The organism is Pseudoalteromonas haloplanktis ATCC 14393 (assembly GCF_000238355.1).
GTDB classification, from domain to species: domain Bacteria; phylum Pseudomonadota; class Gammaproteobacteria; order Enterobacterales; family Alteromonadaceae; genus Pseudoalteromonas; species Pseudoalteromonas haloplanktis.
On record NZ_AHCA01000004.1, the window covers coordinates 57,672 to 173,014 of the forward strand.

General features: G+C 41.0%; 102 protein-coding genes, 1 tRNA gene and 1 pseudogene (2 of these 104 cut by a window edge). 51 read left to right on the top strand and 53 right to left on the bottom strand.

Translation table 11 applies throughout. The features are described 5' to 3' along the window. The 3 genes from PHAL_RS0109220 to PHAL_RS0109235 form a co-directional block, all read left to right on the top strand. Window positions 1-328, top strand: partial view of an acyl-CoA thioesterase gene (locus tag PHAL_RS0109220; RefSeq protein WP_016708111.1) — the 3' portion only. Its footprint begins 101 nt before the window's first position; the window shows 328 of its 429 coding nt (coding positions 102-429); its start codon lies beyond the left edge, outside the window; the stop codon is at window positions 326-328. A 13-nt stretch (window positions 329-341) separates the two neighbouring features. Beyond that, window positions 342-1,394 (top strand): aldo/keto reductase, encoded by a 1,053-nt coding sequence (locus PHAL_RS0109225; RefSeq protein WP_016708112.1) that lies wholly within the window; start codon window positions 342-344, stop codon window positions 1,392-1,394. Between the two features lie 186 nt (window positions 1,395-1,580). Continuing rightward, window positions 1,581-2,537: a hypothetical protein gene (locus PHAL_RS0109235; protein WP_016708114.1), complete on the top strand. Its 957-nt coding sequence runs from the start codon at window positions 1,581-1,583 to the stop codon at window positions 2,535-2,537. Here the strand turns inward: PHAL_RS0109235 and PHAL_RS0109240 are convergent. Further along, window positions 2,476-3,090 carry a fumarylacetoacetate hydrolase family protein gene (locus PHAL_RS0109240; RefSeq protein WP_016708115.1) on the bottom strand — a complete coding sequence of 205 codons (615 nt, stop codon included), beginning with the start codon at window positions 3,088-3,090 and terminating at the stop codon, window positions 2,476-2,478. The genes PHAL_RS0109235 and PHAL_RS0109240 overlap by 62 nt on opposite strands. A 335-nt stretch (window positions 3,091-3,425) precedes the next feature. Between PHAL_RS0109240 and PHAL_RS0109245 the strand changes: the two genes are divergently transcribed. The 4 genes from PHAL_RS0109245 to PHAL_RS0109260 all read left to right on the top strand — a co-directional run bounded on the left by PHAL_RS0109245 (window position 3,426) and on the right by PHAL_RS0109260 (window position 9,823). Then, complete coding sequence (locus tag PHAL_RS0109245; protein ID WP_029216095.1) at window positions 3,426-6,371, top strand: TonB-dependent receptor; 2,946 nt, start codon at window positions 3,426-3,428, stop codon at window positions 6,369-6,371. A 92-nt stretch (window positions 6,372-6,463) separates the two neighbouring features. Next, window positions 6,464-8,017 carry a tryptophan halogenase family protein gene (locus PHAL_RS0109250; protein WP_016708117.1) on the top strand — a complete coding sequence of 518 codons (1,554 nt, stop codon included), beginning with the start codon at window positions 6,464-6,466 and terminating at the stop codon, window positions 8,015-8,017. A 55-nt stretch (window positions 8,018-8,072) separates the two neighbouring features. After that, window positions 8,073-8,798 carry a SapC family protein gene (locus PHAL_RS0109255; RefSeq protein ID WP_016708118.1) on the top strand — a complete coding sequence of 242 codons (726 nt, stop codon included), beginning with the start codon at window positions 8,073-8,075 and terminating at the stop codon, window positions 8,796-8,798. Then, the gene (locus PHAL_RS0109260) at window positions 8,798-9,823 is read left to right on the top strand and encodes a cupin-like domain-containing protein (RefSeq protein ID WP_016708119.1); all 1,026 of its coding nucleotides are present in this window, start codon (window positions 8,798-8,800) and stop codon (window positions 9,821-9,823) included. Before PHAL_RS0109255 ends, PHAL_RS0109260 begins: the two co-directional genes overlap by 1 nt. A 96-nt stretch (window positions 9,824-9,919) precedes the next feature. On the opposite strand, the gene PHAL_RS0109265 is transcribed toward PHAL_RS0109260, so the two are convergent. Genes PHAL_RS0109265 through PHAL_RS0109275 form a run of 3 tightly spaced genes read right to left on the bottom strand, consistent with a single transcriptional unit; the run spans window position 9,920 to window position 14,745 of the window. Then, window positions 9,920-10,957 (bottom strand): glycoside hydrolase family 16 protein, encoded by a 1,038-nt coding sequence (locus tag PHAL_RS0109265; protein ID WP_016708120.1) that lies wholly within the window; start codon window positions 10,955-10,957, stop codon window positions 9,920-9,922. After that, on the bottom strand, window positions 10,948-13,467 hold the full coding sequence (locus PHAL_RS0109270) for a glycoside hydrolase family 3 protein (protein WP_016708121.1): 2,520 nt from the start codon (window positions 13,465-13,467) through the stop codon (window positions 10,948-10,950). Before PHAL_RS0109270 ends, PHAL_RS0109265 begins: the two co-directional genes overlap by 10 nt. Window positions 13,468-13,479: 12 nt before the next feature. Next, the gene (locus PHAL_RS0109275; RefSeq protein ID WP_016708122.1) at window positions 13,480-14,745 is read right to left on the bottom strand and encodes a sugar MFS transporter; all 1,266 of its coding nucleotides are present in this window, start codon (window positions 14,743-14,745) and stop codon (window positions 13,480-13,482) included. Between the two features lie 282 nt (window positions 14,746-15,027). Here PHAL_RS0109275 and PHAL_RS0109280 point away from each other — a divergent pair, with 282 nt between their 5' ends. Genes PHAL_RS0109280 through PHAL_RS0109290 form a run of 3 tightly spaced genes read left to right on the top strand, consistent with a single transcriptional unit; the run spans window position 15,028 to window position 18,688 of the window. Continuing rightward, entirely contained in the window at window positions 15,028-16,326 is a 1,299-nt protein-coding gene (locus PHAL_RS0109280) for a GH1 family beta-glucosidase (RefSeq protein WP_016708123.1), read from the top strand. A 21-nt stretch (window positions 16,327-16,347) separates the two neighbouring features. Next, complete coding sequence (locus PHAL_RS0109285; protein ID WP_029216097.1) at window positions 16,348-17,682, top strand: glycoside-pentoside-hexuronide (GPH):cation symporter; 1,335 nt, start codon at window positions 16,348-16,350, stop codon at window positions 17,680-17,682. 1 nt (window position 17,683) lies between these two features. Next, the gene (locus PHAL_RS0109290; protein WP_016708125.1) at window positions 17,684-18,688 is read left to right on the top strand and encodes a LacI family DNA-binding transcriptional regulator; all 1,005 of its coding nucleotides are present in this window, start codon (window positions 17,684-17,686) and stop codon (window positions 18,686-18,688) included. On the opposite strand, the gene PHAL_RS0109295 is transcribed toward PHAL_RS0109290, so the two are convergent. The 5 genes from PHAL_RS0109295 to PHAL_RS0109315 are packed head-to-tail and all read right to left on the bottom strand — an operon-like array spanning window position 18,675 to window position 24,199. Next, entirely contained in the window at window positions 18,675-20,639 is a 1,965-nt protein-coding gene (locus PHAL_RS0109295) for a response regulator (protein ID WP_016708126.1), read from the bottom strand. The genes PHAL_RS0109290 and PHAL_RS0109295 overlap by 14 nt on opposite strands. A 21-nt stretch (window positions 20,640-20,660) precedes the next feature. Then, window positions 20,661-21,122, bottom strand: coding sequence for a response regulator (locus tag PHAL_RS0109300; protein WP_016708127.1), 462 nt, complete (start codon window positions 21,120-21,122; stop codon window positions 20,661-20,663). Further along, a complete protein-coding gene (locus PHAL_RS0109305; protein ID WP_016708128.1) occupies window positions 21,123-22,607 on the bottom strand; it encodes a sensor histidine kinase in 1,485 nt (494 codons plus the stop codon). A 21-nt stretch (window positions 22,608-22,628) separates the two neighbouring features. Continuing rightward, a complete protein-coding gene (locus tag PHAL_RS0109310) occupies window positions 22,629-22,838 on the bottom strand; it encodes a hypothetical protein (protein ID WP_016708129.1) in 210 nt (69 codons plus the stop codon). 20 nt (window positions 22,839-22,858) lie between these two features. Continuing rightward, entirely contained in the window at window positions 22,859-24,199 is a 1,341-nt protein-coding gene (locus PHAL_RS0109315; protein WP_016708130.1) for a sigma-54-dependent transcriptional regulator, read from the bottom strand. 153 nt (window positions 24,200-24,352) lie between these two features. Here PHAL_RS0109315 and PHAL_RS0109320 point away from each other — a divergent pair, with 153 nt between their 5' ends. Further along, window positions 24,353-24,868 (top strand): NUDIX hydrolase, encoded by a 516-nt coding sequence (locus PHAL_RS0109320; RefSeq protein WP_016708131.1) that lies wholly within the window; start codon window positions 24,353-24,355, stop codon window positions 24,866-24,868. Window positions 24,869-25,002: 134 nt separating this feature from the next. On the opposite strand, the gene PHAL_RS0109325 is transcribed toward PHAL_RS0109320, so the two are convergent. Continuing rightward, window positions 25,003-26,040 (bottom strand): NAD(P)H-dependent flavin oxidoreductase, encoded by a 1,038-nt coding sequence (locus PHAL_RS0109325; protein ID WP_016708132.1) that lies wholly within the window; start codon window positions 26,038-26,040, stop codon window positions 25,003-25,005. A 193-nt stretch (window positions 26,041-26,233) separates the two neighbouring features. Here PHAL_RS0109325 and PHAL_RS0109330 point away from each other — a divergent pair, with 193 nt between their 5' ends. Beyond that, window positions 26,234-27,616, top strand: coding sequence for an NAD-dependent succinate-semialdehyde dehydrogenase (locus tag PHAL_RS0109330; protein WP_016708133.1), 1,383 nt, complete (start codon window positions 26,234-26,236; stop codon window positions 27,614-27,616). 24 nt (window positions 27,617-27,640) lie between these two features. Here the strand turns inward: PHAL_RS0109330 and PHAL_RS0109335 are convergent, their stop codons facing one another. Then, window positions 27,641-28,723 (bottom strand): endonuclease/exonuclease/phosphatase family protein, encoded by a 1,083-nt coding sequence (locus PHAL_RS0109335; protein ID WP_016708134.1) that lies wholly within the window; start codon window positions 28,721-28,723, stop codon window positions 27,641-27,643. 229 nt (window positions 28,724-28,952) lie between these two features. Here PHAL_RS0109335 and PHAL_RS24525 point away from each other — a divergent pair, with 229 nt between their 5' ends. From PHAL_RS24525 to PHAL_RS0109350, 3 genes are read left to right on the top strand one after another with little or no spacing between them, the layout of a single operon-like run. Next, window positions 28,953-29,336 (top strand): type IV pilin protein, encoded by a 384-nt coding sequence (locus PHAL_RS24525; RefSeq protein WP_016708135.1) that lies wholly within the window; start codon window positions 28,953-28,955, stop codon window positions 29,334-29,336. Further along, window positions 29,336-29,776 carry a GspH/FimT family pseudopilin gene (locus tag PHAL_RS0109345; protein ID WP_016708136.1) on the top strand — a complete coding sequence of 147 codons (441 nt, stop codon included), beginning with the start codon at window positions 29,336-29,338 and terminating at the stop codon, window positions 29,774-29,776. The genes PHAL_RS24525 and PHAL_RS0109345 overlap by 1 nt, the downstream gene beginning before the upstream one ends. Further along, window positions 29,776-31,683 (top strand): DUF7305 domain-containing protein, encoded by a 1,908-nt coding sequence (locus tag PHAL_RS0109350; protein WP_016708137.1) that lies wholly within the window; start codon window positions 29,776-29,778, stop codon window positions 31,681-31,683. The genes PHAL_RS0109345 and PHAL_RS0109350 overlap by 1 nt, the downstream gene beginning before the upstream one ends. Before the next feature lie 39 nt (window positions 31,684-31,722). On the opposite strand, the gene PHAL_RS0109355 is transcribed toward PHAL_RS0109350, so the two are convergent. Further along, complete coding sequence (locus tag PHAL_RS0109355; protein ID WP_308700767.1) at window positions 31,723-32,058, bottom strand: hypothetical protein; 336 nt, start codon at window positions 32,056-32,058, stop codon at window positions 31,723-31,725. 75 nt (window positions 32,059-32,133) lie between these two features. Beyond that, window positions 32,134-32,544: a hypothetical protein gene (locus tag PHAL_RS0109360; RefSeq protein ID WP_016708139.1), complete on the bottom strand. Its 411-nt coding sequence runs from the start codon at window positions 32,542-32,544 to the stop codon at window positions 32,134-32,136. 365 nt (window positions 32,545-32,909) lie between these two features. Between PHAL_RS0109360 and PHAL_RS0109365 the strand changes: the two genes are divergently transcribed. The 3 genes from PHAL_RS0109365 (at window position 32,910) to PHAL_RS0109375 (ending at window position 37,527) form a co-directional block, all read left to right on the top strand. Next, the gene (locus PHAL_RS0109365; protein ID WP_016708140.1) at window positions 32,910-34,490 is read left to right on the top strand and encodes an ATP-binding cassette domain-containing protein; all 1,581 of its coding nucleotides are present in this window, start codon (window positions 32,910-32,912) and stop codon (window positions 34,488-34,490) included. 69 nt (window positions 34,491-34,559) lie between these two features. Beyond that, complete coding sequence (gene rhlP, locus PHAL_RS0109370; protein WP_016708141.1) at window positions 34,560-35,396, top strand: rhombotarget lipoprotein; 837 nt, start codon at window positions 34,560-34,562, stop codon at window positions 35,394-35,396. A 76-nt stretch (window positions 35,397-35,472) separates the two neighbouring features. Beyond that, a complete protein-coding gene (locus PHAL_RS0109375; protein WP_016708142.1) occupies window positions 35,473-37,527 on the top strand; it encodes a TonB-dependent receptor family protein in 2,055 nt (684 codons plus the stop codon). Between the two features lie 51 nt (window positions 37,528-37,578). Here PHAL_RS0109375 and PHAL_RS0109380 read toward each other — a convergent pair whose 3' ends face one another. Then, complete coding sequence (locus PHAL_RS0109380; RefSeq protein ID WP_138973939.1) at window positions 37,579-37,845, bottom strand: hypothetical protein; 267 nt, start codon at window positions 37,843-37,845, stop codon at window positions 37,579-37,581. Then, complete coding sequence (locus tag PHAL_RS24245; protein WP_158217503.1) at window positions 37,808-37,993, bottom strand: hypothetical protein; 186 nt, start codon at window positions 37,991-37,993, stop codon at window positions 37,808-37,810. The genes PHAL_RS0109380 and PHAL_RS24245 overlap by 38 nt, the downstream gene beginning before the upstream one ends. 425 nt (window positions 37,994-38,418) lie before the next feature. On the opposite strand from PHAL_RS24245, the gene PHAL_RS0109390 reads away from it, so the two are divergent. After that, window positions 38,419-39,588: an MFS transporter gene (locus tag PHAL_RS0109390; RefSeq protein ID WP_016708145.1), complete on the top strand. Its 1,170-nt coding sequence runs from the start codon at window positions 38,419-38,421 to the stop codon at window positions 39,586-39,588. Here the strand turns inward: PHAL_RS0109390 and PHAL_RS0109395 are convergent. From PHAL_RS0109395 to PHAL_RS0109430, 7 genes are all read right to left on the bottom strand, one after another. Then, entirely contained in the window at window positions 39,566-39,793 is a 228-nt protein-coding gene (locus PHAL_RS0109395) for a hypothetical protein (RefSeq protein WP_016708146.1), read from the bottom strand. The two genes, PHAL_RS0109390 and PHAL_RS0109395, sit on opposite strands and share 23 nt — an antisense overlap. Before the next feature lie 72 nt (window positions 39,794-39,865). Further along, entirely contained in the window at window positions 39,866-40,282 is a 417-nt protein-coding gene (locus PHAL_RS0109400; RefSeq protein ID WP_016708147.1) for a GFA family protein, read from the bottom strand. Between the two features lie 105 nt (window positions 40,283-40,387). Next, entirely contained in the window at window positions 40,388-40,636 is a 249-nt protein-coding gene (locus PHAL_RS0109405) for a TIGR03643 family protein (protein ID WP_016708148.1), read from the bottom strand. A gap of 50 nt (window positions 40,637-40,686) precedes the next feature. After that, entirely contained in the window at window positions 40,687-41,064 is a 378-nt protein-coding gene (locus PHAL_RS0109410; RefSeq protein ID WP_016708149.1) for a VOC family protein, read from the bottom strand. Between the two features lie 83 nt (window positions 41,065-41,147). Next, window positions 41,148-42,143, bottom strand: a complete 996-nt coding sequence (locus tag PHAL_RS0109415; RefSeq protein ID WP_029216098.1) for a fatty acid desaturase — start codon at window positions 42,141-42,143, stop codon at window positions 41,148-41,150. A gap of 16 nt (window positions 42,144-42,159) precedes the next feature. Beyond that, the gene (locus PHAL_RS23835) at window positions 42,160-42,378 is read right to left on the bottom strand and encodes a hypothetical protein (protein ID WP_158217504.1); all 219 of its coding nucleotides are present in this window, start codon (window positions 42,376-42,378) and stop codon (window positions 42,160-42,162) included. 957 nt (window positions 42,379-43,335) lie between these two features. Then, the gene (locus tag PHAL_RS0109430) at window positions 43,336-43,803 is read right to left on the bottom strand and encodes a GNAT family N-acetyltransferase (protein WP_016708153.1); all 468 of its coding nucleotides are present in this window, start codon (window positions 43,801-43,803) and stop codon (window positions 43,336-43,338) included. 294 nt (window positions 43,804-44,097) lie between these two features. Here PHAL_RS0109430 and PHAL_RS0109435 point away from each other — a divergent pair, with 294 nt between their 5' ends. Beyond that, a complete protein-coding gene (locus PHAL_RS0109435) occupies window positions 44,098-44,481 on the top strand; it encodes a DUF1842 domain-containing protein (RefSeq protein ID WP_016708154.1) in 384 nt (127 codons plus the stop codon). A 74-nt stretch (window positions 44,482-44,555) separates the two neighbouring features. Here PHAL_RS0109435 and PHAL_RS0109440 read toward each other — a convergent pair whose 3' ends face one another. Both PHAL_RS0109440 and PHAL_RS0109445 read right to left on the bottom strand, forming a co-directional pair. Next, window positions 44,556-44,990: a GNAT family N-acetyltransferase gene (locus PHAL_RS0109440; RefSeq protein WP_016708155.1), complete on the bottom strand. Its 435-nt coding sequence runs from the start codon at window positions 44,988-44,990 to the stop codon at window positions 44,556-44,558. A 121-nt stretch (window positions 44,991-45,111) separates the two neighbouring features. Further along, entirely contained in the window at window positions 45,112-45,738 is a 627-nt protein-coding gene (locus tag PHAL_RS0109445; RefSeq protein WP_016708156.1) for a LysE family translocator, read from the bottom strand. A 530-nt stretch (window positions 45,739-46,268) separates the two neighbouring features. Here PHAL_RS0109445 and PHAL_RS0109455 point away from each other — a divergent pair. Further along, window positions 46,269-46,586, top strand: a complete 318-nt coding sequence (locus tag PHAL_RS0109455) for a hypothetical protein (RefSeq protein ID WP_016708158.1) — start codon at window positions 46,269-46,271, stop codon at window positions 46,584-46,586. Between the two features lie 382 nt (window positions 46,587-46,968). Further along, window positions 46,969-49,017 (top strand): bifunctional 2',3'-cyclic-nucleotide 2'-phosphodiesterase/3'-nucleotidase, encoded by a 2,049-nt coding sequence (locus PHAL_RS0109460; RefSeq protein WP_016708159.1) that lies wholly within the window; start codon window positions 46,969-46,971, stop codon window positions 49,015-49,017. A 137-nt stretch (window positions 49,018-49,154) separates the two neighbouring features. Here the strand turns inward: PHAL_RS0109460 and PHAL_RS0109465 are convergent. Further along, a tRNA-Leu gene (locus PHAL_RS0109465) sits at window positions 49,155-49,239 on the bottom strand. Window positions 49,240-49,500: 261 nt separating this feature from the next. On the opposite strand from PHAL_RS0109465, the gene PHAL_RS0109475 reads away from it, so the two are divergent. Further along, the gene (locus tag PHAL_RS0109475) at window positions 49,501-49,995 is read left to right on the top strand and encodes an RDD family protein (RefSeq protein WP_029216101.1); all 495 of its coding nucleotides are present in this window, start codon (window positions 49,501-49,503) and stop codon (window positions 49,993-49,995) included. 40 nt (window positions 49,996-50,035) lie between these two features. On the opposite strand, the gene lptG is transcribed toward PHAL_RS0109475, so the two are convergent. Together lptG and lptF are read right to left on the bottom strand one after the other, a co-directional pair. Next, window positions 50,036-51,103 carry an LPS export ABC transporter permease LptG gene (gene lptG, locus PHAL_RS0109480; RefSeq protein WP_016708162.1) on the bottom strand — a complete coding sequence of 356 codons (1,068 nt, stop codon included), beginning with the start codon at window positions 51,101-51,103 and terminating at the stop codon, window positions 50,036-50,038. Beyond that, window positions 51,100-52,212: an LPS export ABC transporter permease LptF gene (gene lptF, locus PHAL_RS0109485; protein ID WP_016708163.1), complete on the bottom strand. Its 1,113-nt coding sequence runs from the start codon at window positions 52,210-52,212 to the stop codon at window positions 51,100-51,102. Before lptF ends, lptG begins: the two co-directional genes overlap by 4 nt. A 264-nt stretch (window positions 52,213-52,476) precedes the next feature. Between lptF and pepA the strand changes: the two genes are divergently transcribed. The 3 genes from pepA to PHAL_RS0109500 all read left to right on the top strand — a co-directional run bounded on the left by pepA (window position 52,477) and on the right by PHAL_RS0109500 (window position 57,511). Then, complete coding sequence (gene pepA / locus PHAL_RS0109490; protein WP_016708164.1) at window positions 52,477-53,988, top strand: leucyl aminopeptidase; 1,512 nt, start codon at window positions 52,477-52,479, stop codon at window positions 53,986-53,988. A 159-nt stretch (window positions 53,989-54,147) separates the two neighbouring features. After that, the gene (locus PHAL_RS0109495) at window positions 54,148-54,594 is read left to right on the top strand and encodes a DNA polymerase III subunit chi (RefSeq protein ID WP_029216102.1); all 447 of its coding nucleotides are present in this window, start codon (window positions 54,148-54,150) and stop codon (window positions 54,592-54,594) included. Window positions 54,595-54,655: 61 nt separating this feature from the next. After that, window positions 54,656-57,511, top strand: a complete 2,856-nt coding sequence (locus PHAL_RS0109500; RefSeq protein ID WP_016708166.1) for a valine--tRNA ligase — start codon at window positions 54,656-54,658, stop codon at window positions 57,509-57,511. A 127-nt stretch (window positions 57,512-57,638) separates the two neighbouring features. On the opposite strand, the gene PHAL_RS0109505 is transcribed toward PHAL_RS0109500, so the two are convergent. Continuing rightward, window positions 57,639-58,907, bottom strand: a complete 1,269-nt coding sequence (locus PHAL_RS0109505; protein ID WP_016708167.1) for an outer membrane protein transport protein — start codon at window positions 58,905-58,907, stop codon at window positions 57,639-57,641. A gap of 290 nt (window positions 58,908-59,197) precedes the next feature. On the opposite strand from PHAL_RS0109505, the gene PHAL_RS0109510 reads away from it, so the two are divergent. Beyond that, the gene (locus tag PHAL_RS0109510) at window positions 59,198-59,539 is read left to right on the top strand and encodes a hypothetical protein (protein ID WP_016708168.1); all 342 of its coding nucleotides are present in this window, start codon (window positions 59,198-59,200) and stop codon (window positions 59,537-59,539) included. Here the strand turns inward: PHAL_RS0109510 and PHAL_RS0109515 are convergent. From PHAL_RS0109515 to PHAL_RS0109565, 11 genes are all read right to left on the bottom strand, one after another. Then, on the bottom strand, window positions 59,499-60,716 hold the full coding sequence (locus PHAL_RS0109515) for an HD-GYP domain-containing protein (protein WP_016708169.1): 1,218 nt from the start codon (window positions 60,714-60,716) through the stop codon (window positions 59,499-59,501). The genes PHAL_RS0109510 and PHAL_RS0109515 overlap by 41 nt on opposite strands. A gap of 286 nt (window positions 60,717-61,002) precedes the next feature. Then, a complete protein-coding gene (gene rraB, locus PHAL_RS0109520; RefSeq protein WP_016708170.1) occupies window positions 61,003-61,338 on the bottom strand; it encodes a ribonuclease E inhibitor RraB in 336 nt (111 codons plus the stop codon). Beyond that, window positions 61,338-62,051 carry a 1-acylglycerol-3-phosphate O-acyltransferase gene (locus PHAL_RS0109525; protein WP_016708171.1) on the bottom strand — a complete coding sequence of 238 codons (714 nt, stop codon included), beginning with the start codon at window positions 62,049-62,051 and terminating at the stop codon, window positions 61,338-61,340. Before PHAL_RS0109525 ends, rraB begins: the two co-directional genes overlap by 1 nt. Window positions 62,052-62,210: 159 nt before the next feature. Beyond that, window positions 62,211-64,499, bottom strand: a complete 2,289-nt coding sequence (gene parC, locus PHAL_RS0109530; protein ID WP_016708172.1) for a DNA topoisomerase IV subunit A — start codon at window positions 64,497-64,499, stop codon at window positions 62,211-62,213. A gap of 10 nt (window positions 64,500-64,509) precedes the next feature. Beyond that, entirely contained in the window at window positions 64,510-65,604 is a 1,095-nt protein-coding gene (locus PHAL_RS0109535) for a PQQ-dependent sugar dehydrogenase (RefSeq protein WP_016708173.1), read from the bottom strand. After that, on the bottom strand, window positions 65,597-67,525 hold the full coding sequence (locus PHAL_RS0109540; RefSeq protein ID WP_016708174.1) for a GGDEF domain-containing protein: 1,929 nt from the start codon (window positions 67,523-67,525) through the stop codon (window positions 65,597-65,599). Before PHAL_RS0109540 ends, PHAL_RS0109535 begins: the two co-directional genes overlap by 8 nt. A gap of 18 nt (window positions 67,526-67,543) precedes the next feature. After that, window positions 67,544-69,433, bottom strand: coding sequence for a DNA topoisomerase IV subunit B (parE, locus tag PHAL_RS0109545; protein WP_016708175.1), 1,890 nt, complete (start codon window positions 69,431-69,433; stop codon window positions 67,544-67,546). Between the two features lie 31 nt (window positions 69,434-69,464). Beyond that, window positions 69,465-70,025 carry a YqiA/YcfP family alpha/beta fold hydrolase gene (locus tag PHAL_RS0109550; RefSeq protein WP_016708176.1) on the bottom strand — a complete coding sequence of 187 codons (561 nt, stop codon included), beginning with the start codon at window positions 70,023-70,025 and terminating at the stop codon, window positions 69,465-69,467. Beyond that, entirely contained in the window at window positions 70,010-70,795 is a 786-nt protein-coding gene (locus PHAL_RS0109555; protein WP_016708177.1) for a metallophosphoesterase, read from the bottom strand. Before PHAL_RS0109555 ends, PHAL_RS0109550 begins: the two co-directional genes overlap by 16 nt. Then, a complete protein-coding gene (locus PHAL_RS0109560) occupies window positions 70,782-71,240 on the bottom strand; it encodes a DUF1249 domain-containing protein (RefSeq protein ID WP_016708178.1) in 459 nt (152 codons plus the stop codon). The genes PHAL_RS0109555 and PHAL_RS0109560 overlap by 14 nt, the downstream gene beginning before the upstream one ends. A 33-nt stretch (window positions 71,241-71,273) precedes the next feature. After that, complete coding sequence (locus PHAL_RS0109565; RefSeq protein WP_016708179.1) at window positions 71,274-71,894, bottom strand: NUDIX domain-containing protein; 621 nt, start codon at window positions 71,892-71,894, stop codon at window positions 71,274-71,276. 156 nt (window positions 71,895-72,050) lie between these two features. Here PHAL_RS0109565 and tolC point away from each other — a divergent pair, with 156 nt between their 5' ends. From tolC to PHAL_RS0109580, 3 genes are all read left to right on the top strand, one after another. Beyond that, window positions 72,051-73,391 (top strand): outer membrane channel protein TolC, encoded by a 1,341-nt coding sequence (gene tolC, locus PHAL_RS0109570; RefSeq protein WP_016708180.1) that lies wholly within the window; start codon window positions 72,051-72,053, stop codon window positions 73,389-73,391. A gap of 107 nt (window positions 73,392-73,498) precedes the next feature. Beyond that, a complete protein-coding gene (lpxL, locus tag PHAL_RS0109575; protein ID WP_016708181.1) occupies window positions 73,499-74,425 on the top strand; it encodes an LpxL/LpxP family Kdo(2)-lipid IV(A) lauroyl/palmitoleoyl acyltransferase in 927 nt (308 codons plus the stop codon). A gap of 54 nt (window positions 74,426-74,479) precedes the next feature. Next, complete coding sequence (locus tag PHAL_RS0109580) at window positions 74,480-75,052, top strand: TcpQ domain-containing protein (protein WP_016708182.1); 573 nt, start codon at window positions 74,480-74,482, stop codon at window positions 75,050-75,052. On the opposite strand, the gene glnE is transcribed toward PHAL_RS0109580, so the two are convergent. Further along, window positions 75,041-77,839 carry a bifunctional [glutamate--ammonia ligase]-adenylyl-L-tyrosine phosphorylase/[glutamate--ammonia-ligase] adenylyltransferase gene (gene glnE / locus PHAL_RS0109585; protein WP_016708183.1) on the bottom strand — a complete coding sequence of 933 codons (2,799 nt, stop codon included), beginning with the start codon at window positions 77,837-77,839 and terminating at the stop codon, window positions 75,041-75,043. The genes PHAL_RS0109580 and glnE overlap by 12 nt on opposite strands. A gap of 73 nt (window positions 77,840-77,912) precedes the next feature. On the opposite strand from glnE, the gene PHAL_RS0109590 reads away from it, so the two are divergent. The 6 genes from PHAL_RS0109590 to ruvX all read left to right on the top strand — a co-directional run bounded on the left by PHAL_RS0109590 (window position 77,913) and on the right by ruvX (window position 82,206). After that, window positions 77,913-78,806, top strand: a complete 894-nt coding sequence (locus PHAL_RS0109590) for a DUF350 domain-containing protein (RefSeq protein WP_016708184.1) — start codon at window positions 77,913-77,915, stop codon at window positions 78,804-78,806. A gap of 30 nt (window positions 78,807-78,836) precedes the next feature. Continuing rightward, window positions 78,837-79,310, top strand: a complete 474-nt coding sequence (locus PHAL_RS0109595; RefSeq protein WP_016708185.1) for a hypothetical protein — start codon at window positions 78,837-78,839, stop codon at window positions 79,308-79,310. An 85-nt stretch (window positions 79,311-79,395) separates the two neighbouring features. After that, entirely contained in the window at window positions 79,396-80,130 is a 735-nt protein-coding gene (gene rsmE / locus PHAL_RS0109600; protein ID WP_016708186.1) for a 16S rRNA (uracil(1498)-N(3))-methyltransferase, read from the top strand. Between the two features lie 54 nt (window positions 80,131-80,184). Beyond that, window positions 80,185-81,138 carry a glutathione synthase gene (gene gshB, locus PHAL_RS0109605; protein WP_016708187.1) on the top strand — a complete coding sequence of 318 codons (954 nt, stop codon included), beginning with the start codon at window positions 80,185-80,187 and terminating at the stop codon, window positions 81,136-81,138. A gap of 27 nt (window positions 81,139-81,165) precedes the next feature. Further along, window positions 81,166-81,723: a YqgE/AlgH family protein gene (locus tag PHAL_RS0109610; protein ID WP_016708188.1), complete on the top strand. Its 558-nt coding sequence runs from the start codon at window positions 81,166-81,168 to the stop codon at window positions 81,721-81,723. Between the two features lie 36 nt (window positions 81,724-81,759). Beyond that, window positions 81,760-82,206 carry a Holliday junction resolvase RuvX gene (ruvX, locus tag PHAL_RS0109615; RefSeq protein WP_016708189.1) on the top strand — a complete coding sequence of 149 codons (447 nt, stop codon included), beginning with the start codon at window positions 81,760-81,762 and terminating at the stop codon, window positions 82,204-82,206. Between the two features lie 263 nt (window positions 82,207-82,469). Here the strand turns inward: ruvX and PHAL_RS0109625 are convergent, their stop codons facing one another. Next, a complete protein-coding gene (locus PHAL_RS0109625) occupies window positions 82,470-83,600 on the bottom strand; it encodes a PilT/PilU family type 4a pilus ATPase (RefSeq protein WP_016708191.1) in 1,131 nt (376 codons plus the stop codon). Next, on the bottom strand, window positions 83,600-84,643 hold the full coding sequence (locus PHAL_RS0109630; protein WP_016708192.1) for a type IV pilus twitching motility protein PilT: 1,044 nt from the start codon (window positions 84,641-84,643) through the stop codon (window positions 83,600-83,602). The genes PHAL_RS0109625 and PHAL_RS0109630 overlap by 1 nt, the downstream gene beginning before the upstream one ends. A gap of 2 nt (window positions 84,644-84,645) precedes the next feature. On the opposite strand from PHAL_RS0109630, the gene PHAL_RS0109635 reads away from it, so the two are divergent. The 8 genes from PHAL_RS0109635 to PHAL_RS0109670 all read left to right on the top strand — a co-directional run bounded on the left by PHAL_RS0109635 (window position 84,646) and on the right by PHAL_RS0109670 (window position 91,746). Next, the gene (locus tag PHAL_RS0109635) at window positions 84,646-85,359 is read left to right on the top strand and encodes a YggS family pyridoxal phosphate-dependent enzyme (RefSeq protein ID WP_016708193.1); all 714 of its coding nucleotides are present in this window, start codon (window positions 84,646-84,648) and stop codon (window positions 85,357-85,359) included. A 15-nt stretch (window positions 85,360-85,374) separates the two neighbouring features. After that, window positions 85,375-86,196, top strand: a complete 822-nt coding sequence (gene proC, locus PHAL_RS0109640; RefSeq protein WP_016708194.1) for a pyrroline-5-carboxylate reductase — start codon at window positions 85,375-85,377, stop codon at window positions 86,194-86,196. Window positions 86,197-86,245: 49 nt separating this feature from the next. Beyond that, window positions 86,246-86,779, top strand: coding sequence for a YggT family protein (locus PHAL_RS0109645; protein ID WP_016708195.1), 534 nt, complete (start codon window positions 86,246-86,248; stop codon window positions 86,777-86,779). 55 nt (window positions 86,780-86,834) lie between these two features. After that, window positions 86,835-87,278, top strand: a complete 444-nt coding sequence (locus PHAL_RS0109650; RefSeq protein WP_016708196.1) for a DUF4426 domain-containing protein — start codon at window positions 86,835-86,837, stop codon at window positions 87,276-87,278. A gap of 3 nt (window positions 87,279-87,281) precedes the next feature. Continuing rightward, complete coding sequence (locus tag PHAL_RS0109655; protein ID WP_016708197.1) at window positions 87,282-87,881, top strand: XTP/dITP diphosphatase; 600 nt, start codon at window positions 87,282-87,284, stop codon at window positions 87,879-87,881. Next, window positions 87,878-89,014, top strand: a complete 1,137-nt coding sequence (gene hemW / locus PHAL_RS0109660; RefSeq protein WP_016708198.1) for a radical SAM family heme chaperone HemW — start codon at window positions 87,878-87,880, stop codon at window positions 89,012-89,014. Before PHAL_RS0109655 ends, hemW begins: the two co-directional genes overlap by 4 nt. A 73-nt stretch (window positions 89,015-89,087) precedes the next feature. Then, window positions 89,088-90,920: a DUF885 domain-containing protein gene (locus PHAL_RS0109665; RefSeq protein WP_016708199.1), complete on the top strand. Its 1,833-nt coding sequence runs from the start codon at window positions 89,088-89,090 to the stop codon at window positions 90,918-90,920. A 130-nt stretch (window positions 90,921-91,050) separates the two neighbouring features. Then, window positions 91,051-91,746: a hypothetical protein gene (locus PHAL_RS0109670; protein ID WP_016708200.1), complete on the top strand. Its 696-nt coding sequence runs from the start codon at window positions 91,051-91,053 to the stop codon at window positions 91,744-91,746. Window positions 91,747-91,748: 2 nt separating this feature from the next. Here the strand turns inward: PHAL_RS0109670 and PHAL_RS0109675 are convergent, their stop codons facing one another. Beyond that, window positions 91,749-92,465 carry an SIMPL domain-containing protein gene (locus PHAL_RS0109675; protein ID WP_016708201.1) on the bottom strand — a complete coding sequence of 239 codons (717 nt, stop codon included), beginning with the start codon at window positions 92,463-92,465 and terminating at the stop codon, window positions 91,749-91,751. 171 nt (window positions 92,466-92,636) lie between these two features. On the opposite strand from PHAL_RS0109675, the gene PHAL_RS0109680 reads away from it, so the two are divergent. Then, window positions 92,637-95,297, top strand: a complete 2,661-nt coding sequence (locus PHAL_RS0109680) for a bifunctional acetate--CoA ligase family protein/GNAT family N-acetyltransferase (RefSeq protein WP_016708202.1) — start codon at window positions 92,637-92,639, stop codon at window positions 95,295-95,297. A 14-nt stretch (window positions 95,298-95,311) separates the two neighbouring features. Then, window positions 95,312-96,259 carry an ion transporter gene (locus PHAL_RS0109685; protein WP_016708203.1) on the top strand — a complete coding sequence of 316 codons (948 nt, stop codon included), beginning with the start codon at window positions 95,312-95,314 and terminating at the stop codon, window positions 96,257-96,259. Window positions 96,260-96,332: 73 nt separating this feature from the next. On the opposite strand, the gene PHAL_RS0109690 is transcribed toward PHAL_RS0109685, so the two are convergent. The 3 genes from PHAL_RS0109690 to PHAL_RS0109700 are packed head-to-tail and all read right to left on the bottom strand — an operon-like array spanning window position 96,333 to window position 101,480. Continuing rightward, the gene (locus PHAL_RS0109690; RefSeq protein ID WP_016708204.1) at window positions 96,333-100,844 is read right to left on the bottom strand and encodes an EAL domain-containing protein; all 4,512 of its coding nucleotides are present in this window, start codon (window positions 100,842-100,844) and stop codon (window positions 96,333-96,335) included. Between the two features lie 28 nt (window positions 100,845-100,872). Further along, window positions 100,873-101,277, bottom strand: coding sequence for a GNAT family N-acetyltransferase (locus tag PHAL_RS0109695; protein ID WP_016708205.1), 405 nt, complete (start codon window positions 101,275-101,277; stop codon window positions 100,873-100,875). Continuing rightward, entirely contained in the window at window positions 101,277-101,480 is a 204-nt protein-coding gene (locus tag PHAL_RS0109700; RefSeq protein ID WP_016708206.1) for a DUF3283 family protein, read from the bottom strand. Before PHAL_RS0109700 ends, PHAL_RS0109695 begins: the two co-directional genes overlap by 1 nt. A gap of 261 nt (window positions 101,481-101,741) precedes the next feature. Between PHAL_RS0109700 and PHAL_RS0109705 the strand changes: the two genes are divergently transcribed. Continuing rightward, on the top strand, window positions 101,742-102,437 hold the full coding sequence (locus PHAL_RS0109705) for a transporter substrate-binding domain-containing protein (protein WP_029216103.1): 696 nt from the start codon (window positions 101,742-101,744) through the stop codon (window positions 102,435-102,437). Here PHAL_RS0109705 and PHAL_RS0109710 read toward each other — a convergent pair. The 4 genes from PHAL_RS0109710 to zntR form a co-directional block, all read right to left on the bottom strand. Next, window positions 102,434-102,679, bottom strand: coding sequence for a DUF1289 domain-containing protein (locus PHAL_RS0109710; RefSeq protein ID WP_016708208.1), 246 nt, complete (start codon window positions 102,677-102,679; stop codon window positions 102,434-102,436). The genes PHAL_RS0109705 and PHAL_RS0109710 overlap by 4 nt on opposite strands. Before the next feature lie 111 nt (window positions 102,680-102,790). Then, window positions 102,791-103,924: a 1-acyl-sn-glycerol-3-phosphate acyltransferase gene (locus PHAL_RS0109715; RefSeq protein ID WP_016708209.1), complete on the bottom strand. Its 1,134-nt coding sequence runs from the start codon at window positions 103,922-103,924 to the stop codon at window positions 102,791-102,793. 160 nt (window positions 103,925-104,084) lie between these two features. After that, window positions 104,085-105,254, bottom strand: coding sequence for an SO_0444 family Cu/Zn efflux transporter (locus PHAL_RS0109720; protein ID WP_016708210.1), 1,170 nt, complete (start codon window positions 105,252-105,254; stop codon window positions 104,085-104,087). Continuing rightward, complete coding sequence (zntR, locus tag PHAL_RS0109725; protein ID WP_016708211.1) at window positions 105,238-105,651, bottom strand: Zn(2+)-responsive transcriptional regulator; 414 nt, start codon at window positions 105,649-105,651, stop codon at window positions 105,238-105,240. The genes PHAL_RS0109720 and zntR overlap by 17 nt, the downstream gene beginning before the upstream one ends. A gap of 102 nt (window positions 105,652-105,753) precedes the next feature. Here zntR and PHAL_RS0109730 point away from each other — a divergent pair, with 102 nt between their 5' ends. Together PHAL_RS0109730 and PHAL_RS0109735 are read left to right on the top strand one after the other, a co-directional pair. Next, window positions 105,754-106,698, top strand: coding sequence for a D-2-hydroxyacid dehydrogenase (locus PHAL_RS0109730; protein WP_016708212.1), 945 nt, complete (start codon window positions 105,754-105,756; stop codon window positions 106,696-106,698). 163 nt (window positions 106,699-106,861) lie between these two features. After that, a complete protein-coding gene (locus tag PHAL_RS0109735) occupies window positions 106,862-107,242 on the top strand; it encodes a DUF3192 domain-containing protein (protein WP_016708213.1) in 381 nt (126 codons plus the stop codon). Window positions 107,243-107,283: 41 nt separating this feature from the next. Here the strand turns inward: PHAL_RS0109735 and PHAL_RS0109740 are convergent, their stop codons facing one another. From PHAL_RS0109740 to PHAL_RS0109750, 3 genes and pseudogenes are all read right to left on the bottom strand, one after another. Beyond that, complete coding sequence (locus tag PHAL_RS0109740) at window positions 107,284-108,219, bottom strand: diguanylate cyclase domain-containing protein (protein WP_016708214.1); 936 nt, start codon at window positions 108,217-108,219, stop codon at window positions 107,284-107,286. Continuing rightward, window positions 108,203-111,970, bottom strand: a complete 3,768-nt coding sequence (locus tag PHAL_RS0109745; protein ID WP_016708215.1) for a PAS domain-containing hybrid sensor histidine kinase/response regulator — start codon at window positions 111,968-111,970, stop codon at window positions 108,203-108,205. Before PHAL_RS0109745 ends, PHAL_RS0109740 begins: the two co-directional genes overlap by 17 nt. 65 nt (window positions 111,971-112,035) lie before the next feature. Next, a pseudogene (locus PHAL_RS0109750) lies at window positions 112,036-112,293 on the bottom strand (PhoH family protein); the annotation flags it as partial. Between the two features lie 85 nt (window positions 112,294-112,378). Between PHAL_RS0109750 and PHAL_RS0109755 the strand changes: the two are divergent. Both PHAL_RS0109755 and PHAL_RS0109760 read left to right on the top strand, forming a co-directional pair. After that, window positions 112,379-113,869 (top strand): site-specific integrase, encoded by a 1,491-nt coding sequence (locus PHAL_RS0109755; RefSeq protein WP_016708217.1) that lies wholly within the window; start codon window positions 112,379-112,381, stop codon window positions 113,867-113,869. Beyond that, window positions 113,853-115,343 carry the 5' portion of a hypothetical protein gene (locus PHAL_RS0109760; RefSeq protein WP_016708218.1) on the top strand. The gene runs 1,281 nt beyond the window's last position, so only the first 1,491 of its 2,772 coding nucleotides appear in the window; its start codon is at window positions 113,853-113,855; the stop codon falls past the right edge of the window. The genes PHAL_RS0109755 and PHAL_RS0109760 overlap by 17 nt, the downstream gene beginning before the upstream one ends.

The window sequence follows — 115,343 nt, forward strand, 5'->3', positions numbered from 1 at the left end:
TTATTTTGAAACCGCCCGAATTGATTTTTTTAATCAAATTAATTTACTCGAAGATCTACAAAAAACCGGTGTAGGACCTGTGATCAGCGAAAACAACGCGCGTTATAAGCGCCCAGTTACTTTTCCAGATACAGTGCTGGTAGGCGTCACAATTAGCGACATTCAAGCTGATCGCTTTATGATGCATTACAACGTGTTTAGTCAAGCACAAAACGCGTTAACAACTATTGGCTCATCGCAAGTGGTGATGTTCAACTTTAAAACTGGCAAAAAAGCCAATTTAAGCGAGCCTCTTTTAGCAGCTCTTAAAACCTACTCGCAAAATTAAATAAGGAATCATTATGCGTTATAACCCTCTTGGTAGGAGTGGCATCAATGTGTCACGCGTGTGCTTAGGCAGCATGACGTGGGGCGTGCAAAATAATCAAGCTGACGCCGATGAGCAAATTGCCTATGCCCTAGATCAAGGCGTTAATTTTATTGATACCGCTGAAATGTATGCGATCCCCCCCACACCTGACACTTACGGCAAAACAGAGCAAATCATAGGGAACTGGTTATCGCGTAATTCAAATAAACGCAATGACATTGTACTGGCAACTAAAATAGCCGGTAATGGTCTATCTTGGGTGCGTGATGGTGGAGATATTACGCGTCAAGCCGTGATCAGCGCCGTTGATGAATCATTAAAACGCCTACAAACCGATGTCATTGATTTATACCAATTACATTGGCCAAATCGCCAATCCCCGCACTTTAGCAAGCAATGGCCAGGTATGATCCGCTTTAGTGATGCCAACACACAGCAGCAGACTGCAAGTATGTTAGACATTCTTGAAGGGTTAAATGACTGTGTTAAAGCAGGAAAAATTAAACATTGCGGCCTTTCTGATGACACTCCTTGGGGGATTAGCCAGTTTTTACGCTTAAGTGAGCAGCACAATTTACCGCGCATGGTATCGATTCAAAATGAGTTTAGCTTATTGCACGCCAAGGATTGGCCTTATTTAATCGAGCAATGTATTCATGAAGATATTGCCTATCTGCCATGGTCACCACTTGCAGGCGGTATGTTAACGGGTAAATACTTAAATGGCGCTCGCCCGCAAGGAAGCCGCTGGACCTTAGTGCAACGTAACGGTTTGTTCCGTGATACAGCACAATCGCAGCAAGCAATTAGTCACTACGTTGAAATTGCCAAACAATATCAATTAACCCCAGCACAGTTGGCGCTGGCATGGTGCGACCAAGTTGATGGTGTTACCTCATCAATTATAGGTGCAACCAGTTTAGCGCAATTAAAAGAAGACATTGACGCATTTAATATCGAATTAAGTGAGCAAGCACTCACTGATATTGATGCAATATTTAGACAATACCCAATGCCATTCTAAACAAAAAAGCCCAGCTTTTGGTTATTTACCCAAACTACCTCAAGATGCAGAATTTAGCGTTTCACAGGGGCTTAGGTATAAAGCTGGGCTGCAAGCAAAGCAAACAATAAAATAACCACTATTAAATAACTAGTTACTTTAGTAGCATGGTAATCAAATAGTTGTACATCTAAATAACGTATCAATATGCAAACAAATAACACTCTGTTGGCGAAATGGCATTTTATCAGCATATTCCTTATCTTCTTGGCAAGTGCTAACGCCGCAGCAAATAATACGGTTAGCGAAATCACTTGGCTGCAAAGCGATACAGCACCGTTCCATTTAAAGAAAAGTACACATGCACCAGATGGTGGTTTATGCGATTATTTAATTGAACAACTTATTGAAACATTACCCAATATAAAACATACCCGCTTATTGCTACCTCAAAAGCGTATCGGTAAGTATTTAGATGAAGGACAAATGGCTTGCTACCCATGTATGATCCACCGGGAAAAAAGCACTGACAGAGTAACCTACTCAATGCCAACGACGGTTTATCCGCCGTTCAATATAATAACAACCCCAGCAAACGCTGAGGCAATTAGCTTACGTCATGGTGATCCTGTACAACTCATTAATCTACTCACCGACACACACTTTATTTTTGGTCAAACCGCCGCAAGAAAGTTTACTCAGGAAATAAATGAAATAGCCCGCAATACTAAAAGCTACGAAAATGCTTCGTTGAGCTGGAGCAGCGAAAACGAAAGTAGAGCCGTGATTGCACGACTTAACCACGGCTATATTGATTACACAATTGACTATCCGTTTCTAGCTGATTATTACAACCGCTTTAGCGAGTTAAGTAATGTGGTTGCGTTACCCATTGCTAATCACCAAAGTAACTTAGTTTTAGGAGCTGTCGGCTGCTCTTCAAACGCGCCAAATAACTTTGCTAATAATGCGCTTCAGCAAATTAACCAAGTATTACAGCACACTATTTTACCATCAGTTCAATACCAAGCATCACAAAGACAGTGGCTTGAATCGACTTTTCCTGACTTTATCACCCACTATCAGCAGCAAATATTAAACGTTAATCGGCCAGCCAATGCTGCTCCAGCAGCCGTTGAGAATCCAAATAAAGCTGAACAATAAACTCACTGCCTTTGCTGACTTCACCAACCCCTTCTGGGGTGCCTGTCATTATAATATCGCCATCTTGCAAGGTCATAAATTGGCTAATTTCCGTTAGGATGGCATCTGCTTTATTGATCATTAACTCGCAATTACCTTGTTGCTGTATACGACCATCAATCATTAGTTTAAAACTAAATAATTGCTGTGCACTATTAATTGGCACAAACTCGCTAAATAATGCCGAACCGTCAAACGCTTTCGCTCGCTCCCATGGCAAGCCTTTCATTTTTAAATGTGTTTGCACTGCTCGTTTAGTTAAGTCTAAGCCAAGGCCTACAGCACTGAGTTGATTATTTTTAACAATAAAACACAGTTCAGTTTCAAAATGTAAGATGTCTTGATTATGTTGACTATGCAACTGTTCACTAATAGCACTGTTTGGTTTTGTAAATAACAACATTTCACTAGGGGTTTCATTCCCCAGCTCAGCAATGTGTGCAGCATAATTCCGACCAATACAGATAATTTTATTGGGTATAACTCGTTGCCCAGCAACTTTAACAGTATTCATTTCAAATTTTCCTCATGCACGTATCGTGTCGCTAATAGTGGTAACAAATTAAGGTTATTAACAAGCATTATCATACAATAATCTCTATATTTGCCACTTAAACCGCAGCTGAACAGCTAATAAGCATACAATTATTGTTTAATATTTCTAATAATAACATAAACATACCAATTAACCGTGGGTACAAAAACTAATAACTATTGACGATTGTTTTACTTTCTACTAACTTAATGTAAGCGGTTACATAAATAAAATCGGGTTCGGCGGTTTTTTTTATAACTAAATGTAAGCGCTTACATTATACGCAACAATAAAAACCAGATCTGGAGATTTGCATGAACCACACACATTTCAAGAAAAAGCAGCTTGCCATTAGCCTGTCCATGGCTATGGGTTTAAGTGCGCTAATTCCCCATACAGCTGTTGCCGAAGAAGAGCCCACAGCAAAAACCGATATAGAAGTTATTCAAGTTTCAGGTATTCGCGGCAGTTTAGTGAAATCTATGGATATTAAGCGCCAATCGGCAGGTGTTGTAGACGCAATCACCTCAGAAGACATTGGTAAATTCCCTGATACTAACCTTGCTGAATCGCTGCAACGGATCACAGGTGTATCAATCGACCGTAGTAACGGTGAAGGCAGCAAAATTACTGTACGTGGTTTTGGCCCAGAGTTTAACTTAGTCACGTTAAATGGCCGCCAAATGCCAACTACCGGTGGCCGCTCATTCGACTTCGCAGACATCGCAACCGAGAGTGTGAGTGGTGTTGAGGTTTATAAAACAGCCCGCGCAGATATTCCAAGTGGTGGTATTGGCGCAACCGTTAATATCAGTACCGCAAAACCATTATCTAATCCAGGCTTACATGCTTCGGTTGGTGCCAAAGCAGTACACGACACGTCTAATGAAACTGGCAAAGATATTACTCCAGAATATTCAGGTATCTATAGCAACACATTTAATGATGACAAATTTGGTATTTTAATTTCAGGTTCAGTTCAAGAGCGCGACAACCGCGAGCAATCAATGGCAGTTGATAACTGGATCCCAAATGTGGATATTTCAGCATCACCAGGCTTATCACTCACCGATAATAACCAACGTGCGGATGGCACCACTTGGTATCCACAAAATGCCGGTTATGCATTTTCAGACAACACCCGTAAACGCACCAATGGTCAGCTAGTACTGCAATACGCCCCCTCTGAAAAGCTTACCGCAACGCTTGATTACACTTATTCAAAACTTGAGTTTGAAAAAGATGGCCGCAGTTTTGGTGTGTGGTTCAATAACGGGGGTAACGTAAATTCAGCAAACATCAATGAAAATGGTACGTACACGCAAGTAAGTGAGTTTGGTGGTGACTATTCAACTAACTTAAATCGCGGTGCAACCACCAACGAAAATAAATCGTTAGGTTTAAACCTTGATTGGCAAGTGACTGACAATTTCAACATTGAGTTTGATGCCCATAACTCCTCTGCCGAAAGCGCAGGTGTTGGTATTGGCCACGATGCATTTATGATCATAGGTAACACATCATGTGATTGGTGTGAAAACCCAACAGTCAATATCGATGAAAAAATGGCAGACTTTAGCCAAGGCGAAATTCCACTTATCGATATGACTTTAACTAATGGCCAAGCAGAAATACTACCAAGTGATATGGGAACTTTGTTTGCTGGAGTTAATAAAGATACAAACACCAACGACCTTGATCAATATCAGCTTAAGAGTACTTGGTATAACGAAAACAGTGGCGCCCTTTCAAGCATTAATTTTGGTGTGTCACATACTAAAATTGAGTTTCGTACTACGCAATCCTACTCAGAGCAGTTAGCCGCTGGTTGGTGGCTAAACTCTGCAGATTGGTACGATGATAGCTTATTTACTCGTGTTGATAGTTCAGGTTTACTCGATGGCTTTTCAGGTGGTGGTAGCGACAAACTACTTAACTACTACTACGATGCTGATTTTAATGAGATTGTAGCCATTGCAGAAAGTATTGATTGCGACCACCCAGATGGCGGTATTGGTGCATGTAGCTGGCCTGCTGATGTAAATGGTCAAGTGCAATCTGGTCCAATTGATAATGATCACCGCGTTAGCGAGAAAACACTCTCATTTTACACGCAAGCAAACTTTGAAACAGAGTTTAACGATATGTACGTCACCATGGCGGTTGGCTTACGTTATGAGAAAACAGATGTTGAATCAAAAAGTTTAGAAAAACCAGCGGCAGGTATGACTTGGGTTAATGGTAACGAATGGTCATATAATTTTGGTGAACAAACGTTCTCAAATGGTGAAGGTAGCACCAGCGAATTCTTACCAAATTTAGATATAAATGTTGAAGTTGCGCAAGACGTGATGGCGCGCTTCTCTTATAGCCGCACACTGGCTCGTCCTCCAGTAAACTCTCTACGTTCAACGACTTCATTTTTAGGTAACCCTAAAGTCGGCCAGCGTAAAGTGGCTGTAGGTAACCCAGATTTAAAACCTTTTGTGTCTGATAACATCGATTTATCACTTGAGTATTATTATGGTGAAGGCAGCTATATGTCGGCGGGTTATTACCGTAAACAAGTTGAAAATTTCATTGTTAACGTAACAACTCAAGAAACCATGGGCGATATTCGTGACCCATTTATTGGTGAGCGCGCAGAGCAAGCACGTGAAGACTTAGCAGCCGAAGGGATCACACCGTCTGATCAAGCGATTCATGACAAAATCAATGAAAACCAAGGCACTGAACAAGGTACCGGCATCACAGGCACAGCGACGGATCCACTCGCTATTTTTGATGTTGCCCGCGATACCAATGTCGAAACAGGTAACTTATGGGGCTGGGAGCTTGCTGCACAGCATATGTTTGGCGATACCGGTTTTGGTTTAGTTGCTAATGCCACTTTCGTATTTGGTGATGTAGAAGCTGATCGTGATGCTGTCGGTTATCAATTCGCTTTACCTGGATTAAGTGATTCGGCTAACTTCTCTGCGATTTATGATTTAAACGGTTTATCTGCTCGCCTATCGTATAACTGGCGTGATGAGTTCTTAACTGGTTTTGATCAACATTCATCGCCTATCTTTACTGAGTCTTATGGTCAGTGGGATATCAATGTTAACTACGCAGTAAATGAGCAGTTAACGGTGTTTGTTGAAGGCCTTAACTTAACAGACGAAACACAACGAACGTATGTTCGTTACTCTGAGCAGTTGTTACGTGCTAACCAATACGGTGCTCGTTACAACATTGGCTTCCGCTACGCTTTCTAGCATTTTGTTGTCAAAAAGCCGCTGCAAAGCGGCTTTTTTTTTCTTTAATATGTTAATTTCAATACATGAAATTTAAGTAACGAGTCGATCTAATGCGTAAAAACGACATAAACCACATCGTTATCATTGGCGGTGGCAGTGCAGGCTGGCTTAGCGCAGGGCTTATCGCGGCTCAAAGCCACCTAACTCACAATGCTAAAGTTACCCTTATTGAATCGCCCGATGTGGCCACTTTAGGCGTGGGTGAAGGTACTTGGCCGACCATGCGTAAAACCTTAAAAACCATTGGTATCAGTGAAACACAGTTCATACGTGAATGTGATGCCTCGTTTAAACAAGGTTCACGCTTTGATGGCTGGTGCGATGATCCAATGAGCGGTCAAAGTAACGAATACTACTATCATCCATTTAGCCTTCCCGTTGGCTATCAAAACATCAATATAGCGCCTTATTGGTTTGCTCAACACGAAGCGGTAAGTTTTAGCCATGCAGTAGCCAGTCAAACTTACTTTTGCGATCACCACAAAGCCCCAAAAACACATTTACACAGCGACTATCAAGCACAAGCTAACTATGGTTATCATTTAGATGCTGGAAAATTCGCCCACCTATTAATGCGTCACTGTGTCGATAAACTCAATGTAACTCACCTGCTATGTCATGTTGATGAGGTGATTAACGATGACGATGGTTATATTAATGCAGTGAGTACTGGCGATCATGGCTTAATAAGTGGTGACTTATTTATTGATTGCTCAGGGCATCATAGCCGTTTAATTGATAAGCACTACAAAATTCCTTTGCAAACCCAAGATCATATTCTGTTTAATGATCGCGCTGTTGCCGTCCAGGTGCCATATGCTGATGACCAACAAGAAATAGTGTCATACACTAAAGCTACAGCACAAGATACAGGTTGGATTTGGGATATAGGCTTACAAACTCGCCGTGGTGTTGGCATGGTTTATTCAAGTGAATATGAATCAACCCAAGGGGCTAAAGATAAGCTAATTAGTTATTTAAAGACTACACAACATGAGCTTGATGTGAGCCAATTAACCATTCGTGAATTGAGCTTTAAACCTGGTTATCGCACACAGTTTTGGCATAAAAACTGTATTGCAATTGGTATGTCAGCAGGCTTTATCGAACCACTGGAAGCCTCTGCGCTGGTGATGGTAGAACTAAGCTTAAATACTTTATTGGCAAACTTTCCAACCCATCGCAATGCGATGCCTCAGCTGAGCAAGCGCTTTGATCAGCAATGCCATTATCGGTGGCAACGGATCATTGAATTTTTAAAGCTGCATTATGTGTTATCAAAACGCAGCGGCGACTATTGGCAAGCGCATAGAAATACCAATACAATACCACAATCCCTGCTTGATAACCTGGCTCTATGGCAATATCAAAGCCCTTGGTTGAATGATTTTGACCGCGCCCAAGAAGTGTTTTCAGCGGCGAGTTATCAATTTGTTTTATACGGCATGAAACACCTCCCCGAATTTCCTCAGATGAACATGCCAGCAGCCATTATTGAGCACTTTACAAATAATCAGCAAACGGCGAAGCAAGGGTTAGCCAACTTACCTACTAACCGCCAGTTACTTGAACATATTAAAAAATTTGGTTTACAGCCTATTTAACTTTAGGGTTTAACTGAACCAATTGAATTAACTATATTGAAGATCAGGAGGCCACATGGCCAACCATGTTTTACTTGATAATATTAGCCACAAAGCGTTAAAAGTGATCACCGAACGTGGAGCTAAATGGGGCGATAACATCAGCTGTACACCTATTTACCCGAGCGAATTCACTAAAGTGCAGGCGAATCAACCCATCGTATTTCGTAAGCATCCTCAATCGGGGCAGTTTGAAGCACTGGCCTTATTTGGCTTTGAAAATAGTGAAAACTTGCTACTTGATGCACAAGGTAGCTTAACGCTCAACTACTTGCCATTGAGTATGCAGCGCCAACCTTTTTTAATCGGCCAACAAACTCACTATAACCAAGGTATCCCTGAGCAATCTTTAGTGGTGCATATTGATTTAGACAGCCCTCGGATTAACCTAGAGCATGGTGAAGATATCTTTTTAGAGCATGGCGGCAATAGCGATTACTTAAGCCATATAGCCCAAGTACTGAATACCCTTCACCTTGAAAACCAAGCGCTGCCTGCATTTTTTGCACAACTCCTTGAGCTTAATTTAATTGAAGCATTTACAATTGAGTACCAACAAAAAAATGCTGATAAGGTCACTGTCGGTGGTTTTTATACGATTAATCAACAAACCTTAAATACCCTCACTAGTGAACAATTACAAACTTTACAGAGCAGTGGTTATTTACAGGCTATTTATATGGCGATTGCGTCACTTGAACAAATTCCTAGCTTACTTAATAAAAAGTGGGCACAGCAGTAATGCAAAGCGTGGCGCAACAAATAAAACAGCAAGTTAGGCAATGCCATATTGATGAAATTAACGACTTGCCTGCCTTTTTGGCTGAGCAAACAGCGCCTATTGTGATCAAGGACGTCTGTGCGCTCTGGCCTATGGTAAAACAAGCTAAACAAAGTAATCAGCAGGCATTAAGTTATTTAAAAAGCCTTGCTCGCAACTCACCAGTGCGAGCATTTTCAGCCCCAGCTCAAGAACAGGGGCGCTACTTTTACAATGCTCAAATGGATGGTTTTAACTTTAGCCAATATGTCAGTAACTTAGTTGAATTACTTGAGCAATTAGAGCAAGTAACAGCAATAACTGAGCCAGACTCTTACTACATGGGATCAACAGCGTGTGATTACTGTGCCCCTGATTTTAATCGTTACAACCCGTTACAGGTCACAGCCCATAAGTGTTTAAAAAGCTTGTGGGTAGGTAATCACAGCCAAATTGCCGCCCATTATGATAATGCCGATAACCTTGCTTGCGTTGGCGCAGGAAGTCGTGAGTTTATTTTGTTCGCCCCAGAGCAAGTAGATAACTTATATATAGGCCCGTTAGAATTCACTCCTGCAGGACAAGCCGTCAGTTTAGTTGATTTTACAGCCCCAGATTTTGAACGTTTCCCCCGCTTTAAACAGGCACTAAATAGCGCGCAGATCGCAAAGTTAACACCCGGTGATGGCATATTCATTCCTGCACTTTGGTGGCACCATGTTAGCGCTCAAAGCGTATTCAACGTGCTGGTTAACTATTGGTGGCGTCAAGCCGCTGATCATTTAGCCAATCCATTTGATGCGCTGCTACACAGCATGCTAGCGATTAAAGATTTGCCCGCAAATCATAAAACGAACTGGCAGCAGTTGTTTAATCATTACGTCTTTAATGACAATGTTGAGCTTGGTGAACACACACCCGATAATGTAAAAGGCATACTTGGGAAAGTAGATGAACTCACTGCACGAAAGATTCGCCAGTTACTATTACAGAAGTTAAATCGTTAAGGTTGGCTGGTGGTTTCTGGTGTTAATAAGATGGGTCTTAAGCCTGCAATTACAACGAGTTCGGCGATGTAACTGCAGGCTAAAGACCCAAATAACTTAAAGACGTTTGGGTATAATCTGCTTAGCAGAATCTTGATACGTTGCGCAGCCTTTGCCCGTTTCAGGGTTAACGCTGCATTCAAATACCCGCACATAATCCACCAGCATTTGTTTTGCAAAGCCACTCTCATCCACGCCTTTTTCATTCACGTTTGCAGGCCAATTACCGCCAATCGCGAAATTCAGCAACATATGAAAGCGCTTATTAAAAGGTGCAAAACCTGAATTTTTTAGTAACGTACCATCAGCTTGTTCACTGACTGAATACCACTGTTCACTTTTGAAGGTGGCAAAGTGAATATCATCCACATACCAGCGCATTTCATCTTGCTGCCACTCTAGAGCATAAACATGAAACATATCAGCTGGGTTTTGATCAGCAGCAAATGTGTACGCTGTGCCACTGTAAACATTGTTAGGGGCTGGACCACCGTAATGCAAAGTACCGTGCACACGGCTCTCAAGCGTACCAGTTGGCGCCGTTTTATCATCTGTTGGTACTTTAAGATTCACCGCTTCCATGATATCGATTTCACCTGAAGAGGCCCAACGACCATACTCCCAATCAGTAGGTAACATCCAAATTGCAGGCCATGCACCTTGCCCTGCTGGCAGTTTTGCGCGAATTTCAAAGCGGCCATATTGCCAATCCCCTAAACCTTTACTGCGTAACCGCGCAGAGGTAAATGACTGGGTCTGAGTAAGTGCTCGCTCTGCAGCACTATTAACGTCATCACGATTAAATTTAGGACCCGTGTATTGCTCTTTATGGGCGACTAAATGCAACAATCCTTGCTCAACAAAACTGTTTTTGGCTCGTGCGGTATAACACTGTTTTTCGTCGTTGCCACCACCATGACAGTTTACTTCATGGGACCATTTTTGTGAGTCAATTTGTGAGCCATTAAATTCATCTTGCCACACCAGCTGCCAGCCTTCACCGATGCTTGCGGTTACAGGCCGAATTTGCTCTACTTGTTGGCAAGCGCTAAGTGCGCTTGCCAACATCAGGAGTAGCGGAGCTTTTATTGACATACCACAGCCGACTCTGGTGTACGTTCAGTTGTTATCATTAACTTAGCGATAGACAACTGCCAATCCCCTTGTGTGCTTAACTGCCACGGTGAAAACACTTGCCCTAGGTTCACATTTTGCTGAGCAAAACAGGCTAAATCAATGTTCAATGTTTGCCACTGTGCGTTTTTACTTAATTGCTCAGTGATATCGAACTTGCCTTGGCAATCATCGCCACACTGCATACCTAACCACAGCGGGCTTGCGCCTGCTTTATCCACTTTGACCTGCATTTGTAGCTGCCCTTGTTTTTCAACAAAAGAGCGTAGATCTGATGGAAACGCCGCCATTAAGCGAATGGCCGCCAACTCTTCACCTGTAAAGGTGATAGCACGTGCATCTTCTTGAACGTCTTTATCAAAGGTTTTAACACTCACAGCGCCAACCGTTTCCCGGCTGCTTGCCATCGTTTTTTGTTGCTCACCACTTTGTAATACTAAGCTCCACGGTGCTTTTACAGCGCGTTCAAATAACACTAAATCTTCAAGCTGCTGCGTTACTTGGCTTTGCTCTTCAAGGTCATCAGCTAAGGTGTTTTCGTCGGTGTAGGTTAAACCAAAGCCATATGGCAGCAATGGTGCGTATTCAGTGTCTCCACGGTTGGCATTATCAATTGGGTTGTTAGGCCAAGAGAATGACAGCTTACCTTTAAAGTCATGGTTTACAGAGCCGTCAGCATTGGCAAATAACACATCGCTGATGGCATCCCCTTCACTACCTGGAAGCCAAGTAGCAACAAAGGCATCACTGGCATTTAATTCTGCGTTCACCCACATAGGGCGACCACTAATGAATAATGATACAACTGGAATACCGGCTTGTTTGAACTTACGCAACAACGCTAAATCTGTTTTATTACCACGTTGGTATTCAAGGTTATCTAAGTCGCCGTTGCCTTCTGCGTATGGTTGCTCACCAAACACCACGATGGCCACATCTGGAGATGTTTTAAACTCACCATTTAAGTCATACTGCACTTGGCCACCAGCTTGCTTAACCGTGTGCTCAATACCATCCAAAATCGATGTGCCGCCAGGGAAGTCACTATTTTCGTTACCTGTCCCTTGCCATGTGATACTCCAACCACCTGACTGCATACCAATGTTATCAGCGCCTAAACCCGCAACAAGCACATTTGCTTTTGGTGAAAGAGGCAGTAACTGCTGCTTATTTTTAAGTAATACTAATGACTCGCGCACCGCTTGCTTTGCAATTGCACGGTGTTCTGCGCTGCCAATAACCTCTGTTTTACCTGATAACGGACGCTGCGCTGGGCTTGGTTTATCAAATAAACCAGCACGCATTTTCACGCGTAAAATACGTGTCACCGCATCATCAATTCGGCTTTGAGCAATATCGCCACTTTTAACTTGAGCAATTAAGTTTTCATAAAGCGGCTTCCATGCATCGGTTGGCACCATGTATACATCTAAACCAGCATTGGCTGCCTGCGCACAATTACCATTTGTACAACCGTCGATTTGCCCGTGACCATTCCAGTCACCCACTACAAAACCATCAAAGCCCATTTTGCCTTTAAGCACATCGGTCAGTAAGTATTTGCTGCCATGAATTTTTTCACCATGCCAACTATTAAATGACGCCATAACTGTTTGCGCGCCGGCACCTAAGCCACCCACATAGCCTTGGGCATGGATATCGAACAGTTCTTGCTCTGATGCAATGTTATCGCCTTGATCGTCACCACCTTGCGTACCACCATCACCCAAAAAATGCTTAACAGTACTAATAACGCGTTTATCAGATAAAAAGTCTTGATCGACCGCGCCTTGCAAACCCTTTACAATTGCTGCTGAGTAATCACGCACGATTTCAGGGTCTTCTGAATAGCCTTCGTAAGTGCGACCCCAGCGATCGTCACGCACCACAGCTACAGTGGGTGCAAACACCCAATCAATACCTGTTACCATCACTTCTTGTGCGGTTGCTGCGGCTATTTTTTCAATCAACGCAGGGTTGTTTGTCGCGCCTAAACCAATGTTATGCGGAAATAAAGTCGCGCCAATCACATTGTTATGCCCATGTACTGCATCGGTGCCCCACATGGTTGGAATACTAATGCCATCCAGCGAGTCATCGACAGAAGCCTGATACATTTTTTCTGCAAGCTCTATCCAATCAGCTGCGCTGGCGTGTTTATCGTTATTAGGAAACGCACCACCACCATTTAAATATGAGCCAAAACCATACTTACGCATATCTTCCACTGTAATATCGCGAATTTCCGGTTGGATCATTTGTGCAATTTTTTGCTCAAGCGTCATGCTATTTAACAACGTGGTAATTGCCGCCTCCATGTTGGCATCATCATTAATACCCGTGGTGATTTTTGGCCAAATTTCATCGTTTGCAGTTTTGCTCGCTTGTATGTGCTCAGGCCCCGAGCAGCCGTTCATCGCTATGGTCGCCATCACTAGCGCTGTAAGTGTGAATGGTTTTTTTAATGTCATGTTTTGCACCTATTATTTATGACGAGGAGAAGATACTTTTGAGCCAACCAGCGCAAAGTAAGTGATATATAAATAACAGCCTATTGGTAGTAACAGCGCTAACTGCACGCCAATACTGTCAGCGAGTACACCTTGTAGTAGTGGAATAATCGCACCACCAACAATCGCTAAGCAAAGAATACCTGACCCTTGTGAAGTGTATTTACCAAGCCCCTGTAACGCTAAGCTAAAAATAGTTGGGAACATGATTGAGTTACACAGACCGACCAATAAAAGCGCCCACATGGCAAATCCACCTTGGCCAGTCATTGCCATAACAATCAATACAATGGCAAGTAAGCCATGACATGCCAGCACTTTACCGGCATCAAATTTTTGCATCACTACTGCGCCAATAAAACGGCCTATCATCGCACCGGCAAAGTAATAACTAATGTAATGAGCCGCTTGCTGCTCGGTTAAACTGCTAATATGATCAAGCGTTAAAAAACCCACCAAGAAACTACCAATGGCAACCTCAGCCCCCACATAAACAAAGATACCTAATGCGCCAAACAGTAAATGACGGTATTGCCACACACTACCTAAATCAACAAATCCTTCAACCTGCTGACTTTGAACTTGAGAGTCACTTTCTTTACCTAATTTCGGCAATTTTAAAAATGCGAAGATAACCGCAAGCACCAATAGACTGGCTGACAGCATTAAATACGGGAGTTTCACTTGCTCTGCCGTTGCTTGACTCACTTCAGTTAAAATTAACCAACCACCAAAAATAGGCGCTATTGTAGTTCCTAATGAATTAAATGCTTGAGTCATGGTTAGGCGTGATGAGGCTGTTTTAGGCGACCCCAACACACTTACATATGGATTAGCTGATACTTGTAAAATAGTGATACCCGATGCTAATACAAACAACGCCAATAAAAATAATTCATAAACATGTGCCACTGCTGCAGGATAGAAAAGTGCACACCCTATAGCGGCAACCACAAGCCCGACGACAATACCAAACTGATAACCAATTTTACTAACCAACTTCCCCGCAGGGATCGACATTACAAAATAAGCCCCAAAAAAGCAGAACTGAACTAACATTGCTTGGGTATAATTTAGCGAAAACATACCTTTTAAATACGGGATCAAAATATCATTTAAGCAAGTAATAAATCCCCACATAAAAAATAGTGTAGTCAACGACGTTAAAGCAAACGCTTGCTTGCCCAATGGTTGCTGGCTATGTTCGTTCTCTGCCAAAGTGTGTGTGACATGTGCCATATTAAAATCTCTAATTGTTTTTAATTATCAGTTTATTACAACTACTAGCAGGTTCTTTTATTAAAACTATAAAAACAAAAAATAGTTGCAACATTAAATGTAAGCGCTTACATTTATAACATATAAATCGAATTTAGCAATTTATTTACAAAAAACTTGTAAGCGCTTACATTGAAAAGCTATGCTGTCTTCAAAATAAATATTAAGCGATTACGACTACCGAAAATTAAAAGGTGCACCTTGAGCGAATTTAAAACTATATCACTGCCCTCAAATTCCCCCATGCTAATGCCACAGTTCGTATTTGGCGTAGCAACGGCTTCATTTCAAATTGAAGGAGCACGTGATACCCGCTTACCTTGTATTTGGGATACTTTTTGCTCAAAACCTGGAGCAATTGCTGATAATAGCCATGGCGATATTGCCTGCGATCATGTCAATTTATGGCAACAAGATATTGAAATGATCGCAAACTTAGCCGTGGATGCATACCGACTCTCTATTTCATGGCCACGCGTGCTGCATCAAGATGGTACAGTGAATGAACAAGGCATTAGTTTCTATCGTAATTTATTAACTGCATTAAAAGCACGAAATATTAAAACCTATGTCACTCTTTATCATTGGGATCTGCCACAACATTTAGAGGATCAAGGTGGTTGGCAAAACCGTGAGACCGCCTACGCTTTTGCAGCCTACACCGATGTAATTAGTAAAGAGCTCACCGGCTTGGTCGATTCATATGCCACTTTAAATGAACCATTTTGTAGTGCTTATTTAGGGTACGAAATAGGTGTTCATGCACCAGGTATCAAAAGTCAGCAAGCAGGACGTCAAGCTGCTCATCACTTACTATTAGCACACGGCCTTGCGATGCAAGTGTTACGCCAAAACTGTCCTGATACTGAAGCTGGGATTGTACTAAACTTTAGCCCGAGCTACCCACTGACATCAGCAGATCAAACAGCAGCAATGCTTGCTGATCAATATCATAACCAGTGGTACATCAAAGCAGTACTAGAAGGACAATACCCTGACTTGCTGAGCAAACTCAATATCAACGTACAGCCAGTAATTGCCCCTGGCGATATGGCTATAATTAGCCAGCCAATTGACTTTATTGGGGTTAATTACTATACCCGCATACATTATCGCAACACTGAAGATAACTGGTTTGCCGAGGCTAATATTGATAATGTGCCAGTCACGGATATGGGCTGGGAAGTTTATCCGCAAGGCTTAACTGAGTTATTGGTTTCGTTAAATGAGCAATACCAGTTACCCAAAGTCTATGTAACAGAAAATGGCGCGGCCATGGCAGATCACTTGCATGAAGGGCAAGTAGCTGATTTAGCAAGAGTAAGCTACTATCATACCCATCTTAATGCTGTTCATGACGCAATAATTCAAGGCGTTGATGTCAAAGGCTATTTTGCATGGAGCTTATTGGATAACTTTGAATGGGCGTACGGCTACGAAAAACGCTTTGGTTTGGTTTATGTTGACTATTCGAATCAGCAACGGATACTTAAAGAAAGCGCTAAACAATATCGCCGCTTACTGCAACAACGTAAAAAATAACAATAAAATTGAGTGCCAATTATGCTAACTAAAAAAGAAAAAATAGCCTATGGCTTAGGTGATACTGCCAGTAACATCATTTTTCAAACCGTAATGCTATTTTTGACTTTTTTCTATACTGATATTTTTGGCATATCGCCTGCTATAGTCGGCACTTTATTTTTAGTCGTGCGCATCATTGATGCAGTTACCGACCCATTAATGGGCGCACTCACAGATGCTACACGCACAAAATACGGCAGCTATCGCCCTTATCTATTATGGCTGGCAATCCCATTTGGGGTGATCAGTATTATTACCTTTACAACGCCAGATCTTAGTCCAAGCGGCAAAGTGATTTATGCATTTGTCACTTATACTTTACTGATGTTGGTCTACACCGCAATTAACATACCTTACTCAGCACTAGGTGGCGTGCTTAGCCGCGATCCTAATGAGCGCGTTTCAATTCAATCATATCGTTTTGTATTTGGCATGTTAGGTGGCTTACTCGTAAGTAGCTGTACGCTACCTTTAGTCAATTGGCTTGGTCATGGGGATAACGCCCTTGGTTACCAACTCACTATGGTCATAATGAGCTGTTTTGGCGTGATACTATTTTTAGTGTGCTTTCGATTTACCAAAGAGCGGGTAGTGGCACAGCAGCATAAAACCCTGACTCTTAAAGCACAAATGGCCACTTTATGGCAAAACGGGCCGTTTAAAATACTCTGTGCTGCTGCCCTAATGTTATTAACCAGTATGGTATTACGTACCACCTTAGCAATTTATTACGTAAAATATGTGCTCGGGGAAGGTGATTTAGTCACTCACTTTGTTACTCTCGGTATGATAGGCAATATCTTAGGCTGTGCCTGTGCGCAACCATTGAGTAAACGCATTGATAAAAAAACCGCTTATATTTATCTACAGTATATTTCTGCGGCTCTTAGCTGTGTTGCCTTTTGGTTACCTAGCGAGCAGCTTATTTTGGCCTTTGCAGTGTACTTTTTATGGTGTTTTTTCACTCAAATGGCAACTCCGCTGCTATGGGCAAAAATGGCCGACGCTATCGATTACGGACAATGGCAAAATGGCCACCGCCTAACCGGTCTTGTTTACGCGAGCGTGGTGTTTTTTATTAAACTCGGTTTAGCACTGGGTGGCGCGATTGCTGGCTGGTTATTAGCCTATTATGGTTACCAAGCAAATACTGAATTAACTGAGCTGACTAAAACTGGAATTTTAACCTCGTTTACTCTTTACCCTGCTATTGGCAGCGTACTTGTCGCTTTGATCATGACAAGGTATATTCTTGATAATAAAACTTTAAAACAGATAAATGACGATTTAGTAGCCCACACTCAAAAGGAATAACATGGCCACCATTTATGAGGTGTCAAAACTTGCTGGCGTGTCATTAGCAACCGTCTCAAGAGTGATGAATAATAATGCAAATGTCAGCGATGCAACCCGTGAAAAAGTAACTCGTGCGATGACAGAGTTAGGTTATCGACCAAACTCCATAGCTCAATCGTTAGCATCAAATTGCTCAAATAGCGTGGGATTACTCGTTTCTGAGCTACAGGGTCCTTTTTATGGCCCTATGATGAGTGGGATAGAAACCGCGTTTCGTAAGCAGAGCAAACATGTGATCATCGCCGCAGGTCATAGTGATGAAGAGCGCGAACAACAGGCTATTGAATTTTTAATTAGTCGCAATTGCGATGGTTTAATTTTGCATGTTGAGGCTATTAGTGATGATTACCTAATAGAGCTTAGTAAAGGGAAAACCCCTTTTGTGCTAATCAATCGCTATATTGAAGAATTATCTTCACGTTGTATTATTTTAGACAACGTGAAAGGTGGTTACTTAGCTGCTAAATACGTCTTAGAGCAAGGCCATACTGATATTGCTTATATTAGTGGCCCATTGTGGAAAAAAGATGCCCAAGATCGCTTAGCTGGGCATAAGCAAGCCTTAGCTGAGTATAACCTGAACTTTAATGAGCAATTACTGTATCAAGGTGATTTCATGGAAGACAGCGGTGCTACAGGCTTTCAGCACTTACATAACAATGCGCCTCAATTTACTGCATTGATCTGCGCCAATGATGAAATGGCCACTGGTGCAATGGCCACAGCAAGAGAGTATAAAATTAAATTACCCGAACAATTATCGATTATGGGCTACGATAATGTGTTTTTTACTCGCCATATTTCCCCACCATTGAGCACTATAAATTACCCAATCAGTGCAATGGGTCGCATGGCTGCCGATTGGGTATTGAGCAATGTTTATCACAAAAACACGTCACCATTACAAACTTTATTTGAGCCGGAGTTAATCATCCGCCAATCAGTACTTGCTATCCCTCAATAAGTTGGGTTAACAATGCAAGATTAATTGGTTTTAATAAAACATGCTTAATATTGAGTTGTTCTAGTTGCAACGGTTCAGGCTGCATACCACTGACAATAACACGTGATAACTGAGGGTAATGCAGCTTGATATAAGCTGCTAACTCCAAGCCACTGCCATCCGGTAAATGCATATCTAATAAAACCTTATCAAAGTTGCTATCCGCTTTTAAGATGGCAACACAATGCTCATAACTGGTTGCAATACTTGTTTGTACGCCTAAGCTTTCGAGTAATAATTGGGTTATTTGCGCCGCATCGGCATCATCTTCAACTAATAAAAAACGCATTTTATTTTGCAAACTATCGAGTGCAGGCACAACCTCCTTGGTTTTTTGCGTGTTATTAGCTAAATAGGTTTGCAAGCACAAATACAATAAATTAGCGTCAACAGGCTTGCCTATTACATCATTAAACCCCAAGGCTGTAAGCTCATTATGAATGCCCTTCATCGTTGCGGCGGTAAGCGCAATAATAGCTCCCGTAAACCCAGCCTTTCTGAGCTCAATGGCGGTTTCTTTACCGCCCATCACCGGCATATGGATATCTAAATAAACTATATCGTATGGTTCACCTTGCTGCTGCGCTTTGGCTACTTTATCAAGTGCTTGCTTGCCGTGCTCGGCGTAATCAACTTTCGCTCCAGCAGAGGCAATCATATGCCCTACCAACACCCGCAAATCACGTAAATCGTCAACTACTAACACTCGACCTGTGACCTTACATGGTGCGGTTTTTTGCTGCATATTAGGGGTTAGATCCAACTTTAGTAAATGCCGTTCAACCGCTTGAATATTGCCGGGATATAAAGAAATAGTAAACTCAGAGCCCTTGCCTATTGCCGACTCCAAGGTTATACCGCCTTGCATGCGACTCAATAACTCAGAGCAAATAGCAAGCCCTAAACCAGCACCGCCAACAGAGCGCGATTCAACATCTGCTATTTGTTCAAATGGTTTAAATATCAACGCTTGTTTTTCTGGCGCAATGCCCAACCCTGAATCTTTAATACTAAAAAATAGCATTTCAGTACCATCAACAACTTTTGTCCACGCACGAACAATGATCTCACCTTGCTCAGTAAACTTAATTGCGTTGTTGATTATATTAATTAAAATTTGTCTAAACCGCGTCGCATCAATATTTACCACCAGCGGTAAAGGCTGTAATGATTCAAAACGCAGTGATAAGCCCTTATCAAGCGCAGACACTCGCATCAGAGTAAACACATCAGCCATAAGGCTATCAAGGTTCACATCACTGCAGCTGAGCTCTAATTTATCGGCGGCTATTTTTGATAAGTCGAGCACATCATTCAGCAAGCTTAATAAGTGCTTACCATTTCGATAAATTACACCAAGCTCATTATTAGCATGGTCATTTAGGTCACTTTGCATGAGCAATTCGGTATAACCTAAAATGGAGGATAAAGGTGTGCGTAATTCATGACTCAAATGAGCTAAAAAGCGGTCTTTAGAGCGATTTTCGGCTTCCGCTTTCAACCGTTCGATACGCTCATCTTCAATGTCTCGCCGTGCTAATGCATAGCGAATTGAACGTGCAAAACGGCTACTGCTCATTTCATTTTTAACTAGGTAATCAACTGCGCCTGCATCCAATGCTGCAGAGTCAAGTTCATCATTTGACTGCCCAGTAAGCATAATAATTGGCCCAGTAAAGCCATTTTCGACCGCTTGTTTTAATACAACAAGGCCATCCGATGCGCCTAAACGGTAATCAAGCAGGCAGATATCATGTAAGTTTTGACTTAATAGCTGCACTGCCTGCTTGGGGTCACTGATCCACTCTATATCAAATGTATGGGAATTAAGCTGTTCAAGATAATCGCAGGTAAGTATGTAATCATCTTCATCGTCTTCAACCAATAGCAGCTTAGTTGCCTTATCTAACATAGTGTCTCCAGTGGTTACTTTCTAATCGTTATAGGTACTCGGTAATTCTACAAACTCAACCCAATACTTACCGAGTGTTTTCATCAGGTCAACAAGACCATCAAAGGTCACCGGTTTAGTGATATAAGAGGCGGCGCCCAGGTCATACCCTTTAACCATGTCTTCCTCTTGCTTTGAGGTCGTTAAAATCACCACCGGGATGCCTTTTAAGTTCGGGTTGGCTTTGATTGCTTGCAGTGCTTCTCGCCCATCCATGCGCGGCATATTTAAATCCAATAGAATTAAACTTGGTCGTGGTGATGAATCTCTGTCTTCAAACTTACCTTTACGTTCAAGGTACTCCAACAATTCCACACCATCTTCAACAAAGTGCAATTCATTAAGCACGCGGCTCTCTGTCAACGCATCTTGAGTTAATAAACGATCATCTTCATCATCATCAGCCATTAAAATGGTGATTGGCTTTACTTTAGTGAACGGCATTTAAGCCTCTCCTTGCAATGTGAAAAGTTCACTTTCCACAGGTAGTTTTATGATGAAGGTTGCCCCCTCACCCGTTTCGCTTTGAGCTGTAATAGTGCCGCCATGACGCTCTACAATTCGTCGACATACCGATAAACCTATACCGGTGCCTTTGTATTGTGAGCGTCCGTGTAAGCGCTGAAACGGCACAAAAATTTTGTCCGTATACTCAGCTGAAAACCCAATGCCATTGTCTTTGACTGTAATAACTTGCCATTCTACGTCGGTATTAAGATCTTCACTGAATTGCGTTTGATGTGCGTAATCTATATGAATGACAGGCGCTATTTCTGGCCGCCTAAATTTCACCGCGTTCGAAATTAAATTTAAAAACAGCTGCTCCATCTGACTTGGATCAGCTTGTATTACGGGCATTTGACCAACGTGAACTTGCGCATTTGATTCTTTAATCGCAATCTCCAAATCATTCAAGATTTCATCAAGTACTTTTTGTAAATCGGTATCGACAAAATCTTTGCCGCGGGTAGTCACTCGCGAGAATTCCAATAGGTCATTTATTAAGTTAGACATGCGTTGCGCTGCATTTTTCATTCGCGCTATATAATCAATGCCTTTTTCACCCAGCTCATCTTTGAACATGGTTTCTAAACGATCACTAAAGGCCTGAATCTTACGCAGTGGCTCTTGCAAATCATGACTTGCCACAAAGGCAAACTCTTCAAGTTCACGGTTAGAGCGACTCAATTCATCAGAATATAAAGTTAATTCCTGAGTACGCTCAGTCACTTTCGCCGCCAAAGTTTCATTCTGATACTCCAGCTCTTCACGGTATTTTGCTGAGGTGCGTAAGTTGATCCGTGTTAACACAAACATGCCAATAATTAATAACGCACTCGTCACTGCAGTAATCGCAAATGTGACTTTTGCCTCTTTTTTGATTTGTCCTAACTTTCTAAATTGAGCAAGTTTAAAGGCTGATTCAGCATCTTGAATTTCATCAGCAAGTAAGCGAATTTCCTCGTACAGCTTACGACCTTGGTGAGTCTCTAATAAGTAATGTGCACGACGCTCTTTATCCGCTAAAGCTAAATCGGCGGTTCTGGTTAAGATTGCCACTTTATCATCAACTAAAAACAATAAACGAGCGACTTTATCTGCTTGACCATCGATTTCGGTACGTAAGCCTTTAACTAACTTAGCTTGTGAGTTAAGTTGTAAAACAGCATCGTAATAAGGCGCTAAATACGCCTCATCACCGGTTAGTAAAAAGCCACGTTGCCCTGACTCAGCCTGCACAATAGAAAGGTGAAGCTTTTCAATGGCGGTATTTAGCATCCCAGTATCGTCTAAACGTTGTTGAGTTTGCGTAAGACTTTGAATAGTGTTCATGGCCAAAATAGCATTGCCAACGACAATACATAGCACTACAGCAATAAAGCTAGCCCAGACTACATTGGTTCTACCTTGTTGCTTTTTTTGCTTCATTTACTTTCCCTTAAAAACTGTTTATTCAGTGACATCTGAGTCCGCTATTTTTTGCAAGCTGTCACTGCACTGCTGGCAATTACTAATTATTTTATCTAATGCCGCTAACGCTTTATCTTTAGGCATATCGTTTTCAATTACCAATTTAATTAATTCTGCATTCATTGAGATACGGTTAAGTGGTGCTCGCGCATCATGAACGAGTTTATTTAACGGTTCGTTATTACTCATGTTTCTCCTGCCGAAATTATCTAACTATATTCGCCTATGCCACCGTATGCATTTAAGCGGTTATATAACGTTTTTGTACTGATCCCCAGCATTTGTGCCGCCAGAGTTTTATTGCCTTGTACTTTATCTAACGTGGCATGGATCAACTCTTTTTCAACTTCTTCAATCGTTTGTCCAGCACTGACTTGGTTGACTTGGGTACGCTTATTAATTCGAGAAAATGGCGACTCTAAGTTATCTGGCAGGGTAATAGCCTTACCTTTTGGATCGCTCATAATAAAAGCACGATGAATCGCGTGGCGCAGCTCTCGCACATTTCCCGGCCAATCATAGCTTTCAAGCAATTTTAACTGGCTGGCTTGCCACTGAAAATCAGTATTGTTTTCATCATTTAACTGCTCTAAAAATGCGCTAGCGAGTAGACTGATGTCTTCTTTTCGGTCTCGAAGTGGCGGAATATCAATAGGAAATACCGCTAAACGAAAGTAAATGTCTTCACGGATAATATTATTTTGCGCCAAGTCTTCCAGCGAACGGTTAGTCGCAGAAATAACTCGACAATCAACTGCGCTTTCTTTACTACCACCTACTCGAGTGACTTTTTTAGTTTCCAGCACACGCAGTAAATTCGGCTGCATATCTATAGGCATTTCGGTTACTTCATCTAAAAACAACGTACCGCCCATAGCTTGTTCAAATACGCCGTCTTTGCGGGCAATTGCGCCTGTAAATGCACCTTTTTCATGGCCGAACAACTCACTGCCTATTAGCTCTTTTGAAAGTGCGCCGCAGTTAGTTGCCACTAATGGGCCACTACAGGCACTGGCGTTATGAATCGCCTGTGCCACAACTTCTTTACCAGCACCACTTTCACCCATTAACATCACGTTAGCGCTGGTGTTTGCGACTCGCTCAATCATAGTGTAGAGCCGCTGCATTTGCGGTGACTCACCGATCAAGGTACCAAAATGTTTTTTAATACTCGGCGTTGTTTTTTTCTTAACGGCTACTTTTTTAGGATTTAAAACGCGTTCAATATCTTCACGTTGTAAAGGTTTAACTAAATGGCCAACATTTGGCTCACACATCTCAGCCAATTTACCTTTTACTGAAGGGTGGCCTGAAATAAGCGTTATTTTAGGTTTTTGACCTATACTCTTAAGGTGCTCAACTAAATGTAAGCCGCTGCCGTCTGGCAGCATAAAATCAAGGAAAACGTGGTCAAAGTGATTATTAACAAACCATTGCTCTGCTTCGGCTAAATTTGCCGCGGTGTTGATGTTATGCCCTAAAAACTCAACAATATGACAAACAACCTCACTAAACTCATTGTCATCATCAACTAAAAGTATGTTTAACATGAAAAATCCCTATGCTTTTATTATTACTGAGCCTAACACATTAATCCTTTTATGCTATAGGATTGATTCTTAACCCACAGTTTACGTACGAAAAAATTTTATTGATCACTTTTGCGTTATAATTCTTGAAAATATTTTACAGTTAGGAAAGCTATGCGCTTACTTAAGACTGCTATTCACCCCAGTGTTAATGCCAATGACCCTCGCCAGTTTACTCGCTTAACGGGGCGGGCAATAGCCCTAAATGGAACTGACATTTTATTAATGTACACCGCCCGTTATGAAGATTACAGCCTCCCTGGCGGGGGGATAGATGAAGGTGAAAGTATAGAACAAGGACTCATTCGCGAACTACAAGAAGAAACCGGCGCACAGAATATAAAAATACTTAACGAGTTTGGCCTTTATGAAGAATATCGCCCTTGGTATAAAGATGATTGTGCTGTGATCCATATAAAATCTTACTGCTATTATTGCAGCATTGATGAAAAATTAGGCCAAGCTCAATTAGAACATTATGAGCAACAAAATGGCATGACCGCAAAGTGGGTCAATATTTATGATGCCATTGCCCATAATGAGCGCACGCTGGCAAACAGTGATAAGCAAGGGCTGTCGATCATTCGTGAAACCTACTTATTAAAACAAATAGCCGAACAACTTAAGTAAGCACTGCGAAATTAAAAACATACCGCCCCCTGAAAAACAGCAGTCTAATTTAACCTAGCCAGTGGCGCCTTAATTTAAGTTAAGGCGCTATGACGAATTAATAATAACGATCACCTAATGGTCACATCGCTAAATTATGCATTGTCTGGTGCTAACAGCTTAGTAATTTCAGCAGCGCTCAACGCATCTCTAACAATATATTTTTGCCCACACCATAACGGCGAAAAATCACTTTTACCTTGTGCTTCAGATTTAGCGCGCAATGCACTTAGCGCAATACTGGCAAATGGAAATGCAGGAGCTTGCTGTGGCATAGTGCCAAGCTCGCGCATAATACGGTTTTCAATTCCACGCGCAGCGCGCCCTGAAAAAATCGTTGTCAGTGCAGTGCTATTCACTGGCTGCTGCAAAATAGCGGCGCGGTGCAGCGCTGATGTTGTTGCCTCTTGGCACAACAAATATGCACTGCCAACTTGTACCAAAGCCGCACCAAGTGAGTGCATTTGTTTGACATCCTCAACGGTTGCAATACCACCGGCAGCAATTACAGCTATATTTAGCTCCCGCACACATTGCTCAACCAGCTTAGTCGTTGGCTGCTGTAAACTTAAGTCCATTGATAAAAAGTGCCCTCTGTGGCCGCCTGCTTCTAAACCTTGTGCTATAACAGCATCGGCCCCATTAGCTTCTAGCCACTTAGCTTCATCCACTGTTGTTGCTGTGGAAATAACTTTGCCACCCCAACTTTTAATTTGTTGCACAATTGCTGCAGCTGGTAAACCAAAATGAAAGCTCACTACTGGCGGTTTAAAAGGCGCAATCAGCGCGACAGTGTCTGCATCAATTGGCTGACGTGATGCCGTCATACCTAAGCTTGAATCATCTATACCCAGCTCAATAAAATAGGGCGCAAGCAATTGATGCCACTGTTGTTTTTGCGGTTGTGTGTAGCAGGCCGGTGTATGGCAAAAAAAGTTAAGGTTATAAAGTTTATTAGTTGCTTGGGTCAAAGCGGTGAGCTCACTCAACAATTGCTCTTTAGAGAGCATGGCACAGGGTAATGACCCTAAGCCACCAGCGTTACTCACTGCCGCCGCTAAACGAAAATCTTGCACCCCTGCCATTGGCGCTTGAATGAGTGGTTGTTGAGTATTAAATAAAGATAACGCCATAACTTTCTCCTTGTAACTTTTTCAGCCACCTGCACTTTTTACCGATACAAAAATAATAACTGAATAATAAAAACAATTTCAAAAAACAAAAATTGTTTTATAGCAACAACTTAAAACTGTGAAATCATTTACCGCAGAGTTGGTGTTAGCTTTGCACACTGCTTACTCAATACAAATTGTAAGGAGATAAATGATGACTAACACAGTAACTACGATTAATCCTGCTACTGAGCAAACTATTGCAGACTATACCTTGCTCGACCTAGCACAAGCAAAAAATGAGATAGATAAAAGTCACGAGGCATTTTTACAGTGGCGTATGACCTCGTTTACTGAGCGGGCTAAACATTTAAATCAGTTAGCCGTGATATTTGAGGAAAATAAACAGAGCATAGCTAAATTAATGACCGCAGAAATGGGCAAGGTTTACTCACAAGGCTTTCAGGAAGTTGAACTTTGCGCCGCTATCTGCCGTTATACTGCTGAAAATGGGCCTGCACAATTAGCGGATGAGCAACGCTCAATGGAAACGGGCCGCGCCATCATTTCTTACCAACCGATTGGGGTTTTACTCGGTATTCAGCCTTGGAATTTTCCGCTTTACCAAGTTGTACGTTATGCCGTGACTAACATTATGGCTGGTAATACCGCCGTACTTAAACACGCGGGTAATGTGTTTGGTATGGCTGAGAAAATAGAGCAGATGTTTGCTGATGCCGGTTTCCCAAGCCATGTATTTAAAAATTTACTCATTGATGGCAAAACAGCCAGTGAGCTGATCAGCCACCCAGCAATTCGTGGGATAACCTTTACTGGCAGTGACGGTACGGGTAAAAAAGTGGCCGAACAAGCAGGTAAACAGGTGAAAAAGACCGTTTTAGAGCTGGGTAGTAACGATGCTTACTTAGTGCTTGATGATGCTGATTTAGAATTGGCAATTAAAACTTGTGTGCAAGGTAGGATGATCAATAACGGTCAAACATGCGTTTCAGCAAAACGCTTCGTCGTCGTTGATTCTTTATATGATGAATTTAAAGCCGGTATTATTGAACAATTTAAGGGCCTAAAACTTGGTGATCCAATGGATGAAAATACCGACCTTGGGCCAATGGCACGTGAAGACTTAAGAGATAAGCTACACGATCAGGTACAAAAATCTATTAAAGCTGGTGCTAAAGTTGTTCTCGGTGGCGAAATCCCCACGCAAACAGGTTTTTACTATCCCGCTACCTTAATTGAAAATTTATCACCTGGCATGCCTGCTTATGATGATGAGCTATTTGGTCCTGTTGCTTCACTGATCAAAGCAAAAGATAACGAGGATGCGATGCGCATTGCCAACGACTCCCGCTATGGTTTAGGTGGCGGTATTTTCTCTAAAGATGAAAAACAAGCTGTTGAGCTGGCGAAAAAATACTTTGATACCGGGATGGTCAATATCAATGGTTACGGTCTTGCTCAGCCCAACTTACCTTTTGGTGGCGTTAAAGACAGCGGTTATGGCCGCGAGCATGGCGGTTTTGGTATCCGTGAATTCGTGAATATCAAAACCATAATGATCGCTGATAATAGCTAAGCAGTGGCTTTGTAAAAAGGGCCTTTATTGGCCCTTTTTAAAGGTTGGTACTTGACGCTTATCAACCCGATTCATTTTTAACTGCTCCGCTATTTCAGCCGTATCCTCATCTTTTTTTAACAATGATTGCTGCTCAGCATCTTCATATACTAACTCAGTTAACAAAGCAAAATGATCAGAACCATATTTAGCTAGGCGCTTGATGCGTTTAACCGTAAACCCGGGACTGTGGAATAAGTGATCCAATGGCCAACGCATAAAAAAGTAATCTGCATGAAAAGTATTGAAAAATCCCCTCCCCTTACGAGGGTCTAAAAAACCACTCAGTTTCATAAATAATTGTGTGGTACGTGACCATGCAACATCATTGAGATCCCCCGCAACGATAACTGGCCGAATAGGATCTTTAACGGCTTTGGCAACCATAATAAGCTCGCTATCTCGCGTTCGCGAAGTGTCTTTTTCTGTCGGACTTGGCGGCTCAGGATGAATAAAATGTCCTTGCATTTGCAAGCCATCAGCATTTTCAAACAATATATGAATAGACGGAATATCGTCTGAAACAAGTTCACATACCTGTGATTGGATTATTTTATACTTACTAAACACATGCATGCCATAGCGATTATCTTTCGGGCACGCTATACGATACGGGTAATCATTATGCAGCGCTGCGAGCTGATTTTGCCACCAAGTATCAGTTTCGAGTGTGACCAATAAATCCGGCTGATGCTGTTTTACTAAGCTGATCAATGCCTCACTGTTATGATTAGACATCAACACATTCGCACTCATAATACGAATACTATGGGGAGTATGAGAGTGACTATTTTTTACTTCATGACGAGCAAACCAGCAATAAGGATAAATCCAATAGCCTTGCAGTATTAGCACCAGCACGTTTGCAATTACCAGAACAATAAGTAGTGGTGAACTCATCACTAAAACAGCATAACTGGCGATTAGCAATAAATTAATAAGCGCACCATAACATACTTGTAAACGAATAAAGTCGCCGCCTCGAACCATATAATGCTGGCTATAAGAAAGTGGCAACACGCTGGCGATAAGTAAGATGGTCGAAATAATGGCAAGTAAAATAAGCACTCTTCATTCCTTTTATTTTTTATACAGCTAGCATAACAGTTACGTATGAATCAGTAATGAAAAACAGAAAAAATACATATGTAATCATTAAATTACAAACTCATCGTACCTGATTGCATATTGAGCGTTCTAAAAATGTGCAAAGCAGTGTAAAATTTGCGCATCTAAAAAGGATTTATAAACTCGCTACGGAACCGCTTTGTTCCGTACTTTTTAGGTGCCTTCCACAATGCGCAATCATCGCTACTTTCTACAACATGGCTTTACTTTAGTCGAACTGATGATAGTTATCGCTATTTTAGGCATTTTATATCGCATCGCGATGCCAAACTACACTGAGCATATGCTTAAAAGTCGCCGTGCTAATATCCAACAAATCATGCTCCAAGGCAGTGCCAGCCTAGAACGTCACTATAGTAGAAACGGTCGTTACCCTAACGAATTTGCCACACAAGATACTGAATACTATGAATTTAATTACAAATCAGATAATATAACTTTTGTACTAGAAGCTGTACCTAAAGGGGCACAAACGGCTGATAGTTGCGGTACTTTAATGATTAATCACAGTGGCCAGCAAACAGCTCAAACTGATAACTGTTGGAATGGCTAATGCGTGGTTTTACTTTACTGGAATTAATGATAGTGGTGGCTATTGTCAGTATTATGGCTGTACTTGCAGCGCCCAATTATATGGCGTTTATCAAACATGACCGTCTTGTCACCCATGCGAATCAATTACAGAGTGTCTATAAATACTCACGCAGTGAAGCTATTAAGCGTAACCAAACGGTGATATTACAAGCAAAACCCGAACACTGGCAGGCAAAGACTGATGTCGATGGCGTAACGACCATCTTGCAAGAATTTACGATTCAGCATGCGAGCATTACTATCGATTTGCCGACTTTAAGTGTCTCTGCAACAGGAGAGCTCAACCAAGCTTATCAAATCACAGTAACGGATCAGGATAGCAGTACCATTGATATGCAATTGTGTATTTTCCCAAGTGGACAAAGCTGGCTTAGCGAACAACCGCAAGGTTGTGCTTAATGAGAAACTCAAAAGGCTTTACCCTAATAACAGTATTAATACTCACCTCAATGGCAACTTTAGTAGTATTAAGCTCACTACGTGACACTATTATTCAAGAGCGCCTCAGCGGGAATTATCAAAAGCAGCTTAATGCCCGTTTAATGGCTGAAAAAGGTGTATACGCCAGTATGCAGCAACTCAACCAACAACTACTCAATGATCCAACACAAAACTTAGCTGATTTAGTCAATCAAAATGCGTCTATCAATGGTAGTGGTACACTGGATGCAACCGCTTTTAATGCCAATTTAACCGTGAATAACGATGGCGAATTAGTGATTTCTAGCACGGGTAATCGCTTTGAAGGCGAAGCTAATTTAGAAGCAATTTTTGAATTTGTACAAACACCCGGCAGTACTGGCAGTTCACCATTCTCACCGGGGATCACCGGGTGTTCAGGTATAAGTTTAAGTGGTAGCGGGAAAATTGACAGTTATGATTCTTCGCTCGGCGATTACAACGCCACTCTAAGTGACGGTAGCCAAAATTACAGCGAACAAGCTTTTGTACAAACTTTAGATGGCGATAGCACCATTGTTTTATCAGGTAATGGGAAAATTTTTGGTGATGTGATTGCATCCAACAGCATCAAACTTACTGGCTCTGCAGATATCAGTGGTAACGTGCATTCAAATGGCTATTTAAGCTTACCAAGCAATAGCAAAATTGGTGGCAATGTAACCGCGTATCTCTATTACAGCCAACAAAGTGGCAGCGTCGGTGGCAACATTCAAGCAAATGGTGATATTTCCCTAAAACAAACCTATGTCGCAGGTAATATTACTTCGGGCGCTAACATTGCAATTACAGGTAACACAATTGATGGAAAAGTTCTTAGCCAAGGCGATACCACGCTTAACCAACCGACTATTTTAGGAGGAGTGCAAAGTCACGGTAATTACAGCCAAAAAGGGGGGACAGTCAGTGGTGGAGTAAAAGTCTTAGGCAATGTCGCACTTACCCAATGGGGCAGTACTATCAGCAGTGATGATTTACGTTATCTTGGTAATGGTAGTTTTACAGGCGATACACCAGAGTATTACCTCGCCCCATATAAAGCTTCACCACCACTGGTAATTGATACTATTTCACCAGTGAAGAAAATAGACTTTACTGAAAATGGAGCTGCTAGCGGCACTACAAGTTGCGACCCTCTGGGTATCAACAACGCGATTAATGACTTAGATGATCCATTAAATAATTACCAAGATTTGTTCATTAGTGGCTCTGGCAAAGGTGATCACCTGCAACTTTTCACCAGTAAAGCAGAGTTTCTAGTTGATAATGCAAGTACACCTGATAGTGATATAACAGCAAAATCAACGCGTTTTTTAGATAAGCCAACGGATATTATGTATTTTGATAATATCAGTATCAAAGGTCATTTATCTGTAAAAGAAAACCACCACGCCACCTTATTTGTACAAGGTGACTTTACCATGAGTGGTGCCAGCTCACTGACAATCCCTGAGCAAAGTAGTTTAACGATTATAGTTCTAGGCAAGTTTAATATTGGTGCTGGTACCCAAGTCTATACTCCGACAAATGGCATTACGGCACTAGGGAAACCGGTATTTAGCATATACAGTAACTATTCGGGCAATGACACTGGTGTTAGCTTTTCAGGCGGCACTGAGCAAGCTTACGCAGTTATATACGCACCATTAAGCCATGTTGAAATAACTTCTTCGGTTGGCTTTAAGGGCTCTGTGCTAGGTAATACGGTTAATGTATCTGGTGCTGGCGGCATCCACTACGATACCGCACTTGCTGATGTAAGCGCAGGTGGTGGCAGTACTTCAAGCTCAAGCAGCCACTTGGTATTTAAAGGCTGGCGCTATGCGGTAGAGGAAAATAAAGAATAGCAAATAGTTAACTCTAAATCCCCTCTTCCAACATGGCACTTAATACCGGCTCAAAATTGATAAAATCTCCCGTGTATCATGCACCAAATGAATGATGGTATCGTCGATTTCAATGGTAATACGACCATCACGGTCTATCGGTTTGATAACTCGACCATGACGATAAATGTCATCATCTAATCTATCGCCTTTATGGTATTTTTTTTGCCAACCCGGTGGTAATTGCCCGCCATTATCCACTTTCTTTTGCAGCCCAGGCGGTAAGCTCACTTTGCCTTTATTTTTATCTTTGTCATGGTTATCATTTTTTGCAAATACTACACTGCTGCAAAGTACTAACCCTAGCAAAGCAATTGATGTTAGTGTTTTCATCATTTACTCCTTATCTAATTGCTTAAAGAGTAGCAATAGTTCATAAATTCACCATGAAGTTAACTACCCTATCAATGTTTAATGATGACGAGTCACAATCGAAAGGATCTCTCGGGTATCGTGAACTAAATGGATAAGTTGATCATCAACTTCCAATAAAACTAAACCTTTGCGCTCATGACGCTCTATAACTCGCCCATGGCGGTAAATATCTCGTTCAAGGCGATCACCACGGCGGTACTTTTTGTACCACCCCGGCGGCAAACCATGTCCGTAGCCTACTTTTTTATATAAACCCGGCGGCAGCTTTTTATAATATGCTGATTTATGGTGCGTTTTATAATATTTTTTATGATGTTTCTTACTGTGTTTTTTATGCTCATGACGATGTTCATAACGGTCATGTTCACGCTCGTGCTTAGCACTTGCAGCAAAGGGTAATAAACTCAAGCCTAGTAAAGCCAAAGACAATGGCGTTAAGTTGTTCATAGTTACGTCCAAAATAATCTGTGTGAATAACTAAAGCCTAACAAATCAGCCTTAATCGTAAGTTAACCATAATGTAAATATTGTAAAGACAGTAAGCACTCACATAATCATTCCATTTAGACTGCAACAATAAAACCATCGGCTAAATATAAAGAAATAAAAGCGTGACAGTCCCCTTTGAACTGCTTAAAATATCATCTCTTATCTTATTGGAGTTTGCGCATTAATGAATAACTAACACCTGTTGAAATTCGTTTTATTTTTTGAATTTACAGGGTTAGTGGGCGCAAAATTCGTCATATTTCGACCTATCACAATATAATATTATTCTTTGCGCGCCATGCCCTGCACACTCCAGAGGCATTATGCAGTCATTACACATTCATAATTTAAGCTATCAACACGCTGATGGCCATGTACAATTTAAACAACTTAATTTTGCTGTCAGTGAAAAACTCACTGCAATTATCGGTGCCAACGGCACAGGTAAATCGTTGCTGGCACAAATACTCGCAAAACAACTTGCAGCCACCACTGGCAATGTTGAATTTAACGGCTCTGTTTTACTCGTTTCGCAACAACAACTAACTGCACAACACCTTGAAGAAACGTCAGGTTCTATAGCCCACCAGCTCGGAATTGAACGAAAACTCGCGGCACTTGCGCGCATAGAGCAAGGTAGTTGTCTTGAGACTGATTTTAATCTTGTAAACGATGATTGGCTTTGCGCGCAATACTATCAACAACAACTATTAACCTTGGCTATTGATGCACCATTGACTCAACGCGTGGGAAGTTTAAGTGGCGGTCAGCAACGGCGCTTAACACTTTATTGCGCTTTGCAAGCAGCGCCTGATTTGCTGATTCTAGATGAGCCCACAAATCATTTAGATCATGCTGCAAAGCAGTGGTTAATAGCACAGCTACACGCATTTCAAGGGCATATTATTGTTGTTAGCCACGACCGCGAACTACTCAACCAATGCAATGCAATCATTGAGCTAAACAACCAAGGTGCGACTTACGAAACCGGTAATTACCAGCATTACAGTGAGCAAAAAGCGTTGCAACAAAATGCCCTAGCCAAAAGAATTAATCACCTAGAAAAGGAGCAAAAAAAGCAGCAACTCCAGATGCAACAAAACCGCGAAAAAGCTCAGCAACGGGCGGCACAAGGTAATAAAAATCGCAGCACAGCAAGTCAACCTAAAGTCATGCTAGATTTTAAGAAAAACAGCGCCCAAGCTAGCAAAGGCGCTAGCGAACGTTTAGCCTCAGCTAAGTTAGATTCTTTAGCCAAAAAGCAACAAACCCTGAAACAGCACCTGCCAGATAATATTGAACGAAAGTTAAAATTCAGCCAACCCTCCAGCAATAAACGCTTACTGTTTATTGATAAGCTTTGCTTACCCTATGGTTGCAGTAAAAATCCTGTGACCTTACAAATTAACAGTGGCGATAAATTACGTATTGCAGGGCCAAATGGCTCAGGTAAATCAACGCTTCTAAGGATGATTAGTGAATCCACAAAGTCATGCCTATCAGCGGCAATTCAATTAAACAGTAAGGTGCTTTATATTGACCAACATTGCTCTTTTTTAACCGCTACTGACAACTTAGAAAAGGCGCTAGAGCTACACTGCGAGCTTAAGCCGCAAACAATTCGACATTTACTGGCGAATATTGGCTTTAAGGGCGATGATATATATCGGCAAATACACCAGCTCAGCGGCGGAGAGAAAATGCAATTAGCCATGCTTATTGCTGCGCAAAATGCCGCGAACTATTTACTATTACTCGATGAGCCCGATAATCATTTGGACTTAGCGAACAAGCAACATCTTGCGAAAAACCTCGCTAATTTTACTGGCAGTTTTATATTAGTAAGTCACGATGAAACATTTGTTCAACAATCTAGTTTAACAGCCCAAATTACCTTAAAGTAACGGCGAGAGAACTTTTTCCTTGATTAAGGTTCAAACTCGTCGGATCACTTAATTATAAAAAGGAATAATATGAAAACTCTGCAATTAGTTTTGGTGATAATAATTACTGCATTAGCTGGCTGTAGCACTATGCTCAGCCAAAATGCCAATCAAAAAACGCGCTCAAGTAGTCTTGTGGATTTTTTATACCCAGATGAGCAAAGCCGTCAAGCCCATCAACCAAGCGTGCCTACGCTCAATTTACCTGCCACTGTCGGTATTGCGTTTATTCCGAATCAATATGACTCAGGCATTCGCAGTAACGACGAAATAGCCTTGCTTGAGAAAGTAAAAAAACAGTTTATGCAATACGACTATATTGACCGTATCGAGGTTATCCCAAGCAGTTATTTAAAAGGAGGCCAAGGATTTACTACCCTTGAGCAAGTATCTAGATTGTATGATGTTGATATTATGGCACTGGTATCTTATGACCAAGTTGCACAAACACTCGAAAATAATGCCGCATTCTTATACTTAACAATAGTTGGTTTATACGTTATTCCTGGCAACGAAAATACCGTACAGACTTTTGTTGATACTGCTGTTTTTGATGTGCGAAGTAAAAAAATGCTGTTTCGAGCGCCAGGGATTAACAAAGTAGAGCAACGTAGTACAGCCATCGGTATTGACGACACCTTAAACGAAAAGTCACAAAACAGCTTTAGCTTAGCTGTTGATGACATGATCACAAACTTAGATGCAGAGCTTGGCTCATTTAAAACCCGGGTTAAAGAAGACAAAATAGCCAATGTAAATCATAAAGACGGTAGCAGTGGTGGTAGCTTATTTGGCTTGCTGATGCTTTTAGCGGTCGTGTTAATCTTAAAACAAAACCAGCAAAAAGCGAAACTACGCTCTGCTTAATTTTAAGCTAACGCTTTAGAATTCCTAAAAAAGGTTATATCCTGCCCTTTTGAAATAGCTTAGATAAAGGGCTTTCATGCTTTCACGAATATTATGCCTGGCGCTGCTCACACCTACTGCATTTAACGCTTTCGCCGCGCAAAACGATATAGAACGTATTACGACTACTGCATCTCGTTCAGAAGTAAACGCTGACCCTCTACCATTGGTAATTAGCAGTATCACTAATGCACAATTGGAGCTAATTGCCCCAACCCATATTGAACAAGTCTTAAAACAAGTTGCTGGGGCAAATATCCAACACGGTAATGGCCAAGAATATTTACCAGCACTGCGATCGCCGGTGCTTTCAGGCGCTGGGGCTTGCGGTGGTATTTTAACAGCAGAAGACGGCATTCCTCTACGTGCGGCTGGTTTTTGTAATATCAATGAGTTATTTGAAGCGCATACAGAAATGGCCCAGCGTGTTGAGGTGTTAAAAGGCCCAGGCTCTGCCCTATACGGCTCCAATGCCGTGCACGGGGTTATTAATGTGATCACCCCTGATACCACTTTTGATGAAAGTTTACTTGGTGTTGATTTAGGCTCATACGGCTACAGCCGATTTAAATTACGCAGTGGAAAAGACTTGGGCAATCAAGGGATTGGTATTAATGCCAGTGTCACTCGCGATACTGGCTACCGTGATGATGAAAGCGTTGACCAAGAAAAACTCAATTTACGCCATCGCTATACACATGATGATCTCGCTATTACTACAGGGCTAACTTACACCCATTTAGATCAGCAAACAGCAGGGTTTATCGAAGGCTTTGAAAGCTATAAAGATAATGAAATAGCCCAGCAGAATTTTGATCCTGATGCATTTAGAAAAGCCCGTTCTTTTCGGCTTTGGTCAAAAGTGCAGTGGCAAACCGCAAAAGATACGTTCACCATCACACCGTATCTACGCAGCCAGAGTATGACTTTTTTTAAACACTTTTTACCAGGCACTCCTCTTGAAAAAAACAGCCAAAATGGCGTTGGTGTGCAATCACTTTGGCAGCATCAATATTCAAGCGAGTTTGCTCTTAGTGTAGGATTAGATAGCGAATACACCCGTGCAGATTTTTTGCAATATCAAGATGAGCCAACTCAAGGTTCAGCATTTTTAGTCGCTACAGTGCCACAAGGTAAGCATTACGATTACGATGTGACCAGCACGTTACTGGCGCCTTTTATCAGCCTCGATTGGCAATGGCAACAACTTGCTATCAGCTTAGGTGCACGCTTTGAGCAACTTAATTACGACTACACTAATAACATGCTCGCAGGGCGTACAGACGAGAATGGTAACGAATGCGGGTTTGGTGGTTGCCGTTACTCGCGCCCGCCAAGTAGCGAGAACACCTTTACTAATACATCTCCTAAATTAGGCCTTAGTTACCAATTAAGTGCAGATCATTATCTATACGCAAACTTATCGCGTGGTTACCGTGCCCCACAAGCCGCTGAGCTTTATCAATTAGAGCGCGCACAACAAGTTGCTGACCTTGAATCTGAAACCGCAGACAATCTAGAGTTCGGTTTTAAAGGGCAATACCAACAATTACATTATGTTTTCTCAGCGTACGCAATGAATAAAGAGAATGTCATTTTTCGTGACAGTGACTTTTTTACCATTAATGACGGGCAAACTCAGCACCGCGGTATTGAACTGGAGCTGGATTATCAGCTTACTGAATCACTCCAACTCGCTTTTGCTGCAAGCCATGCCGAGCACACCTACGACTATGACCAAGTTTTATCTGGTATAAACATTAACGGCAACGATATAGACACTGCACCGCGTAATATCGCCAACTTCCAAGCTAACTGGCAAGTTACTAATAACACCTTAGTTGCCATTGAGTGGCATCATGTCAGTGATTACTTTACCGATCCTGAAAACCTGCACAGCTACGACGGTCATGATCTAATTAATTTACGTGGGGCTTGGCAGCTAACAGAGCAGCTAAAGCTAACCGCGCAAATTAACAACCTAACCGATGCTGCTTATGCCGAGCGCGCCGACTACACTAGCTTTACCGGCGACCGTTATTTTCCAGGGCGACCACGTAATATAATGTTCTCAGCAAGTTACGCTTGGTAGCAACCACGCTTAAGTAGGTTCGCCAAATAGCGAACATAAGTCGATTACATTTTACTGAAATAGCTGTTTATATTGCTCAGTTAAGTGCACCTTAAGTTCGGGGTGCGCTGCTAACAATTCAACCAACTGTGCTTTAGCGGCTACTGTATTTCCCTCTGCAATGAGTGTATCTATGCGCTTAAATTTATTTGCTACCTCTGCGGTGACGATTTCAAGCTCTAGTAACAACGTACTTTTCGCTGCCATGCTTGGTACTGCAAATTGCCTACCAGCCATTTCTTCACTGCGTTGGCGCTGTTGGTTTTGTTTTAATTGCATTGTTTGAGCTTGCTCTTGCGCTTCGCTTTGCATCATCTGTAATTGGGCGAGGCATCGGCGGCATTAAGCTAGTGCTGGCGTTTGGGTGCATTATCCCTTGTGGCATTACTTCGTAACCTACAGCATGTAGTCGCTGCCTTTTTTGCATCTGCTCTTGTGTAACTAACATCTGTTCAGTGCGGGCTTTACTTTGCGCTATTTCAACTTCATCTGCTTACTCTTTTACTGAGCTTTGTGATGCTTGTTTGCAGCCAGTTAAACCACTAAAACGGCAATACTTAACACCGTAAGACTCTTTTGTTATTGCCATAATCGTGTAAAACGTTATTCATAAGTCACCTTTTAAAGTCAAATTTGGATTACTACAGCTATAAACGGATGACTTTAAAAAGTGGGGTTAATTATTTTTTAATGAGCTATAGATACCACCAATTGTTAAGAATAAGTTATTCAAAAATAAAGACTAAGGAGTAGTCAATTTAATACCAACGCCATTCCCCTTCGGGTATAATTACGCCACCTGCCATCGACTTGGTGACTTTAGTTTTGTATTCAGCGCCTACTAAGCGGACTGTGTTTTCTTCTGCTATTTTAATTCTTGGTATTTTCTTTATTGCCACAAACTTACGTGCTCCAGTAACAGGCATTGCGCCTGTACTTGAGGATATAATTGCGTCTTTTAGCCTTTCACCATCACAAGCGGGTATGTTAACAACACTACCGCTTCTGGCCTTTGCATTAGCGTCACCGCTGGCTAATTGGCTTGCTAAAAAACTCGGGCTAGAAATCTCATTATTTATAGCTTTGCTGCTAATTGGTGCAGGTTTAGCGTCACGCTTAATAACAAACCTACCTTTGTTGTATCTAGGCACAGCTATTATCGGAGTGGGTATTGCGATTGGTAACGTCCTATTGCCAAGCTTAATTAAACGCGATTTCCCACATAAAGTCGCGGTAATGACCTCGGCTTATGTACTCGCAATGGCCATTTTTGGCGGTAGCTATGCGGCGATTGTATTCCCGCTGAGTCAGTATCAGGATATCGGCTGGCAACTTGCACTGGCAAGTTATGGCTTGCTGACTTTACTGGGTATTATTCTTTGGTTCCCGCAGCTTAAATACCACACAAAGCCTGTAAAGGAACTGGTTAATACGCAGGCGAACAGTAATGTTTGGCGACAATCACTAGCATGGCAAATCACGCTTTTACTTGGGCTTAACTCATTTTTTACTTACATTATGGTCGCTTGGTTACCAAGTATTTTAATTGAAAACGGTATATCACCACTACAAGCCGGTGCCATGCAAGGTGCATTTCAAGCAGCATCGGCAGTGCCTGGGATTATTTTAATTCCTTTATTAGCGAGGCTCAAAGATCAACGTATTTTAACCAGTACGTTAGCACTGCTTGGCGCACTTTGCTCTTTTGGCTTATTGTTTATGCCTGAGTTAGCACTATTTTGGTCAATAACGTTGGGGTTTTGCTCTGGGGCATGCTTTATATTAGGTTTGTCATTTGTCAGTTTACGGACACATAATAGCCGCCAAGCCGCTTCATTATCTGCCATGGCACAATGTATTGGTTACCTAATAGCGGCAACAGGCCCAATGCTGGCGGGTGCTTTACATGACCACTTTAATAGCTGGGCACCGACATTATGGTTATGTGCTATCGCCAGTTTTGGCTGCGCCGTATTTGGCTACCTTGGCGGGCGAAATATCACTTTGAAAAAAGATCTATAAGCCAACTTAGTAAAGTCTGCTTTTGAGGTTGTTGAGAGCGGTGCTGAGCAACCCATTTTTTGTTAAGTGCCTCACGCTCTTCACGTCGCGCTTGCGCTAAATTAGCACGGGCAGCAAACTGTTGGCGTTGCTCATCATTGAGTTCATTGTCAAAATTATACTGTGATTTTTTTACCGCACGATTAGATTTTACTGAGCTACACATTTTGCCGTCTCCTAAACAATCATCTCGTTTAAGTAGACAGCATAATGTCTGTTTTTATTTCACACCTATAAATTAACTACTTGGTGGAACGGTCTCAAAACCCTTTATGTTATTAATTTCTTTTAACCAAGATGGGCTTGAACGGCACCAAATTTGTGCTTTAGGAATAAGTTGTTCACGCTGCTCAACCGCACCTAAACGTAGGCCATAAACTTTATCGCCCTCGCCAACTGAAGTGGCATACAAAGAAGTACCGCAATTACCACAAAAACCTTGTGCACGCTTATTACCACTTTCGGCAATCTTTATATATTCTTTTGGTGCAGCAGCAGTAAAGGTAACCGCGTTAGGATGCGATATTACTACAGTGCGAAATGGCGCACTTGCGATGATTTGGCAATCAGTACAGTGACAGTTAATTACCTTGTTTTCGTCTACCTCTGCCGTGTAAGTTACTTCCCCGCAATGACAACGCCCAGTGATCTGCATAATAATCCTTAAAATAATTTATTTAATTAATGTCTAAAACTCTACGTTAAAAATTGCCAAAAACACAGTAATACTAAGTTTTTGCAACAAATAAATTAGACCGGATCAACGATTTTTATATTGCGTCTTACAGTGACTCCGCTCAACTGCGGGATCACGTAATTTAAGATGCTTTGTTACTCGCCCTGCATGGTGTTTTCGCCAAGCTTTAAATGAGCCAGCCGATACATTAGCACGCATAAAATTAGCTAACTGAGAGTAATTTAAACCATAAAGGTGTTCAATGGCCTCAAATGGTGTGCGATCTTCCCACGCCATCTCGATAATTCTAGACACTTGACTACAATCAAACATAACAGACTCTTTTGCAAAGTACCTTTATACCCAACCTAGCAAAAATTAGATCAAGCTATAATTTCAACTCGCCAAGGTGGATTCAAGCGATTAGACCCCGCCCAATAAAGCTTAATTTTATTGCCTGATGGATCTTTTAACACCGCTTCTTGCCATAAATAACGCTGCTCGGTGATCGTGGATTCAAACTCAAAGCCTTTATCTTTTAAGGAGGCGACCCACTCTTCAAGTTCTTCGCTTTCAAAGTAGATAACCGCACCATTAGTAAACGTATCATCGGTTAATAACAAAGAAAATGTGGCTTTATTAGGGCACTCAAAACGTGAGTAATGAGGCGTTTTCACAATTTGTGTAAAACCCATAGCCAAATAAAACTGGTTTGCTTTTTCGATGTCACAGACAGGTAAAGTGATTTGATTAAGGTTCATAGTCGCTATCTAAATATTGAGTTAGATAACGACTTTAAAACCTTAACTTAACTTGAGGTCAATGAATAATTTGTATCTTGATATTAAGAAGCTTGGTAGCGATTTGCTTGTTTGATACTAGCAAAGTCGTTAAAGCGAACACCGTGTTTTTTCATTACCGCTAGCACTTTTTTACTGATCATCTGACGTAAATAAAATGGCTGATTCGGTACAAAATGATGAATTGTATGGGTATGACCAAAGTTAAAACAAAACAAATGAAATGGTGCAAACAAACGACTCGTTAATACATGTGTTTGCTCCAGCATATTGTTTACACCGCCATAGTAATGCATTGAAGATGTGACAAAGTTAAGTGAGCTCGAACGTACAATATTAGGCACGATCAGTACCACCATTAAAAACTCAAACACCGCCATCACATCTAACAGTAAAACCGGTGAATTAGTTTCAAGTGGCATAAATAAGTTCACCGAATGAAATATAATCACGCTATATAGAATTGCAAAATACGCGGTAGTTACCGGAAAACCAGCATTAAATACCTTAAAAAAGCTAAAGCCTTTAATTTCTTTACTAAAGCGTTTAGTGTTAATTAGTAGACCAAGCAAGCCGTCAACAATCACTAATGCGCGTAAAAATGGGTTTTTAATGCCGTTACCAACTAAGCGCTCTTCAAGATCTTGATCAGTGCCCGAAGTTTTATGATGATGTAAATGCATTTTTCGGCGATACCATGGGCTAATGGTGTTTGGTCGCATTAGCCAAACGGTTAGCATCATAAAGTTATGTAAAAAAGGCTGGTTACTAAAATACTGCTTATGGATAAGGTCATGTTCGAGCTCGTGTGAAATTGAAGTCGCAATGGCCGCTAATACAATACATAACCAAGCTGGAATAATAGCAAAATAATAAAGTGTTCCCACGCCAATTAAAGCGCCGAGAGATAATAATAGAATAGCCATACCTAAGGTATTTTGATGGGCTAGTAACGGGTGTTTTTGGCGAAGCTTAGCTTCTTCAGCTTTAATTGCCTTAACAATGGCTTGAATATTTTCTTTAGCACTTAACGTGTTCATAAATAGCAACTGATAATCAAAGTTGCGCAGATGATACCCGAATAAATAAAAAGCTGCCATAGCGGGCAACGAGTAACGGGCAACGAGCAACGGGCAACGGGCAACGGGCAACGGGCAACGGGCAACAGGCAACGGGCAACGGGCAACGGGCAACGGGCAACGGGCAACGGGCAACGGGCAACGGGCAACGGGCAACGGTTAAGTCAAGGTGTTTCTTATGGATATTAGCCTTCAAGTTCGTCCGCAACGGCAACGGGCAACGGGCAACGGGCAACGAAAAAATAAAAGTGTGGTTAGTTTAAGTCAAGGTGTTTCTTATGGATATTAGCCTTCAAGTTCGTCCTCATTTACTTCTCATTCCCTTCTCTTTGTGCAAAAAATTAAGTGAATTATTCACAAAGAGGTTGAGAGGCGCTGCGCTTAAGAGTAAGGGTCTAAAGGCTGAGGTTGGCGTAGGTCGTGCTTTAGCGCGTCAATTCCAATAGTTAATTGGTTCTCGCCATAAATGACGTATCTACATTGCTAGGTGTATACCCGCAACTCGTTGCTCGAATCCAGTGGCTTGTCATTCCCTTTTCTTTGGGAAAAAGACCTTTAATTGAATTATTCACAAATAGGTTGGTAGACGCTGCGCTTTAGAGGAATATATTTACTTATTAAATTATAATTGACCGTCAATCTTTAAAGGCGGTCAAAAAGCATACTAACACCTATTGACAGAGTTAAGGCTTATATGTGTTATAAGCCAAATGCTCGATGTTTAAATAATGCACTAAAATAACCCAACTATTTTGAATAGTGCTACAAATACCAACAATACAACAATTACATTTGGAAAATACGGATGTTTTGTCTTCATCCACGTTAGAGCCGGTGATTTTTTAGAAGTAACAAGTACACCGCCAAAGTGCAACGCACCGACTATGCAAATAAAAATTACTACAATGCTGCTTACTGGTTCAGAGATCAACGTAGCTCCTTGGGCTTATAATTTTATAGTGCGCTAAGGGCGAATATTTCTGTTCCGACCACACTCACATTTATACTTTAAACAGTTTCAACAAATTATCTAAGGCATTGCTATTATTAAGTTTTCTACTATTTTCAAGCAAAGCTAAATGGAACAATATACACGCGTCGCTCATTTCTTGATTGTATGAGCAAAAAACAAGTCGACTACAATACCCTCATGTTAAACATCACAACTTTTAACCATTGCCAGCTTTTCAATACCGTGTTCTGGCGTCCATCTTTTGAACTCAACAAAGCCATGTTTTTTATATAGCTTAATAGCGGGTTCGTTTACCACGGCGGTCTCGACGATCGCAGTTGTTATAGCTGCGCAAATAACGCATTCACTTAGCGCATAGCGAATTAACTTATCGGCAATGCCTTTTCTAAAATGATCAGGGTCAACCACTAAGCTATTAATTTCTAATCCCTCATTACCGATTGCCAGCTCAATAACCCCCGCGAGCTGCGTATCGTTATAAAATCCATAAAAAAGCGTTGGCGAATTTTGGATGTCAGTAACAGTGCGCGATAAAGGCGGAAAATTAAGTGCACCTATTATCTCAGCTTCTATTTTATAGGAACGCTGTAAAGTGATGTAAATTTGCTTTGCGACAAAATCATTTGCATTGTCTAATTTTGTGATCATTAACTTCACTCCCTGTTATAAGCATTATGTTTGTACCAAGTGCCAATAGATTAAGTTTATTTGCTCTTCCAATAACATTATAAGTGCTTTTAATCTATCGAAAAAACGACTAACTCAATACATTAACTGCAGACATTTGCACCGCAATGATAAAGTAACTGCGTCGAAAGCTGATATACATTACCTAGCTGTAATACCCTGTAATATGTATTTCTTGGCAATCCCCCTACACTTTCCATCGATTAATGAATGCCCGCACAATAGTGTGCAGCACTTAATAAAAGGAAGAATAAAATGTCTGGTGAAAGCTTATATCTCGTAAAATTACAGTTTCAATCTGGTGTTGTTGGTGGTGGCTCAATGGAAATTCAGTTTGCTGTTGATCCAAAAACAGATGCGCTAAATGGTCGCGCTAATGGTCATATTCAAGAAGGTACGCAACATTCACCACAGTTCACATCAAGCGCTTCAGGGCACATGCATGCAACTGGCTATAATGATATAACTAAAGTTGGCGCGCTAACAGGTCAAGCCGTGGTGTCTTTTCCGCCTCCTGCGATTGGTAGCTATCTATCACCTTTTACCGCAAGTTTTGCTGTAGATAACCAGTGGAATGGCAAAGGCAGCTTTTCAGTAGGTGATAACACCTACCAATGTAAAGTGAGCTTAATTGACTAAATAGGTCATAGTTAGCTTTATATTAAGCGGCGAGCATGCGTCGCTTAATATCAACTCATATTTTAGCCGCTCTGTTACTGAGCAATGTGCTTTGTCATAACCTGCACCTCAACACCACGATTATTAACCTGCTCGATTGGCTGCCAACCTAGTTGTTTATAAAGGCCACCGTCTAATTTTTCAGTCTGTAAGTGAATATCAGTAACGCCTAGTGAAACCGCAACAGATTCAAGGTGATTAACTAATGCAGAAGCCACTCCTTTACTTCGGTGTTTAGTATCAATATACACCCCGCCTACCCAATGCTCTTTATCGGGGTAAATAGTCATTTCATGGTAACGTAAGTGTGCCACCCCCAACACATCTTCGCCCTCAACGGCCATGATAACTAACGGGATACTGTCGCGGTTTAAGTAATCATTTAGCTTATTGTTAAATAACTCTACAGATGAGCCTTCAACCAAGTGTCCCCACTGCTGAAAGTACCACTTTGCTATAACGGGCTTCATGTGAGCCTTATCAGCAAGAAATATAAAATCCAACCAAACGCACTCCTTGTAAATTTCAAATATTGAGTTAACAACTGATTCCAACTTTAATTGAGGAAGCCCTATGCAAAATCAACCAATCCTAACGTTCGCTCAGTGCTATTTTACCTGCTAAACCAATTAGCAATACTCCCGATACTCCTTCCAATATTCGCGTGTATCTACCTGCATTAGGTCGATTAAACAACCAACTTCCAACAGTTGCATACAGCACATTACAAAGCGTTGCTAACACACTGAAAATTAATCCTAAAACCAGTAATTGCGATGCTGCTGAGCCAGTGGATGTATTTATAAATTGCGGAAGAAATGAGAGAAAGAACAAAGCAACTTTAGGGTTCAAAACACTGACCACAACACCCTGCATAAAAATATTTCCTTTTGTATCTTCACTTTCACTAACGACTACCTGGCTATTTCCTCTGTACATGGAAATAAGTGCTTGAACACCTAAATAAACTAAATAAAGAGCACCAAGCCATTTAACGATACTAAAAGCCAAAGCTGAACTTAAAATAATGGCTGATAAGCCGACACAAGCCGCTAATGTATGAAAAAAGTAACCAACACCCAAGCCAAGCGCAGCTTTCATGCCACTGACCATCTTTCCTTTCATGGTATTTGATACGATGTAGATAACATCAGGCCCCGGTATTAAATTGATAGTCAGACAAGCAATAACAAATAACATCATTGAATTAAATTCCATTAACTTTCTCCATTTTTACTATTAAGGCTTTATATTGGGTTTTTATACACATTACTAGCTTTGCAATGTCGTGCTCAAGTTGTCCATTTTTTACGCTCAACATAGCTATGTTTTTGAAACCACAAAAACTGTCGCTGAGTTTTTATATGATTAACTATACAAGATAAATAAAGAGAATTGAATGTACCTACTGGTGGTACTTTTGATTTATTTGAAAATAAATTAATAACGGCTGTTTATTTGCACCACTTGCAAATCGAGCAAGCTCGTCTGCTTTTTTAATAGCTCACAATCTACCTGCACTCCTAATCTATCGCAAAACGACTAACCCAACACATTACAGCAGATATTAGGACTGCAATAATAGAGCGACTATGCCGTAAACGAATTAACATTACCTAGCTGTAATATGTCTTTTTCAGCAGTCATTCTTCACTGTTACTTGGTTACTAAGTAACAGTGAAGAATGCATATACAGAGGGAAGAAGAAAATATCTGGTGAAAGTTTTGGTGTTGTTGGTGGTGGCTCAATGGAGATTCAGTTTGCTGTTGATCCAAAAACAGATGCGCTAAATGGTCGCGCTAATGGTCATATTCAAGAAGGCACACAACATTCACCACAGTTTACATCTAGCGCTTCAGGGCATATGCATGCAACTGGCTATAATGATGTTACTAAAGTTGGCGCGCTAACAGGTCAAGCCGTGGTTTCCTTTCCGCCTCCTGCGATTGGTAGCTATCTATCACCATTTACAGCAAGCTTTGCTGTAGATAACCAGTGGAATGGCAAAGGTAGCTTTTCAGTAGGTGACAACACCTACCAATGTAAAGTGAGCTTAATTGACTAAACTGACTGAAGTTAGTTTTTATATTAAATGGCGTTCAATCCCCCCTGAATGCCATTTAATGGTTACCAAGCAACAACACTGCGCAGTATACGAGTATCGTAGCCGGCGACGGAGCCATACTTGAAAGCTCTGTATTGTCTGATCCATGAGAGTTTCCATCGCCAGAGATTTCAATATCTTGCCATCTTTCACACTCTGAGGATATGGCTGTAATTATCAAAAGCATCACATAAATTAAAATTAGCCCTGCCGAATACGATTACCCCCATCCCTTTTACGTCCTAACCTCTTTGATTTATTAATATTTTTATTCAATTAACGTCATTAAGCTTTAATAATTAAGGTCTAATGTGGCGGCTACTTTATAACACACGGAACAATCATGAAAACCATGGATCTAACAAGCACTTTTTTTAAAACAACGCTTGCATTAAGCGTAGCACTTTCATTGACAGCATGTATCAGTGATAAAAATGATGATGAGCCATCGCCAACAACGGTAAACTTGCGTGTAATGGAAACTACCGACATTCACATGTACCTATCTAATTATGATTATTTTGCGCAAGCGCCATCAGAAACGCTTGGCTTTGTTAATACAGCAACGTTAATAAAAGAAGCACGCAATGAAGTACAAAATAGCGTACTGGTTGATAATGGTGATCTTATTCAAAATAGCCCACTAGGCGACTATGAAGCAATCATTCGTAAAGATGACATCTTAAATGGCGCTACCCATGTAGTTTATAAAGCAATGAACTTGCTTGATTACGACGTCGCAAATCTAGGTAACCACGAATTTAACTTTGGTTTAGAGTTTTTAGATGCAACTTTGCAAGGCGCAGACTTCCCATATATAAACGCTAACGTCTATATAGATGATGGCGATAACAGTGACGAAAATGACAAAAATCGTTACACCCCTTATTACATCCAAGAAAAAATCGTTTTCGATGAAAACAATAACGAACAAACAATCAAAATCGGTTATTTGGGGTTAACGCCACCACAAATTATGCAATGGGATAATGCACATTTACAGGGTAAAGTAATAGCTAAAGACATTATTAAAACAGCTGAAAAATTCATTCCACAAATGAAAGCTGAAGGCGCTGATATCATCATCGCTATTCCACATTCAGGGTTAACAGCCAGCGCAAAAGAAGACTTAGCAGAAAACACAGCGCTTTATTTATCACTAGTGCCAGGTATTGATGCAATTCTATTTGGTCATAACCACCGCATATTCCCTGGTGATGCTGCTTACGACGGGTTTGAATTTGCTGGTATCGACAACGTAAATGGTAAGCTCAATGGTGTGCCTGCGGTTATGCCTGGTTTTTTTGGTAATCATTTAGGTGTTATTGATTTAGTGATCGACCCAACTAAAGATGGCGGCTGGCAAGTCGTTAGCTCTCGTGTTGAAAATCGTGCAATTAGTGGCACTGATGAAAATGGTGATTTTGTTGACTTAGCCGTAGCTGATACTGATGTTGCAGCCGCAATTGAACTTGAGCATAAAGCAACGATTGAATGGGTTAGCGAACCATTTGCAAAAATCTCTGCGCCTATTTATAGCTTTTTTGCACTTGTTCAAGATGATCCATCAATTCAAATTGTTTCAGACGCACAAATTGCCTGGGGGGAAGCATTTATTCAGGGTACTGAGCTTGATGGCCTCCCCGTTCTATCTGCTGCTGCGCCATTTAGAGCAGGCCGTAATGGTATTGAAGATTACACTAACGTTAAGGCTGGCGATATCGCCTTATTAGACACTGTAAGCTTATACGTTTACCCGAACACTATTCGCATGGTACGCGTAACAGGAAAAGATGTTAAAGAATGGCTTGAGCGCTCAGCAGGTCAATTTAATCAAATAGATGTAAACAGTAGCGCGCAACAAAACCTACTCGATACCACTTTCCCGTCATTTAATTTTGATATAATTGATGGCGTAACGTTCGAGATAGATGTAACTCAGGCTAAACGATACGACAACGATGGTAATTTAGTTAACGCCGAAAGCTCGCGCATTACCAACTTGCAATACCAAGGTGAAGCGATTGATTTAACCGCTGAGTTTTTAGTGGTAACTAACAACTATCGAGCATCTGGTGGTGGTAACTTCCCAGCAATAGATGGCACCAGCCGTGAAACGTTTGAAGGCCCGGATGAAAACCGTGGTGTACTCAGAAACTATATTATTAGTGAAGCAGCTAAAAGTGCAGAAGGCAGCATAGATCCTTCAGCTGATAACAACTGGCGCTTTGCGACAGTGGACACTGACACTGATTTAAATGTGGTCTTTAGAACATCCCCACTGGATGCAGTAGCAAGTATTGCGCAAACGCTACCAGCTGTAAGCCCTACATCACCTATCGAGTTAGATGAAAACGGCTTTGCTCTTTATAGCATTGACTTAAAGCAATAAAATCTAGCTAAAATACTAAGTCAGTTGTTGGTTTAACAACTGACTTTTTTGTTCTTAAATTTGTATAGCTTCCGCCCAAGTTCACTTTGCTACAGGCATAAAAAAACCCCGACCAATTTGGCCAGGGTTATCAAAAGTGGTACCAGCGGCCGGACTTGAACCGGCACGCCTTGCGGCAGGGGATTTTGAATCCCCCATGTATACCAATTTCATCACGCTGGCATCATTTTTCTTTAACCTTCTAACATGAGAAGATAAAGAAAAACCACTTTAGAGCTAAGACTTATCGAGCTATCTTCGTCTCTATGGCAAGCATTATACAAACAATCACAGACGCAGCAAGCGTTTTTTACAAAACCCCGATCAACCGCTTAACAATTAAGCAACCATTAACATTCCCCTATTTAAACCAATTACGCAGTGGCTAGTATTTGTCTCGCTATTTGCTAAACTAGCGCGCATATTAACTTTATGAGTGTGTTTATGTCTGGTGAGTTTCCACGTGCGGGCTTCTGGCGTCGCTTTGCTTCATTGATTTACGATTCTTTAGTCGTTATTTCATTATCTATGTTGACTGCTATTTTGTATTTTGCTGCGATTCAGAGCTTAGTTGCACTCGGGTTTATTCCACAAACAGAAGATCCTGCTGCGCTAATACAAGATTCACCACTGCTTTATGGCATTCGTAGCGCACTATTTATAGGCGTTAACATTGCGTTTTTTGCTTATTTTTGGACTAAAAGCGGGCAAACTATTGGTATGCGGGCATGGCGTTTAAAAGTACAAACCCTTAATAACGAACTCATCAGTTGGCCACAAGCGGTTATTCGCAGCATAACGGCATTACTCGGGTTAGGTAATTTAGTGGTGTTAGTTGATTTTAAAAATAAACGCGCTTTACAAGATTACCTATCTAAAACCGAGGTTGTTACGCTAACTAAAGAAGAAAACAAACGTATTTACCGTTCGTTGGATTAGCAGACTTTCTAGGAGCCTAGGCTCCTAGAATAACAAGCAACTAGTTACGCTTATTCAGTAAATAAGTGGCAAAACCAATAAAAAGTATACTCGGTAAAGTGGCGCCAATAATTGCAGGAATTTGATAAACCATCACCACGGGGCCAAATATCTCATTGGTTAAATGGAACACAATACCTGTCACCACCCCCATTACAATACGTGCCCCCATGGTTACAGTACGCAGCGGGCCAAATATAAACGACAGAGCTACTAACAACATCACCGCAATTGACACAGGTTGCATTATCTTACGCCATAGCGCCAACTCATAAGTACTGGTATCTTGCTCATTTTGCTTTAAATAACCTAAGTATGACCACAACCCAGTAAATGACAGTGACTCAGGCTTAACCGATACCACGCCTAATTTTTCTGCGGTTAGTTGTGAGTCATAAAACTCTTCATCTTGTTGCTGAGTATTAATTTGTTCTTCAGTCAGCTGCACTTTATTTACATCACGCAATAACCAACCATCTTTTCGGCTAACGGCTTCACGGGCTTTGGTAATTTGCGTAAGTTGCAGCGATTTATCAAAATGGTACATATTTACACCGTGCAACACACCATTTTGATCTACATCTTCAATATTAATAAAGTTATTACCATCTTTTGCCCACACACCTTTTTGCGCGTTGAATACATCACCGCCATGAATTGCATGGTTACGTAACTCTTTAGCTTTAAGCTGCGCTTCTGGTGCTCCCCACTCGCCAAGCGCCATCATACAGATAGCCATAAATATTGCGGTTTTCATTACTGAAATTATGATTTGCAAGCGTGACATACCAGCCGCTTGCATTACAACTAGCTCACTATTTGAGGCAAGTGCTCCTAACCCAGTTAAACCGCCAATAAGTGCAGCCATAGGGAAAAACACCACAAGATCACCTGGCATGCTATACAAGGTATATAACAGCGCAGTGGCGATATCATAACTACCGCGACCAACTGATTTTAATTGCTCGATAAATTTAATAAGGGTACTGATACCCACCAACACCATTAAAGCAAAACCCGTGGTCTGTAAGATGCTGCGGCCTAAATACCAATCAAGCATTTTCATCATGCGCCTAACTCCCGCTTAGTGACGATTGCTTTGAGCCAAGCCCCTAATGGACGCCCTTTGATTATTAAAAACCCACCAATAAATAGCGCCGTAAAGTGGATCCACCATAAACCAATTGAAGGTGGGATCTTGCCATCCTCAACAGCAAACTTGGCGGCATTGAGTAAAATGAAATAGCCTAAATATAAACTAATAGCTGGCACTAACTTAGCAAACTTACCTTGTCGCGGGTTTACCACGCTCAGCGGAACTGCCAGTAAAGTAAGTAACGGTATCGACAGCGGTATAGCTAAACGCCATTGCCACTGTGCAACCGCTTCAGGACCTTGCATAGTCAATAGATCCATAGTTGGTACGGCTTCAAGCTTGCGGCGTTGGTGTTCAATTTCTTGTTCACGTATTTGTACACTGTAACCATCAAATTCGGTTAAATTTAGTGCAGGTGTCTTACCGTCTGTTTCGTATCGCTTACCGTCGCTGAGGATTAATTGTTGCTCGCCACTTTCTTGCTCAATCACCACTCCACGCTCGGCATACACTAACCGAGCTAGGTTATCTTTTTCGTTGTCTGGTAGTTGAGCAACAAAAACTTTATGTAATTCTTTACCGCCATTTTCAATATTATGAATAAATACCACGGCTTTTTCGTTACCTGTTTGTTGAAAACGTCCAGCTCGCAGCGCCGACAATCCGGCATCTGCTTTGGCTTGCTCTTTTAGTTGATATTCTTGCTCGCTAGCCCATGGCGCAACATACAAAGTTAATACACCCGCTAAAAGCGCAAGCAGCACACTAGAAATCAAGGTCACTCGTACCACATACCATTCACTGACCCCGCACGCTTTTAGCACCGTCATTTCACTATCGGCATAAATTCGGCTATAGGCGAGAATAATTCCTAAAAAGATACTAAGTGGTAAAATTAATGAAGCTAATTGTGGTAGTTTTAGTGCAATCATCGACAACACTAACTTAGCAGGAATGCCACCTTCAGAGGCATCACTTAAAATAACAACAAACTTTTGCGACAAAAAAATTGTCATCAAAGTTAAAAATACGGCGACCTGAGACTTTAATACTTCAGTGGTCAAATAACGGAAAATTAGCAATGATCGCCCCTGTTAAACGTCGTGTTTCACTTTAAGAGTAAGAAAATTTTAGTAAACTTAAGATTTTATTATATGTCATCAACATTAAATATCATACCTAGCAACTCGATATATTGTCGCTTTAGTGGTATTGATAGTACTAAACATATAAAGTTCAAATACACATAATGAGTCAGCGTTTATAAGCTAGTATTAATCTAATGTCTGGATTTTTATTTAATTGCCCTTATCTAAGGGTTAAATGACTCAAAATTAGGAGTGACAATGGAATTTAGCGTAAAAAGTGGTAGTCCTGAAAAGCAACGTAGCGCATGTATAGTAGTTGGCGTTTATGAGCCACGTCGTTTATCCCCCATTGGAGAACAACTCGATAAAATCAGCGATGGTTATATCTCTAATTTATTACGCCGTGGTGATCTCGAAGGCAAGCCTGGGCAAGTACTGTTATTGCATCATGTACCAAACGTATTAAGTGAACGCATTCTACTTGTTGGCTGTGGTAAAGAGCGCGAACTGGATGACAAACAATACAAACAAATTATTTCAAAAACCATTAATACCCTTAACGAAACTGGGTCGATGGAAGCGGTGTGCTTTTTAACCGAGCAACATGTAAAAAGTCGCGATACGTATTGGAAAGTCCGCCAAGCGGTCGAAACAACTCAAGATTGCTTGTACACATTTAATCAATTAAAAAGCAAAAAAAGCGACCCACGTCGTCCACTGCGTAAAATTGTATTTAATGTACCTACTCGTCGTGAGTTAACTATTGGTGAAAGCGCTATTGAGCACGGCTTAGCGATTGCTGCTGGTAGCAAGTTATGTAAAGACGTAGCAAACATGCCACCAAATATCTGTAACCCAGCGTATTTAGGTGAACAAGCGCAAGAACTTGCCACTAATTTCGATAACATCACAGTGGATATTATCGGTGAAGAAAAAATGGCAGAGCTGGGGATGAATTCATACTTGGCTGTTGGCCGTGGTAGCGATAACGAATCGGTGATGTCGGTCATTAACTACCAAGGTGGCGCGAAAGATCAAGCCCCTATCGTATTAGTTGGTAAGGGCTTAACCTTTGACTCAGGCGGTATTTCACTAAAACCTGGCGAAGCCATGGACGAAATGAAATACGATATGGGTGGTGCTGCCGGGGTAATTGGTGCCATGCGTGCTTTAGCACAAATGCAATTACCAATTAATGTAATTGGTGTTTTAGCCGGTTGTGAAAATATGCCAAGCTCAAATGCCTATCGACCTGGTGATATTCTAACCACTATGTCAGGGCAAACGGTTGAAGTACTCAATACGGACGCAGAAGGACGTTTAGTGCTATGTGATGCACTCACCTATGTTGAGCGCTTTGAGCCTGAAACTGTAATTGATGTAGCCACTTTAACCGGTGCCTGTATTGTTGCCCTTGGTGCTCATGCCACAGGGTTGTTATCAAACCACAATCCACTGGCACATGACTTATTAAAAGCCTCTGAACAAAGTGGCGACCGTGCATGGCAATTACCACTGTGGGATGATTACCAAGATCAACTTGAAAGCCCATTTGCTGATTTCACCAACTTAGGTGGTCGTGCAGCAGGCACTATTACCGCCGCGTGTTTCTTATCTAAGTTCACTAAGAAATATAATTGGGCGCATTTAGATATTGCTGGTACCGCGTGGCGTAGCGGTAAAAATAAAGGGGCAACAGGTCGCCCAGTGCCGATGTTGACACAATACTTACTAAACCGTGCGGGTGTAAGCGAAACCACTCAAGATTAACCTTCGCATACAATGCATTTAAATTAAAATAAGGCGCTTTTCAGCGCCTTATTTATTCTCCACTTAATGAGTGTATTAATTGAAGCAAAACACGTTATATGGCAAAATCTCTGCTTTGATTTAAGTATTATTTTCAATACTGTGGGAAGCCCCGATACAATGAGCATCAACGCCCAGTTTTTCGTTATAAAGCAACAAGATGAGTCATTAGCCAAGGCTGACGATCACTTTCGCTTAGCGGCTGATATTGCGGCTGAACAGTATCGTCTTGGTCATCGTATATTTATTTACGTCGATGATCTTGAAGTCGCCCATGCCATTGATGAAACTATTTGGTCATTTGACCCCGACAGTTTTGTGCCACATAACCTGCAAGGTGAAGGCCCAAAAGGCGGTGCGCCCGTTGAAATAGGCACCACCCCCCCCGTCGGTAATCGTAAAGTTTTAATTAACTTGGCAGCACAATTACCGGACTTTATTCGCCGGTTTAACCAAGTTTTTGATTTTGTACCCGTAGAAGCCATAGCAAAACAAGCCGCCCGTGAGCGTTTTAAAAAGCTACGCCAACTCGGTGCTAATATCACCACGCAAGATATTAATAGCTAACATACCCTATTGTATAAATAGCTAACTAACTCATTTAAGTACTTATTTAAGGTTCTGTGTAATGGATAAAACCTACAATCCGCAAGATATTGAACAGTCGCTATACCAAGACTGGGAAGAAAAAGGCTACTTTAAACCATCAGGCAAAGGCGACGCATATTCAATTATGATCCCACCGCCAAATGTCACAGGTAGCTTACACATGGGCCACGCCTTTCAAGACACCATTATGGATACCTTAACGCGCTTTAAGCGTATGCAAGGTAACAACACTTTATGGCAAGTAGGTACTGACCACGCAGGTATTGCAACACAAATGTTAGTTGAGCGTAAACTTGCTGCCGAAGAAGGCAAAACACGCCACGACTTAGGCCGTGAAGCCTTCATTGATAAAATCTGGGAATGGAAAAACCAATCTGGCGGCACAATCACCAAACAACTTCGCCGCCTTGGTGCATCGGTTGATTGGGATCGTGAACGTTTCACTATGGATGACGGCTTATCAGAAGCGGTTAAAGAAGTGTTTGTTCGCCTGCACAAAGAAGACTTAATCTACCGTGGTAAACGCCTAGTAAACTGGGATCCAAAACTGCACACAGCAATTTCAGACCTTGAAGTTGAAAACAAAGACAAAAAAGGCTTTATGTGGAACTTACGTTACCCATTAGCTGATGGCGTTAAAACGCAAGATGGTAAAGATTACATTGTGGTTGCAACCACCCGCCCAGAGACCATGTTAGGCGACTCAGGTGTTGCAGTAAACCCAGATGACGAGCGCTATCAAGATTTGATCGGCAAAGATATTTTACTGCCGATTGTTAATCGTCGTATTAAGATTGTTGCTGACGAACATGCCGATAAAGATAAAGGCACAGGCTGTGTAAAAATCACTCCAGCTCATGACTTTAACGACAACGAAGTAGGTAAACGTCATCAACTGCCGATGATCAACATCTTCGATAAAGATGCGGCTATTTTAAGCCAAGGTGAAACCTACACCTTTGACGGCAAAGAGCTTGAATTTGACGCGCCAATTCCTGAACGCTTACATGGCCTTGACCGTTTTGATGCACGTAAAGCGATTGTTGCTGAATTTGAACAGCTTGGTTTACTTGAAAAAATCGAAGATCACGCGCTAACCGTACCTTACGGCGACCGCTCTGGTGTAGTAATTGAACCACTCCTTACCGACCAATGGTATGTACGCGTTGCACCACTGGCTGAACCTGCAAAAGATGCCGTTAAAAATGGCGACATTAAATTTGTACCGCAGCAATACGAGAACATGTACTTCTCATGGATGAACGACGTACAAGATTGGTGTATTTCACGCCAACTTTGGTGGGGTCACCGCATCCCTGCTTGGTACGACAGCGAAGGTAATGTATTTGTCGGTCGTGATGAAGCTGAAGTGCGTCGCGAAAACAATATTGCTGATGATGTAGCTCTGAGCCAAGACGAAGATGTGCTAGACACTTGGTTCTCGTCTGCACTGTGGACTTTCTCAACGCAAGGTTGGCCTGAAAATACCGATGACTTAAAAACCTTTCACCCGTCTGACGTGTTGGTAACCGGTTTTGATATCATTTTCTTCTGGGTGGCGCGTATGATCATGATGACCATGCACTTCATCAAAGATGACAACGGCAAGCCACAAGTGCCATTCAAAACGGTATATGTAACGGGTCTAATTCGCGATGAAAATGGCGATAAAATGTCAAAATCAAAAGGTAACGTACTTGATCCAATTGATATGATTGACGGTATCGACCTTGAGAGTTTAGTGACCAAGCGTACTGGCAATATGATGCAGCCGCAGCTTGCGAAAAAGATTGAAAAGAACACCCGTAAAACGTTTGAAAATGGCATTGAAGCCCATGGTACTGATGCACTGCGCTTTACTCTTGCAGCAATGGCGTCAACCGGTCGTGATATCAATTGGGATATGAACCGCCTTGAAGGTTATCGTAACTTCTGTAATAAGTTATGGAACGCTAGCCGTTACGTACTCATGAATACCGAAGAGCAAGATTGTGGTTTTACAAGCGATGCTGCAAAAGAATATTCACTTGCTGATCGTTGGATCTTAGGGCAATTTGAAGCGACGGTAAAAACCTACACTGAGCACTTAGATAACTACCGTTTTGACCTTGCAGCCAATACGCTTTATGAGTTCACTTGGAACCAATTCTGTGATTGGTACTTAGAGCTGACTAAGCCCGTATTATTCAAAGGTAATGAAGCACAGCAACGTGGTACACGTCATACGCTTATTACTGTACTTGAGAGCTTGCTACGCCTAATGCACCCAATGATGCCATACATCACAGAAACAATTTGGCAACGTGTTGCGCCATTAGCAGGCCTTGAAACAGCCAATACTAGCATCATGGTACAGGCATTCCCGCTATACAATGAAGCGAACGTTGATGCTAAAGCGATGGACGATTTAGAGTGGGTGAAACAATTCATTCTCGCTATTCGTAACATTCGTGGTGAAATGGATATCAGCCCAAGCAAGCCATTATCAGTGTTACTAGCAAATGCATCGAGTGATGATGTACGTCGTATTGAGGAAAATAAATCATTCTTAGCTTCTCTTGCTAAAATTGAAGAATTTACCCTCCTTGATAACAAAGATGACGCGCCAGCATGCGCAACATCTTATGTGGGTAACCTTGAGATCATGATCCCAATGGCTGGTCTAATAGATGTAGACGCAGAGCTTGCGCGTATTGCTAAGCAACTTGAAAAAGCTGAGAAAGGCCTAGCCCAAGTGCAAAACAAGCTAGCAAACGAGAAGTTTGTAAACAATGCACCTGAAGCGGTACTTGCTAAAGAAAATGAGAAGCTTGCAGAGTTTTCAGATGCTAAAGCAAAACTACTTGAGCAAAAAGCGAAGATCGAAAGTCTGTAATATTTATACAAAGCATTTAAAAAGCCGCGTTACTTTATTGTATCGCGGCTTTTTTGTGTTCTAGGTTCTAGGTTCTAGGTTCTAGGTTCTAGGTTCTAGGTTCTAGGTTCTAGGTTCTAGTCAAATATTAAAACGTGTAGTTATACTGTGCACCAAATAAGTACGCATGGCCTTTTGATTCAAAGCCCCACTGCTGCCCTAATTTATCTGATTCAGTAAACTTTTGTGTTTTACCACGTAAAATACTCATACCAATATCTAAGTTTGCTTGCTCACTCATCGTGTAATTAACACCAAACGAGTACCAAAAACGGTCTGTGTCAGGAATAGAAATCGACATATGGTTTTTATCAGCTGGTGATTCATCATACGCAAGACCTGCACGTAGTAGCACAGCATCGTTATACTGATAATCACCACCGATTGAATAACGCATTGCGTTAGAGAAGTTCTCTTCTTTGTCAAATACCGGCTCTTCTAAGCCTGGTACGTAAGCTTCCAGCCTTTCAAAGCTATCCCAACCGGTCCACATTACACTGTAGTGTAAACCTGTTTTCTCATCTAACTGATGTGAACCAGAAAACTCAGCAATTGCTGGTAAAGTAATTTCAACGCTACCCGGTACACTTGCACCAGCTAAACCATTAAAAGGTGCTGATGCTGGTAATTGGTTAGAATATTCACCGTCAAATGTAATGTCTGTTTCACTGCGATAATTAAAACCGAAGCGGCTGTTCTCATCTAGTTGGTACGTAGCACCTACATTCCAACCAAAGCCAGTATCATCACCTTCTAAGTGAGCGCCTTCAGTTTGTGCTGGCACACCAAATGGATTAGCACCAAAGTTACGTACAATTTTCGCGTCTGCGTAAATATAGTTTAAACCAAGACCTACGCTAAATTGCTCGTTAATTTTATATGAGCCACTCACATTCATATTTACAGTAACGATCTCAGTTTCACCAGCAAGTTGACCTGCCGGGTAATCGGCATCAAACTCGGTCGCTAAGCCAAAGTTCGAAAACGCACCAAAACCAACGGCAAATTTATCATCAATAGGCATTACAAAGTAACCGGCTGGAACAAACGCAGCCGGTGCAATGCTACTATCATTTAATTCATTTGGGTTAACTGATGCATTGCTCGCAGAAGTACCACGTAGGCTAACATCAGGAACAACTGCAACGCCTGCAACGCTTAATTGCTGCTCTTTAAATACAGACATTAATGCTGGGTTACGAGCTACGACTGAAGCATCATCGGCTACGGCAGCTTCACCGGCATAAGCACGGCCAAGTCCTGAAGCACTATGCTCAGCTAGTTGAAAAGCTGCTGCAAACGTATCTGCAGACATAACAGCAAGAGATGCTGCGATTAAAGTTTTTGTAAATTTCATTATGTTACCTTAACCAAACTATGCGCTTGGGTTCCCATGTGATGTATCTAATTATTAGGAGTAAGTTACTTCAAAACCTTAGCACATTACCTTATTTTTTAATAAAAAACTGTAACAATTCGTTAAAAAACACCTTTTAAACAAGTTTTTAACAGCAGGATAACACCCTTTTAAAACACATCGGACAAGATGCAGCTTTAACTGCAATTGCTATTAATTATCATTTAGGTTGACTTGATTCTAATCGCTAATTAGACTGTTCAACAAGAGTCAGTAAAAGGAGTAAAGCTGTGGAAATAGCATTAATTATTGCTGCATTAGCTTTTTCTGGGGCGAGTGTGTATTGCTTTTGCAAAGCGAACTTTTGTGCCTGCACAAGAGCTGGGCAATGCGACAATCCTGTTAATCATTATTGGTTAGGCGCGATTATTTTCGCCTTGATAGCATTATTGTTTTGCTGTGGAGCCCTGCATACTGAAAAGGGAACTTTATTATGGCTATTATTAATGGTCAGTTGCTTCAGCGGTGCTCTTTTATCAGCAAAGCAGTCAGCTAAAAAGCGCTGTGATCAATCAAAAATTAAAAAATCGCTTAAACCAGCAGATGCTCTTTTAACAAACGAGCCAAATTAAGCTGGTAGTCTAACGGCTTAATACTCGCGAGGATTTTTAAATCATGTTCAGGTGAAGTTAAATCAACATCTTTTGCAGTAATATGATGGCTGTGTTTAGCGTTATAGAAAATTTTCACTTTAGGCTGAATTGGATTCTGGTGATTCCCTTCAGTGACTAAAGCCAAGCGTTCATTAGTTAACTTAACAATAGTCCCTACCGGATGCACGCCTAAACACTTAATAAACCGTTGTACTAACTCCCCATCAAACATTTGTTTATTTGCCAATAAATAACGCAGTGCGTTAATTGGCTCATCGCCTATTTGATGCGGCCTATCTGCGGTCATCGCATCGTACACATCTACAATCGCCATTATTCGTGCTGGCCGACTAAGTTTATCACCTTGCAAACCTCGAGGGTAACCACTCCCATCAAGACGCTCATGATGATTAACAATCATATCAAGCATCAAAGGTGTAATGCCTTTCTCTCCTTTTACTAAGCCAAGACTTTGTGCAACATGCTTTTTAATCGCTTGCATCTCTAACTTGTTCACTTTTTCAGGCTTAGAGAAAATCCCTTGAGGTAATTTAGCTTGCCCTAAGTCATGCAACAATGCCCCCATAGCAAGCTCATGAACAATACTTTCTTTGTAACCTAAGTACTTAGCAAATACAGTGACAAAAATAGCGCAATTGGTCATGTGTCGCCAATTGTACATATGTTTATCTTTAAGACGCGTTAAAATGGTCATTGCATTGTGATTGCGAAATACCGATGCCACAATATCTTTGGCAATATCATCAAGCAACGTCATATTCATCTTTAAACCTGAAGTTACATCGCCATATAAGCTTTGCAAATTACGATTATGTTGCTCATAACTAACACTGGCTTTAGCAAACTCTTGTTCGACAGAGATAACCTTTTTGGCTTTTACTTTTTTAGCTTTTGCTACAGGCTCATTAGTCGTCTGAGTTTTTTGTTGGTACTTAGCGGGGATCCCTACGTCACTTTGAGTAAAGTCGATTAATAACTCTTGCACCCCCTCAGATATTAGTCGCTTTATAATTGACTTATCACGAACTAAACCTCGAGTTTTAATCTTGATACTATCAGCGCCCTCAAATTGCTTGCTGACACTGTCAACAAACATACCTGGTACGAGTTCAGAAATAGGGAGGGTAATGAGCATAAATAGCAATAAGTTACTTTTTCAATAATGGCTTTTTATTATCAACTATCCAGTATAAATGTCTATAACTAAAAGCAGGAACAATAATTAAGTATGAGGTAAACTTATATTTACTTGTCGGTAGTGTGGATTTGCATTTATTTGTGGATATTGCGAGTTGGCATTTACTTATGGGAGCGCGAGTTGGCGAGATTAGAAACCAAACACAAGGGTCAAGCTGTTTACCCTCGCGAGCTTTACTCTCGCTAACTTTACTCTCTCTAACGTTGCCCTCGCCACTCGCTACTTATTCTTGAAAATACGTGCCCCAGCCGTCGTATTCTACATCGGTATCTACCGCCAGTTGGGCAAGCTTATCAACGTCTTCCATAATAACATCAACATCAAGCTCTGCTTCTACAACGATGTCAAATCCCCAAATTTTACTACCATCTTCAAGCTCTAGCTCGGCAGGTTCTTCAACATCATAACCAAGCTTAAACGCGGCTAATGCAGCTTGCTCAAGCTTTGCAAAGTCTTCACAGACAAAGTGGTGTTCAACTTCATATAAGATCTCTGGATCTGAGCCATCTTCTAATAACGAAGTTACAATGTCTTCACTTATTTCACGCCAATTTTCCATTACTTTTCTCTCACTTGAGCATCTAATTCAGTTATTCTAGCAGCCATTATAGAGTGAATACGTGTTGCGTGTTCACGTGCCCCAACCTTTTTATCAAGGGGGTGTGGCGCTAGCATGTCTATATAGATTGTACCATTGTCCCAGCGATTTAGCTTAATGGTTTTATCCGTTGTACTCATACATACAGGCACTACTGGCACATCGGCATTTAATGCAGTATGAAATGCCCCTGTTTTAAATGGTAATAAACCACGACCATAACTACGCGTTCCCTCAGGAAACATCCATACAGACAGGCCTTTTTGTTTAATTTTATCTGCTGATTTAGAAATAGTCCCAGCCGCTTTTGAGCGATTACCACGATCAATCAAAATGTTTCCCGATAGCCAGTAAAGCTGGCCAAAAAATGGGATCCATTTCAGGCTTTTTTTCCCTAAGCTTACACAGTTTTTTGGTACTGCGGCTGGTAACGTGAAAATATCGTAGTTATTTTGATGGTTTGCAACGTACACTGCCGGACCGCAGTTTTGTGCATCAGGGTGACGTGTAATAACCAATTTTACCCCAAGCATTTTAGCCATAGAGCCAAACCAACTAGCCAAAATATGTACATTATTTATATGAAAAGGCTTTACTAAACAAAGTATTAAACCAAATATACAGCTTAGTAAAATAAATAATGCCATGATCAAAATACGAATAATAGCTAACAAAGAAAACTCTCCAAAAATAATAACGCCGGCATTATAGCGTTATTTTAGTTGCTAAACGAGAGTTTAGCGCACACTTGTAAGCTTAAATTAATTTTCTTTTTAAAAACAAATGGCCTGCAAACGCAGGCCATTTAGTTTAATAACAATTAAGTCAAATTGTTACTCTGTTTCGGTGGACTCACTATCGTCAACAGTAATTAATTCAACCACAGCTTCATCAACTCGCTGTAAACCTCGCGGTAGCTTATTACCACGACGACCACGCTCACCATGATAATGCTCTAAGTCACTTGGTTTTAGGGTCAATTTACGTTTACCTGCGTGCAAGGTAACACTCGTTCCTTCTGGCACAACCGCCAACACTTTTACAAACTCTTCTCGCGCTTGCACTTTTGCGCTTGGAATCGAAATTATTTTGTTACCTTTACCTTTACCCAACTTTGGTAAGTCACGTAACGGGAACAGTAACATTCTACCTTCGTTCGAGATAGCCATACAGTAATCAGTGGCAACATCATTGACTCTAATTGGCGCCAATAACTGCCCCCCCTTAGGGACGCTTACCAAAGCTTTACCGTTTTTGTTTTTACTTACTAAATCAACAAAATCAGTGATAAAACCATAGCCTGCATCCGATGCCATTAGCAGCACTTGTTTATCATCAGCCATTACTACATGTTCAAAGTTCGCACCAACAGTGAGGTTAAACCGCCCTGTCATTGGTTCTCCTTGGCTTCGTGCCGACGGTAAACCATGTGCATCGGTGGCAAATGCGCGCCCAGCAGAATCTAAGAACACCGCGGGTTGATTACTCTTACCCCTAGCTGAGGCTTTATATGCATCACCAGCTCGATAACTCAGCCCTTCTACATCTAAATCATGGCCTTTACCTACTCGCGCCCAGCCTTTTTCCGATAGCACCACAGTTACAGATTCTGATGGGATCAAATCTTTTTCACTTAGTGCTTTTGCTTCTAGACGCTCTACAATTGGTGAACGGCGCTCATCGCCATACATCTCTGCGGCTTCTTGAATTTCTTTTTTTAGCAACGTCGACATACGACGTTCTGAGCCTAAAATCAGCTGTAATTTGTCACGCTCTTTCGCTAGCTCATCTTGCTCACCACGAATTTTAAACTCTTCGAGTTTTGCTAAATGACGCAGTTTCAATTCAAGAATTGCTTCTGCTTGAATATCAGTAATACCAAAGCGCTCCATTAACACCGGCTTGGGCTTATCTTCAGAGCGAATAATTTCAATAACTTCATCAATATTTAAAAAGGCAGCGAGTAAACCTTCTAAAATATGCAAACGAGCCAATACTTTATCTAAGCGATACTGCAAACGGCGGCGCACAGTTTCACGACGGAACACCAGCCACTCAGTTAAAATTGTTCGTAAATCCTTTACCTGCGGACGGCCATCAAGACCCAGCATATTAATATTAACGCGGTAATTTTTTTCCAAATCTGTCGTTGCAAATAAATGGGCCATTAACGGCTCCACTTTAATACGATTAGAGCGAGGAATAATCACTATGCGAGTTGGGTTTTCGTGATCTGACTCATCTCGTAAATCAGCCACCATAGGCAGCTTTTTCGCATTCATTTGTGCTGCAATTTGCTCAAGCACTTTGCCACCAGAACACTGATGCGGTAATGCAGTGATCACGATATCACCGTGTTCTTCTGTGTAAATAGCCCGCATTTTTATCGAACCACGACCAGTTTGATAAATTTTACGAATATCAGCTTTTGACGTAATAATTTCTGCTTCAGTTGGATAATCAGGTGCTTGCACATGCTCAAGCAATTGGTCCAACTCAGCTTTTGGGTTATCTAACAATTCACAACAGGCGCTAGCCACTTCACGCACGTTATGTGGCGGAATGTCTGTTGCCATACCTACGGCAATCCCCGTAATACCATTAAGTAAAATATGCGGTAAGCGTGCAGGCAGGACTTTAGGCTCATCCATAGTGCCATCAAAATTAGGCGTCCAATCAACGGTGCCTTGGCCAAGCTCTTTTAACAGTACTTCGGAAAACTTAGATAAACGTGCCTCGGTATAACGCATTGCAGCGAATGATTTAGGATCATCTGCCGCGCCCCAGTTACCTTGTCCATCTACAAGTGGATAACGATATGAAAATGGTTGCGCCATTAACACCATCGCTTCATAACAGGCGCTATCTCCATGTGGGTGATATTTACCTAATACGTCACCAACTGTGCGCGCAGATTTTTTATATTTCGCTGCCGCTGATAAACCCAGCTCACTCATCGCATAAATAATCCGGCGCTGTACGGGTTTTAAGCCATCGCCAATATGCGGCAATGCCCTGTCCATGATCACATACATGGAGTAGTTCAAATAGGCATCCTCGGTAAAACGCCCCATTGTTTGTTGTTCAATTCCTTGCATTAGCAAAGTATCTGTATCACTCATCAAAGCCTACCTAATTTTTTTTATAGCTTACACGGTAGATCACATTGGCATAATCATCGGAGATCAATAAGCTGCCATCGGCAAGTTCTGCAAAAGCAACTGGACGACCCAATGTTTCTTCGTTTTTCATAAAGCCCGTAATAAACGGCGTATATTTTATCACACGTCCTTGCTCAATGGTGGCAACTGCCACTTTATATCCGGATTTTTTACTGCGGTTCCACGACCCGTGCTCAGCAACAAATAGCTGCTGTTTATAATTAGCCGGAAATTGCTTTCCGTTATAAAAATGAATACCTAAAGGTGCAACATGTGCACCTAACGCTAACGCTGGAGCACTGTAATCTGCAATACTTTTGCCTTTGCCAAACTCAGGATCTAAAATTGCACCTGCGTGCACGTATGGGAAACCAAAGTGCTCACCTTCGCTCGTTAAACGGTTTAACTCATCTGGAGGTAAATCATCCCCCATCATATCTCGACCATTATCGCTAAACCACATAACCTGTGTACTTGGGTGGAAATCAAAACCGACAGAATTACGAACACCTTGCGCAAGCGTGGTCATTTGTTTAGTGCTGACATCCAACGAAAAGATTCGTCCAAACCGCTCATCTTCGCCGCAAATATTACAAGGTACCCCAACTGGGATGATCAATTCGCCAGTAGGTGAAAAACGTAAAAATTTCCAACCATGATGGCGCTCAGTTGGCAACGCATCGTATACCACTTCATAGCTTGGCGCTTTTAATTGTGTATCGATATTTTTAAAGCGAATAATCCGATGTACTTCACCTACATATAAATCACCATCTTTAATTGCTAAGCCAGATGGCATGGTTAAACCGCTGGCTACTAAGATTTGTTTATCAGCAATTCCATCGCTATTGTGATCAATCAATGCATACACATTGCCCGCTTTTCGCGAGCCAACATACACTATGCCTTTTTTTGACACAGCAAGCTGCCGAGCGTTTTCTACATCACTGGCAAATATATTTATTGTAAAACCATCCGGAACACTGAGTTCTTGAATAATTTCTTTTGCTGCTAAGGGCGTGCTTAGCAACCCTACTGCTAGTAGAGATATTAGTAATTTATTCATCGGTTTCTACCCTATTTCGACCACGCTCTTTTGCAGTATAGAGCGCTTTATCTGCGTTTTTTAATAAATCTTTACATGAGTTTAGATGCACACCTTTTTGCGCGACACCAAAACTTGCAGTCATTCTAAGCACATGTTCGCCATAATTAATCTGTGTTTTTTCTATATCACTTTTAATTCGATAAGCGATTTCTACCGCTTCCACACGCGATGTATTACTTAACACCACTAAGAACTCCTCTCCACCAATACGTCCTAAAACATCATTGTCGCGAATAGCGCGTTGCGAAATCTCAGTAATCGCTTTTAATACATGATCCCCAGCTGGATGACCAAACTCATCATTGATAGTCTTAAAGTGATCTAAGTCAAAAATGATCAAACAAAAATTATGATTATCTTTTTTCAGCTGTAGCCACTGTAACTCAGCAAGATCCATGATTTTGCGTCGATTTGCCACACCGGTTAAAAAGTCAGTATTTGCCAATAAACTGAACTTACGTTTTAATCGGTATTGTCGCCACGAAAACAGTAACAAGAGTAAAAACAACAATAACACACTAAACATAATGGTATTTTGTAGTGCTTGCTGTTGTTTAATTTCTAGTAAAGCAAACTCATTAAGCTCTTTATCTTTTTTAAGCAATTGCTTTTCAAGTTCAACTTGTTTGGTATCAAATTGGACTTTATGACGTGAGCGCGACAACTCACGTACTTTATTATAATGCTGATCATTTAACGCTATGAAATCTTGTTGATACTTATAAGCCAGTTGATAATCATTTTGTTGTACGGCCAGCTTTGTTTGTAACCGTGCCAGCTTTAATAACGACGTTATACTATTTTCTATTGGTATTTGTTCAGACATCAACTGCGCTTTTGCTAACGTTTGCGCGGCTTGCTCAGTTAAATTTTGTGCAAGCTCGACAGCAGCTTGAATGTATAAGTGATTGGCAATGTTAGCGACATCTTCAAGCTTATCGAAAAACTGGTTACTGAGTGCAAGGTAATGACTAGCACGCGTTATATCTTGTTCAAATAAATACGCTTCGGCCAATATTATATAACCGTAGTACACTAAGTTTTCATTTGCTACTTTGTGGGCCATTGCGAGCATTGTTTGGCTACTATCAATTGCCTCTTGGCTACGCTCCATCTTTAAATATACTTTAGCTAAATGAAAGTACGACACTAAACTATCAAACACTAAATCATTCTCTAGGAAATAAGCTAACGCCTTGTGCTGCATTTGCAGTGCTTTATCGTAATCAAATAAATACTCATACGATTTTGCCATGGTCGATTCTATGTAGGCTAAATCAAGTAAATCTCCGCTGCGCTTAATAATCTCATAGCTTTTATAAAAATAGTCTAATGCTTTAATATCATCATGATTATAAACATAAAAACTTGCTAACGCGCCGTATACTTTACTTCTTAACTTATCATTACCAAGTAGATCGACTTGCTGCTCAGCGGTCTTTAAAATCGCTAACGACTTATCAGCTTGACCCGAGTAACTATAGATAGTGGATTTTATTAAGTAGTAATTGATCAACGACTCATTACTTAATACTGCCAATTCATTAGCAAGTTGTTTTTCCAACTCTATGGCTTTAGTCAACTCACCCAATAATAAGTAATTTTCAGCTAAATCAAGTTGTAACTCACTGCGTTGTAAGGGCGTTAAGCGAGTGTGCTGTTGGGTTAATACTAATTCTAAAAACTCAGTAGCTTGACCTGGATCTTGAACACTTTTCTCATGTGCAAGGTCGCGTTGTGTCGCCAACCATTGCGCATCTAAAGCCGGTTGCTGCGCTGCGTTTGACGCAGCGCAATATAAATACAAGTACGCAAATATGCTGAGTAATAAAACACGTATGTGTAAATAGCTAAAACAGCTTCCTTGTTGACCTTGCATATTTACACCCTGGCTTAATTACACTTGAGCACGATTTCCATGGTCTTCTAACCATTGACGACGATCTGATGAACGTTTTTTCGCAAGCAGCATATCCATCATTTCCATGGTTTCCACTTCATCTTCTAAAGTAAGTTGTACTAAGCGGCGAGTATTAGGGTCCATGGTTGTTTCACGCAATTGTAGTGGGTTCATTTCACCCAAGCCTTTAAAGCGCTGTACATTCACTTTGCCACGTTTTTTCTCAGCTTCGATACGAGCTAAAATGCCTGACTTTTCATCTTCATCCAAGGCGTAATAAACGTCTTTACCAATATCGATTCTAAACAATGGCGGCATCGCAACAAACACATGCCCCGCTTTTACTAAGGTAGGAAAATGACGCACAAAAAGCGCACATAATAAGGTGGCAATATGTAGTCCATCAGAATCAGCATCCGCTAAAATACAGATTTTATTGTATCGTAAAGAAGAAATATCTGCGGAATCTGGATCAATCCCTAATGCAACTGAAATATCGTGTACTTCTTGTGATGCTAAAATCTGCCCTGATTCAACTTCCCACGTGTTCAAAATTTTACCACGTAGCGGCATAATAGCCTGAAATTCACGGTCACGCGCTTGTTTTGCTGAGCCGCCTGCTGAGTCACCTTCGACTAAAAATAATTCGGTGCGATCATTATCAGCGGCACTACAATCGGTTAATTTACCAGGTAATGCGGGGCCTGCTGTAACACGTTTACGCACCACCTTTTTAGCAGCACGTAAACGTTTTTGAGCATTTGAGATACACAGCTCAGAAAGCAGCTCTGCAGTATCAGTATGTTCGTTCAGCCACAAGCTAAATGAGTCTTTAACCACCCCTGATACAAATGCAGAACACGAACGAGATGAGAGTTTTTCTTTGGTTTGGCCAGCAAATTGTGGATCTTGCATTTTAACTGATAAGACATAGCTACAGCGCTCCCAAATATCATCGGGGGTCAACTTTACGCCGCGCGGTAAGAGGTTTCTAAATTCACAAAACTCACGCATCGCTTCAAGTAAACCTTGGCGCAAACCATTCACATGGGTGCCGCCTTGCGCTGTAGGTATTAAATTAACATAGCTTTCAGCAATTGATTCGCCGCCTTCTGGCAACCAAACAACGGCCCAATCAGCCCCTTCAGTTGAGCTTGAGAATTCGCCTGTAAATGGGTCTTGTGGTAAAACCTCGTATCCTTTAACGGCCTCGTTTAAGTAATCTTTTAAACCCGTTTCATAGTACCACTCTTGCGTTTCTTTGGTTTGCTTGTTAGTAAACTTAATACGCAAACCCGGGCACAATACAGCCTTAGCCTTAAGCAAGTGATGTAGCTTGAGTAATGAGAAGTTAGCGGAATCAAAATAGCTGGCATCCGGCCAAAAACGCACTGTGGTGCCGGTGTTACGCTTACCAACAGTACCAATGACATGTAAGTCTTCAACTTTATCGCCATTTTCAAACGCCATCATGTATTGCTGTGCATCACGACGCACAACCACTTCAACTCGGGTCGAGAGCGCATTTACTACAGAAATACCGACACCGTGTAAACCACCAGAAAATTGGTAATTCTTATTGGAAAACTTACCACCGGCATGCAATTTAGTGAAAATTAGTTCAACCCCAGGGATACCTTCTTCTGGGTGAATATCAATAGGCATACCACGGCCGTCATCGCTGACCTCCAGTGAATTATCTTCGTGTAAAATAACATCAATTTTAGTGGCATGGCCGGCCATTGCTTCATCGACACTGTTATCAATAACCTCTTGTCCCAAGTGATTAGGACGGGTAGTGTCGGTGTACATGCCAGGACGGCGTTTAACAGGTTCTAACCCATTTAATACTTCAATGGCTTCGGCGTTATAATTTTGCTGACTCATAGTTTTTATCTTTTATGCGCTTAGCTATGTTTTACGTGATTTTAAGAAAATCTACAATACTAGCAATGGAGTCTTCAAAGCCAATAAAGCTATGATCACCCCCAAATTCTACCCGTTGCTGGCATTGTGAATAATATTTAACGGCCTGCTGATAATCCAAAACTTCGTCACCCGTTTGCTGTAATAAATACAGTAATGATGGGCGTTTCAAGTATGGTATCGACAGTGACTTTAACGCGTTAATATGACTATTATTGAGCTCGTAATGGCTATCCTGATACGGATTATAGTTCGGCCCTAACAATGAACTCAATAATAAATAAGGTTTAACAGCAGGATTGATCAGCGCTGCTGGTAATTGATATTTCTGCGATAAATAAGTGGCGTAAAAACCACCTAAAGAACTGCCAAGTAATACCGTATTTGGCGTTATTAATTGCTCAAGCTGAATTATTGCATGATACGGTTCATGACTCAGGCGCGGCACACAATAATCAACGTCATAGTGTGCCATATACTCACCAAAGCGAACAGCTTTAAATGATTTCTCACTGCTATTAAACCCATGAATATAAATTACTCGTTGAGCCATACTAGCTCCGAATCAACAATTACGTCATCGCTTGACTTAGTTATCGTTAATAACCGATAACTCGCACCTAAATTTTGTTGCTGCCAATGGTGACTATTTTTAGTAAATTGTACTGAACTTGCAGGGGTCGCCACCACCTCAATATTTCTGAACTGAAATTGATAGTCATTATGAACATGACCATGAAATACATGCCTAACCTGCCCACTGTTTTGTAACATGTTAAGTAACTGTGGCCCATTTTCAAGCATATGCTTATCTAAATAGCCGTTAATTGGCAGCGGATTATGATGGCAAAAGACCACACTCGGTGACACTGTATTTGCTAATAATTCAGTGATCTCATTTAAGTGCACTTCACTTACCCAGCCTGCGGGAGTTGGGCCTTTAGAGTTAATCAATAACACTTCGAAACCCTGAGCAATTAAACGCTTAGCGTTGCTTATTTGGCCGCTAGAAATGTGTTTCATGGCAGCTATATCGTCATGATTTCCTGGCAGCCAAAATACCTGACAGGTAAGCGCTGAGTCAGCAATCAACTGAGCAAATAACGAGTACGATTCAATACTGTGATCTTGAGTTAAATCACCACCAAAAATAACCGCATCTAATGACTGCGCTGCCATGTGTGCCAGCGCGCGAGAAAAGTGCTCTGCGGTATTAACCGAAAAATACTCACCTTGTGGATCAGCAAATAAATGGCTATCGGTAATATGTGCTAAACGTAGTTGATTGTGCTTGAAAGTGGCATGTATATCAAACCAAGCCATTATTCACATCCCAATTGAGTACAGAGCGGCCACTTTCAACACATGCCACTAACCAATCATATAAAAATGCATTGAGCTGATATTTTTCATCTTTTTGATGCATTTGCGGATTAGGGTAACCATAGGATGGTTTAATTCTTTGGTGGTAGTCATGGTGAATTATTTCTGCCACCTTTGCATCATGGTACAAACGCACAGTCAAAAACAGTGGGGTGAAGCCTGCTAACATGCCCGTTAATTGCGTAATAGAAATATCCATAGTGTACTTTGCACACCCATCTACTTTAATTGCAAACTGACTATTACCTAATTGTACTTGTCGCGTACTGCCTTGTTTGCGCTCGTTAGGCAGCAACTTTAGCGCGCGTAAGTAATTATGCTCACACAAGGTCAAGTATTTAGGGAGACTTTGAATATATCGTTGTTTCACTGCAAGTGCTGTCACGTTACCGCCATAAAATTAGATGTTAAGGGTAGTCTATTTATTCATTATACGTTCGCGATTAAGTGCTAACCACTGTAATGAAATAACCGTAGCGGCATTGTCTATTTCACCACTGGCTAGGCGTGCCATCGCTTCACTGTAACTGATGATGTGAGTTTTTATATCTTCACCTTCTGTTTCAAGCCCATAAACACCACTTTGCAGCTGACTTAAATCAGTAAGCGCTAAATAAAGATGTAACCGCTCAGTCGTGCCGCCTGGGCTTGAAAGATACGATAACATAAACTCTAATTCATCCAGTTCAAGTCCCGCTTCCTCAAATGCCTCACGTTTTACTACAGTCTCATAATCAGTGCTGCCATCCGTCATACCCGCGATGCACTCTAATAACCAAGGAGACTGCTTACTCTTGATCGCACCAATACGAATTTGCTCGATGAGCAATATATTATCTGAAATAGGATCATACGGTAAAACGGCTACGGCGTCACCGCGTTCGAGTATTTCTCGGCGGATCGTTGCTGATTGCCCACCAGCAAAAAGGGCATGCTGAAACTGATATAAATTTATTTTAAAAAAACCTGCATATAAATTTTCTATTGGCGCGATAGTTACATCTTTGCTGCTGAACTTTGCTACGGTCTTATCGGTCATTTATCTTCCTAAATCGCTTTATTAACTCAAATAGTTTGAGGATTATTATATTCTGTTACACTTGTTTACGCTGTTTTACGCAATTTTTTTTTTGTTATTAAGTAAAACAGGTTACCATGCTTTTAGAACGAAAATTGTCTAAGGACTGAACGAATAATGAAAAAGAACATTCTTGCTGCGCTAATTGGCTTATCCTGCGCATTAACGGCTACAGCATCTAATGCTGAAGATTTATTACAAGTTTACGAAATTGCTACAGCTAACGATCCAACTGTTTTAAAAGCAAAAGCACAAGCTGACGCACAAGCGTATAACAGTGATCGTGCGATGAGTGCTTTATTACCGCAAATCAATTTCTCTATGGGTTATGATAAAACGGACAGTTCTACATACACTGGGACCGATAACGCAGGTTATATTCATACAGATACTGATACCGATTCATTTAGTCGTAGTCTTACACTCAGTCAAACTCTGTTTGATTTAGGTGCATGGAATTCATTAGGCATAGCTGACAAACAAGCATTGCAAGCAACGGCTCAGTACGACTTTGCTAAACAAGACCTCATTGTTCGTGTTGCAGAGGGTTACTTCAACGTATTAAGCGCCATTGATAATTTAGAGTTTGTACAATCAGAAAAACGCGCTATTGAACGCCAACTAGAGCAAACTAAACAGCGTTACGCTGTAGGTTTAACGGCAATTACCGATGTTCATGAAGCGCAGGCGCAGTACGATAACTCTGTTGCTCGTGAAATCGTCGCAAAAAATGGCGTTGAAACAGCCCGTGAACAGCTTCGCGAGATCACCGGTAAATATCATGCCAAACTTGATACATTAAATACTGAAACGTTTTCTACAGTCAAACCAACCAAGCAATCAACTGATTACATTAAGTTGGCAGAAGAAAACAACTTAAATCTACAAGTGTCAAAAGTAACCGTTGATATTGCTAAAGATCAAATTGATTTAGCGCAAGCCGGCCACTATCCAAGGTTAACATTAGACGCCAGCTACGGTGACACACTTACTGATAGTAACAACAATAATATGAAGCCTCGTGGTGACAGCGCCAATGTAGGCATTAACTTTAGTGTGCCAATTTATTCTGGTGGTGCAACCACAGCTGCGACCGATCAAGCACGTGCTTTTTATGTAGCAGCAAGTGAAGACCTAGAAGCAAGCTTACGTGCAGTTACACGCAATACGATCACTTCGTATAATCAAGTGGTATCTGATATCGCCACCTTTAAAGCCCTTGAGCAAGCCGTTGTTTCCGCGGAAAGTGCATTAAAAGCCACTGAAGCAGGTTTTGAAGTGGGTACTCGTACTATTGTTGATGTATTGATCAGCACACAAAACCTTTTTAATGCAAAACGTAACCTTGCTGATGTGCGTTACCGTTATGTAGTCTCAACACTGCGCTTAAAACAAGCTGCGGGGACTTTAACAAGCGATGACTTACTGGCGATTAATCAAGGCTTAAAAGAAATCTAAACGACTCTTTTAGTTAACCCTTTATAAAAGCCAGCAAATTGCTGGCTTTTTTGTATTTTTTTATTCATCCAGTTAAACTAAGTACTTTTCGAATATGAGATATTTCCGTGGTCAACTCATCTGCATTTAAATGGTCTTTCCTAGGCCCGCGTTATTGGCTTACTTGGCTAGGTGTTTTTATTTTATATACGGTCTCTTGGTTACCGTCTAAATTGCAATTATGGTTAGGCAAACAACTTGGTCGCTTGGTACACCGCACTATGAAAAAGCGCCGCCACATTGCTGAAGTTAATATAAAATTATGCTTTCCTGATATGCCTATTGAAGAGCAACGTGCACTGGTTAAACAAAATATGGAAAACACTGGCATTGCAACACTTGAAACAGGTATGGCATGGTGGTGGCCAAATTGGCGGATCAAACGTGTTTATGGTTCTGTGAAAGGACTTGAGCACTTTGAACGCATACAACAAGCTGGTAAAGGCGTGCTATTGCTCGTTCCCCATATTTTACACCTTGAAATAGCCAGCCGTGTAATGGGACTTAATCACCAAGGTATCGGCTTCTATCGTCCGCATAATAATCCGCTAATGGAATTTTTTATGACCCGTGGCCGCTTACGCTCAAATGAGTATTTAATTGGCAAACGCGATGTCAAAGGGCTATTAAAAGCACTGAAAAACAAAAAAGTCTGTTACTACCTGCCCGATCAAGACTATGGCCGTAAACGTTGCGAGTTTGCACCTTTTTTTGCAGTTCAAGATGCAGCAACCACCACTGGAACTTTACTGTTTTCAGCCAGTAAAAACTGTGAAACAGTCAGCTTAACTAGCCGTCGTGATGAGCAAGGAAAATACCATTTAGAAGTATTGCCAGCGCTGGAGAATTTCCCCAGTGGTGATGATAAAGCAGATGTAACTCGGGTTAACCAACGCATAGAGCAAGCTGTAAACGTTGCCCCTGAGCAATATATGTGGCTGCATAGACGTTTTAAAACGCGTCCAGATATCGATGCGCCTTCTTATTACAAGTGACAATATCACTGGAATATGCTTTTATTAACAAATACAAACACAAGAGTATGAGTTATGTGGTTTTGGGTTAAGCATTTATCATTAGCAGCCATTTTAATTGCCGCAGCACTTTACTTTTTATTAGGCCATGGTCCAGTCATGGATATGAAAGAGACTAAAAATGCCGCGGCACAAGGTTTATCGCGCTTTTATTCTGCTTTACGTAACCAAGTTAATAAAAACAATGAACGTGATAAGTATGTACTTAAACTCCCGGCTCCAGATATAAATATTGATGCTGCGTTAACCGAGCGTGCGAAAGTCGTTGAGCCTTCTTCACCAAACTGGACGGGGGAGTATATTCCCAGACGTTTCGAAAACGGCTCCACATTAAAAAAAGTGTTAACTGAATACGCACGTGATGAAGACATCGTCTTATATTGGTATTTAAATAAAGATTATGTAGTCAAAGATCATTTTAGAGTGGATAGTAATTTTAACTCAACTCTCTATCAAGTAGGGCGCGCTATCAACGATGACTTTGAGAACGAAGTCTATACGTTTTTTTGCTTTAAACAACGGGCAGCGGTGATCACTGAGCTGCCCTCTGAATATTTGCGCGAGAATTGCAAACGCCTAAGAAGTTAATTCAAATACCTGCTGCCATGCATTACTAACAAACGCAATATGTGTGGCAAACTCTTCTTTAGTTACACAACGCCCCTGCTGATCTAAGCTCAATACATGATAACGAGAGCGGTAATCAATATAAGCTGCAATCAAGCCTTGCTTAGTCTCTTTACTAATACAACCAAGGCGAGCCGCATCAGTTAAGATCCTGACATTATCTGAATAGGTTGTTAGCTCATCAAAACGGTGAGCATTATTGAGCACTAAGTATTGTGTTAAAAACTCAATATCAGCAATGCCACCGGCATCTTGCTTTAAATCAAATTCAATATCATTACCTTTGGCTAGATGCGTTCGCATTTTTTCACGCATGGTGATCACATCTTCTTTGAGCTTTTCTGGATCTCGTTGCTGGCACAAAATACCTAAGCGAATTTTCGCAAACCGCTGTTGTAATTCAGCTTGGCCAAAAATCATGCGTGAACGCACCAAAGCCTGATGCTCCCATGTCCACGCTTGAGTTTGCTGGTAATGATTAAAACTTTCTAAATTGATAGCCATTAGCCCTGAAGCGCCTTCTGGGCGTAATCGCGTATCCAGCTCATATAAAATACCCGATGCTGTACGGGTATTAAATAGATGCATTAATCGTTGCGCCAGTTTTAAGTAGAACTGACGAGAATCAATCGCTTTGCTACCATTTGTTTGCTCTGAGCCATCACTATTATGTACAAAAACTAAGTCAAGATCGGAATCATAACCAACTTCAAAACCACCAGTTTTACCGTATGCAATAACAGCAAAGCCTTTATGTTCATCATCAGTATTAGGGGGAGTACCAAAGCGCTGTGCCATTTGTTGCCACGCCAGATTAACAGCTTGCTCTACAATTGCTTCAGCTAATGCAGTTAAGTGATCGCTGACCTTCATTACATCTAGTACACCCGTTGCATCAGCGGCAGCAATACGCAATTGATGGGTTTGTTTAAATTGACGCAGCGCCTCCATTTGCTGCTCTAGATCTTCACCATCAATACGTAAAAAATAGTGACGTATTTCATCTTTGTAGGCACTCAATGGGGTTGGCTTATACAGCACCGCAGGGTCTATTAGCTCATCAAGTAAAATGGGATATCGAGAAATATGTTCACCAATCCATTTACTGTGACAGCATAATGAAACTAATTGCTTTAACGCACCTGGATTTTCATAGAGTAATTCTAAATACGCTGTACGTGAAATAACCTTACTTAACACTTGGCAGATCATACTAAATACATCACCGGTTACCTGACTATCAGCAAGTTGCTTCAACAATAACGGCATGAGTTTATCGAGAATGTCACGACCGCGGTGACCAATTTTGGTTTTTGTTAACCGCGCTCTAAAATCTTCTAGCGGTATTTGCCACGCATCATTGGGTTGTTCTAACACGCTAATATCGGTATGCTCCCATGCACTAATAAAGGCACTTTCACATGGATCGACAGGTTCACTTTCATAGCCAATAACTTGCTCAAACTCACTATGTATACCCGCCATAATGTCATTTATTTGCGCTAAAGATGCGTTGAAGTCCCCTTGCCCTAACAAGTAATTTAACCGCTGTTGATTGAGTTCATCATCAGGTAATGTTTGCGTTTGTTGATCGGCAAATATTTGTAAATACTGTTCTACGCGTCTTAAGAATAAATAATTATACCGTAATAACTGCGCTTCACTTTCAGCAATAATTTGAATATTCTCAAGTTCCGCTAATGCTTTTTGCAAGGATTGCGTTTGCAAATTTGCTTCTCGACCGCCCCTTACCATTTGCAAAGCTTGCACCACAAACTCCACTTCTCGAATACCACCTGCACCTAGCTTTATATTGTTAGTCAAACGCTTACGGCGTACTTCTTGGGCTATCATTTGTTTCATTTTACGTAGTGATTCGATCACTGAAAAATCAATATAACGACGATATACAAATGGTTTTAATAACTGGTAAAACTCATCGCTATAACGGGTTGGCGCGCCAATCAAACGCCCTTTAAGCATGGCATAACGTTCCCACTCACGACCTTGATCTTGATAATAGTCTTCTATTGCAGTGAAACTCATCACTAAAGGACCACTTTCGCCAAACGGGCGCAGTCGCATATCAACTCTAAACACTTGGCCATCAACTGTGCTTTGGTTCAGTGCTGCAATCAGCTTTTGCGCAACTTTAGTGTAGAATACTTGCGCCTCTAACGAGCGACGCCCGCCTTGAGTTTTGACGCTGCGAGGATAAGAAAAGATTAAATCGATGTCAGAGGAGTAATTTAATTCTTGGCCACCTAATTTGCCCATGCCCAGAACCATCATTGCTAATGGTTGATGTTGATCATCTAATGGTTCGCCGTTTACGATAGCAACTTGAGCAAATGCCCAACGATTAGCACTATCAATTAACTGATCAGCAAGTGCTGAAATATAGCCAATGCTGTCTGCAATGTCGTTGTTATAACATAAATCTAAACACGCGACTTTTAACCAATAACGTTCACGATAACGACGTAAAATTTTATGACACTGCGCTTCATCCACTTCTGCCAAATTTAACTCTTGAAATGGATCTGGGCAATCACGCAAGTTCATTTGCGTATCAGACAATAGTATTTCAATTAACTGTGGTTGAGATTGCAAACAACGCCATGCAAAGTCACTCAAGCCTATCAATTTAATAATTAATTCACTTGGGGAGCGTTCAGGGTAAAGCTGTACAAAGCGCTCGCGACCGAGGTTGTCGAGTGCTGCTGGAAGTTGCTCGCTTAGTGTCATCAAATACTCTCTTTTATATCTGTCGTAACCGTACTAGAATGATTAACATAATAATAACCACCCTAGGTTCTTAATGTCATATTTATCTTTATCTAACACTAGTTTACTTGCGATTGCTATCTGTTTTACGGTTATTTGTGTAGCAGTTATTTGTTTACGTGTAATTAGTCAGCTCAAGGCTAAGCAGGCTTTAAAAGAAGAACTAGCTCAGCATGATAACTTTGCAATGGGGATCAGCTTTGCCTCAGAAATCAGTGTAGTGATCGCTACGATGGCTTTCTTATTTGATGAAATCAATATTAGCGCAGCCCAATCAAACCCGATTAAAGTAGTTGTATTAATAGTGCTTTTATTCACTTTTATCAAAGTAGGTCACCTCATACACCGTAAGTGGATTTTACACCGCTTTAACGAAGAAGCCGCCATCTTAAAACAAAATGTCTGTGCCGCTTTAGTTGATTCAGGCATGTTGATAGCCAACTTTATCATTACCTTAGGACTTTATAACTGGTCTCACACGCAAGGATTTAGCAATTTGCTCATCGCATTTGTTAGCTTCTTTTTACTCCAAGGTTTTTTTGCTTTAGACAGCAAACTGCGTGAATACCGTTTTGCCCGCGCTAATCAAGGCGCGTCATTACAAAATAATTTTAATTTAGAAAATACCTCAATCGGCATCCGCTATGCGGGTAAATCGATCGGACTTGCATTAGCTATCTATGCAGGCCTAGCCAGCGCGACCTTCCATAGTGGTAAAATGGTTGAGAATTTATTCACATTAGCTTTACATTGCGGCACTATGTGGTTATTACTGTATTTATTAACGACTATTATCAAGTTCATTTCTTTGCCAAACATTGATACTGCGCTTGAAATTGATCATCAAGATAATATTGGCGTAGCCTGCATTGAATTTGCTGTTTTCAGTGCAATAGGCTATTTACTAATAAGCATGTTTTCAGTTTAAGCTTGGAAATATTCAAACACGTGGGGCCTTATGCCGTTTGAAGTAAGTAACTATCTACTGATCGACAACGACAGTGAATTCAGTCGGCAATTTACTGAGCACTATTTTGCTCAGCCACACGGAACTCGCCCCAGCACTTTAGTGGTAGCAGGTACACACACCCGCCAATTAGTAAAGTTAATGTTTGATGAGCTAATCAAAGATTACTGCTATTGTGACTTTAGCAATGAAATTAGCGTGTCAGAATTAGCCAGTTACTTACACGAGCATCATGATATTGCCGGGGTGCTATTCAATGAAACGGATTATTTACTCGCTGATGATAAACAACGGTTTATATTTAACTCATTACACTCTGTTCGCTTTTTAATAAAAGAAACCATTGATGGCTATCAATTTGAACCGGTCACCGATGTCGCGCAGAACAATCATTTATCATGTCAAACTGAAATAGCCGAAACCCCGCAAGATTTAGATGCATTATGCGAAAAGCTCAATAACTAATTATGCAGCTCTCACAATTAGTATTTGCACCAAAGAGATGACTTACTTACCATAACAACATTAGCTATTTTTGTTGAAGGTCAACATGCGAGTTCCTCATATTTATCAAGCAAGTTCCATTGAAATTGCCACCCCACTGCAATTAGAAGATGATGCCGCAGGCCACATTGGTCGCGTGTTACGTATGAAAGTTGGTGAGCATATTTCATTGTTTAATGGCCAAGGTGGCGAATACCGGTGTGAACTCATTGACGTTAGTAAGAAATCAGTCGTGGCAATGCCACTTTCATTTGCTGACAAAGACGTTGAATCACCACTTAGCATTCACTTAGGGCAAGGTATTTCCCGTGGCGATAAAATGGACTTTACGATTCAAAAATCGGTGGAGTTAGGGATCACTGAGATCACGCCGATTTTTAGCCAACGTTGCGGGGTTAAATTAAGCCCTGAAAGACTTGCAAAGAAACACCTACAATGGCAAAAAATAGCCATTGCAGCTGCCGAGCAATCAGGACGTAATACTATAACCACCATTCACCCACCGATTGATCTTAGCCAATGGCTTGCACAAAACAGTGACGAAATTAAACTGACCCTGCACCCTCGCGCGGAGCACAGCATCAAAACAATCCAAGTTCCCAGTGCTGGCGTACGCTTCTTAGTGGGTCCTGAGGGCGGTTTTACCGATGAAGAAATTGCGCAAACCAAACAACACGCATTTGTTGATATTCGTATTGGTCCACGTGTATTGCGAACTGAAACTGCCGCTTTAACGGTCTTAAGTGCATTACAGCTACAATTTGGCGATTTAGCTAATTGAAAATAGCTAAATCACCCTCATATCAATAGTAATATATTCAGTAAGGCAACGAACATGGCAATTAAGTTAGGTATAATTTCGGATCCGATCAGTGGATTTAACATCAAAAAAGACACTGGTTTTGCAATGATGATGCAAGCCCAAAACCGCGGCTATGAAATTTACTATATGGAAATGAATGATCTTTCATTACGTAAAGGCAAAGCCTATGCCACAGCAGCAAAAGCAACCGTATTTGACGATGTTAATCACTGGTATGAACTTGAAGAAAAGACCACCATCGCACTTGCTGATTTAGATGTTATTTTAATGCGAAAAGATCCGCCTTTTGATACTGAATACATTTACGCCACGTACATTTTAGAACGCGCAGAACTTGAAGGCACATTGATTATTAATAAGCCACAGAGTCTACGTGATGCGAACGAAAAATTATTTACAGCATGGTTTAGTGAGCATACTCCTGACACCTTAGTAACCCGTTGTAAACACCAAATTCGCGCATTCTTGGCCGAACATAAAGACATTATCCTAAAGCCTTTAGATGGCATGGGGGGCGCGTCGATTTTTCGTGTCACTGAACATGATGCCAACATCGGCGTTATCTGTGAAACACTCACCGAACACGGTAGTCGTTTTGCCATGGCACAAAATTATATCCCTGAAATCAAGCAAGGCGATAAACGTGTATTGGTAGTGGATGGTGAAGTGATCCCTTATTGCCTAGCTCGGATCCCGCAAAATGGTGAAACACGTGGTAATTTAGCCGCAGGTGGCCGCGGTGAAGCACGCCCGATCAGTGACTCTGACCGGAAAATTGCCGAAGCCGTAGCGCCAACATTAAAAGCGAAGGGACTTATATTTGTAGGCCTAGATATCATTGGTGATAAATTAACAGAAATTAACGTGACGGCACCAACCTGCGTAAAAGAAATTGAAGCCGCTTATGATATTTCAATTACTGGGCGCTTATTTGATGCCATAGAAAGAAAACTGAGCCATACTTAAATTTACTAACAATAAAGGGGTATCGTTATGCAATCATTAGAAAATCATTTTTTAATCGCAATGCCATCAATGCAAGACCCTTTTTTTAAACGTGCTGTCGCGTATATTTGTGAGCACAATGAAGACGGGGCTATGGGGCTGGTGATCAATCAGCCCATCAATATTACTGTCGGTGATTTACTCGACAAAATAGAGATCGATAACGACAAGTCAGCCCATGCCGCAAGTGTTGCTGTATTTGCAGGAGGGCCGGTAAAAACGGACCGTGGTTTTGTGCTGCATTCGCCAAAATCCGGTTATAGCGCAAGCCAAGAACTCAGCAGTGATATTATGATCACCACATCCAAAGACGTATTGGCCAGTTTAACCACAGCGCAAGCGCCGGAACAGTTTATTATTACACTCGGTTACTCTGGTTGGGAACAGGGGCAACTTGAGCAAGAACTGCTAGAAAATTCATGGCTTATTATTAAAGCTGATCCTGATATTATTTTTAACACTCCAATTGAACAGCGCTGGGAAAAAGCAGTCGCGACTCTTGGCATTGATATTAGCCAATTAAGTTCTGAAGTTGGCCACGCGTGAGCGTGGTCAAGCAGCAATATAACGCACAGAGATAACATGACAAAGAAACAACTAAAGCCCAAGGGTCAACGTACCGTAATGGGCTTTGATTTTGGTACCACCAGCATTGGCGTTGCAATTGGCCAAGAGTTAACAGGCACAGCCTCAAGTCTCACTGCAATTAAAGCAAAAGATGGCATACCTAATTGGGATTTTATTAAAAAGCATGTCGATGAATGGCAGCCTGATTTACTGGTTGTCGGTTTACCGCTCAATATGGATGGTAGTAATCAAGAAGTTACTTTCAAAGCTAAAAAGTTTGCCAACCGCTTACATAACCACTATGGACTTCCTGTAGAGACTCAGGACGAACGTTTAACCACTGCGGACGCCAAAGCACGTTTATTTGAACAAGGTGGTTACCGTAGCTTAGGTAAAGGCAATGTTGATAATATGTCGGCGGTTATTATTCTGGAAAGTTTCTTTGAACAAGCTTACCAGTGACTATCAAAACCACCTAAATGCAAAGCTTGCTGCGCGATGATCATATCAACAACATCACGGCGAATAAACTGACCACTAAAATCAGTGATACCTTGTGGCTGTCTTCCTGCTAAAAAATGCCTCTAATCATAATACACATCATCACGAATATTGATTTCAGTTGCTTGGTGTAATTGCGGCTGCTCAGCAGCCAAAGCAAAAAATGGTGTACTCACAATATGAGTGGTAGTCGTCACAAGTAACCATTTGATGCTTTTTTCATACTACTGACCTTTGGGCTCTAGCCCATCGATGGTAACTCCTTGTAAAAAGCCAGCTCCTTGCTGTTCATTGTTTCTAAGCTTAATCATCAAACGTAAATCGTTTGGTGAGTCAGCGTGGTGCAATGCATCAGCATAGTTAATTCGCTGCTGCTTATAAAGTTCAAACAATGCCTGATCAAAAGTTTGCATACCCATGTCTTTTGCTTTCGCCATGGCTTCTTTTATACCGCCAATGTCACCTTTTTTGATAAGCTCGCCAACAATTGGCGTATTCAGCAAAATTTCGATCGCAGCCACACGGCCATTGCCATCAGCGGTAGGCACTAACTGTTGCGCAATAATAGCGCGTAAATTTAAAGATAGGTCATATTTTAACTTGTCGTGCTTTTCTTTTGGCACTAAATGCATGATCCGATCAATCGCTTGGTTAGCATTATTAGCATGCAGAGTTGCCACACATAAATGCCCTGTTTCAGCAAAACTCAGTGCATATTCCATGGTCTCTTGTGAGCGTATTTCACCAATTAAAATAACATCTGGAGCTTGGCGCAATGAACTTTTAAGAGCCGATTCAAAGCTTTCCGTATCAAGGCCAACTTCACGTTGGGTAATAATACTTTTTCGATGTTCATGTACAAATTCAATGGGATCTTCAATAGTTAAAATATGTCCACGTTGATTACGGTTACGATAACCTAATAGTGCAGCAAGAGAGGTCGATTTACCCGTCCCAGTACCACCGACAAATAACACTAGGCCCCGCTTCGCCATGATCACATCTGTCAGCGTTGAAGGTAGACCAAGCTCTGTGACGTCTGGAATTTTTGTAACAATGCGGCGAATAACCATACCGGCACGATCACGTTGCCAAAATGCCGAGATCCTAAAACGCCCTTCATCAGTAGCAATTGCAAAATTACATTCTTTAGTACTATGAAATTCTGCTTTTTGTTTTTCATTCATCGCTGATTCAACTAACGCGAGCGACTCTTCATCTGATATTTTTTCGTCACCTAATGCAATCAACTCACCATTAATTTTAGCGCTGACCGGCAATTGACTTGAAACAAATAAATCAGACCCTTGCTTTTCAAGCATCAATCGTAAAAAGTAATCTAGAGAATGTGTCATTACTGTCCACCAAAGTTATTTTTATCTTGTGCTTTAGCGCGCGCCTCAGCATTGGTAACTACACCGTGGTTTACTAAATTAGTTAAACATTGATCCATCGTTTGCATACCGTGTGATGCACCTGTTTGAATAGATGAATACATTTGCGCAATTTTATCTTCGCGGATCAAGTTACGGATCGCAGGCACTGCAATCATAATTTCATGGGCTGCGACTCGTCCCCCGCCCACTTTTTTCAATAAAGTTTGTGAAATAACCGCACGCAATGATTCTGAAAGCATTGAGCGGATCATGCTTTTTTCTTCGCCAGGGAATACATCAATAATACGGTCAATGGTTTTTGGTGCTGAGGTAGTATGCAAAGTACCAAATACTAGATGACCAGTTTCAGCCGCGGTCATAGCAAGGCGAATGGTTTCTAAATCACGTAGCTCACCCACTAATATAACATCAGGGTCTTCACGCAAAGCGCTACGCAGTGCTGCAGAGAAACTATGAGTATCACGGTGAACTTCACGCTGGTTGATCAGTGATAATTTATTGTCATGAACAAACTCGATAGGATCTTCAATAGTTAAAATATGATGATGTTTATGTTGGTTAATATAATCGACCATTGCAGCTAAGGTGGTTGATTTACCAGAACCGGTTGGCCCAGTAACGAGTACCAAACCGCGTGGCGTATCTGAGATTGTTTTGAAGATATCGGGGGCGCCTAAATCATCGAGTGTTAAAACTTCGCTAGGGATAGTACGAAATACCGCTGCAGGGCCACGGTTTGAGTTAAAGGCATTAACACGAAAACGTGCTAAATTTGGCACTTCAAACGAAAAGTCCACTTCTAAGTTTTGTTCGTAGTCCTTGCGTTGATTATCGTTCATAATGTCGTAAACTAGGCTGTTCACATCTTTGTTTTCCAGCGCTGGTATATTAATACGTCGCACATCGCCATCAACACGGATCATTGGCGCAACCCCTGATGATAAGTGTAAATCGGATGCTTTGTGCTGCACACTAAAGGCCAATAATTCGGTAATATCCATTTATGACTCCACAACTAACTGATAATTATATGGTTACAATAGCAGAACGACTTAAATCCGCCTATGCTAGAATTGCCCTCGCGGCAAAAAAACATCATCGTAACGAAGGTGATGTTTGCTTGTTGGCTGTGTCGAAAACCAAGCCTGCTGATTTTATTTTAGCGGCTTATCAACAGGGCCACCGAGAATTTGGTGAATCATACGTCCAAGAAGCTGTAGATAAAATAACCCAACTAGCAAATTATAGCGATATAGTTTGGCATTTCATTGGCCCGATTCAATCAAATAAAACCGCGGCAGTGGCTGAACATTTTGACTGGGTACAGAGTGTTGACCGTGAGAAAATAGCAAAACGTTTAAACAGACAAAGGCCAACAGATAAAGCCCCGTTAAAAGTACTGATCCAAGTGAATATTAGTTTAGAAGAGACTAAGTCAGGTTGCCAGCCAGCGCAACTCGATACCTTAGCTGAATGCATTCACCACTGCCCGAACTTAGAGTTACGTGGGCTGATGGCTATTCCAGCAAAAACAGACGACAAGCAGCAACAAATACAATATTTTGAGCAATTACGGGCTTGCTTTGATAGACTTAAAGCCCAATATCCTCAAATAGACACCGTATCGATGGGGATGAGTGGTGATGTAGAAGCTGCGATTGCAGCAGGCTCAACCATGGTACGCATCGGCACGGATATTTTTGGCCAACGAAGCTAAGGTGATAACTAAGATATGACAGATAAAACAATTGCATTCATAGGCACAGGTAATATGAGCTACGCCATTATTGGCGGCATGGTAAAAAAAGGCTTTGCTGCATCGAATATTATTGCAACAAACCGTAACCAAGAAAAACTCGCTAAGGTAGCAGCAGATTTCGGGGTTAAAACCACCGCAGATAACAACGCAGCACTGCGTGATGCCGATGTTATTGTGTTATCTGTAAAACCGCAAATGATGGGCGATTTATGCCAATCTTTTCAAGATTCTGGTATCGACTTTAGCGATAAGCTATTTATCTCTGTGGCAGCAGGCTTAACCGTTAAACGGTTACGTGAAATGCTTGGTCAAGACGTTAAAATGGTCCGTTGTATGCCAAACACACCATCATTACTTGGTCGTGGTGTTTCAGGTTTATTTGGCGCAGGCGAAACTACGCAAGAGCACGAGTTTGTACAGCAAGTATTTGAATGTACGGGTATTGCTGTGTGGGTTGAGCAAGAATCCCAAATTAACGATGTTATTGCCGTAACGGGGTCATCACCGGCTTACTTTTTCTTATTTATGGAAGCTATCGAAGAAAAAGCCAAAGCGTTGGGCTTTAGTGATGAAGATGCACGTCGCTTAGTGCAGCAAACTGCACTAGGCGCAGCCGAAATGGCGGTATCGCAACCTGAAATCAGTATTTCACAGTTACGCGCTAATGTGACCTCAAAAGGCGGCACCACACACGCTGCAGTTGAGCATCTAAAAGCGCAAGGGCTAACTGGCACCGTCGCTGATGCAATGGATGCCTGTATCGCCCGTGCAGAACAAATGGAGCAAGAGCTTTAAAAGCGCTTAGCCCAATTTAATGTTTAAGGTTTTTTAATTAAGGTACGTTATGAACGCCATGCAATTTTTAATAAGCACATTATTCGATCTATTTTTAATGGTCGTATTGCTGCGCTTTTGGTTACAAGCCGCTAAAGCTGACTTTTACAATCCGTTGAGTCAGTTTGTAGTTAAAGCGACTTCATTTGCTGTAAACCCTCTGCGTAAAATTATTCCAGGTTTAGGTGGCTTAGATTTAGCCTCATTATTGCTGGCGTTCATTGTCGCTGCGGCAAAAATTACTGCGTTGATCTTTTTAGTGGGCGCAACTTGGGAGGTGGGCTTCGTACTCTTTAATGCCCTAGTAACAGTAGTTAAAGAAGGTCTAAACTTGCTGTTTTGGGTGTTAGTTATCCGCGCCTTATTGAGCTGGGTTAGCCAAGGCAATAACCCTATCGAAGCTGTTTTCCACCAATTAACAGAGCCAATGCTTAGACCTATTCGTAAAGTATTACCGCCACTTGGTGGTTTAGATTTATCAATTTTAGTGCTAATTATTGCACTACAATTTGCCCAATTTTTGTTTATGGATTTAATCCGTTAATCTCATTCTTCACACCGAGGCCTATAAATTTAGGCCTCTTACTTAAGAGCTTCCTATGAAAAAAATAGTGAGTATTTTATTCTTTGCATTAGCTGGTATTACATTTAGCGCTCACAGTGAGAAAATGCAAGGTGCGCAATATAAAGAGCTTGGCCCATGGCAAGTGCACTATATTGCTTTCCCATCTACGTTTGTTCAACCACAAATAGCCAAAGCTTACGGTCTAGAGCGTAGTGGTTACAAAGGGATTGTTAATATTTCAATTTTGAAAAATAATGCCGATGCAACAGCGCAAACAGCCACTCTTAAAGGTACAGCTAGAAATTTACTCGGCAATAAACAAACCTTAGATTTTAAAGAAGTCATTGAAGGCGACTCGATTTACTATCTTGCACAAGTTGATTTTACCAATGAAGAAATTCTTCGCTTTGAAGTTGAAATACAACAAGCTAACCAATTTCAAAAGCTGCAATTCCAGCAAAAATTTTATGTAGATTAAACCATGAAAAAAACCTTAGTTTTAGCCACAGGTAACCAAGGAAAGGTCAATGAATTAGCACAGATGCTAAGCCCGCTTGAAATAAACGTCGTACCACAAAGCGATTTTAACGTGTCAGCAGTCGCCGAAACTGGCACCACCTTTGTTGAAAATGCCATTATTAAAGCCCGCCATGCAGCAAAAGAAACCGGCTTACCAGCCATAGCCGATGACTCCGGTTTAGAGGTAGATGGGTTAAACGGTGCACCAGGAGTTTACTCTGCACGTTTTGCTGGAGAACAAGCCAGCGATCAAGATAATATAGATAAACTATTAAACGAACTTGCTGATAACCCTAACCGCAGCGCACGATTTTGGTGTGTATTAGTATTAATGCGCCACGCCGATGACCCTACCCCACTAATTTGCAGTGCGAGCTGGGAAGGTCAGATAACACAAAGCCAAGACGGTCAAGGTGGCTTTGGTTATGATCCCGTATTTTATGTTCCAGAACTTAAGTGCACCAGCGCTCAGCTGACTAAAGAACAAAAAAATGCTGTTAGCCATCGTGGCACAGCATTACAGCGCTTACTAACTGAGCTTAAGCTCAAAGGCGGCCTGTGAATTTACCACCGTTAAGCTTATACGTGCACGTGCCTTGGTGCGTGCAAAAATGCCCTTATTGTGACTTTAATAGTCACGGTCAAAAAGGCGATATTCCTGAAAAGGAATATGTACAACATCTCATTGATGATTTAAAAACCGACTTACACTTAGTGCAAGGGCGAAAAATTCACTCCATCTTTATTGGTGGCGGCACACCTAGTCTATTAACAGGTGATGCCTATGTAACATTGCTAAGCGCTGTTGAGCAATTAATTGGTCTGAGTGAACACTGCGAAATTACCTTAGAGGCCAACCCCGGCACCGTGGAAACTGGCCGTTTTAAAGAATACGTCGCAGCGGGAATTAATCGTATCTCAATCGGTGTGCAAAGCATGCAAAACGATAAGCTCAAAGCATTGGGACGAATTCACGGTGCAGATGAAGCAACGTATGCCGCACAGCAAGCCCATGACGCGGGCCTAACGAGCTTTAACCTTGATTTGATGCACGGCTTGCCTGGCCAATCATTAGATGATGCGCTGAGTGATTTGAAAAAAGTGATAGCCTTAAATCCGCCTCATATCTCGTGGTATCAACTGACAATTGAAGCCAATACCCAATTTGCTTCTAAGCCACCGACTTTGCCAGCGGATGACATTTTGTGGGATATTCAGGAGCAAGGCCAAGCACTGCTTGCAGCAGCAGGCTACCAGCAATATGAAATATCAGGCTACGCAAAACCAGGTTACCAATGCCAACACAACCTAAATTATTGGCGCTTCGGCGACTATTTAGGCATAGGCTGTGGTGCCCATGCTAAGGTAACTGACGCTAAAACAGGCATCATTACCCGAACTGAAAAAGTAAAGCATCCACGCGGATATATGGATCTAGCGAAGCCCTATTTATTTAAACAATGGCGAGTTGAACAACTAGACTTACCGTTTGAATTTTTTATGAATCGCTTGCGGTTATTTGAACCATGCCCAATCAATGACTTTACTGCATTAACGCAATTACCACTGCAAAGCCAAGCCAAGGCACTACAACAAGCAGTAGTAAAGGGGTTGCTCATACAAACGGATAACCATTGGCAAGTAAGCCAAAAAGGTCATCGTTTTTTAAACGACCTGCTAGAATTATTTGTGTAATTACCTCTGGTGATTACTTCATTTTAATAATAACTAATAACCTGTAATGGTTTCTAACAACAAAAGGGAAAACATGCGTAAACTTACCTTTATCGCCGCCGCAGTGAGTATTGCACTGCTAGGTGGTTGCCAGCAAACACCTGAGCAATCAAGCACACCCGTTGTACAATCACAGCCTGTGCAAAGTGAAATAGACAAAGCCAATGCATTTTTCGAAGATACCTTCAACCGCGATGTAATGAGCAGCCCGGTTTACCAAACTTATATGGGTATCAAAAAAGATTATGACAAATGGGATGACGGCAGCGAAGCTCGCGTGCAAAAAGATCATCAACAAACCAAAGATGATTTAGTTGCCCTAAATGCGATTAACCGTGACTTGCTAGATGACACCACAAAAGTAAGTTATGACCTAAAAAAACAAGAGCTTGAAGAAAGCATTGCCGACTTTAAATGGCGTTACCACAACTACCCTGTAAACCAAATGTTTGGTACTCACTCGATGATCCCAGCATTTTTAATCAACCAACATCAAATTACTGATGTGGCTGATGCAAAAGCGTATATCTCACGTTTAAATGGTGTAACAACCGTAATAGATCAATTGATCAAAGACTTAGATGTACGTGCTGATAAAGGCATTATCGCCCCGAAGTTTGTGTTCCCACATGTGATTGATTCAAGCAAAAACATCATTCACGGTGCGCCGTTTGAAGCGGGTGAAGACTCAACTTTACTAGCTGACTTTAAACGTAAAGTTACAGCTCTTGAAATCGCTCAAGCTGATAAAGACGCGCTAATCACAGATGCTGAAAAAGCCCTAAAAGCCGCTGTTAAGCCATCTTATTCTAAGCTAATTAATTATTTAGCGCAGCTTGAAAAGCGTGCTGATGATCGCGATGGTGCCTGGAAGTTCCCTGACGGCGAAGCGTTTTATAATAATGCCTTAGCGCGTACTACTACCACAGATTTAACCGCGAAAGAAATTCACAGCATTGGTTTAGCTGAGGTTTCACGTATTCATGATGAAATGCGCGAAATCAAAGAAAAAGTCGGCTTTAAAGGCGATTTAAAAGCGTTTATGCAGTTTATGAAAACCGATAAGCAGTTTTACTTACCAAATACTGAAGCCGGTAAGCAGCAATACCTCGATGAAGCGACTGCACTGATCGACAACATGAAATCACGCTTAGACGAACTATTCATTGTAAAGCCAAAAGCAGACATGATCGTGAAGCGTGTCGAAGCATTCCGTGAAAAAGCAGCAGGTAAAGCATTTTATCAACAGCCTGCACCGGATGGCTCGCGCCCAGGTATTTACTACGCCAACCTTTATGATATGGAAGCAATGCCAACTTACCAAATGGAAGCGCTGGCTTACCACGAAGGTATTCCGGGTCACCACATGCAAATTGCCATTTCGCAAGAGCTTGAAGGCGTACCTAAGTTCCGTAAATTTGGTGGTTACACTGCCTACATTGAAGGCTGGGGTTTATACTCTGAATTACTACCAAAAGAAATGGGCTTATATGAAGACCCTTATTCTGACTTTGGTCGCTTATCAATGGAGCTATGGCGCGCATGTCGCTTAGTTGTAGATACCGGTATCCACGAAATGAAGTGGACTCGTCAACAAGGTATTGATTACTACGTGAATAACACACCAAATGCCACGTCAGACGGCGTTAAAATGGTGGAGCGTCACATTGTAATGCCTTCGCAAGCAACGGCTTATAAAGTGGGCATGCTGAAGATTTTAGAACTAAGAGAAGCTGCGAAAGTGAAACTTGGTGATAAGTTTGATATTCGCCAATTCCACGATGTTGTACTTAAAAATGGCGCAGTGCCACTTAACGTACTTGAGAGCTTTGTTGATCAATGGGTTGAAAGTAAATTAGCCATGTAACCAGCTCGGCTATATAACAAATTCAAAGGTCGCACTCGCGGCCTTTTTTATTGCCCATATTATTGAGAAACACTTGACCAGTGAAGGCGTTAGGCTAGGATAGATTGATAAAACGAAGAAGAGAGCAACAATGGACGCCTGTATTAACCAACTAAACCAACAAATGCAACAGCATCAGTTACCAGCCATTGTTGATTCATTTGTGCGCTTATCTGACACACAGCAAACGCTGCAATTACTGCATTTGTATGAAAGCGCCCAACGAATGAGCGTAAAATATGCTTACTTACAAAATATTGCCACACGGATACTAACCCAACACTCACTACCAACTGCCATGATAAACCAGTTAAATAACATCGATCAGCTAAGCTTTTTTACTCCGGGGTTAAAGTTTAATCATGGTTTTACGCAGCAAAACCAACAGCAAAAAAATGTCTTACACAGCTTATTCAGCGAATCTGATAATACTAAATTACCGTTTAATTATGTTCGTTCATTGATGCTCTTTGAAAGTAACGAAAATTTACTGCAAGCATTAGCACAAATTAATAATGTAGGGCTCACCCCAGTTGCAAGCTATATAGCAAGTAATCCTAATCAGCACTCTTTACCTAAACATGAATTTTCAGCGTTATTAGCATTAATGGAAGTTGAGCTAAAACAAAATAAAGGCAATATAAATACCGCCGCTTTCTTAAAAGCATTACTCACATTAAGCCATTCAATAACTGGGCAACTCAGCGAAGATAAAATACTCCTCTGCGGTGCTTACTTACGCTGTAAAACAGCGCAAGTTGAGCGCTACCTTGTACAAAATAAATGAAATTAATCTGACAAGTAATATTCTACACTGGTTACAACTCGTACTTTTTTTATTTGTGGGGTGTTTGAATCTCGGTCAATAATACTGAATTGCCCTTGTCTTGCAGTGCGGATTTTACCAAGCTTAGATTGTGAATCTTTGGCAAACTTAAGAGCAACTTCACGGGCTTTCTCAGTGGCCTCTTGCACCATTTCTGGCTTGATATCATTTAAGCCAGTAAACATGTATTCAACTCGGGTTTCATAATTATCTTGTACAATTGCAATACCTTGCTTTGCCAACTGCCCCACCTTTGTTAAAGCATTTTGTACTTTATCAGGTTGCTGTGAATACACAGTGATATTAGCACGGGCAATATAACGAAATTGCTGATTCTCAGCGCCATATTCGCGCGCTTGTTTATCAACGATTGATTGTTTACTCAAGCTTATTTCTTGATCATCAAAACCATGTAGCTTCAAAAAGGCGACTACGGCAGTGCTTTTTTGCTCAACCCGCTCAACCAGCTTTTCTAAATTATTATCTGCATCACTAAATTGCACAGGCCAGATAACGGTATCAGCTACAACTTCACGCTCAGCAAGTCCTTTAACTTCAACTGTGCGCTCCATATTTTTTACATCAAGTGCCGCTGATTTTAAAATCCAACCACAACCTAAAATAGCGATGCTTAATACGGCAGCGCCAAGTAATTGGTAATATCCATTTGGCTTATTCATTTACGTTCCTTTGATATTAATCATTAATTTATGGGTATATAGACTCGAAAAATTGACCTAAACAGGTTACATTGAGCATATACCCAAACCACCTCAAGATGCGAGTGTCGTTAGCAAAAAGATTCTCTTGCATCACCTCGCAAGAAAACATACAACCAGCAAGGATAGGCCATGAGTGTAAAACGCATTAGTCAGTTTTTTAACCCTACATCAGTTGCCGTAATTGGTGCCTCTAATAATGTTTCTCGGGCAGGGTTTGTGGTAATGCGTAACTTATTACAAGGCGGATTTAACGGCCCGATAATGCCAGTAAGCCCAACACACAGCGCCGTACATGGCGTACTAGCCTACCCATCAATTGCTTCCCTACCGAAAGTTCCCGACCTTGCGGTGATCTGCACAAACAAGCACACATTGCAGACAATTATTGCTGAATTAGGTGAATTTGGTTGTAAAAATGCCGTAGTGATTGCGGCAGGACTTAATTATGAACAAAAAATAGCACTGCAAGATGCAGCAAAAAAAGCCAAAGTATCACTACTAGGCCCCAATTGTTTGGGTTTACTGATCCCCCATATTGGCCTTAATGCGAGCTTTTCTCACACTGTTGCCAGCGAAGGAAAAATAGCCTTTGTATCGCAATCAGCAGCGGTATGTTCAACCATTTTAGATTGGGCTAAAAATAAAGAAATTGGTTTTTCTTATTTTGTATCTATGGGAGATTGTTTAGATATTGATTTTGCTGAGTTGTTAGACTTTCTAGGTCGCGATGCCAAAACTAAAGCTATTTTGCTCTATATTGATAATATCGAAAACATACGTAACTTTATTTCCGCCGCTCGCGCTGCCGCGTTTAGTAAACCAGTGATCGCCATTAAAACCGGCAAAACAGCCGCAGGAGCACTCGCGGCAGAAATTCACACCGGCGGAAAACAAAGTTCAGATGCTGTATATGATGCGCTATTTCAACGCGCTGGTATGCTACGAGTAAATGATCTCACAGAGCTGTTCGCTGCCACACAAACCCTTGCCATGCACCCTAAGCTATTAAAAGTAGAGCAACTAACTATTTTAACCAATGGCGGCGGTCCTGGTGTTATGGCCGTTGATAGCCTATTGCAAAGTTCCGGCAAGCTTACGCAACTAAGCGAAGAAACACGCTGCGCGTTAAACAAGGTGATCCCACAGTCAGATATGACCTCTAACCCGGTGGATATTTTTGGTGATTCAGCCCCCGCGCGCTACCAGCAAGCGCTAGAAATTTTACTGCACGCAAAAGAAGTGAAGAACTTACTGATCATTCACACGCCATCAGCACTGGCACCTAGCGAAGATTATGCGTTGATCATTGCACAGACGCTCAATAAGCTACCGAAAATGGCACGTCCTTATGTGATCACAAACTTTATGGGTGAAGATGCCGCCTATGCTGCACGTCGCTTGTGTAGTAACTACGGTATTCCGACTTATCGCACACCAGAGGGCGCCGTTCGTGCCTTTATGCACTTAGTCAGTTATCGCCGCAACCAAAAACACCTTACACAAACTCCGGAATCAAATACAGACGATGCAAAAATTAATAAACAAGCCGCAAAAGCCATCGTTAATGAATTTTTAGCAGAGCAGCAAAGCTACTTATCAACCCATCAAGCGAGTCAAATACTGGCTCACTACGGAGTTGAATGTATTCAAACTGAAGTAGCATACACACCAACAGAAGCGAAAGAGCAAGCTATCGAGTTAGGTTTTCCTGTTGCATTGAAACTGATAAGCCCTAGCATCCCATCTAAATCTGAAGTCGGTGGCGTAGTGCTTAACCTAAATGATGCCCAAGAAGTTGAGCAAACCGCCTTTGCAATGCTGTTACGGATTAAAAACACCTATCCCGACGCCATCATTGAAGGTTTTTCATTACAAAAAATGGCCCCCCGTGCAGGCGCAAATGAACTGCGTATCGCCATCAAAACAGAGCCAAATTTTGGCCCGGTTATTTTACTTGGGGAAGCCGGCACTGGCCTTGAATTTGCTCAAGCAGCGGTCGCTTTGCCGCCATTAAATATGAACTTAGCAAAATACTTAATTGCCGCAGCTCATGATAAAGGCGTACTCAAAGACCGAGTACTACCAGAAAAAGTCGATAAGTATCGCCTCTGTGCGCTACTGACCCGTATTTCGCAGTTAGTGATTGATCAACCTGATATCACTTCTGTAGAGCTAAACCCGATTTTAGCCAGTAACGGACAATTCTTAGTCCTCGATGCCACCATGACTTTAAGCCGCTACCAAATACAGTCGCACCGTAAGCGCTTATCAATCCGCCCTTATCCAATTGAATTGGTTAAGCAAGTAACGCTCAAAAATAATACTCAAGCGACACTGCGACCCATAAAACCTGAAGATGAACAAGCCCATCAAGAGTTTGATCAATCACTTACAAAAGAAGATCGCTACAAACGTTTCTTTGGTGAGTTGCCACAATTTAACCATGATCAACTCGCGAAAATGACGCAGATTGATTACGATCGTGAAATGGCCTTTATTATCACGCAAGACAACGCAACGCTTGGTGTCTCTCGGGTATTAATGGATCCTGACAAACTCCATGCCGAATTTGCTATTGTGGTACGTTCAAACTGCCAAGGGCTTGGCTTAGGTGGTTTGTTAATGCGAGCAGCCATTGAGTATTGCCGCAGCCAAGGGGTACAATTTATTGAAGGTATCACCCTACCAGAAAACACCGGTATGATTGAATTAGCCCGTAAGTTAGGTTTTAAGATCAGTCGTGATTTTGAAGAAGGCAGCATTAACATGGTACTTAATCTCAATAAATAAACACGGATAAGAACTTGAAAAACTTACGACAACGCACAGCTTTACTACTCGAGGGCAATGGTGAATATCGCCAAATCGGCCACATCATCGACATATTTTTAATAACGCTGATAATGGTTAATGTGATTGCGATTGTCCTTGAATCTGTCGTTACTCTAGCTCATCACTATAAACAGGCATTTTTAATACTCGAGATCGGCTCGGTGAGTATATTTGCTGTCGAATATTTATTACGTTTTTGGTCATGCGTTGACCGCGTAGAATACAAAAGCTTAGAGTGCAGTGACTTTAAACGCCGCTTAAAGTACTTAATTTCCCCGCTCGCTATCATAGATTTATTAGCTATTTTACCAACACTACTGATGATGTTTATCACGTTTGATTTACGTTTCTTAAGGGTATTTAGGCTGCTCAGGATCTTTAAACTGACCCGCTACTCACGGGCTATGCAGCTACTATTGCAATCATTCCGAGAAGAAAGTGGTTCACTTATCGCTGCATTTTTTATCATGGCCGTGGTGCTCATTTTAGCCTCTTGTGGCATTTATTTAATTGAACATGATGTTCAGCCAGATAAATTTGGCTCCATTCCTGCGGCAATGTGGTGGGCAATGGCAACCCTAACAACGGTAGGCTACGGCGATGTTGTGCCCGTAACACCATTAGGCCGTATTTTTGGCGGTGTAATAACACTACTCAGTATGGGGATGGTGGCTATTCCGACAGGTTTACTTGCTTCAAGTTTCTCAGAGCAATTACGCAAACGTCGCGTACTTTTTTGTGATGCCGTGCATGAATGCCTTCATGACGGTAAGCTAGATGATGATCAGCTAGAGCATTTAGAACACTTACGTTGTAAGCTTGGCCTGAGTAAACAAGAAGCAAATAAAGCAATTAAATCTCAACTAAGTGCACGTACTAAAAATCTTTATTGCCGTCACTGTGGTGAACGCCAAGACTAGCAAAGCTTAAGTTCAAGCTTTGTTGCCAACACCACAATTAATTAGATTATGGTGTTGGTTCTCAACAAGGTTATTACTCTTCGTTAAACAATGAACGCCAATCTTTGCTTAATAATGCACTTACATCATCACCTGGAATTGGTTTACTAAACAAGTATCCTTGAAATAAATTACAGCCTAAGTTGCGTAAAAAGGTCAGCTGTTGCGCCGTTTCAACCCCTTCAGCAACACATTCTTTACCTAAGCTTTTTGCTAATGCCAGCGTTGACTCAATAATCGCTTCATCATCGCTATCTATACCAATATCAGTCACAAAACTACGGTCAATTTTTAGCACATCGATAGGAAAACGCTTTAAATATGTTAAAGACGCATAGCCAGTACCAAAATCATCCATATATAAACGACAACCTAACTGCTTCAATTTCGACATACTCGCTAGAGCTTGTGAAGAATCATGCATCAACACGGACTCTGTAATTTCAAACACCACTGAGCTGGCCGACACATCTGCAGAAACCAATGCTGCGCGGATCTCTTCAACTAACGATTTATATTCAAAATCCAATGCCGAAAGATTAATAGATACATATAAGTCAGGTCTTTGCTGTTGCCACTGTTTCAGCTCTATCAATGCTCTAGCCAAGGTTTGCAGCATAATCTTGGTGATCAAACCAACACTCTCTGCCGCAAGTGCAAACTCTTGTGGTTTATAAGTGGTGTTTTCCGGCCAACGCAGCAATACTTCAAGCCCATCTGCTTGGTGAGTTTTAGCATTAACAATGACTTGGTAATGATTACAAAATTCGCAGTTCTGATAGGCTTGGGTTAATTGCGATTCCAAGTGTAAGGCGCGCTGCACATGTTGATTCATTTCTTGCTTGTAAAATTGATAACAGCCTTCCAAGCTCTTTTTAGAATGATAAAGTGCTATATCAGCGGCTTTTATTAAATCCTTCGCATTGAGCGCATCATCGGGAGCCATAGCAACACCAATGCTTAAACTGATACTAATGGCCTGATCATGAATGATAATATTGTCATTCATACTAGCCATCAATTTAACACATAATAAAACCACCTCTTCGATTTGTTGAATACCTTCGACTAGCAGCATAAATTCGTCGCCACTGAAACGAGCAACACTATCTTTGGCTTGCAAACGCGATTTCAACCTTAGAGCCACTGCTTTTATGATCTCATCAGCAGCTTCATGCCCTAGCGAGTCATTAAAATATTTAAAGCGCTTAATATTAATATTAAGCAGTGCAGCTTTTGTATTTTGGGCTTTGGCTTGCTCAAGCGCATGCTCAACTCGGTCATTAAATAAAGTGCGATTTGGTAAGCCGGTTAAGCTGTCGTAATTTGCTAATACAAACAATTCATTCTCTGCCAGCTTTTGCGCATTTATATCAGTTAAAATCACAACGTAACTTTCTAAGCGTTGCTCAGAATCAGCAACGGCACTCACCTTGATCAACACATGGCGCGGCTCGCCATTGGCAAGATATACGGTATCTTCAGCAGAAAAATGCTCACCGACTTGTAATTCTTTCATAACCCGTAAGTAATTAACGCGAACACTGCGGCTTAGCCCTAAATGTAATGAACAACTAGAACGATACTCAACCGGGAAATCAAATGCACTTTGTAATGCTTTGTTGGTCGCTAAAATTCGTAAACTTTTATCTAAAATAAATACCCAGTCGCGGGTTTGCTCAAACGCAGCACCAAATAAGCGCGCACGCTCTTCAAACACTAATTCACGTGTCATATTAGTGTAAGTGCCAGCTACTTTGTCCGGTGTAGTACCTTGCCACGCAACGACTTTGCCAAAATCTTTATACCAGCGCCAATGCCCTGATTTATGACGTAGTCGATAAGTACAATTAAAGTACCCCTTTTCTGTTGATAAAAACTCTAACCACTCGATACGAAAATTTTGTTTATCTTTAGGATGAATTTTAGCTAAATAATCATCCAAATTAACCGATTCAACATCATAGCCGAGTTCATTTTTAAGTCGTGGTTGATAAATGATTGGACTGCTGGAATGCCAGTCCCATACCCCTGAACGACTCCCCTCTAAGGCTAGCTTTAAGCGCGCTTCACTTTCTTGACTTTCTCTATGAGCTGCAAGCAATAGCTGCTGGATCCGGTTACGACGCATAACCCAACTGGCAATTAAGACAAAAAACACTAACGCATAAAGCACCATAAATTGAGGTGCTCGCCATAGTGGATACTTAACCACAATATCCAGCACGGCCGGTGCAGTGTAATCTCCAGTCATTGGATCTGTCGCCCAAACTTTTAATTGATATCGACCGGGATTTAATTTTGGAAACAGCACTCGATTATTATTACGAGTGTAAGACTTCTGCCCATCTGAGAGTTGGTATTCGTAAATAATACGTTCTTGATAGTTAAATGCCATCGCCGAAAAAGCCACTTCAAGACCAATATCATCATGTTCTAAAACAATTTTTTTGATCGGTTGTTTGAGATCAGTCGACAATTCACGCGACATTAAATCAATACTGGTGATATTAACGTGATCAATTAAGCCATGTTTGGGGTGATTATCATTTGGATAAAAGTATGTAAACCCCTTTAATGTGCCATACACTATTTGTCCGGTTTTTAAACGCGTAACTGCACCACTGTTAAACTCTGTAGAGGCCAAGCCTTCTGAAGTCGTAAATTGTTGAAAGTGCTTATTCTCAGGGTTTAGTCGCCAAATACCTTTATGACTACTCATCCAAATCATGCCCGTATCATCTAATACCATGTCATACATTAAAGTGCCGAGCTTATTTTTATCTAAGTCGATGGTATAAAGTAACTGGTAGGTCGTTGCATCGAGGCCAATTAGCCCAAAGTTAGATAAGCTGATCCACAGCACATTATTATTATCAACAACATAAGACATCACGTTCACAGCAAGATTTTCATGCTGCTCAGGAACAGTATAAATTTTTGTCAAAGCAAACGTATTTGGATCAACCTGATATAACACCCCAGCATTAAAAAACAGCGGTGATTCAGGTTTGGTAGATAATGGCGGAAAGAAACCGTAAGCCAAAAACGGTTCAAAACTTTCAAACTCACCACCTAAAGGAGTTATTATTTGACTATCAACATTATAAACAAACATGCCATGATCGGAATGAACATAAAATAAGTCACCAGTGGGCATTAAGGTGGAACCATGTACCCAGCCTGTGATCAGATGTTGTTGACTAGGATCGGCCGTTTTAGCAGGAAAAACTTCATGACTCTGTGGATCAAAGCTGAATATACCGCGATTAGTATGCAGCCATAGCCTATTCTTGTAGGGAGTGATTTTATAAACATTAAACTCAGTGGTAAATAAATCTGCTAAATAGTCTTTTAAAAATACCTGTCCTTGATTAGTTTTTAAATCAACTGCAGTTAAGCCATTATGAGTCGCTAACCAGAGCTTGTTTTCAAACTCGGTTATCCCCCAAATAGAAGGATGTGACAGCCCATCACCAGTCAGCATACTGGCATTCACATTTTCAAAATGATAATTGTCATAAGGTAAATAAAATGCCCCATCACTTTTTGTGGCAGCCCACATAGCACCATTTTTATCTTTTACGATATCGAGAATACTTGAATCTGAAAGTGAGTATTTACTTTCTTCTAGCCTTTTGTTTTTAATGAGTTCGCCAGTAGTTAAATTTAATTTGAATAAACCCTTATCTGTACCAAGTTCAAGAGTGCCGTGTTCATTAATTATTTTCCAAACATTAAGATCGGCAAGAATAGTTTTATTTGTAAAAGGGATATCTGGGCGTTCAAACATAGTAGGTAAATCACTAATATCAACTTGATACAAGCCGCGTACTGCCCCCACATACAATTGTTCATTTTCGCCAATGGCTAGTGACTTTACATAATTTTGATAGGCATGCTCAGGCTCTTTACTTAAGTGCTCTAACTTTCGATATTGCCCCGTCGAGATATGATAAACATAAGCACCGCTACTGGCCGCGATAAAAATATAATCTTTATAATGTAATAAATTACGGATCATTGTACCGCGAGTACGCTCTTCGGGTAATTCAAAGATTGTTTCAATCTGCCCCGTGGCTAAATCAAGACGAGCAAAATCCCAGCCCCGTCCTATCCATAATGACTTGTCATCAGTTGCGAGCATAGTAAATACAGACTGACTTAAGACTTGCTCTTCACTTATAGGTTTTGATAGAAACTGCTGGTAACTATCAGTACTAGGATCATAACGAAACAGCCCAGCAACTAATGAAGAAATCCAAATATAACCTGCAGGGTCTTGATAAATAACATCAATTATCGCTTCATCTAACTCGCCATTAGGCCCCGCTATGTGCACAACTTGATAGCCGTCGTAACGATTCAAGCCACCTTCTGTCGCGAGCCATAAATAGCCACTGTTATCGATTAGCATATTACTTACATAGCTTTGTGACAAACCTTCACTGGGCGATAAACGTTTTACCTGTGCTAAAGAAAATTGGCTAGCAACTGCACAGGCGGCTAACCAACATAAAATACAAGCCTTAAACCATTTAGCCATTTAAATTTCCACGTCTTTGTTGAACAAATTAATACTGCATGGCCACTATTTTGCGTTGTTGATAAACAGCAAACAATGTATCCAAAGGTGTTGGTAATGTTAGCACAAAGTTAAAGCCTATTGATTGATAAAAATCAGCTAATTCTACGTAAGCAAACGTATAAACGAGTGAGTTTTGATTAGACAAGACATGCTTTAGTAGTTGCTTTGCGAGCCCTTGACGGCGTCTATTTGGTGCAACCAGCACAGTTGATAAGAATAAATAACCGTCACGATGTTGAATTCGACATGCAGCGACAATAATCAAGTCATGGTAGGCAACCCATACTTGATCACCTTTGGTTGCTCGGCCACGGGCATTATATTGACTGTAAAACTTATTAACTAAGGGTGTTTTAATCGCCTCTAAACGCTCAAAACGTAGAGTGTCCATCAACTTTGCATCGTTGCTAAATACTGTTCAAACTGTTGTTTTAAAAACATTTGCTCTGCAACCGGACGGTTATGAATAGTATTATATATTTGCTCACGAGTAGTTTTACCGCGCTTTATTTGATAAGCCCAAAATGACGCCTCGTAATCGAGCTGTATTTGATATTTTTGCTCACGCGGCAGTAAACATAAATTAAACGACATAAATTACCTGTTATCACTGTTCATATTAATACCTAAAGTATAACAAACAACTATACCCAAACCACCTTAAGATGTGAGCGCCGTTGGAATAAAAGGCAATTTAGGCAAGATGCAAAGTTACGCCTTGATATTAAGCCCTGTGAAACGCAGAATTCTGCATCCAGGGGGGGTGGGTATAAATAAAAGAGTCTCGGCTAAACTTGCGCTTTTTAGCTTTTAAACGTAGATTGAAGGCGTTTTTCGTCCCAATATGGAAACGATGTGATTAAATATTTCTTCCAATACATCATAGTATGCAGTTTGCTTGCACCATTTGGTAGTGTTGCAAAAAACCAACATATGCTATTTAATCGCCCGGCAGACACGCCGCAAGCCAGCTATGTTATTGAGTTAATGACCCTTGCTTATAACGAACTTGGTTATGAAGTACATATTATTGACTTTAACCACCAAAGCGCTTTATCTGCTGCCAATAATGGTACTCTTGATGGTCAATTAGGGCGCGTTTCAACAATCAGCCAACAATACACAAACTTACATGCAGTAAACTTCCCACTGTTTGAATTTAATCTAGTACTTTTAAAAAACTGCCAGCAATGTACATTTGAACAAATTAACAGTATCGCCATTCAAGTTGGCTACCCTGCAGCACAAAATTACTTAGACGAGCACCCATTTATGGGGGATATAATTAAAGTGAAAAGTGTTACTGCACAGCTCAATCTACTCACTCAACAAAAAGTACAAGGGGTATTACTGCTCGATTTTTTATTATCGACGAAGCACCCTCAGTTTGATGTTAATAAATTTCAAATTGAGCTACTTGCGCCGATCCAAAGCTTTCACTTTTTGCATTCTCGCCATCGTGCGTTAATACCTAAACTCGAAGAACAACTGCATAAACTAAATGAAAACGGCACCATCAGATTGCTCAAAGCTAAATATAATCTTGATTAGAAACCAAAATCTTCCTGCTTAGGTGAAGCGGCTTGTTCAGTAAGCGCTCTGCGTTTTTGTAAGTAACGCTTATAGCGCTGTTGGCATAAACTGATGACATGTTTTTTTTCAACATTTGAAAATGAATTCCAGCCAAACCGTTCTTCGCGGCTGCGATAGCAGCCTTTGCAATAGCCGCGGTTATTCACCTCACAAATGCCTTTGCAAGGGCTTGGAATTTCAAAAATTTCAATTTGTTGCATAGCCAGCATCAGTCAATAAAGCGTGTTTTGAGTATAGCCCGTTTTTTAAACGAAAAAAAACCGTAACTTAATTACGGTTTTAAATCTATTGAACCTGAACCTTGGTTAATTTTATTGTTCGTGTTCTTTACTGTTGTACTCAGCTTTACGATGAAAAGGCTTTGCATACATAGCTAACACCAAGGGCTTTAACTCATCCGGGACATGCGCCATGCGTTGCTCAAATGACTGTGCGTCTGCTTTATCAATGACAGCTTGCTTACAACCACCGGCAATATAATTACCTGGGTGTAAAAAGAATGAGTCAATGATTTGTTCATCGATGGTTTTTGCTAACTGTTCAGGCGACTCACAGCCTGTTTCAATTGGCTGGCCAAACGCTAAATGAACATGTCCTTTGGCGGCACTAAAGCCTTCAACAATACTGGCAATATCTTCACCGGCCGATTTTACATACTGACCATGATGTTGCCTATGGTACAACTCCTTCGCTTTCGCAATTGCACACGGCTCATATTGATAAGAAATTGATACCGGCACAATTTTTAGCTCACGTACGTATTCAGAAAACTCTTTCTTTTGTTTGCGGCCATTTAATTGCAACATTTTCAGTAACGCTGGATCGGTTTGATCAAAACCATCTTTTGCACGACCTTCTTTTTGCGCAATCCAAATAGAATGACCACCAGCAAGTGAATCATAGATATACGCTGAAAGTTGTGATAATGCTTTGAGCATCTCTTTAGGTGCTTTAGCTGAGCGCTTAACAATAAAACTCTTATTAAGACGCATTAACTCCGTAATATAAGGGATCTGCAGTAGGTTATCGCCTATAGCGATACGCACTGTTTTCATATTATGGCTAAACAATCCCCAATTCACTAATGCAGGATCAAGTACGATATCGCGATGATTTGAGATAAATAAATACGCTTGTTTTGGATCCAGTTGCTCTAACCCAGAAAAAGTAACTTCTGAGGTAGTGCGCTTCACTAATAATGCTAAATACTTGGCCACCTCTTGCTGTACTTGTTCAACAGAGTTAACAGCCCCCCATTTTTTTTGTAGTTGGCGGCGAACTAAAAAACGCGCAAAAAATGGCACCGAGGATATAAAGCGCGGCAAATTATATTTTGCTAATACATCAATAAATGCGTTATCTGCAATCAAACGAGCAACTGAGTCAGCTACTTCGTCGTCGTTGTAAGGTCTTATATCGGCGTACTTATCCACTAATTCACTCATTACTGCTTCTATAAAGTTAAAAAAACGGCACGTAAAATACGTACCGTTTATATTATGCTCCCGATTATAACTCAGGCAAACTAAAATGCGAACTAACTCACACTATTGCATTTTAGTGCAAACTGAGATGCGCTCTTGAAAGTACTTATAGAACACTTAATTACGCAATGCTCTTACCAGTTACTTGACGTTTTTTTTGCCATGCTATCGCAACTAGACGCAACATCAGTATGATTAAAATTACTCCGCAAATAAAACTTAACCAGTGTGGCAACACTTCATGTTCTTCACCTAATAATGGGGTAACAACAAAACCAAACTCAGTTACTAAATAATCAGTTAAAAAACCAAAGCATAATGCAACACCGATGACGCCAGTTAAATAAGCCGCAACAGCACGTTTACCAAGCTCATTAGCCACAACACCTAAAGTAGCAATATTTGTGGCTGGTCCTGCAAGCATAAACACTAATACAGCCCCTGGAGATACCCCACTCAATAACAAACCAGCCGCAATAGGCGTCGATGCGGTGGCACAAATATACATAGGAATACTGATCAATATCACCACTAACATAGCGAGAATACCGCTACCCCACTGTGTTAAAAAGGATTCTGGCACATATGTTTGTACTAATGCCGCAAAAAATAAACCAATCATTAACCACACCATAGTATCGGATAATAGCTTGTTACAGCTAAAGCTCAGTGCTTGGCGCATCTTTTGCCATTGGCTTGGCGCTGCAACGCTTGATGTATCGCAACAACTGGTTTCAGCTGTAGGCGCTGTCGGTTTTGACGCGCAACAACTACTTTTAATTTCTGGATCTACCTGTTTAGGTGCGCAGCAACTTGCTTTAGTTTCTGACGCTGCTGCTTTCGCGGTGCAGCAACTGCTTTTAACTTCAGGCTCTAATTCTAGGTGCTGCTTATCAGTGTCACGCCCTACTAACACACCTGCCACAATGGCACTGCATATTGCGGCTATGGGGCGGATAATCGCCATAAATGGGCCTAATAACACATACGATACTGACACCGAATCAACCCCTGTTTCAGGCGTTGAAACTAAAAACGCCGTCGTAGCACTTTTTGAAGCGCCAGCTCGCCTGAGACCTATCGCCGCAGGAATAACACCACACGAACATAAAGGCATTGGTGCGCCAATTAAAGCCGCTTTTACTGTGGTCCAAAAACCTTCTTTACCTAAATGGGTATTTAAGAAATTTGCCGGTAAATACACATTTAATATCCCAGCAATGAGCAAGCCAAGCATTAGCCAAGGAGCTGATAATAGAAATAGCTGCCAAAAATTATTGAGTAAGTCCATCTATGTCCTCCAACGTGGTTAATATCGAACAGTTATCGGCAGGCTCTTCACCGCCGCAGCACCTGTCAGCCAGTATCGATAATGATTTATGAAAGCGTGTTAATTCAGCAATACGTTTTGCGACTAAATCACGTTTTTGAATTGTTAAATTTTTCACTTCATGGCATGAGTGCTGGTGCTTTTTAAACTTAATTTGCAATAATTCTTTGATCTCTGACAAACTAAAACCAACATTCTTAGCGCGTAAAATAAACTCCATTTGTTTTAATGCGGTTTCATCGTAATCACGGTAACCTGCCCCAGTTCGACTCGATGGCGTTAACAAATTATGTTTTTCATAGTATCTTAGGGTATCTGTAGAGACACCTAATTGATTAGCAAACTCACCTATTTTCACCTGTGTCTCCAATAAGAGTTTTAGCAACTGATGCCTAGTATAAACCTTAGAGTACACACCAAGGTCAAGCATTAAAATCATTTTATTTAATAAGGAAAGCGCATGAATATTACCCTTCTCGATACTGCCACATTAGCAGGCACATCACTTGAGCCTTTTCAAACGCTTGGTAATTTCACCAGCTATCCGCTAACTAGCCCTGAACAAGTATTAGCTCACAGTAGCGGAGCTCAGGTGTTGATCACCAATAAAGTGGTGCTTAATCGTGAAACGCTGGCAAAACTTCCAGAGTTGAAGCTTATCTGTGTAGCTGCAACTGGCACTAACAATGTTGATTTAGCAGCCGCTAAAGAGTTTGGTATTGCTGTGACTAATGTTGCGGGCTACTCAACGCCTTCGGTTGTTCAACATACTTTTGCGTTGATCACCAACTTACTCGGTAACACCCACCGCTATATTGCTGACTGTCAACAAGGTCTTTGGCAACAAAGCGACATGTTCTGTCGTTTGGATTATAGCTTTAATGATATTGGCGATAAAACCTTCGCTATTATCGGTTATGGCTCGCTTGGCAAAGCCGTTGCTGATGTTGCAAAGGCGTTTGGTGCAAATGTGATCATCAGTGAGCGCAAAGGTGATAAGCCAAGAGAAGGCCGCACGGAGTTTTATCAGGCAATAAAGAATGCAGATATTATCAGTATTCATTGTCCATTAACGGATGAAAGCCGAGATCTAATTGGCAGCGAAGAGCTGGCAATGATGAAACCAAGCGCCATTTTAATTAACACTGCCCGCGGTGGGATTGTTAATGAAGCACAGTTAGCGCAGGCATTAACTAATAAACAAATAGCAGGAGCTGGATTTGATGTATTAACCAAAGAGCCTGCGGCAGAGAATAACCCATTAGCCGTTTATCGTGGCGACAACTTAATTTTAACTCCCCATATAGCATGGGCAAGCGAGGAGTCAATTATTCGCTTAGTGAAACAGGTGAGCCTAAATATCAGTGCATTTAGTCAAGGCGAAAGCTTAAATAGGTTGGTGTAATAAACTAAATTTTAGCCTTTAACACTATGCAAGGTGGTTAAATACAGTTTTCCACCTTGCAAAAAACAACTAACCATATGATTTTTAATAAGTAAAAATATTGGCAGATTCTTTGCTACTAAATAAAAAATTAATAAACACTATTTAGTATCAGGATAAAATAATGAAAAAAGTACTTTTAATTGCCGCACTAACAGCTCCTTTTTTAACCGGCTGCGTGATTGCCGTATCAGACGGCGAAGCAGAAAGTCATTGGGCCGGTAATAATTCAAGCTGGGAAAAACATCATCAAGCGAATCGTGAAAAAATTGCATCACTAGCGTTAGATACCAGCTATCAGAGTGTTTTAAGCCAATTAAAAACCCCTGAATTTACAGAGTTATTAAAAAAAGAAGATGATGTATACCAAGTATTATTCTATGCAACGCACAGCATCCACTCTGACGGAAAAATGACAAAAGATGAATGTACGCCACTTGTCTTTAAAAACGACAAGTTAATTGGTGTGGGTGATAGTATTTATAATTCTCTTAACGCTATTTAAGCTCAAATCAACTAAAGAGTGAACAAACATTCACTCTTTAGTTACAGTAATGACTCACTTTTACCACTTGCGGCAATAACTCGAGCAACAATTCTGTCCCGCCCAGTATCTTTCGCCTCATATAAACCAAGATCAGCTTCTTCAAGCAAGGTATGCTCAGCATACACTTGGCCAAACTCAGTGGTAGCAATACCGATACTAATGGTAATGTGCTCAGCATTAAGTGAGGCTTTATGCGGTATCTTGAGAGCATTTACAGCACTTCTAAGCTTATTAGCAAACACCAATGCTTCTTGTTGATTGATATTAGGTAATACAGCGGCAAACTCCTCTCCACCATAGCGAGCAACAAAGTCACTACCACGTTCACATGCAGTAACTAACGCATGTGCCACTCGCTTGAGACAATCATCCCCAGCACGATGACCATAACAATCGTTATAACGTTTGAAGTGATCTATATCCATTAATAACACCGATAATGGCGTACCTGCACGGCGACTTCGGCGCCATTCTCGCGAAAGATTTTCATCTAAATAGCGACGATTGGGGATCTCCGTCAAACCATCAATTGACGCTAGCATTTCAAGCAAATCATTCTTTTGTTTGATCAGTAACTGATTACGTACCCGGGCACGCACGATAGCCGTGCTAAATGGTTTAGCAATATAATCCATCGCCCCTAATTCAAACCCTTTAGCTTCATCATCATGGCTAGTATTAGCTGAAATAAAAATGACAGGGATCGTTTGCGTACTCGGATTTTCTTTTAACTGAATTAAAACGTCATACCCATCAATTCCCGGCATCACAATATCGAGAATAATTAAATCAACTTCGGTTGATTTAACAAACGTTAAGGCTTTTTCGCCACTTTCGACCAAAAATATTTCATGATCACTCGCCAATGTTTTTTCTAACACTAATCGATTTAATGGGTCATCATCAACGATCAGTATTTTAGCTTTCTTCAACATCTGCTGATCCCTGTAGTTGAATGTATCTATTTATTTGCTCTAATTCGAACACAAGTTGAGTCAAGTCTAATTGCTCTACACTTTGCGATTTTTGCAGTTCAGTTTCTAATTGCTGAGCAACCGCACTAAGACGCTTAAATCCGAGATTTCCTGACACACCTTTGATGGTATGCACTAATCGTTCCAAGGCACTAAGCTCAGTAGAAACTTGCAATTGCTGTATATGACTATCACATAACTGAGCAAACTTATCCAACATAGTCTGTAGTAAAGTATTATCACCTGAGAATTGAGCTAATGCAAAAGAACGATCAAAAAATATAAACTGGGGTGTTTTAAGCTCATTGATTGCCGCTAATAAAGTTGCCGCAATAACAGGTTTAGTGAGATGCTTATTCATACCGGCTGCGAATGAACGCTGTTCATCAGCCAACTCACTGTGCGCCGTAAGCGCAAAAATAGGTAGCTGTTGCTTATTATAACGTTGTCGCAATAAGGTCGTTGCTTGCAAGCCATCCACTTCTGGCATCTGGACATCCATCAGGATCAAATCAGGTTTTACTTGTTCTACTAAAGCAATTCCAGCCATCGCCGAATTTGCGGTCATAACATTAATATATGCTTGGCTTAAAACATTGCTAATAATATCGAGGTTTAACTGATTATCATCAATCACTAATACGAGTAACCCAGCAACATCAATGGTTACTGCTGATGTTGCAGTATCAGGCGTATCACCTTCGTTGAGCTGTAGTAGCCGTTGTACAAGGGCAGAACTTTTAACACTGACACTATGCGTATTATGGCTGCTAGGAAGCTCGATATCGGCATCATTTTTAACAACATATAACTGGGTGTTATTTTTCAGCAACGCCGTTTTTATATTAGGCCAGTCTATAATGCTAGTTATATCAAAGTCATTTACAATAATTCGCTGCACCGCGGCAAGGTCTGTTGTATCTGTAAATTCAGATAACATACAATAACGTAGCTGCTGCAGAGACTGTAACGCTTTGGGTAAATTAATCCCCCGAGAAGAATGTATAACCAATGTATTTGGCCAACTACGCGCTGTTGATTGCTGCTCAAGCGAAAACGTCACTGTGAAGAAAAACTCACTGCCTTGGCCTTTATCACTGACTACGTTAATTTCTGCGCCCATTAATGCGAGTTCATGTTTAACAATCGCAAGCCCTAACCCCACGCCTTGATGAGCTCGAGTGAGCGATTCATCGCCTTGTGTAAATGCATCAAATAATCGACTTTGATCAGCTTTATCAATACCAACCCCAGTATCTTTTACCGTAAAGCACAGTGTTTGCTGTGTTTTAGCTATATCGTGGGCTGTTATTGTCAGTGTGATAGTGCCGTGCTGGGTAAATTTCACCGCATTCGTCAGCAAATTACCGAGTACTTGTTGCAAGCGAATATGATCACCAATCAGCTGCGGGGCGATTAACGGGTCAACCTCAATATTATAAGTGAGGCCTTTTTGCTGGCAAAGCCCGATTAATACACTTTCACAACTATCTACAAGCGCAACTAACTCAAAGTTAACCAAATCTAATTGCACTTGGTTATTCTCACTACGTGCAAAATCAAGCATCCGGTTAAGCATAGTTAATAAATTTTGCGCAGCATTTTTTGCTTGCGCCGCATGTTGCTGCTGCTGAGTAGTTAAACCTTGTTGCACAACCATATCAATCAAGCCTGTCACCGCATTAAGTGGTGTACGGATTTCATGGCTTAAATTAGCAATAAAACGACTTTTAGCCTCAGTTGCACGCTCGGCATCCTGCTTAGCTTGCGTTAAATCACTCACATCTTGAATATGAATGACATAATAATAAGGGGCTTGCTGTTCATCCCACACTAAAGAAACGCTCAATTGCCACCAAAGATTGAGCTCTTGTTGCCCTAATGTAAGGTGGTACACTTTCTTTTTTTCGTTCAGTAATAGCGCTAATAACACCGCTATTTCTTGCCATTGCTGCTGTGAGAATAACTGCTCTAATGACAAATTTGAGGATGTTTTATCAATATCAAAAATCTTTCGAGCAGTCCGGTTCAGCTGTAATACCGTATGCTCAAGTGACAATAAAATCACCCCATTGGCAGCATACTCAATCGCACTGCGAAACTTAGATTCTGAGGCCTTTAATGCCAATAATGCATCTTGCTGAGCTGTGATGTCGCGGCCAATCCCCATTGACCCCAAAAGTTGATTTTGTTCGTTATAAAATGGCGCTATTGTTAATTGAAATGTTTGCTTAGTGGTTTCAATACGTTGTTCAGCTTTCGTTTTAGTTTGTAATACTTGTTGCTCAAGCTCACTGATTTGGCCACTATCATCACTAATATCACACAGCTGATGACCAACTAGCTGCCCTTGCTCAACCCCAATATATTGCTCATAAGCACGGTTGCAGCCTAAAAATGAACCATCAATATTTTTAAAATAAATTAGATCAGGCACACTATTCAACATAGTATTTAACAAGGCTAAATGCCGTTCTTTGGCTTCATAACTGCGCGCGAGTTCTCGTGTTTTTATTTTAACTTGTTCATCAAGTTCACTATTAGCTCGCTGGAGGGAGTCAACCAACTGCTGATTTTTACTAAGCACCCATTTTATTCTGCTAAACCATGGCTGCCAGTTAGTGGGTATTTGGTAATTTGAACGGGTTTTGTAGTGCACCTCATTTTGTTCAAGGTACGACATCAAGTAAGTCATCGGTTTTACAAAAATACGCTGACTCAACCACAATAACGTACTGAACATCATTACTAAAAACACACATAAAAAAATCAGTTCAATGCCTACCTCTATCAATATAGGGGTAATTAATTCAGCATGAGACTCAAAGTAGCCAGCATAAATAGGTAGCTGCTTTTGCGCTTGCACAAAAGTGATATTACTAAGTCCAGCGCCCTTTGATATTGAGCTATTCGTAAGACTCGCCATAGGCCAATACTCTGCCAGCGGCACACCTTTAATCTCATTTAACGAACTTGCAATGATATTTTTATCGTTGTTTAAAAAGATATATTCACCATTGCTTGGAGATATTTTGTGTAGCCAACTAGAAACCGCAGCCAAGTCATAAATTAAAATAATGTAATCTTCACTGCCTTGCTCGCGCGCGCGCCCGATTGAAAAATAGTGTTTACCCGCAATTTCGATTATCGCACTTGATGACAATGAGTTATCAACAAATTTAGGGAGTAAATGGCCATCAAGTACGTGGGTTAACATTAAGCTATCCCCATCATGACGACGCTTTATATATGCAAAACCTTGTTCATTCACATAAGCAACTGCAGCTAATGATTGAATTAACGATAATGCCGTATTAAAAGCGGGACCAAGTGCAATAACTTGTTGCCATTGGGTGACTACATTGGCCGTAGAAGCAAATTTACCCTGACCGACAATTTCACCACCACCGTCAGGGATTTTCCGATAGTAATAATTGGTTTGCTGATCAATATCTGCAAGCCATTGTTGATCAAATTGATAAGAAAGAGGTTGCTCATATTGTGAGAACAAAGTGCTCAATAAATCATTAGCAGCATTCATCGCATGCTCAACTTGTGCCGCTAGATTAGTAAAATCAGCTTCACGTTTAGCAACAGCTCGGTCCAACTTAATATTGTATAAATGAAGACACAATAGAAAAGCCACCAGCAATGGCACAATAAGTGCCACTGCCAATGAACGGTAGTAATGTTTTAAAGGTAGAAAGTTCAATCTACAGCCCGTCACTTGACGCTAATTTACAAGTTAGGTTAGCGAGCCAAGTGAACCAGTGCAAGCTATAAATTTTCCTCTGCAAATGAAGCTAAGCGACTTCTTACCACACCATTTAAGTTAACCGTGGCACTGCCCTCAAAGTTTTTAAAACGCTCCACAATATAAGTTAAACCAGACGTTACTGGGGTTAAGTAATTACTATCTATTTGTGCAAGGTTACCAGAGCAAATCAGCTTAGTGCCTTCACCGCAGCGGGTAATAATCGTTTTTAGCTGCGAAGCGGTTAAGTTTTGGCTTTCATCTAAAATCACCCCCGAATTGATATAATACTATCATACCCTTAATAAACTTGAACAAAAAAGCTTTTACACACATACTCTAGCTAAGAATCAAAGGTGAACGAAAATGATACTTCGAAATACAACAAAAACTAAAATAATTAAAACATCAGTCAACTTTGGAAAAGGAATGTCTTTTCATCTCGATAAATCAGGGCAACCTATTAAGACTGAAAAAGGCATCAGAACTCACTCATATAGGCACGATAAAATAGAACCTAATTTTCCAGTGCTATATCACCCGACTCGCTTCACCGAATGCCAAGAAATGAACTTATTTTTAATGCACCGCTTTGAAGGTCATTTCAGTCTCAAAAAGAATCAAATAGACAATGAGGCTTTTAGTGACGCTTATCATGCCAGCCAACCGGGAAAGCCATTAGATGTTAAGTCTGTTTGCAGTATAGCTAAGCACTTAAAAGCTTTCTTAGATTGGTTGGATAAAGATGATGCATCCTATTTTGAAGTAATAGCTGCACCACTTTCAAAACAATCTGTAGATGATGATATTTCTAGGTTACCTGTGTGGAGATATCACAAACATTTATGTGAAAGAGTCGAAACCAAAGATAAGTCTAAACGCATAAGCTTTAACAGCGCTCAAGAACGAATTAGAGCTGTTAAAGCATTCTATATATGGAGCCATAAGCGCGGGGCTATAGATAGCCTCCCCTTCTCACTTGAATACAAACAGGTACGTATTAAATCGAAAGCTAAATCAAGTGTAAGTTCATTGTTTCAATTACCTACTAGCAACACACGTTCTGGAGGCTTATGGAAGTGGGTTAGTAATTTGAGCATTCCAAATACATTGAAACAAAAGGAAGACTCACCCGAAAAAGATCTACAACCATATTCTCCAAAAGAACTTAAACAGTTGCTGGAGACGGATACGGCTCAAAAAGAGACTTATAAGCTTTATTTGCAATGTGCTTTGCTAGGTGGACTTCGTTCTTTTGAGATTTCAGCCATCGACCAGAAAGACCTTTTTGATCCTGATGAAAAAGAAAACGAGAAACGTATTCCAAAATTGAACATTGTACGAAAAGGACATAAGCCAGTGAGATTAACAATAGCGCGAGTTCTAATGAAGCTTTTGTACAATCACACTTTGACAATTCAAAATATGAAGCGACGTACCAAACATGAGACTAATCATGGTATGGACAATAGTGAACATCCGCTTCCTTTGTTTATGAATAGTTCAGGATCGCGGATAAGCGAAGATACACCGGGGAATACTATTTCCATAGTTAGAAAAGAACAAAGGAAGCAGGGATTAGAAATACTATTACGCACATTCCATGACTTACGCGCTACCTTTGCTACTTATGTCGCTAAATACCTAATTGACAAAGGTGAATCGGAGAGTTCCATCAGACAGACACTAATGACCTTGATGAGTCACGAAAGTTTTAAAACAACCAAACGTTACATCGACTTTGCCAAAAGTGTAGCAGTGGATGCATACGGAGCAATGTCAGAGTGGGTGAAAGATATCTACGGTGATGTTGACGAATTACTGATGCGTGAGGCTGAAGATGCAGCAGCAAGTTAAAACGCGGAAGTCCAATCGTATTCCTGCTAGATTTAAACCTCATTCAATTGTTCTAGCCAAACAGTTAGACGTTTTATTTAACAGGGCATATGACAAAGAAAACAATATTAGCGCAGATGACGACACTGCTATTTCAATGAGTCGCTTGCGGAATGCTTGTGTCAGTTTACAACATACTCTTCCTCTAGCCCTTAATAAGGTTAGTACAGATACTGCGACATCAATTCAAACTTCGGGATTAAATGCTCTATCAGACTTTGAAATTTGGCAAGAACTGGAATACTTTTGCATTAATGAAATAAATGATGTCAAGCTACCTAGTTATGCTACTCGTATAGAAGAAGCCTTAGAAAACTTAGCTAAGTTTCATTTTTATGATAACGCTATCAACGCTCCTTTTAGGCTAGTAAATGGGGCTACTTCAATCGACATAACTAAATTATTCGAACTTGAATTCCATCAAGTAAAAGAGATTCGTAAATTACTAAATAAATATCTGGACTATCTCGTCCTTCCAGAATTAAGCCTCAAAGATTCTTCTATTAGGGACAATATCCTCAAAACTGCGACAGCTATTATAAATCTTTGTCTACATGATACTTTTAAGAATACTGAACGCGTCAAACTGCCATTATTGGCAACATTACAGGATAGGGAATTCGTTTCATCATTTATATGCAATCACAACTTCCGTACTTTTTTAAAATTTATACTACCCGATGTGTGGGGTAAAGCTAGAGTCAATCAATTTAAAACTGAAGCCGAAGTAATAGGGTATGCACAAAGCATATCATCCAAATTTGGCAATGAAGTTGATGCTTTTTTGAAAAATCAGATAGCAAGCGCTTCGGAAGCTAATACAACAAGAGTTAGATCCTCAACTTTATCATTTCCAAGGTGGTTGAATAGTGCTGGTAGCGTAGCATCACCAATAATTAAGCTGCTTAGTGAGCGTGGAATTCAAGGGTTTGCAGAAAATGGCCTTCAGGGATTTAAATACCTTTATAAGCATTACCAAGAAGAAACTCAAAATAACCAGCAGTTTTTACTGCTACTAAACGCTGCATTGGACCTTTACCACTTTGTTACGGGTGAAAAAATCGCAAAGGAAAGTTTATTACCCTACTCATTGGGCTATTACCTTAAAGAAAGTGACACTACCGAATGGCAGAAGCATGAGTGGGTATATGACAATGCCTATAAATTTTATCAAAACCTAGTCGAATACCATAAAGTTTTTACAAAGCGAATTGATGGCGAGAGCATAGGTATCGTCACTCTCAAAGGTTACATAGGTAGTATGGCTAGAGCATTGAAAGAAAATGCATCATCATTAACAGATGAACAAATGAAGCTTATTGCCAGTCATGGGGTTCATGCTTTTGTTGAAAATAACTGTGAGATACTAAAGGCTATAAGAGAGGCAATTCAACTAAAATCAAAACAAGGCGATTTGTCGGTTTTTGTTGGTAAT

What these genes read in the sequence shown, in the direction of transcription:
- PHAL_RS0109250 (WP_016708117.1), top strand. Translation starts at nt 6,464, where the DNA reads ATGCGTAAAAACGACATAAACCACATCGTTATCATTGGCGGTGGCAGT.
- parE (WP_016708175.1), bottom strand. Translation starts at nt 69,433, where the DNA reads ATGAGTCAGCAAAATTATAACGCCGAAGCCATTGAAGTATTAAATGGG.
- PHAL_RS0109235 (WP_016708114.1), top strand. Translation starts at nt 1,581, where the DNA reads ATGCAAACAAATAACACTCTGTTGGCGAAATGGCATTTTATCAGCATA.
- PHAL_RS0109320 (WP_016708131.1), top strand. Translation starts at nt 24,353, where the DNA reads ATGCGCTTACTTAAGACTGCTATTCACCCCAGTGTTAATGCCAATGAC.
- lptG (WP_016708162.1), bottom strand. Translation starts at nt 51,103, where the DNA reads ATGATGAAAATGCTTGATTGGTATTTAGGCCGCAGCATCTTACAGACC.
- PHAL_RS0109715 (WP_016708209.1), bottom strand. Translation starts at nt 103,924, where the DNA reads ATGAGTGAATTAGTGGATAAGTACGCCGATATAAGACCTTACAACGAC.
- PHAL_RS0109460 (WP_016708159.1), top strand. Translation starts at nt 46,969, where the DNA reads ATGAAAACCATGGATCTAACAAGCACTTTTTTTAAAACAACGCTTGCA.
- PHAL_RS0109675 (WP_016708201.1), bottom strand. Translation starts at nt 92,465, where the DNA reads ATGAATAAGCCAAATGGATATTACCAATTACTTGGCGCTGCCGTATTA.
- PHAL_RS0109565 (WP_016708179.1), bottom strand. Translation starts at nt 71,894, where the DNA reads ATGACCGATAAGACCGTAGCAAAGTTCAGCAGCAAAGATGTAACTATC.
- PHAL_RS0109255 (WP_016708118.1), top strand. Translation starts at nt 8,073, where the DNA reads ATGGCCAACCATGTTTTACTTGATAATATTAGCCACAAAGCGTTAAAA.
- PHAL_RS0109400 (WP_016708147.1), bottom strand. Translation starts at nt 40,282, where the DNA reads ATGCAGATCACTGGGCGTTGTCATTGCGGGGAAGTAACTTACACGGCA.
- PHAL_RS0109515 (WP_016708169.1), bottom strand. Translation starts at nt 60,716, where the DNA reads ATGCTCATTACCCTCCCTATTTCTGAACTCGTACCAGGTATGTTTGTT.
- PHAL_RS0109610 (WP_016708188.1), top strand. Translation starts at nt 81,166, where the DNA reads ATGCAATCATTAGAAAATCATTTTTTAATCGCAATGCCATCAATGCAA.
- PHAL_RS0109630 (WP_016708192.1), bottom strand. Translation starts at nt 84,643, where the DNA reads ATGGATATTACCGAATTATTGGCCTTTAGTGTGCAGCACAAAGCATCC.
- PHAL_RS0109325 (WP_016708132.1), bottom strand. Translation starts at nt 26,040, where the DNA reads ATGGCGTTATCTTTATTTAATACTCAACAACCACTCATTCAAGCGCCA.
- rsmE (WP_016708186.1), top strand. Translation starts at nt 79,396, where the DNA reads ATGCGAGTTCCTCATATTTATCAAGCAAGTTCCATTGAAATTGCCACC.
- rhlP (WP_016708141.1), top strand. Translation starts at nt 34,560, where the DNA reads ATGAAAACTCTGCAATTAGTTTTGGTGATAATAATTACTGCATTAGCT.
- PHAL_RS0109535 (WP_016708173.1), bottom strand. Translation starts at nt 65,604, where the DNA reads ATGAATAAATTACTAATATCTCTACTAGCAGTAGGGTTGCTAAGCACG.
- PHAL_RS0109580 (WP_016708182.1), top strand. Translation starts at nt 74,480, where the DNA reads ATGTGGTTTTGGGTTAAGCATTTATCATTAGCAGCCATTTTAATTGCC.
- PHAL_RS0109595 (WP_016708185.1), top strand. Translation starts at nt 78,837, where the DNA reads ATGCCGTTTGAAGTAAGTAACTATCTACTGATCGACAACGACAGTGAA.
- PHAL_RS0109650 (WP_016708196.1), top strand. Translation starts at nt 86,835, where the DNA reads ATGAAAAAAATAGTGAGTATTTTATTCTTTGCATTAGCTGGTATTACA.
- PHAL_RS0109375 (WP_016708142.1), top strand. Translation starts at nt 35,473, where the DNA reads ATGCTTTCACGAATATTATGCCTGGCGCTGCTCACACCTACTGCATTT.
- PHAL_RS0109730 (WP_016708212.1), top strand. Translation starts at nt 105,754, where the DNA reads ATGAATATTACCCTTCTCGATACTGCCACATTAGCAGGCACATCACTT.
- rraB (WP_016708170.1), bottom strand. Translation starts at nt 61,338, where the DNA reads ATGGAAAATTGGCGTGAAATAAGTGAAGACATTGTAACTTCGTTATTA.
- PHAL_RS0109590 (WP_016708184.1), top strand. Translation starts at nt 77,913, where the DNA reads ATGTCATATTTATCTTTATCTAACACTAGTTTACTTGCGATTGCTATC.
- ruvX (WP_016708189.1), top strand. Translation starts at nt 81,760, where the DNA reads ATGACAAAGAAACAACTAAAGCCCAAGGGTCAACGTACCGTAATGGGC.
- PHAL_RS0109645 (WP_016708195.1), top strand. Translation starts at nt 86,246, where the DNA reads ATGAACGCCATGCAATTTTTAATAAGCACATTATTCGATCTATTTTTA.
- PHAL_RS0109680 (WP_016708202.1), top strand. Translation starts at nt 92,637, where the DNA reads ATGAGTGTAAAACGCATTAGTCAGTTTTTTAACCCTACATCAGTTGCC.
- PHAL_RS0109280 (WP_016708123.1), top strand. Translation starts at nt 15,028, where the DNA reads ATGCTAATGCCACAGTTCGTATTTGGCGTAGCAACGGCTTCATTTCAA.
- PHAL_RS0109455 (WP_016708158.1), top strand. Translation starts at nt 46,269, where the DNA reads ATGGAGATTCAGTTTGCTGTTGATCCAAAAACAGATGCGCTAAATGGT.
- PHAL_RS0109295 (WP_016708126.1), bottom strand. Translation starts at nt 20,639, where the DNA reads ATGTTAGATAAGGCAACTAAGCTGCTATTGGTTGAAGACGATGAAGAT.
- PHAL_RS0109350 (WP_016708137.1), top strand. Translation starts at nt 29,776, where the DNA reads ATGAGAAACTCAAAAGGCTTTACCCTAATAACAGTATTAATACTCACC.
- PHAL_RS24245 (WP_158217503.1), bottom strand. Translation starts at nt 37,993, where the DNA reads ATGCAAAAAAGGCAGCGACTACATGCTGTAGGTTACGAAGTAATGCCA.
- PHAL_RS0109225 (WP_016708112.1), top strand. Translation starts at nt 342, where the DNA reads ATGCGTTATAACCCTCTTGGTAGGAGTGGCATCAATGTGTCACGCGTG.
- PHAL_RS0109440 (WP_016708155.1), bottom strand. Translation starts at nt 44,990, where the DNA reads ATGAAGCCCGTTATAGCAAAGTGGTACTTTCAGCAGTGGGGACACTTG.
- PHAL_RS0109380 (WP_138973939.1), bottom strand. Translation starts at nt 37,845, where the DNA reads ATGCAATTAAAACAAAACCAACAGCGCCAACGCAGTGAAGAAATGGCT.
- PHAL_RS0109625 (WP_016708191.1), bottom strand. Translation starts at nt 83,600, where the DNA reads ATGACACATTCTCTAGATTACTTTTTACGATTGATGCTTGAAAAGCAA.
- PHAL_RS0109540 (WP_016708174.1), bottom strand. Translation starts at nt 67,525, where the DNA reads ATGCAAGGTCAACAAGGAAGCTGTTTTAGCTATTTACACATACGTGTT.
- PHAL_RS0109710 (WP_016708208.1), bottom strand. Translation starts at nt 102,679, where the DNA reads ATGCAACAAATTGAAATTTTTGAAATTCCAAGCCCTTGCAAAGGCATT.
- PHAL_RS0109305 (WP_016708128.1), bottom strand. Translation starts at nt 22,607, where the DNA reads ATGAAGCAAAAAAAGCAACAAGGTAGAACCAATGTAGTCTGGGCTAGC.
- PHAL_RS0109635 (WP_016708193.1), top strand. Translation starts at nt 84,646, where the DNA reads ATGACTCCACAACTAACTGATAATTATATGGTTACAATAGCAGAACGA.
- PHAL_RS0109690 (WP_016708204.1), bottom strand. Translation starts at nt 100,844, where the DNA reads ATGGCTAAATGGTTTAAGGCTTGTATTTTATGTTGGTTAGCCGCCTGT.
- PHAL_RS0109285 (WP_029216097.1), top strand. Translation starts at nt 16,348, where the DNA reads ATGCTAACTAAAAAAGAAAAAATAGCCTATGGCTTAGGTGATACTGCC.
- PHAL_RS0109265 (WP_016708120.1), bottom strand. Translation starts at nt 10,957, where the DNA reads ATGTCAATAAAAGCTCCGCTACTCCTGATGTTGGCAAGCGCACTTAGC.
- PHAL_RS0109655 (WP_016708197.1), top strand. Translation starts at nt 87,282, where the DNA reads ATGAAAAAAACCTTAGTTTTAGCCACAGGTAACCAAGGAAAGGTCAAT.
- PHAL_RS0109240 (WP_016708115.1), bottom strand. Translation starts at nt 3,090, where the DNA reads ATGAATACTGTTAAAGTTGCTGGGCAACGAGTTATACCCAATAAAATT.
- PHAL_RS0109345 (WP_016708136.1), top strand. Translation starts at nt 29,336, where the DNA reads ATGCGTGGTTTTACTTTACTGGAATTAATGATAGTGGTGGCTATTGTC.
- PHAL_RS0109695 (WP_016708205.1), bottom strand. Translation starts at nt 101,277, where the DNA reads ATGGACACTCTACGTTTTGAGCGTTTAGAGGCGATTAAAACACCCTTA.
- PHAL_RS0109720 (WP_016708210.1), bottom strand. Translation starts at nt 105,254, where the DNA reads ATGGACTTACTCAATAATTTTTGGCAGCTATTTCTATTATCAGCTCCT.
- glnE (WP_016708183.1), bottom strand. Translation starts at nt 77,839, where the DNA reads ATGACACTAAGCGAGCAACTTCCAGCAGCACTCGACAACCTCGGTCGC.
- PHAL_RS0109355 (WP_308700767.1), bottom strand. Translation starts at nt 32,058, where the DNA reads ATGATGAAAACACTAACATCAATTGCTTTGCTAGGGTTAGTACTTTGC.
- PHAL_RS0109665 (WP_016708199.1), top strand. Translation starts at nt 89,088, where the DNA reads ATGCGTAAACTTACCTTTATCGCCGCCGCAGTGAGTATTGCACTGCTA.
- PHAL_RS0109300 (WP_016708127.1), bottom strand. Translation starts at nt 21,122, where the DNA reads ATGCCGTTCACTAAAGTAAAGCCAATCACCATTTTAATGGCTGATGAT.
- PHAL_RS0109555 (WP_016708177.1), bottom strand. Translation starts at nt 70,795, where the DNA reads ATGGCTTGGTTTGATATACATGCCACTTTCAAGCACAATCAACTACGT.
- PHAL_RS0109405 (WP_016708148.1), bottom strand. Translation starts at nt 40,636, where the DNA reads ATGTTTGATTGTAGTCAAGTGTCTAGAATTATCGAGATGGCGTGGGAA.
- parC (WP_016708172.1), bottom strand. Translation starts at nt 64,499, where the DNA reads ATGAGTGATACAGATACTTTGCTAATGCAAGGAATTGAACAACAAACA.
- PHAL_RS0109740 (WP_016708214.1), bottom strand. Translation starts at nt 108,219, where the DNA reads ATGTTGAAGAAAGCTAAAATACTGATCGTTGATGATGACCCATTAAAT.
- PHAL_RS0109415 (WP_029216098.1), bottom strand. Translation starts at nt 42,143, where the DNA reads ATGAACACGTTAAGTGCTAAAGAAAATATTCAAGCCATTGTTAAGGCA.
- PHAL_RS0109245 (WP_029216095.1), top strand. Translation starts at nt 3,426, where the DNA reads ATGAACCACACACATTTCAAGAAAAAGCAGCTTGCCATTAGCCTGTCC.
- pepA (WP_016708164.1), top strand. Translation starts at nt 52,477, where the DNA reads ATGGAATTTAGCGTAAAAAGTGGTAGTCCTGAAAAGCAACGTAGCGCA.
- PHAL_RS0109365 (WP_016708140.1), top strand. Translation starts at nt 32,910, where the DNA reads ATGCAGTCATTACACATTCATAATTTAAGCTATCAACACGCTGATGGC.
- PHAL_RS0109735 (WP_016708213.1), top strand. Translation starts at nt 106,862, where the DNA reads ATGAAAAAAGTACTTTTAATTGCCGCACTAACAGCTCCTTTTTTAACC.
- PHAL_RS0109700 (WP_016708206.1), bottom strand. Translation starts at nt 101,480, where the DNA reads ATGTCGTTTAATTTATGTTTACTGCCGCGTGAGCAAAAATATCAAATA.
- PHAL_RS0109505 (WP_016708167.1), bottom strand. Translation starts at nt 58,907, where the DNA reads ATGAAATTTACAAAAACTTTAATCGCAGCATCTCTTGCTGTTATGTCT.
- PHAL_RS0109500 (WP_016708166.1), top strand. Translation starts at nt 54,656, where the DNA reads ATGGATAAAACCTACAATCCGCAAGATATTGAACAGTCGCTATACCAA.
- PHAL_RS0109445 (WP_016708156.1), bottom strand. Translation starts at nt 45,738, where the DNA reads ATGGAATTTAATTCAATGATGTTATTTGTTATTGCTTGTCTGACTATC.
- gshB (WP_016708187.1), top strand. Translation starts at nt 80,185, where the DNA reads ATGGCAATTAAGTTAGGTATAATTTCGGATCCGATCAGTGGATTTAAC.
- PHAL_RS0109410 (WP_016708149.1), bottom strand. Translation starts at nt 41,064, where the DNA reads ATGAACCTTAATCAAATCACTTTACCTGTCTGTGACATCGAAAAAGCA.
- PHAL_RS0109430 (WP_016708153.1), bottom strand. Translation starts at nt 43,803, where the DNA reads ATGATCACAAAATTAGACAATGCAAATGATTTTGTCGCAAAGCAAATT.
- PHAL_RS0109290 (WP_016708125.1), top strand. Translation starts at nt 17,684, where the DNA reads ATGGCCACCATTTATGAGGTGTCAAAACTTGCTGGCGTGTCATTAGCA.
- PHAL_RS0109435 (WP_016708154.1), top strand. Translation starts at nt 44,098, where the DNA reads ATGTCTGGTGAAAGCTTATATCTCGTAAAATTACAGTTTCAATCTGGT.
- PHAL_RS0109260 (WP_016708119.1), top strand. Translation starts at nt 8,798, where the DNA reads ATGCAAAGCGTGGCGCAACAAATAAAACAGCAAGTTAGGCAATGCCAT.
- PHAL_RS0109550 (WP_016708176.1), bottom strand. Translation starts at nt 70,025, where the DNA reads ATGGCTCAACGAGTAATTTATATTCATGGGTTTAATAGCAGTGAGAAA.
- PHAL_RS0109330 (WP_016708133.1), top strand. Translation starts at nt 26,234, where the DNA reads ATGACTAACACAGTAACTACGATTAATCCTGCTACTGAGCAAACTATT.
- PHAL_RS0109495 (WP_029216102.1), top strand. Translation starts at nt 54,148, where the DNA reads ATGAGCATCAACGCCCAGTTTTTCGTTATAAAGCAACAAGATGAGTCA.
- PHAL_RS0109315 (WP_016708130.1), bottom strand. Translation starts at nt 24,199, where the DNA reads ATGTTAAACATACTTTTAGTTGATGATGACAATGAGTTTAGTGAGGTT.
- PHAL_RS0109270 (WP_016708121.1), bottom strand. Translation starts at nt 13,467, where the DNA reads ATGACATTAAAAAAACCATTCACACTTACAGCGCTAGTGATGGCGACC.
- PHAL_RS0109275 (WP_016708122.1), bottom strand. Translation starts at nt 14,745, where the DNA reads ATGGCACATGTCACACACACTTTGGCAGAGAACGAACATAGCCAGCAA.
- PHAL_RS24525 (WP_016708135.1), top strand. Translation starts at nt 28,953, where the DNA reads ATGCGCAATCATCGCTACTTTCTACAACATGGCTTTACTTTAGTCGAA.
- tolC (WP_016708180.1), top strand. Translation starts at nt 72,051, where the DNA reads ATGAAAAAGAACATTCTTGCTGCGCTAATTGGCTTATCCTGCGCATTA.
- PHAL_RS0109395 (WP_016708146.1), bottom strand. Translation starts at nt 39,793, where the DNA reads ATGTGTAGCTCAGTAAAATCTAATCGTGCGGTAAAAAAATCACAGTAT.
- proC (WP_016708194.1), top strand. Translation starts at nt 85,375, where the DNA reads ATGACAGATAAAACAATTGCATTCATAGGCACAGGTAATATGAGCTAC.
- PHAL_RS0109360 (WP_016708139.1), bottom strand. Translation starts at nt 32,544, where the DNA reads ATGAACAACTTAACGCCATTGTCTTTGGCTTTACTAGGCTTGAGTTTA.
- PHAL_RS0109755 (WP_016708217.1), top strand. Translation starts at nt 112,379, where the DNA reads ATGATACTTCGAAATACAACAAAAACTAAAATAATTAAAACATCAGTC.
- PHAL_RS0109475 (WP_029216101.1), top strand. Translation starts at nt 49,501, where the DNA reads ATGTCTGGTGAGTTTCCACGTGCGGGCTTCTGGCGTCGCTTTGCTTCA.
- PHAL_RS0109310 (WP_016708129.1), bottom strand. Translation starts at nt 22,838, where the DNA reads ATGAGTAATAACGAACCGTTAAATAAACTCGTTCATGATGCGCGAGCA.
- PHAL_RS0109670 (WP_016708200.1), top strand. Translation starts at nt 91,051, where the DNA reads ATGGACGCCTGTATTAACCAACTAAACCAACAAATGCAACAGCATCAG.